We start from the raw sequence: 113,171 nt of genomic DNA on the forward strand, positions 1-113,171 counted from the left end.
GATGCCCTGCAGGCGAACTTCGACGCCTACGATGCGATCGACGCGCTGCCCGACTATCTGCCCGTCGTCGCGTATCCGCGCACGCCCGGCTACCGCCCGGAAGGCGACGAGAACCGCTACGGCGCGTGGGCGCGCAAGAGCACGATCCACGGCGCCGCCGACGGCAAGCTGCGCGGCAGGACGGTGGTCGTGAAAGACAACATCTGCGTCGCCGGCGTACCGATGCGCAATGGCTCGACCACGTTCGAGGGCTACGTGCCCGACGTCGATGCGACCGTCGTCACGCGGGTGCTCGACGCCGGCGGCACGATCGCCGGCAAGTCGACCTGCGAGTACTACTGCTTTTCCGGCGGCTCGCACACGAGCGCGTCGGGGCCGGTGCACAATCCGCGCAAGGCAGGGCACTCGTCCGGCGGCTCGTCGTCGGGCAGCGGCGCGCTGGTCGCGAGCGGCGAGGTCGACATGGCGCTCGGCGGCGACCAGGGCGGCTCGGTGCGGATTCCGTCCGCCTATTGCGGCATCTACGGGATGAAGCCGACGCACGGGCTCGTGCCGTACACCGGCGCGATGCCGATCGAGGCAACCGTCGATCACCTGGGGCCGATGACGGGCAACGTGCTCGACAACGCGCTGCTGCTCGACGTGATCGCGGGCGACGACGGGCTCGATCCGCGCCAACGGACGTTGCCGCCGCGCGCCGACTATCTTGGCGCGATCCGCGACGGCATCGCGGGATTGCGGATCGGCATCCTGCGCGAGGCGTTCGGGCTCGCCAATTCGGAGAAAGTGGTCGACGAGGCCGTGCTGGCCGCCACGCAGCGGTTGCGCAAGCTGGGCGCGCGCGTCGAAGAAGTGTCGGTGCCGCTGCATGCGGCCGGCACCGCGATCTGGCTGCCGATTGCGGCCGAGGGGGCGACGCAGCAGATGATGAAGGGCAACAGCCACGGTTTCAACTGGGGCGGCCTGTACGTGACCGGCATGATCGATCATCACGCGGGCTGGCGCGAGCGCGCCGACGAGTTGCCGGATACCGTGAAGGTGACGATGCTGCTGGGCGAATACTTCACGAGCCGGTATCGCGGGCGTTACTACGCGAAGTGCCAGAACCTCGCACGGCGCTTGCGATCGGCTTACGACGCGGCGCTGCAATCGTATGACGTATTGGTGATGCCGACCGTACCGATGCGCGCGTCGAAGCTGCCGGAGCCCGGTTGCGCGATGTCCGAGTCGCTGACGCGGGCGTTCGAGATGCTCGCGAATACCGCGCCGTTCGACGTGTCCGGGCATCCGGCAATGTCGCTGCCGTGCGGGGTAGCCGACGATCTGCCGATCGGGCTGCAACTGGTCGGGCGCCGTTTCGACGAGGCGACGCTCTACCGCGTTGCGTATGCGTATGAACAGTCGTCCGACTGGCGTCGGACGACGTGCGCATGACATGTCCGGAGCGGTAGCATGCCGCCGCTGCGCCGCGTGCCGGTTCGACCGGCCATGCGGCGTACGCGGTCATCGATTGGACAATGCGCTTTTGAACGGGCACGCTGTCGGCTGCGTGTTTGCTAATCCATGTGGGGCACGACCATGACGATGCGTCCTCTCCCGCGCGCCGCAAGCGGCGACGCGACCGGTCCGGCGTCCGGCAGCCCGCTGGACGAACGGACGAACGCGGCCATCGAGGTGCCGATCGACGGCTCGGTCAGCCAGCGTATCGAATTCTGGCGCGAGACGATTCTGCGCCTGTTCGCGGACGTGCAGATCGCGGCCGTGCAGAAAGCCGATTTCTTCGGCCGAGTGCGGCAGCGCAAGTGCGAAAAGATGCGAATCTCGGAAATCCACGCGAGCGAGCAGGCCGTGATCCGGCGTTATCGCCAGGCGCGCAGCGAGTACGAAGACAAGTATTTCGGGGTCTTGATGCTCGAGGGCAGCCAGTCGGTCGAACAGGACGGCAAGATCGTCACGCTGCATCCCGGGGATTTCGCGATCTACGACGCGACCCGGCCTCACCACCTGCAGTTCGGCCAGTCGTGGCGCGAGATCGTCGTCAGCATTCCCCGCGCGACGCTGAACCAGCTCGTCGTCGGGATGGAGCACCGCACGGCGTGCCCGACGCAAACCGGAGACGGCGTCGGCAGCGTCATGCGTGCGTTTCTCGAGCAGATGTCGTCGCAGATCCGCAGTGTGACCGAGGACGAGATGCGGCAGTTGTCGGATACCGCGATCACGCTGATCGCGATGACGCTTGGGGGCATGCAACGCAACGACCTCGCGCAATCGAGGATGAAGGCGTTGACACTGACGCGTGTGAAGCGGCATGTGCTCGAGCACCTGCACGATCCGGAGCTGAACCCGATGATGATCGAGCGGTCGATCGGGATTTCGTCGCGGTACATCAACAAGCTCTTCGAGGCCGAGGAGACGTCACTGATGCGTCACGTGTGGAACCTGCGGCTCGAACGGTGTGCGCAGGATCTCGCGAATCCGCAATGCGCGTCGCTGCGCGTGTCCGACGTCGCATTGCGCTGGGGATTCAACGACATGTCGCATTTCAGTCGCGTGTTTCGCGAGCGGTTTGCGATGTCGCCGCGGGCGTGGCGCGAGCAGGGCGGCAAGCCGCGCGCGTAATGCGTCCCGCGCCGCGTTCGTGGCCGGCAAGCGCCGATCGGAGGCGGCCGGACGTCGACAGGCGCAGCCGCCTTCAGTGCAGCGCCCGCGGCGCGTGCGCCGGCCGCGAACCGGTGGAGTCGACCACGCCGGTTGCATCGGTTGCATCTCCCGCGCGCAGCGGTCCGCCCGCGCAGGGTTCCGTCGACACCGAGAAGCCGAACGTATTGACGCCGCCCGAACACGCGACGAATACGCTGCCGCCGTGCATCTCGGCGACGGCCTTGACGATCGACAGCCCGAGCCCGTGGTTCTCCTTGCTGTTCGCGCGGGCTTCCTCGAGCCGGTAGAAGCGCTCGAACACGTGCGAGCGCTGCACCGGATCGATCGGCTCGCCGGGGTTCGACACGGCCATCTCGACGAGCGTGTCGCGGCGCGTGATCGTCACGTGCAACGTCGCGCCGGGCGCGGAATGCTGGATCGCGTTGATCAGCAGGTTCGTCATCGCTCGGCGGAACAGCGACGGATCGACGGCCGCGCGTGCATCGCCGTGCAGTTCGGCGCGCAGCTGCGCCTCGTCGAGCGGGATTTCGAGGAAATCGAGCATGCGCCGCACCTCGTCGGCGAGCGACACGTCCTTCAGGTCGGTTGCCCGTTCGCCGCGGTCGCTGCGCGACAGGAACAGCATGTCGTTGATGATCACGCGCAGCCGCTCGAATTCCTCGAGGTTCGACTGCAGCGTCTGCCGCATCCGCTCGACGGTGCGGTCGCGGCTGGTCAGCGCGACCTGGGTCTGGCCGATCAGGATGCTGATCGGCGTGCGCAGTTCGTGCGCGACGTCCGCATTGAACGCCTCGAGCCGCGCGTAGGTCTGCTGGATGCGATCGAGCGCGCCGTTGAACGACGTGGCGAGGTCGCGCAGCTCGGCCGGCAGCGCGTCGGTGTGCAGCCGCTGGCGGCGGTTCGCGAGGCTGATGGCCGATGCATCCTGCGACAGCCGGTCGAGCGGCGCGAGCCCGAAGCGGGCCACCGCGCGGCTCAGCAGCAGCGTGATGATCGTCGCGATCGCGATCAGCCCGGCGAGCGTCCAGCCGAAGCGGCGCAGCATCCGCTGCGTGCGCTCGCACGAGCTGGCGACGATCAGCCTCAGTGTCGGCCGCTCGCCGTTGCCGGCCACCGTGACGGTCTTCGTCATCACGTCGTAGCTGCTGTCGTTCAGCGCGTAGCGCTGGAATGCGCCGAACGGCGCGCCGACGGGCACGCCGTCGACGGGCTTGCCGAACCGGAAATCCGGATTCGTGCTGTCGACCTGGTAGCGCGTCGAGCCGTCGGGCGGTTCGAGATCGGCGAGCTTTTCCTGCATGAGGCGCCCGCGTTCGGACGTGAGCGCGTGCGACACGATCATCTCGGCGACCTTGGTGCGCGTATCGAGCGTCGCGCGCAGCTCGGCGAACAGCTGGCGCTCCATCATCACGAACAGCCCGCAGCCCACCAGCGTGAACACGAGCAGCGACACGATGCCGAACATCGCCGACAGCCGCAGGACGATCGAGCGTTTCATGCCGGCCTCTCGGTATCGCCGTCCTCGCGCGCCTCGAGCACGTAGCCCATGCCGCGGATCGTATGCAGCAGCTTGTCCGCGAACGGGCCGTCGAGTTTCGCGCGCAGGCGCTTGATCGCCGTCTCGACGACGTTCGCGTTGCTGTCGAAGTTCACGTCCCACACGAGTTCGGCGATGGTCGTCTTCGACAGCACCTCGCCGCTGCGCCGCGCGAGCACGCCGAGCAGCTGGAATTCCTGCGCGGTCAGGTCGAGCCGCGTGCCGTCGCGGGTCGCGCGGCGGCCGATCAGGTCGACCCGCAGGTCGCCGATCGAGATCAGCGTCGATTCCTGCACGCGCGCGCGGCGCGTCAGCGCGCGCAGCCGTTCGATCAGCTCGAGGAACGAGAACGGCTTGGTCAGGTAGTCGTCGGCGCCGCCGCGCAAGCCCCGCACGCGGTCGTCGACGCGGTCGCGCGCGGTCAGCATGATGACGGGCGTCTGCTTCTGCGCGCGCAACGCACGCAGCACGCCGAAGCCGTCGAGCTTCGGCAGCATCACGTCGAGCACGACCACGTCGTAGTCGAATTCGACGGCTTTCCACGCGCCGTCCTCGCCGTCGAGCGCGGTATCGACGACCCAGCCTTCCTCGGTCAGGCCGCTCTTCAGGTATTCGACGACTTTCGGTTCGTCTTCGACGATCAGGACTTTCATGTTCGAATCCGTTGTCCGCGTAATCCGGTTAAGGGCCCGGGGGCGCTGGCGCCGGTGCCGGGGCGGCGGCGATCTCGGCCGGCGCCGGGCCGCTTGCCGCCTGGCCGTCCCAGCCGCCGCCGAGCGCCTTCGCGAGAAACACGACGAGCGCCGCGCGCTGGCCCTGGATCTGCACGGCCTGCCGCTCGCTCGTCAGCAACTGCTGCTCGGCCGTCAGCACGTCGATGAACGGCGTCAGGCCGCCCGCGTAACGATCCTGCGCGAGCGATACGAGCTTGCGCGCGTCGTCGACGGCCGCGGAGGCCTGCTGCGCGGCCTCCGCGAGCACCGACAATCCGGTGACCGCATTCTGCACCTCCTGGAACGCGGTGAGCACGGTCTGCCGGTAACTGGCCTGCGCGGCGACATATCCGGCCTGCGCGAAATCGACGCCGGCCTTCAGCTTGCCGCCTTCGAACAGCGGCTGGCTGAGCGACCCGCCGACCGACCACAGCAACGCCGGCACGGTGAACAGGCCGGCGAAGCGCGTCGCGTCCCAGCCGATGTCGGGCGACAGCATGATGCGCGGGAAATACGCGGCGCGCGCGACGCCGATCTGCGCGTTCGCGGCGGCCATCGCGCGCTCGGCCGACGCGACGTCGGGGCGCCGCTGCAGCACGTCGCTCGGCAGGCCGGTCGGCAGCGCGGGCGCGTTGATCGGCACGACGCGCGGCGCGATCGAGAAGGTGGGGGCCGGCGTGCCGACCAGCGTCGCGATCGCGGTTTCGACCTGCACGCGCTGCTGGAGCAGCAGCTGCGCCTGGGTGCGCGTCGCGTCGAGCTGCGCGCGCTGCTGCAGCAGGTCGAGGCCCGACACCGCGCCGAGGTCGTGCCGCGCGCTCACGTAGTCGAGTGCCTTCTGCTGCAGGTCGATCGAGCGCTTGACGACGTCGATCTCGGTGTCGAATTCGCGCAGCGCGAAATAGCTCGACGCGAGATCGGCGGTCAGCACCAGGCGTGCGTTCGCGAAATCGTCGCGCGCCTGTTCGGTGGTGGCCTGCGCCGATTCGACGCTGCGCCGCACGCGGCCGAACAGGTCGAGCTCGTAGCTGACGCTCGCGCCGACCTGGACTTCGTTCTGCACGGTCGACATGCTCTGCGTCGCGTAGTTGGTCTGCGGCCGGTCGGCCGAGATCTTGAAGCGCTGGCCGCTCGCGTTCAGGCCGACGGCCGGATACTGCGCCGAGGCGACCGACGCGAGCGTCGCCTTCGCCTGGTCGTAGCGCGCGGCGACGGCCTTCAGGTTCTGGTTGTTGCGCAGCGCTTCGGCTTCCAGCGCATCGAGCTGCTGATCGCCGAACGCGGTCCACCATGCCGGGTCGAGCGGCGCGCGGGCCGGCGCGGCCGGGTGCCAGTACCCATCGGCCGGATCGAGCCGCCACGCGGCCGGCGTGACGACGTCGGGCCGCTGGTAGTCGGGGCCGACCGTGCAGCCGGCGAGGGCGGCGGCGAGCGCAACGGTGGTGGCGGAGACGGCGGCGGGCCGCCGGCGGATGCGCATCGCGATCACGACTTCGCCTCCGCGGCGCTCGATGCCGGCTTCGCGGCCGGCGCCGAGACGATCACCTGATCGCCGTTGGCGAGCGCGTCGCTCGGGTTCGTGACGAGACGGTCGTTCGGCGTGAGCGGGCCGTCGACCTCGAGCGTCTGCCCGATCGTGCGCACGACCGTCACCTGTTTCAGGCGCACCTGGCCGTTCGCATCGACCGTCGCGACCGTCGGGCCTTCGGCGCGGAACAGCAACGTATTGGCCGGCACCTGCAGGCGGCCGACCGGCGTCATCGGCAACGTGGCCTGCACGTAGGCGCCGGGCAGCAGCCGCCCGTCCGGGTTCGGCAGCGTGATCTCGATCTGCAGCGAGCGCGTCGCGACGTCGATCGCCTCTGACGTGCGCGTGATCGTCCCGTCGAACGTCCGGCCCGGCAGCTCGGCCTGCGCGACGCTCACGTGCTGGCCGACCTTCACCTGCTGCGCGTACGCCTGCGGCACCTGCACGTAGAGGCGCAGCCGGTCGGCCTGCACGACCGTGAACAGCGAACGCCCCGCGTTGCCGGAACTGACGAGATCGCCGACGTCGACGTTGCGCTGCGTGACGATCCCGTCGATCGGCGCGACGATCCGCTGGAAGCCTTTCAGCTCGGTGAGGCGGCGCATGTTCGCGTCGGCCGCGGCAAGGTTCGCGGTGCCCTGGTTGAACGCGCCTTGCCGGTCGTCGAGTTCCTGCTGCGAGACGGCATCGCGCTGGCGCAACTGCTGTGCGCGGTCGAACGACGTCTTCGCGAGCGCGAGCGCGGCTTGCGCCTGCTGGCGCTGCGCGGTGGCCTGCGCGAGTTCCTGGTTCAGCTCGGGCGTGTCGAGTTCGGCGAGCACCTGGCCCTGCTTCACGTGCGCGCCGATGTCGGCCTGCCAGCGCAGCACGTAGCCGCTCGCGCGTGCATAGATCGGCGCCTCGACGAAGCCGCGCAGCGTGCCGGGCAGCGACAGCTTGCCGCCGGTGGCCGCATCGACCGGATGCGCGACGGTCACGTACTGGCGCGTGTTCTGCTCGGCGACCGTGTCGAGCCGGTTGCGGTTCAGCACGTTGACGACGATCGTGCGCGCGGCGCCGGCGGCCAGCAGCACGCCGATCACGATCAGGACGATGCGTCCGCGTCGCGACACCGACGTGCGTGTCGGCAGGTGCATGCCGTGTTCGTCCACCTGGATGCCGACGGCGCTGTGATGTTTCTCTTCCATGAATTCAACCAATTCAACCGGGTAGTGGGGCGAAAGAAAGTCAGTGTCCGGCCTGGCGCGCGCGCCGGCGAGCCAGCCGCGCATGCACGCCGCCGAACACGAGCGGCACGAACAGCAGCGTCGAAACGGTCGCGAACAGCAGCCCGCCGATCACCGCGCGGCCCAGCGGCGCGTTCTGCTCGGCGCCTTCGCCGAGACCGAGCGCCATCGGCACCATCCCGATGATCATCGCGAGCGCCGTCATCAGCACCGGCCGGATCCGTGTCGCGCCGGCCTCCAGCGCGGCCGTGAGCGGCGGCGCGCCGGCCGCGAGACGCTGGCGCGCGAACGACACGACCAGGATGCTGTTCGCGGTCGCGACGCCCACCGTCATGATCGCGCCCGTCAGCGCGGGCACGCTCAGATGCGTGCCGGTGATGAACAGCATCCACACGATGCCGGCGAGCGCGGCCGGCATCGCGCTGATGATGATCAGCGGGTCGAGCCACGACTGGAAATTGACGACGATCAGCAGGTAGACGAGCACGATCGCCATCGCGACGCCCGCGCCGAGGCCGAGGTACGACGTGCGCATCGTCTCGATCTGGCCGCGCATCGTCAGCTCGGTGCCGCGCGGCAGCGTCGCGCGCGCGTCCGACACGATGCGGTCGATCTCGCCCGCGACCGCGCCGAGGTCGCGGCCCTCGACGCTCACGTACACGTCGATCGCCGGGCGGATGTTGTAGTGCGTGATCACGGCCGGGTTCGCGGTGCTGCGCACCTGCACGAGGTTGCCGAGCAGTTGCAGCGGCATGCCGGTGCGGCCGCTCGCCGAGATCGGCGTGCCGAGCAGGTCGTCGACCGACGAGATGTTGTATTGCGGGGTCTGGATCTGCAGCGGGTACTGGACGCCGGTGCGCGGGTTGATCCAGAACGACGGCGTCGTCTGCGAGCTGCCGGACAGGGAGATCAGCATGTTCTGCGCGACGTTCTGCGCGGAGAGGTTGAGCTGCTGCATGCGCGTACGGTCCATGTCGGCCAGCAGGGTCGGCTCGTCGTTGCGTTGCAGCACGTGCACGTCGACGGCGCCGGGGATTTGCCTGAACTTTTTCATCAGGCTGCTCGCGATAGTCATGTTACTCGCGAGATCGTTGCCGAGCACCTGCAGGTCGATCGCGGCCGGTTGGCCGAAGTTGAGGATCTGCGTGATGATGTCCGACGGCTGGAAGAAGAACTCGACGCCCGGGAAGCGCTCGGGCAGCACCTTGCGCAGTGCCTGCACGTAATGCTGGGTCGCGCGGTGGCCGGGCTTCAGCGCGATCAGCAGCTCGCCGTCGAGCGTGCCGATCGTGCCGGCGTTGCTGTACGACAGGTTGATGCCGCTCACCGGCAGGCCGAGGTTGTCGACGATCGCGCCGAGCTCGTCGGGCGGCACGGTTTCACGGATCACGCGCTCGACCTGGTCGGCGAGGCGCGCGGTTTCCTCGATCCGGTAGCCGGTCGGCGCGCGCATGTGCAGGCGGATGTTGCCCGAATCGGCGTTCGGGAAGAAGTCGCGGCCGAGCGCGAACACGAGGCCGGTCGACAGCACGCAGAAGCCGAGGAAGCACGTCGCGTAGAAGCGGCGGCGCACCAGCAGGATGCTGAGCAGCACTATGTACCACGCGCGCAGCCGCTCGAACGCTTCGTTGAACGCGTGATGGAGGCGTGCGAAGCGCGACGTCGAACGATCCGGGCCGGCGCTCGCCTGCTGCGGGCGGAACAGCAGCATCGCGAGCGTCGGCACCAGCGTGCGCGACAGCACGTACGACGCGAGCATCGCGAACACGACGGCTTCCGCGAGCGGCACGAACAGGAAACGCGCGACGCCCGTGAGGAAGAACATCGGCACGAACACGATGCAGATGCACAGCGTCGACACGAACGCGGGCACCGCGATCTCGCCCGCGCCTTCGAGGATCGCGTCATGCAGGTTCGTACCGAGATGCAGGTGCCGCTCGATGTTCTCGATCGTGACGGTCGCATCGTCGACGAGAATGCCGACCGCGAGCGCGAGCCCGCCGAGCGTCATGATGTTGATGGTCTCGCCGAGCGCGGACAGCGCGATCAGCGACGTGAAGATCGACAGCGGAATCGAGATCGCGATGATCAGCGTGCTGCGCCAGTTGCCGAGGAACAGCAGGATCATCATCGCGGTCAGCACGGCGGCGATCAGCGCTTCGTGGATCACGCCCTGGACGGCCGCGTCGACGAACACCGACTGGTCGAACAGCGGCGTGATCGTGAGCCCTTCGGGCAGCGTCGGGATCACCTTCGGCAGCAGCGCCTTCAGGTCCGACACGACCTTGAGCGTCGACGCGTCGCCGCTTTTCAGGATCGAGATGAGCACGCCGCGCTGGCCGTTCTGGCGCACGACGTTGGTCTGCGGCGCGAAACCGTCGCGTACCGATGCGACCTCGCGCAGATAGGTCGTCGCGCCGTTGAGAGTCTGGACCGGCAGGTTGTTGATGTCGGCGACCGTATCGGCCGACGCGTTGGTGTCGATCCGGTATTCGGTCTGGCCCATCTTCGCGGTGCCGGTCGGCAGCACGAGGTTCTGCGCGTTGACCGCGTTGACGATGTCGGCGGGCGTGAGCCCCTTCGCGAGCAGCGCCTGCGGATCGAGGTCGATCGCGACCACGCGCGTGCGGCCGCCGTACGGGAACGGGATCTGCACGCCCGGCACCGTGATCAGCTGCGGGCGCAGGAAGTTGAGCGCGATGTCGGCGAGCGACTGTTCACTGAGCGTCTTGCTCGACAGCCCGAGCTGGATCACCGGGATGCTCGAGGCCGAATAGGTGATCACGAGCGGCGGCGTCGCGCCCTGCGGCATCTGCCGCACGATCGCCTGCGCGGACGAGACCGTCTGCGCGATCGCCGTCTGCACGTTCGCGCCCGGCTGCAGGAACACCTTCACGACCGCGATGCCGGGCAGCGACGTCGATTCGACGTGCTGGATGTTGTTGACGGTCGTCGTCAGGATGCGCTCGTGCACGGACGTGATGCGGTTCGTCATCTCCGTCGCGGAGAAGCCGCTGTAATTCCAGATGACGCTGATCACGGGGATGTTGATCGCGGGCAGCACGTCGACCGGCGTGCGCATCAGCGCAAGCGGGGTGGCCAGCACGATCATGATGGCCATGACGATGAACGTGTAGGGGCGCCTGAGCGCAAGATTGACGATCCACATGGAGGCAGCGGGACAGGCGGTGATCAGGCGTCGGTAAAGGGAACCCGAATGATAGGCGTCGGCGTGGAACGGGTTACTGTCGCGAAACTGGCGGAATTGTCAGGTTGCGGCGGGCGGCCCGACGCCGATTCGGCAGAGGAAATGCCGCGCGGCGAGCTGGCCTGAAAGCGGCCGCAAAACGGTCGCGATACCGGACGGGCCGGCTGCGCCTGCGGCGGTTCCGCTCATGGGCCCGCGCTCAGATCTGCTCCATCCCGACACGCGCGAGCGCACCGAGGTCGACGACGTCGATCTGGTTGTATGCGAGCCGCAGCACGCCGAGTTTCTCGAGCTGCTGCAGCGCCTGGTTGATCCGCTGCCGCGACACGCCGACGAGCATCCCCAGTTCCTCCTGCGAGATCGACAGCGACGGGCCGGTGTCCGGGTACAGGTCGGGATTGAACAGCTGCGCGAGCGACTGTGCGACGCGCGCATCGACGTCCAGCAGCCGGCTGTTCTGGATCGACGCGATGAATTCGCCCATCCGGTTGTTCAGCTGGTGAATCACGAAGCGCGTAAACGGCAGGCTCGTGTCGAGCAGCGCGTGGAACGTGTCGACCGGCACGAACAGCACGGTCGAGCGCTGGATCGCGACGACCTCGTACTTGCGCAGTTCGCGCTTGATCACGCTGCCTTCGCCGAACCAGCCGCCCGACGGCACGCCGGAGAACGTGCAGCCGCGCCCGGACGCGTTGAAGATCGCGAGCTTCAGCAGCCCGCGATGCACGCCGATCCAGTATTCGGACGGCGCGAGCCGATGGGCGATCACGTCGCCGGCCTCGCACTGCTCGACGCGCGATTGCGCGAGCACGAGCGCCTGGTGTTCGGGCGCGAGCGTGCGGAACCACGCGCACTGGCCGAACAGCGTGGACAGCGCCGGCAGCGGGCCCGGTGCGGAAAGGGCGTCGGCCGGGTGGACGGGCGCGTCGGGCGGTGCGGCGAGAGGGTCGTGCATGGGTCGGGTTTGCGAGGATAGGGATAACGCGCAGCGCGGGAAAGGCACTCTGTCGTTTCGATGACAGACGGCTCACAATAGCGCCCGTTAGGCTGTCGGCAATTGAACCACATCAAAACGATCCGGGGTGGATCCACCCCGGTCGACAGGACACGGGAGACAGGATCATGACGCAGATGTTCGAGGCCGGGCTCGGCCGCCGCGACGCCAATTACGTGCCGCTCACCCCGATCGACTTCCTGGTCAGGACGGCCGAAGTCTACGGCGAGCGCCTCGCGATCGTGCACGGCGACGTGCGGCGCACCTGGGGCGAGACCTACACGCGCGCGAAGCAGCTGGCGAGCGCGCTCGCGCGGCTCGGCGTCGGCCGCGGCGACACGGTCGCGGCAATGCTGCCGAACATCCCGGCGATGGTCGAGGCGCACTTCGGCGTGCCGATGGCCGGCGCCGTGCTGAACACGATCAACACGCGGCTCGACGTGTCGTCGGTGCTGTTCATGCTGCGCCATGGCGAGGCGAAGGTGCTGATCGTCGATACCGAGTATGCGGAATTCGCGCATCGCGCGGCGCTCGAGGTGCCGGGCCTGAAGATCGTCAGCGTGGCCGATGCGATGCCGGCGGACCCCGCACGCTTCGCGGGCGCGACCGACTACGAGGCGCTCGTCGCCAGCGGCGACGCCGACTACGCGTGGACCCCGCCCGCCGACGAATGGGACGCGATCGCGCTGAACTACACGTCCGGCACGACCGGCGATCCGAAGGGCGTCGTCTACCACCATCGCGGCGCGTATCTCGCGGCGATCAGCAACATCCTCGAATGGGACATGCCGAAGCACGCCGTCTACCTGTGGACGCTGCCGATGTTCCACTGCAACGGCTGGTGCTTCCCGTGGGCCGTCGCGGCACGCGCGGGCGTGAACGTCTGCCTGCGCAAGTTCGATGCGAAGACGGTGTTCGACCTGATTCGCCGCGAACGCATCACACACTACTGCGGTGCGCCGATCGTGCAGAGCGCGATCGCGAACGCGCCGGCCGAATTCCGCGCGGGCATCGACCACACGGTGCACGCGATGGTGGCGGGCGCGGCGCCCGCGCCGGCCGTGATCGCGAAGATGAAGGAGATCGGCTTCGACCTGCTGCACGTGTACGGGCTGACCGAGGTCTACGGCCCGGCGACCGTGTGCGCGAAGCAGGCGCATTGGGAGGAACTGCCCGATGAGGAGCGTGCACGGCTCAATGCGCGCCAGGGCGTGCGCTACCACTTGGAAGCGGGCGCGACGGTGCTCGATCCCGACACGATGGCGCCGGTGCCGGCCGACGGCGAGACGCTCGGCGAGATCATGTTCCGCGGCAACATCTGCATGAAGGGCTACCTGAAGAACCCGAAGGCGACCGACGACGCGTTCCACGGCGGCTGGTTCCATACCGGCGATCTCGCGGTGCTGACGCCGGACGGCTATATCCGGATCAAGGATCGCAAGAAGGACATCATCATCTCGGGCGGCGAGAACATCTCGAGCATCGAGGTCGAGGATGCGCTGTACCGGCATCCGGCCGTCGCGGTCGCCGCCGTCGTCGCGATGCCCGACCCGAAATGGGGCGAGGTGCCGTGCGCGTTCGTCGAGCTGCGCGAAGGCGCGAGCGCGACCGAAGAGGAGATCGTCGCGCATTGCCGGCAGTTGCTCGCGGGCTTCAAGGTGCCGAAGGTCGTGCGGTTCGGCGAGCTGCCGAAGACGTCGACCGGCAAGATCCAGAAATTCCAGCTGCGCAACGCGGTCGGCTCGGACAAGGCGATCGACCTGGCTGGCGACAAGAAGTAGGCGGGTTGCCCGGCCCTGGCCGATCGTCCGTCGTTCATCGTCCGCTCCGGTCACGCGTTCCGCTCGAGCCGGAACACGCTGACCGCGTCCGCCAGTTGCGCGGCCTGGTCGCGCAGCGCGACGGCCGCGCGTTCGGCGTCCGAGATCAGCGAGGCATTCCGCTGCGTCGCGTCGCCGATCTGCGTGACGGCCAGGTTCACCTGTTCGATGCCGGTCGATTGTTCGCGCGACGCGGCGCTGATCTCGCCGATCAGCGTGCTGACCTGGTCGACGCGCGCAACGATGTCGCGCATCGTGCCGCGCGCGGCGTCCGCGATCCGGTAACCCTGTTCGACGGTCGTCGACGATTCGGCGCTCAGCGCGTCGATCTCCTTCACGGCAGCCGCGCTGCGCTGCGCGAGCGTGCGCACCTCGGCCGCGACCACCGCGAAGCCCTTGCCGTGTTCGCCCGCGCGCGCGGCCTCGACGGCCGCGTTCAGCGCCAGGATGTTGGTCTGGAACGCGATGCCCTCGATCGTGCCCGTGATCTCGGCGATCCGGCGTGTTGCGCGGCCGATGTCGTCCATCGTCGCGACCACGCGCTGCACCGCGGCGTCGCCGTTCGTCGCGGCGGCCGACGCGTGGGCGACCAGGGCGTTGGCCTGCGCCGCGTGCTCGGCGCTCTGCTGCACGGCGGCGGTGATCTGCTCCATGCTGGCCGCGGTCTGTTCGACGCTGCTCGCCTGCGTCGCGATCCGCGCGGCCATGTCGCCGCTGCCGGCCGCGATGTCGACCGTGCCGCGCGCGATGTCGGCCGAGCTGTTGCGCACCTGCTCGACGATCCGGGCGAGGCCGTCGCCGATCCCGTCGACGGCCTGCACGAGCCGGCCGATCTCGTCGTTGCCGGCGTGGCCCGCGTTGCCGCGCATGGCTGCGTCATCGCGGATGCGCACGCTGAGATCGCCCGCCGCATAACGCTCGGAGGCGCGTGCCGCCGCATCGAGCGGCCGGCTCACGACACGGCGGACCACGATGACGAACAGCGTCGCGAACGCGGCGACGAGCAACGCGCCGATCATCAGGAAGCGGTTGCGGGTGGCGCGCATGCCGGCGAGCAGTTCGTCGTCGAGCGCGATGCCGCCGACGAGCCATTGCCACTGCGGAATCGTCGTGAACGATACGAATTTCGCGGTGGGCCCGCTGTCGTGCGCGGCCGGGTCGGTCGACGTGTAGGCAAGCCGTCCCGTGCCGGCCGCGAGCATCTGCGCGTAGGGCGCGCGCGTGTCGTCGGCGGGCGCGCCGGCCGCATCGGGATGCACGACGAAGGTGCCGCGCGACGGGCCCTGCGATGCGTCGAGCACGAAGTAGTAGCCGTTGCTGCCGATCTTCAGCGAGCGGATGCCGTCTTCGACCAGCTTGAGCTCGGCGCCGATGTCCAGGCCGACGAACAGCGCGCCGATCACGCGGCCGGTCGCGTCGGTCACCGGCTTGTATTGCGTGATGTACGGCCGCCCGAACAGCTTCGCGAGGCCCGTGTACACGCGTCCGGCGACGAGCGGGGCGTACGCGGGGCCCGCACGGTCGAGCTTCGTGCCGACCGCGCGCGCGCCGTCCTGCTTCTTCAGCGACGTCGTGATGCGCACGAAATCGTCGCCGTCGCGCGCGAAGATCGTCGCGATCGCACCGCTTTTCTTCAGGAACTGGTCGGGAATCGAATAGTCGAGGTCGAGCGGCTGGCCGCCCGCGACGAGCGTCGGCGCGGCGACGCCGCCGATGTCGACGGTGCGCGCCGGGTCGAGCGAGAACTCGGCCGGCAGGAAGCTCGCGAACAGCGACATCGAGCGATCGGCTTCGGCGGTCAGCGCCTTGTCGAACAGGTCGACCATCGCGCGGATCGACTGCTCGTTGTCGGCGATCCGCAGGTGTGCCTCTTCGGCGAGTTGCCGGCCGGCGAAATGGGCGAGCGTCCATGCGAACACGGTAAACAGCAGGGCGACGAGCGCGCACGCCAGCGCGGCAAGACGCGCGCCGACGCTCACCCGGCCCAATTGGGTCAATCTCATGAAACTTCCTGAGTGGGGAGGGAGAGGGGCGGAACGCACGCGTCACCGCTGATCGACCGTTTAATACGGCAGCAGCGGCGAATTCTTTAGCGGCGCGTCGTCGATGGCGACGCCGGCAGGTGCGGCGGGAACGCGGGTGTCAGTGCGTGACGAGCCACGCGACGGCCAGGTAACGGCCGACCTTCGCGATCGTCACGATCGCGAGAAAGCTCGGCAGCGGCTCGCGCAGCACGCCGGCGATCATCGTCAGCGGATCGCCGATTACGGGCGCCCAGCTGAGCAGCAGCGACCAGCGGCCGTAGCGCGCATACCAGCGCTCGGCGCGTGCGAGCGCGGCGGGCTTGACGGGAAACCAGCGGCGCGTGCGGAAGTGCTCGATGCCGCGCCCGAGCGCCCAGTTGATCGCGGAGCCGGCGACGTTGCCGATGCTCGCGACGAGCACCAGCGCCCATACGGGTTCGCGCCCGGCGAGCAGCAGGCCGGCGAGCACGGCTTCGGACTGGAGCGGGAACAGGGTCGCGGCGACCATCGACACGGCGAACAGGCCGCCGTAAGTGAGCAATTCGGACATCGCGCGATTGTACCGGGCGCATGCCGGCCGCCGCGGGTCATGCGGTCTCGAGGCTATGCGGTCGCGAGGTCACGAGGTCATGAGGCCACGGGCCCGACAGGTCATGCGGCATCTGCCGTGCCGAACAGCAGGTGCGAGATCATCGACTTGTCGACCGGTTCGTCGTTGAGTGTGCTCGCGAGCAGTTCGCCCGCGAGCTGCTGCGGCGAAAACACCATGTCGGGCTTCAACAGGCGCAGCCGTTCGAGATTGCGCTGCTGGTTCACGAGCGCGACCGTGCGCACCGACGGCGCGATCTCGCGGATCGCGAGGATGATGAACGCGTTCTCGGCGTCGTCGGAGCGCAACGCGAGCACCGCGCGCGCGGTCGCCGCGCCGGCGCTTTCCAGCACCGCATGGTCGGTCGCGTCGCCGACGATCAGGTCGGTCGCCGCCGCGTAGTTGTGCTCGACGCCGGCCGGCACGACGACGGTCACCGCGTAGCCGCGCTTGCGCAGCCCGTCGTGTACCGCATGCGCGACGGGCGTCGCGCCGACGATCAGGAAATGATGCTTGCGGATCACGTTCGAAATGCCTCCCTTGACGATCCGTTTCAGATTGCCGCCGATCACGGGGCCGACGACCGCGCTGATCGACGTCGCGAACACCGTGATGCCGAGCACGATCACCGAGGCGGTGAACAGCCGCGCGGTCGGCGCGTGCGGAACGATGTCGCCGTAGCCGACCGTCGACATCGACACGATCGAGAAATAGACGGCGGTGGCGAGGTCGTGGACGGGCGGCGTGAATTCGTCGCCGAGATACAGCACGCCGAAGGTGGCGTAGATCAGCAGCGACACGATGCTCAGCAACGCGAACAGGCTGCTGGCGGCGATGCTCGCGCGGTCGAAATGCCGCCAGTAATAAAGCAGCGTGACGACCAGCACGGCCGTGTAGGCGAACACGCCGTGGCTCGGATAGCCGCCGAGCGCGCTGAGCGCGGCGGCCGCGACCAGCAGCAGGATCGACAGCACCCATGCGACGCGCGCGCGCAGCAAGATGCCGATGGCCATGGTCGCGAGGCCGGCCGCGATCACGACCTGCGGCAGCACGACGAGCCCCGCGTTGTCGACGAGGTTCAGCGCATCGGCAAGCCACGCACCGTGGCGGCCGAGCTTCGCGTTGTCGACGACCGGGCGCAGCACCATCAGTGCATCGAGCGCGAGGAGAAGGGCGAGATACCAGTGCAGGCCGATCGGCGCGAACAGGCGCCGCAGGCGGGTAGTGACGTGCTTCATTCAGTCGCCCGGCAGGCCGGGCATGTCCAACGAACCAGGCGCTACCCTAAAGCATTCCGCGATCGGCTGCTTTTTCGCGGGGCCGGCGGCGGTTGCGACGACGCGCGTAGCGGCCGCCGTTCAGTTCCAGCCGGCCATGATCGCGCCCATCCCGACGAGCAGCCCGCCCGTGACGCGGTTCATCGCGCGCATCCGCGCGGGCCGCTGCAGTGCGCGGCTCAGCCGGTGCGAGAACAGCGCCATCGACGCGACGCCGCCCGCGAACAGCACCGCGAAGGTCGCCGAGAGCAGCAGGAACTGCTGGTTCAGGCTCCAGTCGGCGTCAGGGACGATGAACTGCGGGAAGAACGACGGGAAGAACAGCAGCGTTTTCGGATTCAGCCCCGAGGTCGCGAGGCCGCGCCAGAACAGCGTGCGGTGCGAGTCGGTCTCCGGCGTTGCCGTCCCGGCAGGCCCTGCCGCGGTGGCGGGCCCGCCGGCCGGCGCGCGGCTGAGCCATTGCTTGCAGCCGAGCCAGACGAGGTAGGCCGCGCCGGCCCAGCGCAGCACGGTCAGCGCGCGCTCGTCGAGATGCACGAGCGAATTCAGGCACAGCGCGGTCAGCGCGAGTTGCAGCAGCACGGCGAGCGTGCCGCCCCAGACGCACGGCAGCGCGCGGCGCCAGCCGGCGCGCAGCGCTTGGTTCATGGTGAGGAGGTTGACGGGGCCGGGAGCGTAGACGAGAACGGCGGAAGCAGCGAGAAACGAGAGGTAAAGCCTGAACGACATGACGGGTAGGGCAGGAACAGGAACACGGGCGCCGAAGCCGCGCGGCCGGATAGGCGCGCGGGCGGCGGGGAATCGCATGCCTGCTGGCCGGCACCGCAACTCGTGATTGCGGCCGTGCGTTCCGCTGCGAAGGGGTTGTCGCGGGGAGCGTGCCGGACAACAGGCATGGGGAAAATATATCAAGGGGCCGGATTAAAAGGCTTCCGCATTTCCACACAAACCGACACAAATCCGGAATGTCGTTCAGATAGAATCGCGCTTTTCAGTAGAAGATTCTTCCTGCCATGGCCACACGTGAACGCTCGCCGAAAACGCTCGACAGCCAGGACCGCAAGATCCTGGGTGCACTGCAGAAAAATGCGCGGTTGTCGAACGCCGAACTGGCCGAACAGATCGGCATGTCGACCACCGCGTGCTGGAACCGCACACGGCAACTCGAGGTGGACGGCTACATCGACGGTTATGTCGCGCTCGTCAACCAGCGGAAGCTGGGCTATGCGGACATCGTGATCCTCGAAGTCACGCTCGATCGCCACGAGGACGACGCGCTTGCCCGCTTCGGCGAGGAGCTCGCCGCGCTGCCCGAGGTGCTCGAGGCGTATCTGGTGTCGGGCGAGTACGACTACTGGATCAAGGTCGCGGTGGACGGCACGGCCGGCTACGAGCGCTTCCTGCGCGAAAAGCTGTACAAGATTTCGAGCATCCGTCACAGCCGCTCGATGTTTGCACTGCGCTGCATGAAGGACGTGCCGTCGATTCAGGTGTGAGGAAGGCAGGGGTGAGAGGCGGCCGTCGTTGAAACGACGGCGCTAGTGGCTGCGCGTATGCGCGCAGAAAGCTGGCAATCGCGCGGGGGAGAAGCCGCGCGGCGTGTTTCGGTACCGCCGCCGGCAACGCGGATGAATCTTCCATCCGCGATGGTCCGGCCTTCCCGCGTGCTGGCTGGATAACGGCTGCCCGACCGGGCAGCCGTCAGATAAATGCGCGCCGAAGCCGATTCGATACCGCGTCGAGGCGGACTGGCGCCGGCATCGGCGTTAAAGCGACCCCGACACGCTCCCGGCACCGGGAGCGCATTCAACCGGGGCAACGCTTGCCGGTTTCCACGTTGTTTGCCGCGCCGGGCGTTGCCGGGTGCCGCGGCCTTGCGGCGCGCATCTGGGCAAGCGGATCAGGACGGCATCGTGCGGCCGGCTGTGGGCCGGTCGTACCGCTCAGCGCGGCAGGCGGGCGTGTGCTTCAGCGATGACTTCGCAGGTCTCGAGGTGGAGTGCCCAAGCTTCTGCAATCAGCTCGCCCATACGTGCGAGCCAGCCAGCGGATTCGGTGGAACGGTCGGAGACATTAGACGTTTGCATGACGAAGCCCCTTATAGGTGGCGAGTTAGGGATAACCCTAATCATAGCGAAACGTCTCCGCTTTGTGAAATGCGATTTCGTTATATGAGAATTACTGACAATTTGTGTTGCTGCTTCGCAACATGAATATCGGGTGCCTTCGCGCGGCCGTGCTGGCGCGCGACGAGGCCGTGCCGGCACGGCCTCGCCTGAAACAAGAGAGGGGAATTCGGGCGCTGCGGAGGATGGCGGAAGCAGGCGTCGGCTTACCGGCCGATCCACCCGAACCGCCACGACAGCCGCCGCGTCGCGGCGAGCAACGCCTGCGCGAGATCGCTGTCCGGCCCGCGCGGGAAGCCGCGCGACGAACCGATGATCGCGATCACGAGCCGGATGCTGCCGGTGTGATCGAACACGGGCGCGGCGACCGTCCCGATGCCCGGCACCGGCGCGTCGAACGCGAAATCGAGCGCGTCCGCGCGGATCGTCGCGAGCCGCGCCCGGAATGCGTCGTCGGCCGGCGGGGCGATGCGGCCCGCGAGGCGCACGGGCTCGTCGGCGAGCAGGTCGGCCAGCACGTCGTCGGACATGCCGGCCGCGAAAATCCGGCCGATCGCCGTATTGACGAGCGACATCACGGTGCCGACCTGGAGGCTCACGTGCTGCGGCCGCGCCGATTCCTCGAGGCGGATCACCGTCGGGCCGAGCGGCCCGAGCGTCGCGGCCGCCACGCTCATGTCGGTCGCGCCGGCCAGTGCGACGATCTCGGCTTCCGCGTCGCGCGTCGGCGACACGCGCTGCATCGCGATCAGGCCGAGCGCCTGCCCGAGCGGGCCGCCGCCGAAGCAGCCGGCGTCGTCGCGGCTCAGCAGGCCGATCTTCTGCAGGCTGACGAGATGCGGAAAAGCCTTCGCGGCCGGCATGCCGGCCGCCGCCGCGAGATCGCGCAGCGGCAGCGCGCGGCCCGCCGATACCAGCGCGAGCAGCAACTCGCCGGTGCTGTCGAGCGCGTTGATCCCGCGCTGCGCCTTCGCATCGTCGGCCAGCGCGGGCGGCACGCGCGCAGCGGCCGGGGCTGCGCCGGGTGCGGGCGGCGGGGCATCGTGCGCCGCGCCGAGCGATGCGCTCGCCTGCCGTGCCGCGTCGCGCAGTGCCGCCGCGATCGGGCCGTCCCACGCGACGTCGATCGAGCCCGTCGAACCGATCACCGTCAACGCGAGCTGCAGCGCGCCCGCCGCGTCGAACACCGGCACGCACATCGCGCTGACGCCGGGGCTCGGCAGGTCGACGCCGCGCTCGATCCCGCGTGCGCGGATCGCGTCGAGTTCGGCCTGCGGCACGCCGGTATCCGGCACGGGCTGTTCGCCGCCTGCAAGCGTGTCGGCCGCGCCGGCCTGGCTGGCGGCCATCGCGCGGAGTTGCGCGGGGTCGCCGAACGCGCGGAACACGCGGCCGGTGGCCGTCGTGTCGAGCGACATCACCGAACCGACATGCAGGTTCACGTGCAGCGGATAACCGCCGTGCTCGATGCGCACGATCGTCGGCCCGAGCGCGCCCGGCACCGACAGCGCGACGCTCAGGCCGACCGCTTCCGCGAGTCGCGCCGCGTGCGGCAGCGTCGCGCGATAGGCCGGCTGGCGCTCGATCGACATCAGCCCGAGCCGCAGCGACAACGGGCCCGGCTCGTAGTTGCCGGTGAGCGCGTCGCGCTTCACGAGCGCGAGCCGCGTCAGGCTGACGAGATAGGTGTGCGCCTGTGCGGTCGACAGGTCGGCCGCCGCGGCCAGCTCGGACAGCCCGAGCGGCTTGCGCCGGCGCGCGAGCGCATCGAGCAGCCGGCCGCCGACCTCGACACTCTGGATCCCGCGCTGCGCCTTGGGCGGCGCATCGTCTGCGCTGACTTCGTGGTTCTGCACGCGATGATTCTTCCGTTGACGAAACCCCGCATGGTATCCGACGCCATTTATCGCGCCAGCCCGCAGGTTTACCCGTATTAGACAATAGCAAGCGACTTTGTCATTGACAAATATTCGGCGCGGGAAGATGATCCGCTCACTCCCCTCAACACATGGCTCGCAGCCACGGAACGCAACATGGCCAAAGCATTCGCCTCCCAAGCCGATCTGGAAGAGAAGAAAGTCACCTGGACGAAGCTGTCCGAGAACGCGTACGCGTACACCGCCGAAGGCGATCCGAACTCGGGCGTGATCATCGGCGACGACAGCGTGCTGATCGTCGACACGACCGCGACGCCCGCGATGGCGCAGGATCTGATCGCGAAGATCCGCAGCGTGACCGACAAGCCGATCAAGCACGTCGTGCTGTCGCACTACCACGCGGTGCGCGTGCTCGGCGCGTCCGCGTATTTCGACGAAGGCGCGCAGCACGTGATCGCGAGCCGTGGCACGTACGAGATGATCGTCGAGCGCGGCGAGGCCGACATGAAGTCGGAGATCGAGCGTTTCCCGCGCCTGTTCGCCGGTGTCGAGACGGTGCCGGGCCTGACCTGGCCGACGCTCGTGTTCGAACGCGAGATCACGCTGTTCCTCGGCAAGCTCGAGGTGAAGATCATGCACGTCGGCTCGGGCCACACGAAGGGCGACACGATCGTCTGGATCCCGTCGCAGAAAGTGCTGTTCTCGGGCGACCTCGTCGAATACGACGCCGCGTGCTATTGCGGCGATGCCCAGCTCGAACAGTGGCCGGCCACGCTCGAGGCGCTGCGCGCGCTGAACGCCGAGAAGCTGGTGCCGGGCCGTGGCCCCGCGCTGCTGAACCCGGCCGACGTGAACAAGGGCCTCGACTACACGAAGGATTTCGTCACGACGCTGCTCGCGCAGGGCCGCAAGGCCGTCGAGCAGAAGCTCGACCTGAAGGCGTCGATGGCGCTCACGCGCGAAGCGATGGACCCGAAGTTCGGCCACGTGTTCATCTACGAGCACTGCCTGCCGTTCGACGTGTCGCGTGCGTTCGACGAAGCGAGCGGCATCACGCATCCGCGCATCTGGACCGCGCAGCGCGACAAGGAAATGTGGGCCGCGCTGCAGGACTGAGCGGCTTGCACAGGCGGGGTGTCCGACAGGGCGCTCCGCCTTTTTTCTGAAGCGGCGACCGGCCGCGGCGTTCCGCCGCCTTGCCGACCGCCGTGATCCGAGCTCACTAGAAAGCAGGGCGCACGTACGCCCTGGGAGACGGCTGCGCGCCCGAATCGCGCAGCCTGTTTGGAGAGAGACATGTCCCAATCGCTTCATGCCGAAGCGACGCTCGCGCACGCGAGCGCCTCGGCTTCCGCATCCGCCGCCACGGACGACGCGCTGCTGTTCCGCAAGATCGCATGGCGGATCGTGCCGTTCCTGTTCCTCTGCTACGTCGTATCGTTCCTCGACCGCATCAACATCGGCTTCGCGCAGTTGCAGATGAAGCACGATCTCGGCTTCAGCGACGCGATGTACGGCCTCGGCGCCGCGGTCTTCTACGTCGGCTACGTGTTCTGCGAAGTGCCGAGCAACATGCTGCTCGCGCGTTTCGGCGCGCGCCGCACCTTCACGCGGATCATGCTGCTGTGGGGCATCGCGTCGACCGGGATGATGTTCGTGTCGCAGCCGTCGCATTTCTATGTGCTGCGGTTCCTGCTCGGCGTGTTCGAAGCGGGCTTTTTTCCCGGCATCGTGCTGTACCTCACTTACTGGTTCCCCGCGAACCGGCGCGCGGCCGCGATCTCGGTGTTCTTCGCGGGCGTCGCGGTGGCCGGCGTGCTCGGCGGCCTGATGTCGGGCTGGATCATGCGCGACATGGGCGGCGTGCTCGGCCTGCACGGCTGGCAGTGGATGTTCGCGATCGAAGGCGCGCCGGCGATCCTGCTCGCGTTCGCCGCGTTCACGTTCCTGGTCGACCGGCCGCAGGATGCCGCGTGGCTCACGGCCGATGAAAAGGCGCGGGTCGCCGCGCTGTGCGCCGACGGCCGCGGCCACGGCCACGCGCACGACGGGCGCAGCCTCGTGGCCGCGCTCGCCAATCCGCGCGTGTACCTGTTCGCGTTCATCTATTTCTCGCTGACCTGCGCGTCGCTGACGCTCAACTTCTGGATGCCGCTGATGATCCGCGATTTCGGCGTGACCGACGTCGTGGCCGTGAGCCTGTACACGGTCGTGCCGAACGCGGTCGGCGCGGTGGGGCTGGTCCTGATCGCGCGCCGTTCGGACCGGACCGGCGAGCGCCGCAAGCACTTCGCGTGCTGCACGATCGGCGGCGGGATCGCGCTCGCGGCGCTGACGCTGCACCTGCACAGCTTCGCGGCGATGCTCGCGTGCCTGTCGATCGCGGCGACGCTGATCTTCGCCGCGCTGCCGATCTTCTGGGCCGTGCCGACCCGCTACCTGTCGGGCAACGCGGCCGCGGCCGGGATCGCGCTGATCAGCAGCATCGGGATCACGAGCGGCATCGTCAGCCCGTGGGTGATCGGGATGATCCGCACGCGCACCGGCAGCATGGATCTCGCCGTGTATCTGCTGGCCGCGTTGCTGGTGGCGAGCGGCGTCGCGCTGATGCTCGGCGTGAAGGGCGAAGCCGCGCCGCGCGACTGAACGCGCAACGGCCGGGCGCCGCGCGCGGGCGGCGGCGACCGGCGCCCCATGTTCGCCCCGCACCCGAATCCATCGAGGAGACGATCGATGTCAGCCCCTCTTCAAGCCGACGCCGCGCGTGCCGTCGCGTCCGGCGCCGCCGCACCGGACGACGACGCGCTGTACCGGCGCATCGGTGCGCGGATCGTGCCGTTCCTGTTCATCTGCTACATCGTGTCGATTCTCGATCGCAGCAACATCGGCTTCGCGCAGTTGCAGATGCGGCAGGATCTTGGCCTGACCGACGCGATGTACAGCCTCGGCGCCGTGCTGTTCTTCGTCGGTTACGTGCTGTTCGAGGTGCCGAGCAACGCGTTGCTGCGCCGCTTCGGTGCGCGCCGCACGTTCGCGCGGATCATGTGCCTGTGGGGCGCGGTGTCGGTCGCGATGATCACCGTCGACAGCGCGAAGCACTTCTACGTGCTGCGCTTCCTGCTCGGGGTGTTCGAGGCCGGGTTCTTCCCGGGCGTGGTGTTCTACCTGACGTACTGGTATCCGGCGCGGCGGCGCGCGTCGGTGCTGTCGATCTTCTACGCGGGTGTCGCGGTGGCGGGGATGGTCGGCGGGCTGCTGTCGGGCTGGCTGATGCGCGGGATGTCGGGCGTGCTCGGGCTGCACGGCTGGCAATGGATGTTCGCGATCGAGGGCGCGCCCGCGATCCTGCTCGGCGTGATCGCGTGGTTCTGGCTGTGCGATCGTCCCGAGCAGGCGCGCTGGCTGTCCGACGCCGATCGCCAGCGGCTTGCGGCCGACCTGGCCGCCGACCGCGCCGGTGTCGCTGGTGCCGCCGATGCCACCGGTGCCGATACGCTGGCGCCGCATTCGCTGCGGCAGGTGCTGGCCGAACCGCGCACGTACCTGTTCGCGTTCATCTATTTCTCGCTGACCACCGCGCTCCTGATGCTGCTGTTCTGGATGCCGCTGATGATCCGCGAATTCGGCATCCACGACGTCGTGCAGATCAGCCTGTTGTCGGTCGTGCCGAACGCGATCGGCGCGGCCGGCCTGATCGCGATCGCGCGGCGTTCCGACCGCAAGCGCGAGCGGCGCCGGCACTTCGCGGCATGCGCGTTCGGCGGCGCGGTGGCGCTTGCGCTGCTGACGCTGCACCTGCCGAGCATCGTCGCGATGATGGCGCTGCTGTCGGTCGCGGTGATGCTGATCTTCGCCGCGCATCCGGTGTTCTGGGCCGTGCCGTCCGCGTATTTCTCCGGCGCGGGCGCGGCCGGCGGGATCGCGCTGATCAGCAGCATCGGCGTGTCGAGCGGCATGATCACTCCCTGGCTCGTCGGGCTGATCCGCACGCGAACCGGCAGCATGGATCCGGCGATGCTGATGATCGCCGCACTGTTGGCCGCGTGCGCGGTCGCGATGCTGCTGGGGGTGCGGGCGGTGCCGCGTGCGGAGGCGGCGTGACGCCGGCGGCTGCGGTGCGATTCAGTGGAAGGACAGAAACAGCCCGGGCAGGACGAGCAGGCCGTGCAGCACCAGCGCCCCGTAGATCACGCCGCCGCGCGCCTGCAGGTCGATCGACAGGCAGGCGATTGCCGCAATGACGCCGAGGGCCGAGAGGCCTGCCGCCCAGAACAGCGCGGTAATCAGCACGCGTACGCCGGTGTACGGATCGTCCATCGAACTGGCGAACACGTAGCCGATCAGAAGCGCCAGCAACTCGACGAGCGCGACGACGAGCAGACCCGTCGCGATTCGCGCGGTTCGTTTGGCATTGTCCATGGCAAGTCGTGGTGAGGAGAGCAAGGGGCGCAAGTCTACACGATCGGTTTCGAACCGGTCGCGCAACGGGGGCCGGGAAACCGGGCGGCGGACGCGGCGCGGATGTCGCACGGTGCGACGTCGAGTCGTCGCGCCGTCGCGTCGGCTACGCCCGATACACCTCGATCCGGTTGCGGCCGCGTTCCTTCGCGAGATAGAGCGCCTTGTCGGCGCGTGACAGCGGCTGGTACGCGCCGAAGTCCGACGCCCGCATTGCGTCGATGCCGATGCTGACGGTCAGCGTGACCTGCTGGTCCTCGTGCATCAGCCGCGCCGCTATCGCGCGTTGCTGCACGCGCTGCGCGAATGCCAGCGCGGTGTCGAGATCCGCCTTCGGCAGCACGACCGCGAATTCCTCGCCGCCGACCCGGCCGACGATCCCGTCGGGCCCGGTTTCCGCGAGCAGAAGCCGCGCGAAATGCCGGAGCGCGCGATCGCCGACCGGGTGGCCCCAGCGGTCGTTCAGCGCCTTGAAGTGATCGAGATCGAGCATGAGCACCGCGGCGGCCAGGCCGGTCGTGCGCACGTTGCGCAGCGCGGCTTCGCTTTGCCGCATGAACGCGTGGCGGTTCGACAGTTGCGTCAGGTGATCGGTCGTGGCCATCCGGTGCAGCTCGGCCTCGATGTGCTTGCGGTCGGTCGCGTCGGTGATGAAGCCGTGCCACACGGTGCCGCCGTCGGCCGTGCGCTGCGGGCGCGCATCGCCTTCGCGCCAGCGCAGGCCCTGGCCGGGCAGCAGCACGCGATATTCGAGGCGCCACGGGGTCAGCCGCACCGACGACTCGTGCAGCGACAGCCGGTAGGCGACCAGGTCGGCCGGATGAATCCGCGTCTCGACCGCCTCCGCACTGTGGGCGACCTGCTCGGGCGTCAGTTCATAGATGTCGCTGACACCCGCGCTCGCGTAGGTAAAGAAGCGGTGCCCGTCGGCCGTTTGCCGCAGCTGGAACACGAGCCCGGGAACCTGGTCGGTGAGATCCGTGACGAGCGCGGCCGAGTCGCGCAACCGCGTGGCGAGCTCGCGCAGCGCGGTGATGTCCGTGGTCGTGCCGACCATGCGGAGCGCGCGGCCGTAGGCGTCGCGGGTGATCACCTTGCCGCGGCTGCAGATCCATTTGTAGGTGCCGTCCTTGCAACGGATGCGGTGCTCGACCGCGTAGCGGTCGGTGCGGCGCTCGAAGTGCGCGAGCATCGCGGCTTTCACGTCGTCGACGTCGTCCGGATGCAGCCGTTCGTACGCATCCTCGATCCGGGTGCCGAGCTCGTGCGGCGCGTAGCCGAGCAATGCCTTCCAGGCCGGCGAGTAATGGATCTCGCCGGTTTCCACGTTGCGATCCCACACACCGGTGCCGCTTTCGGTGAGCGCGAGCGTGGTCAGCGTGCTGTGTTCCTCGACGATGCCGAGCCGTTCGCGCAACGCGGCGGCTTCGGTCGCGCGGCAAAGTGCGCTGGCGGCCAGCGTGGCGAGGTCGCGGAGCAGCGTGCGTTGCGTCGCGTCGAGCGTGCGTTGCGCATCGTCGACGACGCACAGCATGCCCAGTGTCGCGCCATCGGGCGCGGCCAATTCGCAGGCCGCGACGATCCCCGGCGCGCGAGGCGGGCCGCCGTCGCGTTGCCCGTTCGCATTCGCGTTCGCGTTCGTGTCGTCCGGCACGAACCGCGCATCGGCGGCCGGGTCCGGCTCGCCCCGGGGTGGCAAGCCATCGGCGAAAAGGGGATCGGGCAGCGCGCCGTCGACGGCGAGCACGCGTGGCGCATCGGCATCCGCGTGCGCAATGAACGCGCCGGCGGCACCGAAATGCGCCCGCGCGACACGACAGACGGTGGCCAGTTCCGGCACGGGCGGGAGCGCGGGCTGAAGGTTGGCCGAACCGCGCGCGGAGGCCGGCGCGTCGCCGGTCTCGGTGATGAACATACGGACCCGCTTGGTCGAGTTTGCAACGGACGATTGCCCTCGTGATCGGACGAATGCCGGTCGGACGAGGCCGCTTGGGGACTGCAATCGCAGAGCTTACTGTTGCGCGGAATGCGTGGCAAGCGAACCGGAATCGTCTGTCGGTATGCGCGATTTGCGCCGATCGGGAACGAATCCGGTGCATGTTTCGGCAGACGAATCCACCGATCGGCACGTGCCGGGAAACGTGTCGCGGACCCCGGGACGATCGGCAGCGATTCGCTGCCTGTCACCGGGTTCCGCGGCGCGTCCCGGAGGGCGCCGCGCTTGCTGCCTTCGACCTGCGGGACGTCGGGCGGTCAGCGTGCCGTCGCGTAGCGCGGCGCGGGCGTATCGGCCGACAGGTGCGGGGCCATCGTGCGGCGCGCGGCCTCGTAGGCGTCCCATTCGTCACCTGCATGCAGCGACGGGATCGTCACGAGTTCGCCGCGCTCGAAGCCGACCAGCGCCGCGTCGACCAGGTCGGACGCCGACATCACGATTTCCTTCGGCAGATGCTCGAGCGGCAGGCCGCCCGTCTGCCAGAAATCGGTGGCGGTCGCGCCGGGCAGCACGGCCTGCACCTGCACGCCCTTGCCGGCGAGTTCGTGGTGCAGCGACTGGCTGAACGCGAGCACGAACGCCTTCGTGCCGCCGTACACGCCGTTCAGCGTTTCCGGCGAGATCGCGACGATCGACGAAATATTGATCACCGCACCGCGGCCGCGGGCGACGAAGCCGGGCACCGCCGCGTAGGTGAGGCGCGTGAGCGACGTCACGTTCAGGTCGATCATCCGGGTCATCGCGTCGACGTCGCTGTCGAGCAGCGGCGCGTGCGTGCCGACGCCCGCATTGTTCACGAGCAGCGTGATGCTCGCATCCTGCTTCAGCTTCGCCTCGACGGCGGCGAGGGCCGCGCGGTCGTTGAGGTCGGCGTCGACGATCTCGACGCTGCGCTGCGTGTCGTTCGTGATGCGATCGGCGAGGGCGGCCAGCCGGTCGCGGTTGCGGGCGACCAGGATCAGGTCGTAACCGCGGCGCGCGAGGCGGTCCGCGTAGACGGCGCCGATGCCCGACGAGGCGCCGGTAATGAGGGCGGTACCGCGATGTGCTTGCGTCATGATGTGCTCCGTTTCGATGGGATTGGCCGGATGGCGTGAAGCCATTCTGGCCGTGAATCGCTGTGACACAAATGACGTAGATGGGTATGATTCAGGACATCGGGCCAACTCACTGGCCGGGGACGGGAGAACGCACATGCACCGTATCGGCTTTCTGATCAGCGACGGCTTCCAGATCATGGCGCTCGCCGCGCAGTCGGTGTTCGAGTACGCGAACATGGGCATGAGCGAGCCGTTCTACGTGATGGGCAACTATTCGGTCGACGGTGGCGACGTGCGCTCGTCGCTCGGGCTGCCGGTCGCCACGCACGCGCTGCGCGGGCAGCTTGCCGTCGATACGTGGATCGTCGCGGGCGTCAACGATCCGGTCGCGTCGCCGGCGCCGCCCGGCGTCGTCGCGTTCCTGCGCCGCGCCAACGCGCGCGCGCGGCGGATCGCCGGCATCTGCACGGGCGCGTTCGTGCTGGCCGAGGCCGGGCTGCTCGCGCAGCGCCGCGCGACGACACACTGGGCGTTCGGCCGCGACCTGCAGCGGGACTACCCGGAGATTCGCGTCGAGGAAGACCGGATCTACATCGTCGACGGGCCGATCTGGACGTCGGCCGGGATGACGGCCGGCCTCGACCTCGCGCTCGCGATGGTGGAAAAGGACCTGGGCGCGGATGCCGCCCGGTCGGTCGCGCACAAGCTCGTGATGCACCAGCGGCGGGCCGGCGGCCAGTCGCAGCATTCGGAAATGCTGGATCTCGCGCCGAAATCCGACCGGATCCAGAACGCGCTGAACTACGCGCGGCAGCATCTCGGCCGCGCGCTGACCGTCGAGGATCTCGCCGAAGCGGTGCACCTGAGCCCGCGCCAGTTCAGCCGCGTGTTCACGCTCGAGACGGGGCAGTCGCCCGCGAAGGCGATCGAGCGGCTGCGGCTGGAGTCCGCGCGGCTGATGATCGAGCAGAGCCGCCATTCGCTCGACGTGATTGCGAAGGAAAACGGCTTTCGCGACAGGCGGCACATGCGCGAGGCGTTCGTGCGCGGGTTCGGCGTGCCGCCGCAGGCGGTGCGGCGCGACGCGCGGGCGGATGAGCGGTCGGGCGAGCGGGAGGCGGGCTGACGCGTGCGCGCGAGCCGCTCTGCGCGCGCCGGAAAAATCGCGCAGAATCTCGTCGACCCGCCTCGCGAGGAGACCCGATGCACACCGCCCCGTTCGACATTGCGATTCCCGATCACGCGCTCGATGACCTGCGCCGGCGCCTGCGCGCCATGCGCGCACCGGCGCTGACCCCCGCAGAGCCGTGGCAGCAGGGCGTCGACGGCGCCTGGTTGCGCGAGCTGACCGCGTACTGGGCCGAACGCTTCGACTGGCGTGCGGCGGAGCGTGCGCTGAACCGGCTGCCGCAGTTCGTCGCAGACGCAGGCGGGCAGCGCGTGCATTTCATCCATCGACGCGGCGTCGGGCCGAGGCCTTATCCGCTCGTCATCACGCACGGCTGGCCCGGCTCCGTCTTCGAATTCGACGCGCTGATCGATCGCCTCTGCGACCCGGCGGCGTTCGGCGGCGATCCGGACGACGCGTTCGACGTCGTCGTGCCGTCGCTGCCCGGTTTCCTGTTCTCGCGGGCGCCCGCCGCACCCGGCATGTCCGCGTTTCAGGTCGCCGACCGCTGGGCGGCACTGATGTCCGGTCTCGGATACCGACGCTTCGGCGCGCAAGGCGGCGATCTCGGCGCAGGCGTGTCGATTGCGCTGGGCGCGCGGCATGCCGACGTGGTGGACGGCCTCCATCTGAACTTCCTGCCCGGCAGCTACGAGCCGCCGACCGATGCGGCCTTGCCGCTGACCGACGAGGAACGCGCATTCGTGACGCAGCGTGGCGAGTGGGCCGCGCTGGAAGGCGGATACGCGCATGTCCACATGACGAAGCCGCAGACGCTCGCCGTCGCGCTCAACGATTCGCCGGCCGGGCTGGCCGCGTGGATCGCCGAGAAATTCCGCGCGTGGAGCGATTGCGACGGCGACCTGGCGCGGCGGTTTTCGCACGACACGCTGCTGACCGGCATCTCGTTGTACTGGTTCACCGGCTGCATCGGCTCGTCGATGCAGATGTATTGGGAAAACCGGCTGCAGCCCATGCGCTTCGCGGCCGGGCAGCGCGTGGCGGTGCCCGTCGCGTTTGCGCGTTTTCCGAAGGAAATCGGCCGCCCGCCGCGCAGCTGGCTCGAACGGGTGTTCGACGTCGTGCAGTGGACCGACATGCCGAGCGGCGGCCATTTTGCCGCGATGGAGGAGCCGGATCTGCTGGCTGACGATGTCCGGCGGTTTTTCCGGCGGTTTCGGTAATGCGCGGGCAGGCCGGGGACGTTGGCGAAGCGCGCCGGCTGCCACCCGCACATCGGCGCGAGCCGGCACCACACGCATCGCGACGCGGCGATGCCGCCAGTGTTACCGCGTGACGAACGGCGCGGCGTCGTCCGGCGCCGTGCGCGCATGCTTGCGCTGGCGCAGCAGCGCGACGCGGCAGTTCTCGCGCGCGGTTTCGCGGCCTTCGTCGTCGAGCAGCACCAGATCGCCGCGCATCACGTTCAGCGTGATCACGTCCTCGCCCGGCGCGCCGAGCGTTTCCGGCGTATGCACCGAGCCGGCCGGTTCGAGCACCGTCGAGCCGGCGTGCGCGATCCAGTCGTATTCGAGGTAGCGCCACGCCCCCTGCAGCGTATGGACGAATACCTCGCCGTCGTGGCGATGGCGCGGCAGCGTGCCGCCGGCCGGCATCCTCAGCAGCGCGGTGAGCGTGTCCTCGGCCGCGTTGATGTGCAGGTACTTGATTGCGAGCCCGGGCAGGTCGGCGCTCATCGGCAGCCACGGCAGCGCGTCGCCGGGCAGGCACGAGATCGGCGGCAGGTCGGTGGAGAGCGGAGCGGACGGCTGCGTCATGGCGGGAAGCGGAGCGGAAATGGGGAGCCCGCATTATCGCAGAGCCGGCCTGCGCGGCCGAACGCGACGTTTCGCATCGGCTCGAGCGCAGGCGAAGGGACGATCCTTACAGGATGAAATATGCAGCTAAACTGTACAGTTTGACTGTACATCTGCTATCTTGAATTCATGAACCCGCCATTACCGCCCTCCGACGCGCTCCCACTGGCCGGTCTCGCCGGCGAACTCCGCATCTCGGTCGGCAAGCTGATGCGGCGGATGCGGGAGCAGATCCACCCGAACGACCTCACGTCATCGCAGAAGTCGGTGCTGTTGCGGCTCGACCGCGACGGCCCCGCGACCGTATCGGCCCTGGCGCGCGCCGAAAGCGTGCGCCCGCAGTCGATGCGCGTGACGGTCGCGACGCTCGAGACGCTGGGCGCCGTCAGCGGCGAGCCCGATCCGTCCGACGGCCGGCAGACGCTGATCGCGGTCACGCCCGGTTTCCGCAAGGTGCTGCAGGCGAACCGCGCGGCCAAGGACGACTGGCTGTTCCGCGCGCTGCACGCGCAACTGTCCACGGCCGAGCAGGCCGAACTCGCGTCCGCCGTGAAGCTGCTGCAGCGGCTCGCCGAATTCCAGGAAACGCCGCGCCCTTGAACCGCATCCGCCCGCTTGCCGAAAGGACAACCCGAACATGAACCTCCCGCATCTCGTCGCGTACTTCTTCGGCGGCGCGTTTCTCGCGAACGTCGTGCCGCATCTCGTCAGCGGATTGCGCGGCGAGCCGTTCCAGACCCCGTTCGCGAATCCGCCCGGGCGCGGGTTGTCGTCGTCCACCGTGAATGTCGTGTGGGGCGTCGCGAACCTCGTGATGGCTTATGTGCTGGTGTGCCGAGTGGGCGATTTCGACCTCCGGGTCACGGCCGATGCCGCGGCGTTCGGCCTCGGCATCCTCGCGCTCGGACTGTTTCTCGCGCGGCACTTCGGCGAACTGCACGGCGGCAACGAGCCCGACCGGGAGCGGCCATGAGTGTGCCGGCGGCGGGCGTGTTCCGCTCGCTTCGCAGTTTCAACTACCGTGTGTGGGCGATCGGTTCGCTGGTGTCGAACATCGGTACGTGGGTCCAGCGCACCGCGCAGGACTGGCTCGTCCTCACGCAGCTCACGCATCACGACGCATCGGCCGTCGGCACGGTGATGGCGCTGCAGTTCGGGCCGCAGTTGCTGCTGTTGCCGTGGACCGGCTACGCGGCCGACCGCTTCGACCAGCGCAAGCTGCTGATGGTGACGCAGGCGCTGATGGGCGTGCTGGCGCTGGTGCTCGGCGCGCTGACGGTCACGGGTGTCGCGCGGCTCGAGCATGTCTACGTGTTCGCGTTCCTGTTCGGCTGCGCGGCAGCGTTCGACGCGCCCGTGCGGCAGACCTTCGTCGCCGAACTGGTCGGCGATCGCGAACTCGCGAACGCGGTCGCGCTCAATTCGACGTCGTTCAACGCCGCGCGGATGATCGGCCCGGCGGCAGCGGGTTTCATGATCGCGTCGGTCGGCACGGGCTGGGCGTTTGTCGCCAACGGGCTCAGTTTCTTCGCGGTGCTGGTGTCGCTGTTGCTGCTCCGCGAGGACGAACTGCGCGCGAACCTGCGGGCGGGCCGCTCGCGCGGCGGCCTGCTCGACGGGTTCCGCTACGTGTGGCGGCGCGACGACCTGAAGGCGATCCTTTTGATGCTGTTCCTGATCGGCACGTTCGGGCTCAACTTCCAGCTGTTCATCTCGACGATGGCGGCCAGCGTGTTCCACGTCGATGCGCGCGGGTTCGGCGTGCTGTCGTCGATGATGGCGGTCGGCACGGTGTCGGGCGCGCTGCTCGCCGCGCGCCGCGAGCAGCCGCGCTTCCGGCATCTGTGGTTCGGCGCGGCGCTGTTCGGGCTCGGCTGCACGCTCGCCGCGCTGGCGCCGGGCTATTGGCTGTTCGCCGCCGCGCTGGTGCTGACCGGGATCGCCGCGATCACCTTCATGAACTCGACCAACAGCCTGATGCAGTTGTCCACCGAGCCGGCGATGCGCGGCCGCGTGATGGCGCTGCGCCTCGCGGTCGCGCTCGGCGGCACGCCGATCGGCGCGCCGGTGGCCGGCTGGGTCGCGAACCATCTCGGCCCGCGCTGGGCGCTCGGCGTCGGCGCGATGTCCGGTTTTGGCGCGGCGTTGGTCGCGACGCATTTCGTGAAGCGCAGCCGCGCGCAAGCGCAAGCCGACCGCGCGCGCGACCGGTTCGACGGCGTGTGACCGGGCGACCGGGCGGGGCGCTGGTGCCGCCGCCGCGCTTGTCGGTCCCTTCATCGCCGGCACGCTGCCGCACGACGGGTGGCCGGGAGCCCGGTCCTTTGCGTGGGTCGCCTACGCCGCCGGCCGTGCCGTCGCCGCGTGCGCGGCTTCCAGACACGACTGGAACAGCAGCGCGGCCCGCGACGGCCGCGGCGAGCGCCGCAGCAGGCTCACGAACCGGCACCGGTAATTGAACCGGTGCGGCGCGATCGGCTGCATCAGCCCCTTGTTTTCAAAACTTTCCGCGTAATGGTCGGGCAGGAAGCCGAGATAGCGGCCGGACAGGATCAGCGTCGCGATCGACTCCTGATCCGACGCGGTCGCGCTGCGCGTGAGCTTCGCGCGGTGGCTCAGCTCCATGTTCGGCGAATGGAAGCCGAGCCCCGCGAATGCATGGTTGCGGATCGTCGTCCACGTGAGCTTGCCGTGCGGCGCGTCGTAAAGCGGATGCTGGCGGCCGCAGTACAGCAGCATCCGTTCGTCGAACAGCTCCGAATACACGAGGCTGCCGGAGTTGCGGTGCGCGGGAATGATCCCGACCTGGTAGCTGCCGTCGATGATCCCGCGCTCGACCTCGTTGATCGACGCGACATGCAGGTTCAGCGCGACGTCGGGCGCTTCGTCGGCGAACTGGCGAATTGCGTCGCCGAGGCGAGCGTTCGCGTTGGTGGCCGTCTTGTCGAACACCGCGACATGCAATTCGCCGCCCATCCGGTCGTGAATGCCGTCTATCCTGCTTCTAAACGCTTCCATCGACGCGAGCAGCCGCAGTGTCTCCTCGTACACGGTCTGCCCCTCGGGCGTCAGCGTGAAACCCGCGCGGCCGCGCCGGCACAGCACGAGGCCGACGCGCGTTTCGAGGTCCTTCACGTGCCGGCTGATCGTCGAGATGCCGATATTCAGTTCCAGTTCAGCCGCCGCCATCCCGCCGCACTGCACGACGCCCTTGAAGACCCGCAGCAGGCGGAGATCCATGTCGCTGAGCTGCCCGAGCAGCGCGCGGCTCTTCGGTTTCTTTGCTTGCATAGTTGCGCAAGTGAACATTGATATTGCGATATTGAAGAGACTAATTGGCCTCCCGACAATGCGCAACATCATCACAAGAAGGAGGGGCGCGCCGCGCCGACCGACATGACCGACATCACCACCGCCGCGCAGCAGGACGACACGACCATCCGCACCGACGCCGCGTGGCTCGACGCGCACTGGATGCCGTTCACGGCCAACCGCCAGTTCAAGGCCGACCCGCGCATGATCGTGTCGGGCAAGGGCGCGTATTACACGGACGCCGAAGGCCGCAAGATCTTCGACGGCCTGTCGGGCCTCTGGTGCACGGGCCTCGGCCACGGCCGCACGGAAATCGTCGAAGCCGTGAGCCGCCAGGTCGCGCAGCTCGACTACGCGCCGGCGTTCCAGTTCGGCCATCCGAAATCGTTCGAGCTCGCCAACAAGATCAAGGAACTGACGCCGGCCGGCCTCGACTACGTGTTCTTCACGGGGTCGGGCTCGGAAGCGGCCGACACCTCGCTGAAGCTGGCCCGTGCGTACTGGCGCGCGAAGGGCAAGGGCACGAAGACGCGCCTGATCGGCCGCGAGAAGGGTTATCACGGCGTGAACTTCGGCGGTATCTCGGTCGGCGGGATCGGGCCGAACCGCAAGCTGTTCGGCCAGGGGATCGACGCCGACTTCCTGCCGCACACGCAACTCGCCGAAAACAAGTTCTCGCGCGGGATGCCCGAGCACGGCGCCGAGCTGGCCGACCGCCTGCTCGACCTGATCGCGCTGCACGACGCGTCGAACATCGCGGCCGTGATCGTCGAGCCGTTCTCCGGTTCGGCGGGCGTGGTCGTGCCGCCGAAGGGCTATCTGAAGCGCCTGCGCGACATCTGCACCGCGCACGACATCCTGCTGATTTTCGACGAAGTCATCACGGGCTTCGGCCGCGCCGGCGCGATGACGGGCGCCGACGCATTCGGCGTGGTGCCGGACATCCTGAACTTCGCGAAGCAGGTGACGAACGGCGCGCAGCCGCTCGGCGGCGTGGTCGCGACGAAGGAAATCTACGACACGTTCATGGCCGCGGGCGGCCCCGAGTACATGCTCGAGTTCCCGCACGGCTACACGTATTCGGCGCATCCGGTCGCGTGCGCGGCCGGTGTCGCGGCGCTCGACCTGCTGGTGAAGGAAGACGCGGTGGCCCGCGTGCGCGATCTCGCGCCGCATTTCGAGGCGGCCGTGCACGGGCTGAAGGGCCAGCGCCATATCGCGGACATCCGCAACTACGGGCTGGCTGCCGGCCTGACGATCGCGGCACTGCCGGGCGAGCCGGCACGGCGCCCGTACGAGATCGCGATGCGCTGCTGGGCGAAGGGCTTCTACGTGCGCTACGGCGGCGACACGATCCAGCTGGCGCCTCCGTTCATCTCGGAGAAGCGCGAGATCGACAACCTGGTCAACGCGCTGTCCGACGCACTGAACGAAGTGGACTGAGCCGCGGCGCGCACCGACCGACAACCGAATTCACGAAAGAGCCTCAACGATGAAACACGACAGCAATGTGACCTCCACCGTCGGCCACCTGATCGACGGCAAGCGCGTCGACGGCGGCAGCCGCGTCCAGCCGGTATTCGACCCGGCGACCGGCGAATCGCACAAGAGCGTCGCGCTCGCCGACAAGCTGACCGTCGAAGCCGCGATCGCGTCCGCGCAGGCTGCGTTCCCGGCCTGGCGCAACACGCCGCCGCTGAAGCGCGCCCGCGTGATGAGCCGCTTCAAGACGCTGCTCGAGGAACACGCCGACGAACTGTGCGCGCTGATCACGGCCGAGCACGGCAAGGTGCTCGCCGATGCGATGGGCGAACTGCAGCGCGGGATCGAGAACGTCGAATACGCGACCTACGTGCCCGAGCTGCTGAAGGGCGAGCACAGCAAGAACGTCGGCCCCGCGATCGATTCGTGGAGCGAGTTCCAGGCGCTCGGCGTCGCGGCCGGCATCACGCCGTTCAACTTCCCGGTGATGGTGCCGCTGTGGATGTGGCCGATGGCCGTCGCGTGCGGCAACACGTTCGTGCTGAAGCCGTCCGAGCGCACGCCGTCGTCGACGCTGCGCATGGCCGAGCTCGCGCTCGAAGCGGGCCTGCCGCCGGGCGTGCTGAACGTCGTGAACGGTGACAAGGAAGCGGTCGACACGCTGCTGACCGACCCGCGCGTGAAGGCCGTGAGCTTCGTCGGCTCGACGCCGATCGCCGAATACATCTATTCGACCGGCTGCGCGCACGGCAAGCGCGTGCAGGCGCTCGGCGGCGCGAAGAACTTCGCGATCGTGATGCCGGACGCCGACATCGGCAACGCGGTGAACGCGCTGATGGGCGCCGCGTACGGGTCGTGCGGCGAACGCTGCATGGCGATTCCGCTGGTCGTCGCGATCGGCGACGAGACGGGCGACAAGGTGGTGGCGGGCCTGAAGGCCGAGATCGAGAAGATGAAGGTCGGCCCGGGCAACGGCGCGGGCGTTGACATGGGCCCGCTCGTCACGCAGCAGCATTTCGAGAAGGTGACAGGCTTCGTCGACGCCGGCGTGGCGGCAGGCGCGACGCTCGTCGTTGACGGCCGCGGCGTGAAGGTCGACGGCCACGACGGCGGTTATTACCTCGGCCCGTGCCTGTTCGACAACGTGAAGCCCGGCATGCCGATCTACCAGCACGAGATCTTCGGGCCCGTGCTCGGCGTGATCCGCCTGAAGTCGCTCGACGAGGCGATGGCGCTGATCGACGCGCACGAGTACGGCAACGGCACGTGCCTGTTCACGCGCGACGGCGAGGCCGCGCGCTACTTCAGCGACAACATCCAGATCGGCATGGTCGGCATCAACGTGCCGCTGCCGGTGCCGGTTGCCTACCACTCGTTCGGCGGCTGGAAGCGTTCGCTGTTCGGCGACCTGCATGCGTATGGCCCGGACGCCGTGCGTTTCTACACGAAGCGCAAGACGATCACGCAGCGCTGGCCGTCGGCCGGCGTGCGCGAAGGAACGGTGTTCAGCTTCCCGTCGAACCGCTGACGCGCTACCCGGCCGCATGAACCGGCCGCCTGCGGGCGGACGGTGCAACGCGGCCGGCGCGATCGCGAGCAGGCCCGCCCGGATCGATGATCCGGGCGGTTTTTTTTACGTCCGCGCGGCGGAACGACGCTTACGGCGCGACCACGTGCCACATGTCCTTGAAGTTGTCGCCGTTGCGGTCGCCCTGTTTCATGTCCTTCGAGAAGAAGTACAGCGGCTTGCCCTTGTATGCCCATTGCGGGCTGCCGTCGTCGCGCTTGACGATCGTGTAGGGCCCGACCGGAACGTCGGTCGCGCTGGCCTTGTAGGGCGGCCAGAAGGATTCGCACTGGCCCGTGCACGCGCTGGTGCCGGCGTTGGCCTTGTCCTTGTCGAACGTGTAGACGGTCATCCCGTTCGCGGCGACGAGCGAACCGTTTTCGACTTTCGTGATCGAGCCTTGAGCCGACGCCGATGCGGATGCAATGGCGAGCAGGGCGGAGCTGACGAGCAGCGCGGCTTTCATGAGGGCCTCCTGTAATCCGGTGGGCGGCCGCGATCGTGCACGGGCGAGCGTGCGCCGGGATCGCGATGAATGGTGCCGGAGCGCGGCGCCGTCGCCGGTGCGAGCGACGCAGGGTCGAATGGCGACAAACGGAGCGCTCCATTCACGATAGGCGGTTTTTGGCGGGGCTGCGAGAACATCGGGGGCGTATCGGCGGGCATATCGGGGGCGTATCGTGGGGCGTATCGGCATCGGCCGCCCGTCTGCGTCACGCAACGGGCCGTGATCGCCGCCGCGCGTCGTTCCGGTATTCGACATCCGTCCCCGAGTGCGCGTCGCGCCCGCCCATCGATCAGCGTTTCGCGCGATTGGTCAGCGCGACGCCCGCGATCACGAGCGCACCGCCCGCCAGCATCGACGGCGACAACGGCTCGCCGAGCAGCGCGACCGACAGCAGCACGCCGAACACGGGTACCAGGTTGGTGAACACGGCCGCGCGGGCCGGCCCGAGTTCGCGGATGCCCTGCGAATACCAGACGAACGCGACCACCGTGCCGATCGCGCCGAGATAGAGCATCGACGCGACGGCCTGCCACGTCAGCGGCGTGCCGCTGCCGGCGGGAGGGCCGAACAGGTGCGCGACGACCAGCAGCGCGAGGCCCCACAGTGCCGCATACGTCGTCGCCGCCAGCGGCGACAGCCCGTCGAGCGCGCGCCGGCCGATCACGGTATAGGCGGCCCAGCTCAGCACCGCGCACAGCATGAAGCGTTCGCCGGCACCGAACGTGTTGCCGAGATCGGTCAGCACCCGCAGCCATTCGCCGCGGCTGATCACGACCAGCGCGCCGACCAGCGCGACGGCGATGCCGGCCCAGCGCGACAGCGACAGGCGTTCCCCGCGCACGACGATCGACAGCAGCACGGCGGTGGCGACCGGGTTCAACGCGACGAACAGCGCGGTGCGGCCTGCCGGCATCCGCGCGAGCGCCGCGAAAAAACACACGTTGTACAGGAAGATGCCGGTCGCACCGAGCCCGAAGGTCGTCACGACCTGGCGGCCGCTCAGCTTCGGCAGCCCGCCTTCGATCTTCCACGTCAGCACGACCAGCATCAGCGCGGCAATCCCGAAGCGGCCGGTGGCTGCCGAGGTGGCGGACATCGTCGCGGCGAGGATCCGGCCCGCGATGAACGTCCCGCCCCAGAACAGCGCGACGAGCGTGAGCTTCACGTAGACGGCCGCGTGCGGCCGGGTGGCGGCGATGGCGGCGGGTGGGGCGGGAGCGTTCATGTGACGGGTTTTTCTCGGTGAGCGCCTGCGGCAACGCGTGAACGAGCGCGCGCGGCCGGTCATGCCGAATCGCGCGATGGCCCGCGTGCAGGCTGGATTCAGGGGGAAATGAGCGGTCGTTACGTTGTCAGCGAAACGCGGGTGCCGACGCGAGCGCGGTCAGCACGACGGGCATCGCGAGCGCCGCCGCGATCGTCTGGAATGCGGTGATGCCGGCCATCAGCGGCGCGTCGCCGCCGAGCTGGCGCGCCATGATGTAGGACGCCGACGACGTCGGCAGCGCCTGGAACAGCAGCGCGACCGTCAGCGCGGCATCGCCGAGCCCGAACAGGCGGCCGGCGGCGAGCGTGATGAGCGGCATCGCCATGAACTTGAACGCCGACGCTACGCAGACCGGCTGCAGCCACGCACGCGCCGCATCGAATTTCAGTGCCGCGCCCACGCACAGCAGGCCGAGCGGCATCGACGCGGCGCCGAGCGCGCGCACGGCCGGCTCGACGGCCGCCGGGAACGTGACGCCGCCGGCCTGCAACGCGATCCCGAGCGCGCACGCGACGACGAGCGGATTCGACAGGATCTGGCGCACGAGGGCCGCCGCGCCGAGCCGCGTGCTGCCGTAGCGCGCGAATACGAGCACGCACATCAGGTTGACGGTCGGGACGATCGCCGCGACGCACACGGCCGCGAGCGCGATGCCTTTTGCGCCGAACAACCCGGCCGCGAGCGCGGTGCCGACATAGTTGTTGAAGCGCACGGCACCCTGGAACACCGACGTGAAGCCGGCGCCGTCGACCTGCACGAACGGGCGAACCAGCAGGAGAAGCGCCGCGGCGAGTGCGGTCGAACCGACCAGCGCCGCCGCGAGCGGTAAAACGGGCAGTGACTGCAGCCGCGCGTTCGCGAGGCCGTCCGCGAACAGCGCGGGCAGCAGCACGTAGTAGCACAGCCGCTCGGCCTGCGGCCAGAACGCGTCGGCGATGAAGCCCGTGCGCCGCAGGCCGTGGCCGCACGCGACCAGCAGCGCGACCGGCGCCAGCGCGAGCAGGATCGGGCCGATCATCGGGGCGCCTTCACATGAGGCGGCGTGACCGTGCAGGCCGTGCGGGCCGCGGCGAGCGACTGGCACGCAAAACGGCGGAACGAGGCGGGCATCCATCCGGCGGGCAACATGGCGACACGCAAGCGAAAGAGTGACGATGGCGCCAAGTTAACACGCGCAAGCAACAGGAATAATGGTTAATTATCGGGTGTTCAATGAGAAATTCTCATCGATGACGCGGTGACTTCGGCCGCCAGCGCGCGCGCGAAACGTTCGGCCGGACGCGACTGGTGTTCGAGCAGGACGACCGCGCGCCCCATCTGCGGCTGGCCGAACGGCAAGCGCGTGACGGGCGGCAGGCGCGCGAGCGTCGAATCGGGGAGTGCGACGATCGCCGCGCCGAGCCCTCGCGCGACCATGCGCGCGATCGTTTCCGCGCTGTCCAGCACCATCTCCTCGCGCACCCGCACGCCGATGCGGCGCAGTTCGGCGGCGATCATGCGGCCGGCCCACGCCTGCGCATCGAAGCGGATGAACGGCAGCGCGCCGAGCAGCGTGCCCGCGTCGCGTTCCGCCTGGTCCGGCGGCGCGAGCAGCCAGAAGCGATCCTCGTACAGTGTGGTCCACGTGAGTTCCGCCGGATGCGGGCGCACGGGGCGTGTCGTGATCGCCGCATCGAGTTCGCCGGCCGCGACGCGGTTCGCCAGTTCGGCCGACATGCCGGCCGACACGTGCACGCGCAGCCCCGGATGCGCGGCGCGCAGCGCGAGCAGCGCGTCGGGCAGCGGGCCCGACAGCGCGGTCTGGATCGCGCCGATCCGCAGGCGGCCGACGAGCTTCTTCTCGTCGCTGAGCGCATCGGGAATCCGGTCGACCATCGCGAGCACCTGCTCGGCCTGCGCGAGCAGGATGTTGCCGGCCTCGGTGAGTACCGGCTGCCGGCGCGAGCGATCGAACAACTGCACGTTGTATTCGCTTTCCAGCGTCTTGATCTGCAGGCTCACCGCCGATTGCGTGAGGCCGATGGCTTCGCCGGCGCGCGCGAAAGTCCGGTATCGGGCGATGGCGACCAGCGTTCTGAAGGCGCGGAGTGACATAAGCGGGCTGAGGTGGGAAGAGGCAGCCGTGTGCGAAACGCAGCCCGGCCGGCGCATTCGCAATGCGACGAGGGGAAACGGGGTTCGCAAGGCAGCCGCCAGGGTTCGCGACATCATGCCCGCGCGCCTCGAATCGGGCAACCGGCCCACATGAGACGCGCCGCATGTTGCCGACGCGTCGCGCCGGTTCACGCATTCTTCAAAATGATATAGTTCTATTTTTAGAATGTTTGGACCGGACAAGCGCGCTGCCCGAAGCGAGGCGGGCGCGGGTTCCGGCGCGTCGAGACCGAAGTGGAAAGAGGAGCAGGGGCATGACCAAGGTGGCATATCCGGGTTTGTCGTCGCAGCGGCTGAAAGCGCTCGACATGCGGCTGAACGAACGGTACGTGGCGTCCGGGCGCTTGCCGGGGGCGGTGACGATGATCCATCGCCGTGGCGAGCTGGCGCACGTGAACGTCGTCGGTTCCATGGATGTCGAGCGCGCGAAGCCGATGCGCGAGGACGCGATTTTCCGCATCTATTCGATGACCAAGCCGATCACGAGCGTCGCGTTCATGACGCTGGTCGAGCAGGGTCGGGTGGCGCTCGACGATCCCGTGTCGAGTGTGATCCCGGCATGGAAGGACCTGGGCGTCGCCGTGGCCGGCGCACGAAGCCTCGGCGGGTTCCAGACCCGGCCGGTTGCCCGCGAGATGCTGATGGTGGATCTGCTGCGCCACACGGCGGGGTTGTCGTATTTCTTCCAGGCCAGGACGAACGTCGATGCCGCGTACCGCGAACTCGCGATCGGCGAACCGGGCAACCCGGGCGGTCTCGACGGCATGATCGCGGATCTGGCCGGGCTGCCGCTCGACTACTCGCCGGGCGATGAGTGGAATTATTCGGTCGCGACGCACGTGCTCGGTTATCTCGTCGAGAAGATCTCCGGGCAGCCGTTTGCCGACTACCTGAAGCATGCGCTGTTCGATCCCATCGGCATGCCCGACACCGGTTTCTTCGTGCCGGACGAGCAGGCCGAGCGCCTGTGCGCGTGTTATTGCCCGGGCCCGGATGGCGCTCTCGTGCTGCAGGACGACCCGGCGACCAGCGCGTTTCGCCGGCCGCCGGCGCTGGCTTCGGGCGGCAGCGGGCTCGTGTCGACGGCCGGCGATTACCTGCGCTTCTGCCGGATGCTGTTGAACCGCGGTTCGATCGACGGGCACCGGATCCTGAGCCCGAAGACCGTCGAACTGATGACGATCAACCATCTGCCCGGCGGCCGGACGCTCGACCGGATGTCGCGCTCCACGTTCAGCGAGGCCGTGTATCCGGGGCTCGGGTTCGGGCTCGGCTTCGCCGTGACGCAGGACCTTGCCGCGACGATGCAGCCAGGCAGCGTCGGCGATTACTTCTGGGGCGGTGGCGCCAGCACGGCTTTCTGGATCGATCCGGCCGAAGACCTGATCGTGGTGTTCATGACGCAGCTTCTGCCGTCGACGACATACCGGATTCGCCGCGACCTGCGGCATTGGGTCTACGGGGCGATGTGCGACGGCGATGGCGACGCGGCGGCTTGAAGGGCGGGGCAGGCGGGTCAGGCCGCCGGCTTGCGCGCGCCTTTCCGGGTTCCGGCACGCGGTGACGGGATCAAGTCGGCGCTTCGGTCGTTACCGTCGAGATCATGCGTGATGTCGAGCACGAAACGGTCGGCGCGATACAGGTAGAGCCCCGCATGGACGATGCAGCCGTCGCCGTCGGTCCACCAGCGGCGCATGCGAATCAGCATGTCGGCCATGCTGAAGTCGGCACCGTCCGACGCGAGCAGGTCGGCCGTCTCCTGGTCCGCATAGGCGGCCGTGATTTCCTGGCGTGCCTTCGCGAGCGGAAGACGGTTGTATTGACGGACGAGATAGCCGACCTTGCGCCGCGCGTCGCTGCCCTTCGGAAACCGGTCGTAGGTTTCCCGCGCGACGTAGCTGTCCATCACGCCGTAAGGCGCGCCGTCGTGCAGCTGAAGCGTGCGGATCCGCATGTAGGCGGCGCGCATGGGTTGGCCCGTCTGCAACGCGGCGGGCAGCGCGGTCACGGCTTCGCGCAGCAGCACGCGCAGGGTCTGGCCGGGTGCGAGTTGCAGCGGATCGTTGATCGCGGCGCGCAGCGCCGGGTTATCCGGGGGAGAGAGGACATCGGCCGTGACGAACGTGCCGCGCCCGCGGGCACTGCTCACGAGCCCTTCGGCGCTCAGTTCGGCCAGCGCCTGGCGCACCGTGATCGTGCCCGCCCGATAGAACGCGCACAGCTCGGGAATCGGCGGCAACTGGTCGCCGCGCTTCCACTCGCCTTGATGGATTCGTCCGCGAAGCAGGCTGGCAATCCGCGCATAAAGGGCGACCCCTTTGCGTTCGGCGGGCGACGACGGGTTCAATCACGGGCTCCTGGAATCGTGCGGGTGGCGGGGTGACCGGGCGGGGCAGGCATGGCGCCTGTCAATGCCCAACATTCTACTCTTGGAATGTATGGCGCCATTCGCGAGGCAGGGCCGTGACGCCGCCGTGCGTCACACCCACAGCCGGTACATCCAGAACGATTCGTCTTCGATGAAGCGCTGCGTGAATTCGCTCGGCGAGAATCCCGTGATGCGCTTGACCTCGCGGCTCAGGTGCGCCTGGTCGGCGAATCCTTCGTCGAGCGCGAGCGTCGCCCAGTTGAACGCGGTGCCGGCATCGAACCGGTCGCGTGCCGCGAAGAACGCGCTTTCCGTCCTGACGAGCGCCTGCCATTCGCGCAGCGATCGGCCGCTGTAGGTCTTGATGCGCCGTTCGACCTGGCGCGGGCTGTGCGTGCCGCGCCACTCGCGTGCCTGCAGCGCCAGACGCTCGACCCAGCTGCGCCCCGCATTGCGAAGCGAAGACAGCGGCGTCGCGGGCCGCAGCGTCCGCCAGCGAGGCGCGAGATGACGATCGATCGCCGCCAGCACGTCCGCGTCGCCATCCGCGCCGAGCAGTGCATCGAGCAGCGGGTGCCAGTCGCGGCCGAGGCACGCGTGTGCATCGAGCACGCGGTCGTGGATGTCCGGCAGCGCGATGCCGAACAACGTCCGCGCGGCGTCGGCGGTGAAACAGATCATGCCGATCAGCCCGCCCGTCGGCGCCCACGCGACGGTGGGAGACGAATGGCTGCCCGACAGCGTCGCCGCCGCGCCGAAGGGGCGCCACCGCGGGCCGTCGGGGGCGGGCTCGATGAAGCCCACGTCGAGATCCCGGTACCACGACACGCAGACGAGCGGCGTGGCCGGAAAATGCGAAAGCCGTTGCGCGTCGCTCGACGCGACGCCGCGCGAGTCGCACAGAACGATCGCGACCACCGCGCCCTGCAGCGCGGCAGGCGCGGGATGCAGCCGCGCATGCGGCAGCCGCCCGCCGCCCGCGACGCGAGGCGCGCGGGCAAGCGGATCGGGACATGACAGCGGAATCGATGGCGGGCCGGAGAACATGACGCCGCAGTATAGGGACGGGGCCAACGCGTGTCGATGTCGTTTGCGTTCAAGACCGCCGCCGCACCGATGCGGAGAATCCGGCACATGAACACACGATCCTCTTCCCAATGTCCATTCCACGCGGGCACCGCTGCGGCGGCGCCCGTGCTTCACCCGCCCGGCGTATGGCCGCCGGGGCCGCCCGCCGGCCTGACGGGTTGGGGGTTGCTGCGCACGATGTCGCGCGACCTGATCGGCGCGCTTGGCGACTGGCAGCGCACGTATGGCGACGTCGTGCACTTGCGCGTGTGGCCCGAGCATGCCGTGGTCGTGACCGATCCGGCGCTCGTGCGCGAGCTGCTGGTCACGCACCACGATGCGCTCGGGCGCTGGGAGCGCGCCATCCGCGTCTTCGCGGAGGTCCACGGCCAAAGCGTGCTGGTCGCCGAGGGCGATGCGTGGCGCGACAAGCGGCAAGCGCTGCAGCCCGGCTTCATGCCGAAGCCGGTTCAGGCGTTCGTTCCGGCGATCGCGGCGACGGCCGGTCATGCGCTCGCGCAATGGCCCGCGCATGATCCGGAGTGGCCGATCGAAAGCGCGCTGACGTCGCTGGCGATGGACGTGATCATGCGCACGATGTTCTCCGATACGATCGGCGGCGATGCGCGCGCGGCCGAAGAGGCGGTGCGCGTGGTGAGCGCCGCGGCGAACGCGGCGTTTTACCAGCCGGTGAGCACGCCGAGCTGGGTGCCGTGGAAGCGCCGCACGGCACGCGCGATGGCGGTGCTGAAAGGGGTGATCGACCGGCAGCTGCATGCGCGCCTCGACCGGCCCGAGCGTACCTGGCCCGACGATCTGCTGTCACGCCTGTTGCGGCTGCATCGGGCCGATGCGCGGAAATGGCCGCTGCGGGCCGTGCACGACGAATGCGTGACGGCGTTCCTGGCCGGCCACGAGACGACCGCCGGGGCGCTGACTTGGTGGGCATGGTGCATGGCCGCGAATCCGGCCGTGCAAGCCGCCGCGCGCGACGAGGTGTCTCGCGTGCTGGGCGGTCGTGCGCCGTCCTCGGAGACGCGCACGTCGTTGCGTTACCTGTCGCAGACGCTCGACGAAACGCTGCGCCTGTACCCGTCCGCGCCGATCCTGATCAGCCGTCGCGCAGCGCGGCCGATCGCGCTGGGCGCGTGGCAGTTTCCCGCGCGCACGCTGTTCATGCTGCCGCTGCAACTGATGCAGCGCGATCCTCGATGGTTCCCCGAGCCCGATACGTTCCGCCCCGAACGCTTCGCCGACGATGCGCCGGCGCTGCCGCGCGGCGCCTGGATGCCGTTCGGCACGGGCCCGCGCGTGTGCCTCGGGCAGCATCTGGCGATGACCGAGATGACGGTCGTGGCCGCCATGGTCCTGCAGCGCTACGTGTTGTCGGTGCCGCCCGGCATGGCGCCGCCGCGCGCGGTGCTGAACGTGACGCTGCGACCGCGGCAGGCGTTGCATCTGGCGATCGCGCCGACCGGGCTGGCGGCCGATACGGTCTCCGAATGACGGGGGCATGAGCGGCCGATTCGACGGGGCCGGCATCGCGCGAGCGCACACCGTGCGCGCGATGCGGTGTCGTCGAATCGTCGGAATGTGAAGGCGTGCCGGCAATCGTTTTCGGCGCCACTGGCGCGGCATCGCGCAGCACCTATGCTTGAAGGGCCCAGGCCGGGTGGCGCCCAAGGAGGATGGTCATGCGCATGCTTCTCAACATACGAATCCCACACGAGCCGTTCAACACGCTGGTGCGGGACGGCAGCGTCGGCGACGTGATCTCGCGAATACTCGAAGCGGTCAAGCCGGAGGCCGTGTATTTCACGGAGCAGGGTGGCGGGCGCGGGGCGGTCGCGATCGTCAACGTGGATGACCCGTCGCAGATCCCCGCGCTCGCGGAGCCGTGGTTCCTGATGCTGAATGCCGACTGCGAGTTCCGCGTGGTGATGTTGCCGGACGATCTCCGGAACGCCGGGCTCGCGCAACTCGGCGCGAAGTGGCGGTAGCGGGGAGCCGCGCATGCGTGTGCCGCTGCCCGAAAACCGGGTGAGCGGCATCGCGCGGCGTTCGCGCGCCGGCTATCGCGCAGCCGGTGGCGGCTCGACGTTCGCCGCTTGCCTGTCCTTCGGTCGCAACAGCAGCAGCAACAGCAACAGCAGGCCGCTCAGCGCCGCCGCGGCAACGCATACGAAAAAGAACCGTTCGTTCCATTGAATCTCGCATGTCGGACGCTGCGCCGCCGGCATTCCCCGCCGTGGCGCCGGGTTCCGGCAGGAACGTGAAGACCGCCGGTTGCCATCCGTCCGGATCGGCGCGGTCATCCGGCCGCGTCTTCCCCCAGCGCCTGGATGAAGCGCGAGAACAGCTCGGGCTGCGAAGAAATCCCGAGCTTCGCGTACAGGTGCCGCCGATGCACCTTCACCGTTTCCGGCGAAATCGCGAGCCGCTCGGCGATCGCCTTCGACGAGTTGCCGCGCAGCACCATTCTCGCGATCGACATCTCGCGGTCGGTCAGCACGCCCGCGCCGAAGCGGGCGAGTGCCTGCTCGACCCGCGCGCCGAGATCGGCGTCGGGCGTCGCGCGTGCCGCGTCGCCCACCAGCCGCCAGTGCTGCCGGATCGCCGCGAGCACCCACGGCATCGCGGCCGTCAGCTTGCCGAGCGGCTCGACGTCGAAACGCGTGCCCGCGCCGAGCGACAGCGACAGCAGCATGTCGGCGCTCGGCCGCACGAGGATCTGGATCTCGTCGTCGCCCACCGCGTCGCGGAAATAGCTGAGGAAATACTCGCTCTGCCGGAACAGGTCGGGCGCGACTTCCTCGAGCCGGTAACAGCCGTCGGCGAGCCCGTCGTGCGCGGCCTGCAGGAACGGGTCGAGCAGATACACGCCGTTCAGGTAGAGCGGCACGGGCGACGCGGCATCGGTGCCGCCCGTGTCGTATTCCTCGAGCACGAGCGGCACCCCGTCGGGGCCGATCGCGGTCGCGAGCGCGTTGTCAAACGGCACCATTTCATTGAGCAGCAGCACCAGGAAGCGCCAGAAGCGCGGCTGGCCGAGATGATCGATTGCGCGGCCGAGCGCCTGGTGCATCGCGATTTCGGAAAAGAGACGATCCATACCACCACCGGAAGGGCGTAACACGAAGGGGGAATAGCAGTCCTGAAATTGGCTTCCTAGACTGCCACGCAATCAGTCGGGCCCGAGTATGGGCGTTCAAAAAAGCGCGGAACAGGAGAAACGAAATGGCGATGATGTCGGAATCGACGGGCACGCTGCAAGCGGCGCCTGCAACGGAGGACGCGCCGCGCGCGCTGTCGCAGACGCTCAGCGTGCGCGATGCGGTGATGATCACCGTATCGGGCGTGACCCCGGCCAGCTCGATCTTCGTGATCGCGCCGTTCGCGATCCAGCAGGCCGGCAGCGGCGCCGTGTTGTCGTTCGTGCTCGGCGGCGTGCTCGCGCTCGCGTTCGCGCTCTGCTACGCGGAACTCAGCGCCGCGCACCGCAGCGCGGGCGGCGAGTACGTGATGGCCAAGCGCGTGTTCGGCACGCTGCCCGGCTACCTGACCTTCATCACGGTGCTGTCCGTCAGCGTGTTCATCCCGGCCGTGCTCGCGAGCGGCGCCGCGCCTTACCTGAACAATGCGCTCGGCACGCACTTCAGCAACCAGTCGGTCGCGTTGACGATCGTGCTGCTCAGCTACGTGCTCGGCATGCTGAACATCAAGACGAACGCGTGGATCACGGGTGCGTTCCTGGTGGTCGAGATCGGCGTGCTGATGCTGATCGCGGGCCTCGGCTTCGGTTCCCCGCATCGCGGCGCCGACGCGCTGGTCGCGCCGGTCGTCGCGAGCGGCAACGCGCTCGTGCCCGCGACGCTGGCCGCGATCGTTCCGGCGATCGGCACGGCGATCTTCTGCTACAACGGCTTCGGATCGGCCGCGTATCTCGCGGAAGACCTGCGCGGCGGCAACCGCAACGTCGCGAAGGCGGTGATCTACTCGCTGCTCGTGATCCTCGTCGTCGAACTGATTCCGCTCACCGCGATCGTGCTCGGCGCGCCGTCGCTGACCGAGCTGACTAAGAGTGCCGACCCGATCGGCTATGTCGTGCGTTCGCTCAGCAACCCGGCGGTGTCGCGCGTGGTCAGCGGCGGGATCTTCCTGTCGGTGTTCAACGCGATCATCGCGATCGTGATCACGATGGGCCGGCTGCTGTATAGCAGCGGCCGGCACGCGCTCTGGTCGCGCACCTGCAACCGTGCCTTCTCGACGATCCACCCGCGTCTCGAATCGCCGTGGCTCGCGACGATCGCGCTGGCGGTGCCGTCGGCGGGGCTCGTGTTCGTGTCGAGCCTCGACGAGCTGACCGCGTTCACGGTCGACCTGCTGCTGCTGATCTACCTGGTCGTCGGGCTGGCGGCGCTCGCGAGCCGGTTCGTGCGCCGCGACGTCGAGCATCATTACCGGATGCCGTTGTGGCCCGTGACGCCGCTCGTCGCGGTGGCGGGCGCCGCGTACACGCTCTACACGACGCTGGCCACAGCCACGAAACCGACCGACCTGATCATCATCGGAGGGCTGCTGGTCGCCGCACTCGTGATGTACGGGGTGTGGGCGCGACACAGCGAGGCATTCCGCGCGCTCTGAGCGACGGATCGACACCATGCAACACCGATATACCGAACCACTGAAAGACTGGAGGAACTGCATCATGCGCACGAGGGATCTCGGCATCCGCATCGGACTCGGCACACCGGGCCGCTTCAACGCGATCACGGACGTTCCGGGCGTGCGGGTCGGACATTGCACGCTGAACGAGGAGAACGGCGACGCATCGATCCGCACCGGCGTCACCGTCATCGAGCCGCGCGCGGGCGCCGCGCACGATTCGCCCTGTTTCGCGGGCGTGCACGTGCTGAACGGCAACGGCGATGCAACAGGGCTCGAATGGATCCGCGAAGCCGGGCTGCTCACCACGCCGATCGCCTATACGAACACGCACAGCGTCGGCGCGGTGCGCGATGCACTCGTCGCGAACGAACGCGAAGCGGCGGCGGGCCGCGTGTACTGGTGCATGCCGGTCGTGATGGAAACCTATGACGGCCTGCTGAACGACATCTGGGGGCAGCACGTGAGCGCCGCGCATGTGCAGCGCGCGCTGGCCGCCGCGCAGACGGGGCCGGTTGCCGAAGGCGGCGTGGGCGGCGGCACGGGCATGATCTGCCACGAGTTCAAGGGCGGCATCGGCACCGCGTCGCGCGTGCTCGCGGCCGATGCGGGCGGCTGGACCGTCGGCGCGCTCGTCCAGGCGAACTACGGCGTGCGCGAGATGCTGCGCGTGGCCGGCTATCCGGTCGGCGAAGTGCTGCGGCACGTGCCTTCGCCGTTCCGTGCGCCGGACGCCCAGGGCGAGGCCGGGATGGGCTCGATCGTCGTGACGATCGCGACCGACGCGCCGTTGCTGCCCCACCAATGCACGCGGCTCGCGCAGCGTGCCAGCGTCGGGCTCGCGCGGGTCGGCGGCGGCACCGAGGATTCGAGCGGCGACATCTTCCTTGCGTTCGCAACGGGCAACGACGGCCTGCCGGCGGCGAACTACGGCAGCAAGGGGGCGCCGACCACCGGCGTGAAGATGGTCAACAACGACCATATTTCCGCGCTGTTCGTCGCGGCGGCGGAAGCGGTGGAGGAAGCGATCGTGAACGCGCTCGTCGCGGGCGGCGACGTCGAGTCGCGCGGTGCGCGGGTCGAAGGGCTGGGGCAGGCGCGCTTGCTGGATGCGTTGCGCGAGGTGGGCTGGCGGCCGGGGCGCGGCGCCTGAAACGGCATGCGCCGCTTCAATCGAAGCGGCGTGGGGTGGAGCGGCGATGCGGCGATCGGCCGGGCCGCGATCGGCCGGGCCGCCGCTCGCCCGCGCAGGTCATGCGGGCGGTGCGGGCCTGGCCGTGACGACGCGGCGTCATGCTCAGCTGCCGAAGTAGATGTTGCAGAAGCTGACGGGGCCGACGCAGGCGTTCGGGTCTTCCTGCTTCGATTGCGTACGATCGACGCGGCCGGCGGCCTTCACGGTTTCGACGCGGTTCGCCTGTTGCTGTGCGGCGTCTGCCGGTGCCGGCTGTGCGTGAGCGACAGCAGCGGTGAGCGACAGGGCAACGAGGGCGAGGTGCAGCGGCTTCATTTCGGTTTCTCCTGGGTGAGTGCCAGTCTCGCTGGCAGTGAGGAAACTATAGGCTCGCACTGCTTAAAGATTAATCACCGCGCCTGTAGAGCATATTTCCATCCGGAACAAGGATCCCGTTGCGCACGCACCGATCGTCACGGGCATCGATGGCATCAATGGCGATGCCGGTTGAACGGCGCGTCCTTGTCCAGCAGCGCGCTGCGCATGAAGTGCAGGCAGCCGACGATGCGCTGCATGCGATGCCGTTCGTTGGGCACCGCATACCACGCCTGCAGCGCGTGCTGCGCGGCGCGGATCGCGAGATTCACCGATTTCAGCGTGCGTGCGTGATGGCCGGGCGTCGGATCGTCGAAGAAGCGCGGCAGCTCGTGCAGCACCGCGTCGATCGAGCCGGTCCAGCGCAGCGTCTGCGGCGGTTTCGATGCGCGGAACGCGTTCATTTCGTCGCGCAGGTCGATCACCGCGTGGCCGACTTCGAGCGTCGACAGCATCCAGCGCAGCGCGTCGCGATGCTGCCGCGTGCGCCGCACGAGCAGCGTGCGCAGTTGCGCCATCAGGTCGTGCGTGCTCGACTGGAAACGCTGCGCGAGGCCGTCCGGCGCGCCGTCGCACGCCAGCGTGACCTGGCGGCGCAGGTCGTGCGCGATGCGGCCCGTGAGCCACGGCATGTGAGTCGGGAACACGACCGCGAACACGAGCGAGCACGCGAGCATCGCGATGACGACGGCCAGGCCGTTGTTGATCAGCACCTCGGGCGTATACGCGATCGCGTTGTCGGGGCCCGCGAGCAGGCAGAAGAACACCGCGAAGCCGATCCCGTAGCCGGACAGTCCCGGCCGCATCGCGAGAAACGCGCCGACGCCGAGCACCGGCGCGAGCGCCGCGCACAGCAGCGGAAAGCCGTCGATGTTCGGATACACGTAGCACAGGAACAGGTAGCCGACGGCGGTCGCGAATGCCGCGCCGGCGCTCATCTGCGCCACGAACTTCGGCGCACGTGGCGACGTCGAGCTGAGCGCGCACGCGATCGCGGTGGCGGTCACGGCAAGCGGGCCGCTTGGCCATTCGGAGGCGATCCAGAACACGCTCATCGCACCGACGGCGACGACCGTGCGCAGGAACGCGAAGCCGACGAAAAACGTATTGGTCTTCACCGCGTAATGCGTGACCGAGCGCTCGAACGCATGGTCGTCCTGATCGAGCGACGCATAGGTGTCGGCGTAGCCGAGGTATTCGCCGATGAAGCGGTACAGCAGCTCGATCGCGGTATCGAAGTCGAGCAGGCCGCCGGGCGCATGTTCCTCGATGTTTCGCCGCGAGGCGCGCGCGGCTTTCGGCAACGCGCTGTGGAAGCGGCGCAGATCGAGCAGTGCACCGGCGGCCGGCGCGATGCCGCGTTGCCGCTCGTCGCGCAGCGCGGCGAAACGCTGCGCGAGCGCATCGACATGCGGCGCGAGCGCATCGAGCACCGCGTCCGAGCCGTTCGCGCGCAGCCGCTTGACGAGCTGGTGCAGCGCATGCAGCCGCGTGCACGCGTTCATGAACTCGCTGTTCAGCCGCGCGAGCCGGCGGCTGCGCGCGCGAATGTGCGGATCCTCGAACGACGCGAACGCGCGATTGGCCTCGAAGCCGACGATGTCGTCGACGAAATCCGCGAAGCGCCGCTCGAAATCGCCGCGCGCGACGTCGCCCGCGAGTGCGCCGGCCGTGAACGCCGCGAACGTCGCATGGCGGGTGCCCAGCGAGCGCATCAGCGCCTTCGCGGAGCTGAGCGGCAGGATCAGCGCGCTGACCGCGCCCGAGCAGGCGATGCCGAGCGCGACTTCCGCGGCGCGCGTGAGCGCGGACTGAAACAGCGTCTGCGGCGTCATCACGGCCGGCAGGCCGATCAGCGCGGCCGTATAGCCGGCGAGCACGAAGCCGTACCAGCGGAAGTGGCGGTTGCGCACCGCGAGCGCGATGCAGCTGCCGATCCACAGCGTGATGCCGGCCATGTACAGCTCGGGCTGCTGCGCGAACAGCCCGCCGAGCGCGAGCGCCGCGACGAGTCCGGCTGCCGTGCCGAGCACGCGGTAGAAACTCTTCGCGAACACCATTCCCGACAGCGGCTGCATCAGCACGAACACGGTCGTCATCGCGGTGCGTGGCTGCGACATCTCCAGGCGCATTGCGATGCCCATCGCAAGCAGCGCCGCGAACACGGTTTTCGCGAGGTGCAGCCAGATCAGCCCGTCGCTCGCGGCCCAGTCGCGTGCCGCGTCGCCGAGTGGATCGAGCCATGTCCTCCATCGTGCCGGTTCGATGGAAGGTCGCTCGATCGCAGGTTGTGGCTTCATGAAAAGAGGGGGCCGGTACGGGGCCGGCGAGGTGCACGGCACGTCCGAACGGGTCCGTTCGACTGATGAGGCGCCGATTGTAGGAGCGCGGCGCGCGCGCATTAACGCAGCTGCCGGGAAACGATAGTTGCAGCCGGAGTAACAATCTGTCGCATCCAGTGGAGGAAAATAGCGGCTCCGCTACAGGTTGCTCACAGGAATGGATACCCTACAAAACATGCGGGTGTTTTCGCGTGTCGTCGAGACGGGCAGTTTCACTGCCGCCGCGCAATCGCTGAATTCAACGACGGGTGCGATGTCGCGCGCGGTGTCGGAGCTCGAGGCGCGCCTGCGTACCCGTCTGATGAATCGTTCGACGCGCCGTCTCGCGCTCACGTCGGCCGGCGAAAGCTATCTGCGGCGCTGCCGCCAGATCCTCGCCGACGTCGATCGCGCGGAAGAAGAGGCGAGCTGCGCGCACGAACGGCCGGCCGGCGTGCTGCGCATGCACAGCTTCGCGAGCGTCGGCCATCACTATGTATTGCCCGCACTGACGCGCTATCACGCGCAGTTTCCGGACGTGTCGATCGAGCTGTCGCTGTCGCAGCGCATGCCCGACCTGTTCGACGGGACGAGCGACATGGCCGTCGTGACCGCGTCGTCGCTTCCCGATTCGGAACTCGTGTCGCACCTGCTCGGCTCGACCTTCAGCATCCTGTGCGCGTCGCCCGACTACGTGAAACGCCACGGCGCGCCGGCCCGTCCGCAGGATCTCGCCGCGCACGCGTGCCTGACGCTGTGCACGCCGGCGTTCCCGACGCACGAATGGGTGCTCGAAGGGCCCGAGGGCGTCGAGCAGATCCACGTCGCGGGGCCGGTGCAGACCAATACGGCTGAATCGCTGGCGCTCGCGATTCGCGACGGCATCGGGATCGGCATGCTGCCGCTTTACTCGGCGATCGACGCGCTGCGCGACGGCACGCTCGTGCGCGTGCTGCCCGCGCACATCCTGCAGAAGATGAACGTGTACGCGCTGTATCCGTCGCGCCGCTTCGTCGATGCGAAGGTGCGGACGTGGGTCGAGATGCTGCGTGCCCAGGTGCCGGGGATGATCGCGCGCGACGTCGAGATGCTGAACGCGATCGACCGCGAACCGCAGGCCGCCTGAGCGGCCGACGCATATCGGCGCATCGCCGTATCGCCGGCTTCTTCTCTTCAGTCGGCTGCTTCTCTTCACGCGAATTTCGCCAATCACGCCAACGCGACGCGCCGCGCCCACGGTACATCGTCCCCGTGGGCGCGGCGCATCGTCATGACGTTACAGCGCGGGCTTTGCCGCCGCGCCCGATTCCGTTGCCGGCTCGCCGGCAGGGCCGTATGCGGCGTGCGCGGCCTTCTGTTGCGCGAGGCGCTTTTCGTGGAGCCGCTCCTGTGCCGCGAGGATGTCGTCCGGATAGTTGATGGATTCGCCGCGCGCCGGGTTGTAGCCGACCGATTCGAGGTCGATCAACTCCTGCAGCACTTGCGCGCGCGTGACGGGCGACTTTGCCGACTGGGCGAACGACAGGGCCGGTGCAGCGAGCAGGACGGCAGCGGCGGCGGTAACGACGAGCGATTTCACGAGGTTCTCCTGGGTACGGGGTAGGTGGCCGGCGCGACGCGCGATGCGTGCCCCCGACCTTCGCTGGCAGTCTACGCAGCGCCCGAGCGCGTAAAAACCCCGATTCCAGGCAGGCTGCCTTCCAGATGGAACAACATTGATGCGCCGCCCGCCGCGAACGAACCCGCATGCGAACGCAGGTGCGTGAGCGACGGGCAGCGATGCATCGCGTCGATCAGAAGCGCGTGCGCATGCCGATCGTGCCGACGATCTGGTTCGCGGTGCTCGATGCGCCGCCCGAGCCGTCGATGAACGCCTGGTAGCCGCGGCCCGATGCGTGCTGATACATCGCTTCCGCGTAGACGTCCGTGCGGCGCGACAGCTTGTAGACGGCCTGCAGGTCGACCTGATGCCACTTCGGATCGGTGCCGTGCCTGCTGTCGGGGTTCGACACGGTGGCGTCCGTGTACACGTAGGCCGCGCCGAGGCTGACGGCCGGCGTCACCGCATAGCGCACGTTCACGTCGTAGTTGTTGAACGCGACCTGGCCGGTCGAGCCGAACGAGCCCGTGTTGTCGTACTGCGAGCGCGTATAGACGAAGCCGACGGTGGCCGGGCCGAACCCGTAGCTGATGCCGCCGCCGTACGAACGCATGCGGTCCGAGCCGATCGACCAGCCGCCCTGGTTCAGGCTCTTCGCTTCGGCCGCGTCGGTCGCGCCCGGGCTCGCGCTCGTCGAGCCTTTCGTGCCGTTCATCTGCAGGTACGCGCCGGCCAGCTTCAGCGGGCCGTTCGTGTAGCTCGCCGCGACGCTGTATGCGCGGTTCGCGCCGAAGCTGGTCGCGTTCGAGAACGCGTACATCGCGCCGACCTTGAAGCCCGCATACGTCTCGCTCGTGTACTTGACCGCGTTGTTGATGCGCAGCGAGTGGTTCAGGTTGTCGTTGTCGAACGGATGCGCGAAGCTCGTGTCACCGAGGTCGCCGGCCGTGGCGGACAGCGGCGCGACGAAATCGACCATCGTGTCGTACTGGCGGCCGAGCGTCAGCGTGCCATAGCCGCTCTGGCTCAGGCCGACGTACGCGTGGCGGCCGAACAGCTTGCCGTCCTGCCCGAGCCCGCCGTTGTTCACGTTGAAGCCGTTCTCGAGCACGAACAGCGCCTTCAGGCCGCCGCCGAGATCCTCGGTGCCGCGAAACCCGAGGCGGCTGCCGTTGACGGTGCCGCTGTTCAGGCGCCACAGCGACGCGCCGTTGGCGTTGTTGGTGTAGACGATGCCGGCATCGATCAGGCCGTACAGCGTGACCGAGCTCTGTGCGTGAGCGAGCGGGGCGAACAGCGTGGCGGTGCATGCGCCGGCGACGAGGGTTTTTTTCAAGTGAGGCTCCTGCGTGTGGGAGGGGAACAAAAGTTCGGCGCAAGTATAGGAACGCAACCCGCGCGCAAGGCCGCCGGGGGCCGCGAGCGCACCTTTCCGGATCGGGCAAGAGTCGTTCACAAAACTGACACGACGCGCCGCGCGCGCGTGACGGTAGTGGTTTTTGCACGGTCGCACGCGGGCGGTATCCGTCCGTCGCGGGCGTGCTGTCGCGTCGTTGCAACATGAGCGGGGCGTGGCGCGGCGGTGGATCGGTGCGACTGGCGCGCGGAGAGTGGCTCGCCTGAGCCTACGCCCACGACCGGCAGCACTCGCGTTCAAACGCGGACGCGTGCACGCGTCGACGCGCTTCATCCAGGCTCGTCAACCGGATCGCGCGACCTGCCGGCTCGAAGCACGCGGCCGTTCTCACGAATTCGCCGCAACGGGAAGGCGATCCCGCGGCGTGAACCGGCACGCATCACGTATCCGCATTGAAGCGGGCGGTGAACTTCGGGCTGTCTCGACCCGCCGGTCTTCGTGTATTCATTAAATACATGAGTCGATTCGAAAAATACGTTTGTCTCATGATTGTCGCCGGCCTACGATGCGGACCTGACGACGGCGTGCGTGTTGCGCGCCGTCTTTTTCGATCCAATTCGCGAACCCCATGCGCCCCGATCTCCCGTCCGCTCCCGCATCCCCTTCGCCGGCCGCCAGCCCGTTCGCGCGCATGGCCGTCGTCACGATCCTGACCGGCGCCGGCGCGGGTCTCGGCGGCATGCTGCTCGCGCTGCTGCTGCATGCGATCCAGCACGTCGCGTTCGGCTACAGCATCGCGCACGTGATCGGCACCGAGAGCTTCCTCACCGGCGTGACCGGTGCCGATCCGCTGCGCCGGCTCGCGGTGCTGATCGTTTGCGGGATCGTCGCCGGCGGCGGCTGGTGGGCGCTGTACCGGTATGGCCGGCCGCTCGTCAGCATCCGCCGCGCGGTGCGCGCGGCCGATCCGCGGATGCCGGTCGTCAGCACGACGATTCACGCGCTGCTGCAGATCGTCACCGTCGCGCTCGGCTCGCCGCTCGGCCGCGAAGTCGCTCCGCGCGAGATCGGATCGATGCTGGCGGGGCAGCTTGCACATCGTGCGCGGCTCACCCCCGACGATTGCCGGCTGATGGTCGCGTGCGGTGCGGGCGCGGGCCTCGCGGCTGTCTATAACGTGCCGCTCGGCGGCGCGATCTTCGTGCTCGAAGTGCTGCTCGGCACGTTCGAACTGCGTGCGCTGGTCGTGGCGGTCGCGACGTCGGCGATCGCGGCGGCCGTTGCGTGGATCGGCCTCGGCAACGAACACCAGTACACGGTGCCGCCGTTCGTGCTGAGCACGCCGCTGGTGACATGGTCGATCGTCTGCGGGCCGCTGTTCGGCTTCGCCGCATATGGTTTCGTGCGGCTCACGACGCGCGCCCGGGCGAACGCGCCGAAGGACGGGCGGCTGCCCGTGCTCGCGCTGCTCAACTTCGCGGTGATCGGCGTGCTCGCGATGCGTTTGCCGCAACTGCTCGGCAACGGCAAGGGCCCGGCGTCGCTGGGTTTCGACGGCACGCTGACGATCGGCCTCGCCGCTGCGCTGCTCGTGCTGAAGGTGCTGATCGAGGCCGGCAGCCTGCGGGCCGGCGCGGAAGGCGGCCTGCTGACGCCGGGCCTCGCGAACGGCGCGCTGCTCGGCGTCGTGCTCGGCGGGCTGTGGAGCCTCGTGTGGCCGGGTGCGTCGATCGGCGCCTGCGCGCTCGTCGGTGCAACCGCGTTTCTCGCCGCGTCGATGCAGATGCCGATCACGGCGGTCGTGCTGCTGCTCGAGTTCACCCGCGCGGATCACGACAGCCTCGTGCCGATGCTGCTTGCCGTGGCCGGGTCGCTTGTCGCGTATCGGGTGGCGCAGCGGTGGAGTGAGGGGCGGGCGAAGGCGATGGAGGTGGTCAAGGAGCGTGCTGCGGCGATGCGTTAATGCGCACATGCAGCCAGGAAGCGAGCGACGTTTGCGCTTTTGTCGCCAACGGGTCACCGAAAATAGACGATTTGTATCCGTTCCACGGCAAGCCATTGCCGCGAGGATCCGTGCTGCACGACGAAGCTGTCACGATCAGAAGTGCAAGCGTGGAGCCGCATTAAAGGAACGATATCCGGTCGATCGCTTGCGTCGGAATGCACGCTTGCGACAGCCTTTGCTTCCATGGGGCGGTTGTCCCTCCCGAGTCGTTCACGATAGCCTTTTCCGCTCGTTCAAATGTCGGGTGCGCCGTTCCAGGAGCAGGTTGGGTCCTCCTGGCAACGGATATCTCGCTGATCACTTATCGCGCGATCGGCACGTACAACAGCATCGTGAAGCCCGAGGATCGTTTGTATGGCTGACGCGTGGAAAAACCTCGAAGCGTTCATTGCGACCGATATCGGCAAGTTGCCAGTCGATCGGATCGAACTGATGCGGGACACAGACCTCTATCACGATCTCGATATGGAGCCGGAGCACATCGATGCGTTCGTCCGGCGATGGGCCGTGACGTTTGACGTCGACTTGTCCATGTTCGACATCCACGATTACTACCCGTCGGCGAAGCTCGGCATCGGTTCGTTCCTTGCCACGGTCGTCAGATCGCCGTTCAGCAACAAAGCGCGCGAAATCCTGGGTGGCCGGTCGCTCACACTCGGCATGATGGTCGAGGCGATGGAGCGCGGGCGCTGGACGACATGACGAACGCGGTGCACTGATCGCGGCTGCGAAGCGGCTCGAGCCCGTCCCGCCACTTGTTCCTGTTTCCCTGTCGGTACCGCCGCGCGATCGCGGCCCCGCGCATGCCAAAGCGCGCCCGCCGGTTCTATGCAAGAATCCGCGCGTTTCCGCGCATCAACCCACAATCACACGCGCGGACGTCCCTATCAGGAAACGAGGAGCTCAAGTTGATCCAGCGCATTTCCCGCTTTTTCACGCAGGTGGTTCACCGCGTGTTGCCCGACCCGTTGATTTTCGCGATCCTGCTGACGATCGTCACGTTCGCGCTCGCGTTCGGCCTCACGCCGAATACGCCCGCGCAACTCACGACGATGTGGGGTTCGGGTTTCTGGAACCTGCTCGCGTTCTCGATGCAGATGGTGATGATTCTCGTCACCGGTCACGCACTCGCGAGTTCGCCGCCCGTGAAGCGCATGCTCGTCGCGCTCGCGAGCACCGCGCGCACGCCGGGGCAGGGCGTGATGCTCGTCGCGTTCGTCGGCGCGCTCGCGTGCGCGATCAACTGGGGCTTCGGCCTCGTGCTCGGCGCGATGCTCGCGCGCGAAGTGGCGCGTCGCGTGGCGGGCAGCGATTACCGGCTGCTCGTCGCGTCCGCGTACATGGGCTTCCTGAGCTGGCACGGCGGATTGTCGGGTTCGGTCCCGCTCGTCGCGGCGACGAAGGGCAACCCGATGGAAAAGACCATCGGGCTGATTCCCGTGTCGCAGACGATTTTCACCGGTTACAACGCGTTCATCACGATCGGCCTGATCGTGATGCTGCCGTTCCTCGCGCGCCTGATGATGCCGAAGCCGGGCGACGTGGTCAGCGTCGATCCGGCGCTGCTGGCCGAACCGCCGAGCGTCGAGCGCCAGCTCGGGCCCGACGCGACGTTCGCGGAGCGGATGGAGGAGAGCCGTGCGTTGTCGGTGTTCGTCGCGGCGCTGTGTGCGGCGTTCCTCGTGCTGAAGTTCGTGCAGAAGGGCTTCGCACTCGACATCGACACCGTGAACCTCGCGTTCCTCGCGGCCGGCATCCTGCTGCACCGTACGCCGATGGCCTATGCGCGCGCGGTGGCCGGCGCGGCGCGCGGCGCGTCGGGGATCATGATCCAGTTCCCGTTCTACGCGGGCATTCAGGCGCTGATGGATCACTCGGGGCTCGCGGGCGTAATCACGAAGTGGTTCGTCGATATCGCGAACGTGCATACGTTCCCGCTGCTCGCGTTCCTGAGTTCGGCCGTGATCAATTTCGCGGTGCCGTCGGGCGGCGGCCACTGGGTCGTGCAGGGCCCGTTCGTGATGCCGGCGGCTCAGGCGCTCGGTGCCGATCTCGGCAAGGCGGCGATGGCGATCGCGTACGGCGAGGCCTGGACCAACATGGCGCAGCCGTTCTGGGCGCTGCCCGCGCTGGCGATTGCCGGGCTCGGGGTGCGCGACATCATGGGGTACTGCGTGACGACGCTGCTGTTCTCGGGTGTCGTGTTCGTCGCGGGGATGTATCTGTTCTGACGGCGTGAGGCGGGCGGGGCGGAGCCCGTCCCACGCCGGTCCGATTCCGGCCTGCCTTTCAGCCGCGCGACCGCACGTCGGCGCGCTCGTGCCCGTGACGCAACGCGAGGCTCGCGAATGCCGCGACGACGAGCGCGGCCGCCAGCAGCGTCAGCCCGTTCTTTGCATTGCCGGTCGCCTGTTCGATCGCGCCGACGACGGTGGGCCCGACGAAGCCGCCGAGCAACCCGCACGTATTCACGAGCCCGAGCCCGCCGGCCAGCGCACTGCCGGCGAGCCGCGACGCCGGAAACGTGAACACGATCGACTGCACGACGAAGAACATCGACGCGGACACGCACACGCAGAGCAGGCCCGCCAACGGTGACGCATGCGCGGCGCCGACCATCCCGGCCGCCATGATCGCGAGCCCCGCGCACAGCATCCGCCGCGAATGACGCGACTCGCGTGCGAAGCGCGGCAGCGTCCCGGCCCCGAGTGCGGCGGCGAGCCAGGGCAGCGACGTCAGCAATCCGACCGCGACCGGCGACAGACGTCCCGACGCGCCGATGATCCCCGGCAGGAAGAAGATCACCGTGTAGATGGTCAACTGGTGGCAGAAGTACACGAAGATCGCGAGCCAGATCTGCGGGTCGCGCAATGCGGCGCCGAACGCGTGGCCGCCGTGCGCGGCGACGCCCGCGTCCTGTTCGGCGGCCAGCTTGCGCTCGAGCGCGCGGCCGGTTTCCGGGGCGAGCCACGGCGCGGCGCTCGGACGGTCCGGCAATCGTGTCCACACGACGAACGCGAGCAGGATCGCCGGAATGCCTTCGACGACGAACAGCCATTGCCAGCCATGGAAACCGAGCGTGCCGTCGAGTTCGATCAGCGCACCGGCCAGCGGCCCGCCGACGATATTCGCAATGCACACGCCGAGCAGGAAATAGCCGGTGGCGCGCGCACGTTCCTCCCGGCCGAACCAGTACGTCAGATACAGCATCACGCCGGGAAACAGGCCGGCTTCGGCCACGCCGAGCAGCAGGCGCATCACATAGAACGACGTCTCGCCGCGGACGAACGCCATCGCGACCGACAGCGCGCCCCACGTGATCATGATCCGCGTGATCCAGAAGCGTGCGCCGACGCGATGCATGATCAGGTTGCTCGGGATCTCGAAGAGCGCGTAGGTGAGAAAGAACAGCCCCGCGCCGAGCCCGTACGCGGCCGATGAGATGCCGAGATCGACGCCCATCGAATGTTTGGCGAACGCGATGTTGGTGCGGTCGAGAAAGCTGATCACATACGCGGCGATCAGCAGCGGCATGAGTTTGCGGAACAGCAGCCGGTTCAGCGACGCGTTCGCGTCGGTCGCGGCGGACGACAGGGCCTGAGCGTGATGAGTGGACATGCGGACGACTCCGGTAAGGGCGAACCGGCGCGCACGGCAAGCACGGCGCGCCGCGTTCGGCAAATGCCGCTGCGAGGCACGCAGCGGATGGGCAGTCGACGGAGCCGCGCCGGCGGCGCTCGAACGGAGCGGGGCGATGAAGGGCGTCCTGGCGCCGGCCGGTTCGTGCCGGCGCCTTGTCACTGCGCTTGCGGATTCTGGTGTTGGGGGGGCGACCCGGCGATCAGAAATTCACCGCGTCGCCGCCCTTGAGCGCGAGCATCGCGCGCGCCTCGGCCGGTGTCGCGATCTCGAGCGACAGGCCTTCGAGCACCTGCCGCATTTTCAGGACTTGCGCGGCGCTCGATTCCGCGAGCTTGCCGGGCGCGATCCACAGCGAATCCTCGAGCCCGACGCGCACGTTCGCGCCTTGCGCGGCGCCGATCGTCGCGAGCGGAATCTGGTTGCGGCCCGCGCCGAGGATCGACCACACGTAATCGCTGCCGAACAGGCGGTCGGCCGTGCGGCGCATGTGCATCAGGTCTTCCGGGTGCGCGCCGATCCCGCCGAGCAGGCCGAACACGCTTTGCACGAAGAACGGCGGTTTCGCGAGCCCGCGATCGACGAAGTGCGCGAGGTTGTACAGATGCGAGATGTCGTAGCACTCGAATTCGAACCGCGTGCCGTTCGCGCCGCAGCGCGTGAGGATCGTCTCGATGTCCGCGAACGTGTTCTTGAACACGAGATCGCGGCTTTTCTCGAGATGTTCGCGCTCCCACGGATGCTTCAGCTCGCGGAAGCGCTCGAGCATCGGGTACAGCCCGAAGTTCATCGAGCCCATGTTCAACGACGCGACCTCGGGCTGGAAATGCAGCGCGGGCTGCAGCCGTTCGTCGACCGTCATGTGCGGGCTGCCGCCCGACGTGAGGTTGATCACCGCATCGGTCTGCGCCTTGATGCGCGGCAGGAACTCGGCGAACACGGCCGGATCCTGGGTCGGCTTGCCGTCGGACGGGTTGCGTGCGTGCAGGTGCAGGATCGCCGCGCCGGCCTGCGCGGCCGCGACTGCGGCGGTTTCGATTTCGTGCGGTGTGACAGGCAGGTACGGCGACATCGACGGCGTATGGATCGCGCCGGTCGGCGCACAGGTGATGATGACTTTGCGAGCGTTTGCCACGGATGGATTCCTTTCGATGAACGATGCAGGACGCGTCAGAGCACTTCGACGTTGCCGCAGACGGAGATCGCCTGCCCGGTGATTCCGTGCCCGCCCGGCGAGCACAGGAACAGCGCGGTCGCGGCGATTTCGGCCGGATCGGTCATGCGCCGCAGCGAGATCTTCTCGAGATAGCGCTGCTCCATGTCGTCGTAGCCGATGCCGAGCTGCTGCGCGCGCGCTTCGATCACGCGGCGCATCCGCGGGCCGCGCACGATGCCGGGCTGGATCGCGTTCACGCGGATGCCGAGCGGCCCGAGTTCGATCGCGAGGCTCTTCACGAGGCCGACCACCGCCCATTTGGTCGCCGCATACGGCGTGCGGAACGCATAACCGAGCCGGCCGGCGACCGACGACAGCGCAATGATCGCGCCGCCGTGTTTCGACTCGCGCAGCAGCGGCACCGCGCGGCGCGCGAACTGGAATTGCGCGTTCAGGTTGATCGCGACGGTTTGTTCCCACTGCACGGGGTCGATTTCGTCGATGCCGCCGGTCGGGCCGGCGATGCCCGCGTTGTTGACCAGCACGTCGAGGCCGCCGAGCCCGGTCGACACGTCGGCGAACACGCGCTCGACGGCGGCCGGGTCGGATACATCGGCCAGCGTCGCGCTGATCGCACCGGCCGCGGCGCGCGGCGGCCGGTCGGCGAGCGCCGAGATCGCGGCCTGCGACGCGTCGCACACGTGGACACGCCCGCCGCATTCGGCGAACGCGTCGGCGATTTCGAGGCCGATGCCCGACGCGCCGCCCGTCACGAGGACGCGCAGGCCGTCATAGGGTTTCAGCAGGTCGGAAGCTGTCATGCCGGGTTGTCTCCATCGTTGGTGTAGTCGGATTGCGGCCGCTCGCGATTCGGCGGGTCGAGGCGGGCGGCGGCTACGGTTTCGCGTTCACGGTCCGCGGTGTCTGTTCGGCCCGCAGCGTCTCGGCGAGATCGTGCGCGGCGCCGCCGATGTCGAGCGCGATGCCGGCCCGCACGCCCGCGCCGTCGCGCCGTTCGAGCGCATCGACGATCGCGCGGTGCGCATCCATCGAGCGCCGCATGTGCGGAATGTCGAGCGCGACCATGTTGAGGAACGGGCCGACGCGCATCCACAGGTTCTCGACGATCGCGAGCGTGTTTTCGCTCGCGCCGTGCGCGTAGATCGCGCTGTGGAACGCGAAATTGCTTTGCAGGTAGGCGCGCGAGCGGCCAGCCTCGACGTGTGCCTGCATCGTCTCGCAGGTCTTGCGCACGGCCGCGATCTGCGCGTCGGTCATCCGGGCGCACGCGCGCTCGGCGATGCAGCCTTCGAGGGCGATCCGCACGTCGCGCAGTTCGTCGAGCATGTCGAGCGTCATCGGCGGGACGACGAGCGCGCGATTCGGGCCGTCGACGAGCGCGCGTTCGGCGCGCAGCCGCGTGAGTGCGGCACGCACTGGCATCGTCGACGAGCCGACTGCCTCGGCGACGCTGCGCAGGCTCAGCGCCTGGCCGGGCGCGAAGCGGCCGCTCATCAGCGCTTCGCGCAGTTGCTGGTAGACCTTGTCGGCCATCGTTTCCTGTTCGATGGCTTTCAGTGCGGGCGGGACGATACGAGGTGCCAAGGCGGGGTTCTCCGAGGTTTGATCTGAGATCTGTGATCACACTTGAGATGTGCGAAGTTTTGACGATCGGTGCGGCGGAGTCAAGATGAACGGGATCGGGGAAAACGAGGGGGTGGGTGGACGAAGCGGCCGGCGGCGACAGTCGGCAATACTTTTCCGCGTCGGGGTTTGATCCGATCCTCGAGGCGCGGCTGGGGATGGCGGTGGAGTCGAGCATCCAGAGCCGCAGCCATGGTCACTTCAACGAACCGGGCGCGCGGTATCGTACCGATCGCGCAAATTTTTGGAGCCTGTCATGAGGGGAGTCCGGATCGCTGCCGCGTTGGCGTGCATCGCGTTTCAACCGGCGATGGTCGTGGCGAAGGACGCCGCACAAGCGGCGCCTGAGGCAGGCTCACGAACTTATTTCCAGAACTTCAAGGACATGGTGCTTGCGGAGTGTCTGGCTACCGCATACAAGCAGGCGCCCGGCGCGAGCAAGGACATCGGTAGCAGCACCAGCGCGTTGCGTGACTGGACCTACTACGACATGGAACGTGCGCCGGATGTCATTCACGCGCTGGTCGCGAAGTATCTGGCCCGTGACTATCGAAATCCGGTTGTCGAATCTGAAGTCAGGGATGTGAAGTTCGACTTCCTGAAGTGCATCGATCTGTATCACGGCAAGGAACTGGACGTTGCAGCGAAGCAACTCGTATCGCGCCCGAACCGTACCTACCGGACCGAGCATTCGCCCAAGCCGCAGTAGCGATCGAACGCCGTTGCGCCATGCAACGGCGTGCCGTGTGCCGTTTCGCCGACGCTACTCAAGCGTCCGAATCGAATTGCTGATCCCGCGCGCACAGTCGATCACCGCCGGCGCGAGCTTGCGGCGCGCGTCGTCGAACGTCCAGCGGCTCGTCGGCGCGACCACGTGCACGGCCGCGACCGGCTGCCCCTGACTGCCGAGCACGGGCGCCGCGATCGACATGTCCCCGATGAACAGTTCTTCCTGGTTGGTCGCGTAGCCTTCCCGCCGCGCGCTGTCGAGCAGTGCGACGAGATCGTCGAGTGCCGTGACCGTGCGCGGCGTATGCGGCGTGCGCGCCATGCCGTCGAGCCGTGCGCGTGCGTCGCCCGGCGGCAACGCGCTCAGGAACGCGCGGCCGCTGCCGGTGCAGTACATCGGGATGCGGCTGCCGATCGGCATGTGGATCGGCACGAACTTGGTCGACACGAAACGCGCGACGTACACCATTTCGTCCTCGTCCGGCTCGGTGAGGTTGGTCGTTTCGCCGGTCAGGTTCGTGAGCTCGGACAGGAACGGATTCGCGACGTCGATCAACGTGTCGGCGGCGAGATAGTTGAAGCCGATCCGCATCACGTGCGGCGTGAGCTGGTAACGCCGCGTGACCGGATGCTTGCGGATGTAGCCGAGCTTCTCGAGCGTATAGACCATCCGCTGCGCGGAGCTTTTCGTCATCCCCGCCGCGTCGGCGACTTCCGCCAGCGTCATCGTGCGTCGTTTCGCGCTGAACGCGCGCAGCACGTTCAGCCCTTTTTCCAGCGACTGGTTGAACAGCAGATCGTTTGCTTGGTCGGGCGACGTTTCCATGGCGAGGAGCGGAATCGATTCGATATCGCATCATAGCGTATCGAATATCGATACGCAAAAATCTATTTGCGATGTTTTTGATTCGTTTTAAGATCAAGCCATCGTCGCAGTGTCGATCAGCGACCGGCCGGCGCCCGGATTATTCGAGAAGGAGTCACCATGGTTCCGTTCATCAAGCGGTTCGGCGCACTGGCCGCCGGTTTCGCCGCCTGTATCGCCCTTTCCACGGCTTCGGCGAGCGCCGTTGCTGCCGAGCCGACGCTGAAGGTCGGCGCGACGGCCACCGGCGTGCCGTTCACATTTCTCGACGTCAAGAGCAATTCGATCCAGGGGATGATGGTCGACGCGATCACGGCGGCCGGGAAGTCGGCCGGGTTTCGCGTCGACGTGCAGCAGACCGTGTTCTCGGCGCTGATCCCGTCGCTCACCACGCAGAAGATCGACATCATCTCGGCCGCGATGCTGAAGACGCCGGCGCGCCAGCAGGTCGTCGATTTCTCCGACACCGTCTACTCGTTCGGCGAAGGCCTGATCGTGAAGGCCGACGACCCGGGCCGCTATACGTCGATGGACGATTTCAAGGACCAGGTGGTCGGCGCGCAGGTCGGCACGGCGTTCGTCGATGCGCTCAACAAGAAGGGCATCTTCAAGGAAGTCCGGACCTACGATTCGATTGCCGACATCATGCGCGACGTCGCGCTCGGGCGCATCAAGGCCGGCTTCGCCGACCAGCCGATCGTCGCGTACCAGATCGAGCACGGCGTCAATCGCCAGGTGCGGCTCGTGCCGGAATACCAGAGCGTCGTGAAGGGGCAGGTGTGCTTCATCGTGCGCAAGGGTGACACTGCGACACTCGAACAGCTCAACGGCGCGATCCGCAAGATGAAGAGCGACGGCACGCTGCAGCAGATCCTGCAGAAGTGGCACATGAGCTGAGCGTCGGCATTCGATTCCCGACCGGCATCGCCCGCGCGTCGCGGGCATTCCCGGCGGCAGGCCGTCCTGCCGTCGCATAGGAGACCTCATGTTTTTTCAGAACGCGATCGATTTCCTGCCGATCCTGCTGAAGGGCGCGGTGGTCACGATCGAGATCACCGCATGCGCGTTCGTGCTCAGCTCGGTGCTCGGGCTGATCCTGGCGCTGCTGAAGGTGTCGCGCAATCGTGCCGTCTCGACGGCCGGCAGCACGATCGTCAACGTGATCCGCGGGCTGCCGATCATCGTGCAGCTGTTTTACATGTACTTCGTGCTGCCTGATCTCGGCGTGCAACTGTCGGCGTTCCAGGCCGGCGTGCTCGGCCTCGGCATCGCGTATTCGGCGTATCAGGCGGAGAACTTCCGCGCGGGGATCGAGGCGATCGACCACGGCCAGATCGAAGCCGCGCACGCGATCGGCATGCGCGGCCCGATGATCATGCGGCGCGTGGTGCTGCCGCAGGCGTTCCGCATCGCGCTGCCGCCGTACGGCAACACGCTGGTGATGCTGCTGAAGGATTCGTCGGTCGCGTCGACGATCACGGTCGCCGAGATCACGCGCGCCGGCCAGCTGATCGCGTCGTCGACGTTCCAGAACATGAGCGTCTACACGCTCGTCGCGCTCTTGTATCTCGCGCTCGGCCTGCCGCTGATGTTCGGCGTGAACCGGCTCGGCAAGCGGCTCGCACTGAGGAGAGGCGCATGATCCGGATCGATTCCATCCATAAGCGGTTTCAGCAGCACGCGGTGCTGAAGGGCGTGAGCCTCGACGTGCAGCAGGGGGAAGTCGTGTGCCTGATCGGGCCGTCCGGTTCCGGGAAGTCGACCGTGCTGCGCTGTATCAACGGCTTCGAGACCTACGACGAAGGGTCGATCACGATCGACGGCGTGAAGGTCGACGCGCATTCGAAGCGGATCCACGAACTGCGGATGCGGGTCGGCATGGTGTTCCAGCGCTTCAACCTGTTCGCGCACCGCACGGCGCTCGAGAACGTGATGGAAGGGCCCGTCCACGTGCGGCGCATGCCGGCCGCGCAGGCGCGCGAGCAGGCCCGCGCGCTGCTCGACAAGGTCGGGCTTTCGCACCGGATGAATGCGTATCCGTCGGAGCTGTCGGGCGGGCAGCAGCAGCGCGTCGCGATCGCACGCGCGCTTGCGATGGAGCCGCAGGCCATCCTGTTCGACGAGCCGACATCGGCGCTCGACCCCGAACTCGTCGGCGAAGTGCTCGGCGTGATGCGCGGGCTCGCCCGCGACGGGATGACCATGGTGGTCGTCACGCACGAAATGGGATTCGCACGCGAGGTGGCCGATCGCGTGTGCTTCCTGCACGACGGCACGATCTGCGAAAGCGGACCGGCGCGCGACGTGCTCACGCAGCCGACCCATCCCCGCACGCAGGAATTCCTGCGCCGCCTGCTGGCGTCGGACGGCGCCGACCACCCGGATCGATCATGAGCGCAACGAACGCGGCACCCGGATGGCCCGACGCGCAGTGGCCGGATTCGCTGTGGGCGGCAACCGCCGCGCCGGCGCCCGATACGCCCGCGCTCGACGCGTCCGTGTCGTGCGATGTGGCGATCGTCGGCGCGGGTTTCACGGGCCTGTCGACCGCACTTCATCTGGCCGAACGCGGCGTCAACGTCCGCGTGATCGACGGCGCGCAGCCGGGCTGGGGCGCATCGGGCCGCAACGGCGGGCAGGTGATTCCCGGGCTGAAATACGACCCCGACGAACTGGTCCGACGGTTCGGCGACGACGCCGGCGAACAGCTTGCCGGCATCGTCGGCGGCGCGGCCGACACGGTATTCGACCTGATCGCGCGACACGCGATCGACTGCGATGCGCGACGCCACGGCTGGATCCAGCCGGCGCCGACCGCCGCGATGCTCGATACGGTCGCGCGCCGTGCGCAGCAATGGGCCGCGCGCGGCGCGCCGGTCGACGTGCTTGGCCGCGACGAAGTCGCGCGTCGGCTTGGTACGCGGGCGTATGCGGGCGGCTGGATCGATCGCCGCGCCGGCAGCGTGCAGCCGCTCAGCTATACGCGCGGCCTCGTGCGCGCGGCGCAGGCGAGCGGGGCGGTCGTGCATGGGTCGACCCGCGCCGTCGGGCTGACGCGCGCCGACGGCCGCTGGCAGGTTGCGACGGCCGGCGGCGCGACGGTGTCGGCGGACCGCGTGGTGATCGCGACCAACGGCTATACCGACGGGCTGTGGCCCGGCTTGCGCCAGTCGGTGATCGCCGCGAACAGCTTCATCGTCGCGACGGAACCGCTCGCGCCGGAACTCGGTCGCGACATCCTCGCCGGCGGCGAGGTCGCATCGGACGCACGGCGCCTGCTGCTGTACTTCCGGCGCGATGCGGCCGGGCGCCTGCTGATGGGCGGCCGCGGCCCGTTCGCCGACCCGCGCGCGCCGAGCGACTGGCGCCACCTCGAACGCGCGACGACGCTGCTGTATCCGCAACTGAAGGGCGTCCGGTTCGAATACCGCTGGGCGGGGCGCGTCGCGATCACCGCGGATTTCCTGCCGCACGTGCACGAGCCCGCGCCGGGCGTGACGATCGCGCTCGGCTACAACGGCCGCGGCATCGCGATGGCGACGACGCTCGGCAAGCACCTGGCCGCGCATCTGTCGGGCGATGCGCAACTGCCGCTGCCGTTCCGGGTCACGCCGATCCGCCCGATCCCGTTGCACGGGTTGCAGCGCTTCTATATCGCGGCCGGAGTCGCGTGGTATCGGTTGCTCGACAGCCTGTCCTGACGCCGGCGCGAGGGCAGGTCGCCAGCCACCGTCGGATCGGGCAGAATCGGCCTGCCCAGTCTCCACCGACGGATGCCGCATGACCGACCCGAACGAACCGTCCGCCCGCCGCGTGTACGCGAGCTTCGCGCAACGCTACGCGGACATCGCGCCGACCAAGGCGCACAACGCGCTGTACGAACGGCCGGCCGCGATGGCGCTGCTGGGCGACGTCGACGGCCTGACGGTGCTCGACGCCGGCTGCGGGCCCGGCATCTGCAGCGAGCACCTCGCGCGCCACGGTGCGACCGTGCACGCGTTCGACATCACGCCCGAGATGGTTGCGCTCGCGAAGGCGCGTTGCGCGGGGCTCGCGGTCGACGTCGCGGAAGGCGATCTCGCGGCGCCGCTCGACTGGCTGCCCGACCACGCTTTCGACAAGATCCTGTGCTCGCTCGCGTTCGACTACGTGCGCGATCTGACGCCGACGCTGCGCGAATTCAGACGCGTCGCGCGGCCGGGCGCGACGCTGGTGTTCTCGATGGCGCATCCGATGCGCGACTGGATGGACGAGCGCACGCGCGGGGACGGCACGTACTTCGATACGAGCCGTTTCGGCTTCCATTGGTCGGGCTTCGGCGAACCGAAACCCTACGTCGAAGCCTGGCGCCGGCCGCTCGCCGACATCCTGAATGCGCTCGCCGACGCCGGCTGGCATCTCGACCGTTTCGTCGAACCGACACCGCTACCCGAGATGAAAGCCGTATCGGAGCGGCTCCATGCGGAACTGTCGCTGGCGCCGGCCTTCCTGTGCATCCGTGCGCGCCGCTGACGAACACGGCGCGCACGGCAACCGATAGCCGGCCCCTCAGCGCGCCGGCTCGTCGTTCAGCGTGCCCAGAAACGCTTCGATGTCCTTGATGTCCTGCGCCGTCATCGCGGGCTTGTCGCCCGGCTTGCGATCGAACGGCGCATCGGTCACGTCGACGTTCGCGCGGTATTTCGGCGGAATGTCGTCGTACTCGTCGACCTTGCCGTCCGCGCCGCGCGAATAGAACTTCTGCGGCGAGATGCTGCGCTCGTTGTAGAACGCCATCACCTGGTCGAGCGTGTGGAACACGCCGTTGTGGAAGAACACATGGCGCGTCGCCGCGTTGCGCAGCGTCGGCGTGAGGAACATCCCGCAATACTGCGTCTGGTCCTTCAGGTCGTCGCGGAACGGCCCGCATACGCCGAGATCGTAGAACGCCGGGTTGCGGTTCTGCGCGAGTTGCCGGTTGCGCGGCGCGCCGAGCGCCTCGTACTGGTAATCGGTAAACATCGGCGGCAACCCGTCCTTGCCGGGCTTCGACAGGTGGCAGCCCGCGCAATTCGCCTTGTCCGGGTCGTTGAACAGGCGCAGCCCGCGCAGTTCGGCCTGCGAGAGACGCGCGCGGCCTTCGAGCCAGCGATCGTACTTGCTGTTGTACGGGTGGAACGACGGATCCTCCACCTGATAGCGCGCGATCGCGAACATCGCTTCCGACACCGCGAGCTGCGGGCTGTCGAACACGCGCGCGCCGAACAGTTTCTCGAACTGCGCGCGGTGCGACGACTGCGCGAGCTTGCGCGCGACGTCGTCGACGCTCGCGTTCGCCATCTCGACCGGATTCAGCAGCGGGCCGAACGCCTGCTGCTGCAGCGTATCGGCGCGGCCGTCCCAGAACATCCCGCCCTGCGGCACGAGCTGCGGCGCGGCCGACGCGCCGGCCACCTTCTGCGCCTTCACCACGCCGGCGGCCGAAGCGGCCTGCTGCGCGACGCTCGGTGCGGCGTCGTTTTCACCGGCGTCGGGGCCGATGCTGAAGTTCGGCTGGCGGTACAGGTACATCAATGACGGCGGCGGGCGATACCCCTGCTGCGTCATCGCGAGGCCGCCCGGCTGCACGTCGAGCGCGTTCGGCGGGCCGTACGCATGATCGGGGCTGTGGCACGACGCGCACGACTGCTTGCCCGACGCGGACAGCGACGGATCGGCGAACAACGAGCGCCCGAGCTGCGCGACCGCCGACAGCGGCTGCGCGGCGGGCCGCTGCAGCACGACCGGATGCGGGTTCGCACCCGTCCAGTCGGCGACGACGGTGCCGATCGCCGCCGGTACCTGCGCGGGAAACGCGATCGCGAACGCGCCGTAGCCGAGCACGGCGGCGCCGATCACGAACGCCGCGCGGCGCAGCAGGCGGGAAGGGGCGCGCGGCGCGGAGGTGCCGGAGGCGTCGGGAGACGGGAACGCGGGGCGAGCTGTCATGCTGTCGGTCGGAAATCGGGCGCCGCGCGAAGCGGCGCGTTGAACGGAACAAACGGAAACGGCCGGCGCGTGAGGCGCCGGCCATGCGGTCATGCAATACCGGTCAGATTGCCGGTGCCGCGCTCAATGCGGTGCCGAGCGTCGGGTCGAGATACAGCGGCGTCGTGTTCGGCTTCGACGTGAAGTCGAACAGCGCGCGCAGGTCGCCGGCCGTTGCATCGAACGAACCGCCGCCGATGCGCTGGCCGCCGAGCCAGTTGTCCTCGATGAAGCGCACGACGGACGACTGATCGAGCATCGTGTGGTCGACGTAGTTCTGCTTCGCGTACGGCGAGATCACGATCAGCGGAATGCGCACGCCCGGGCCGCAGCGGCCGTTCACGGTCGCGCCGTTCACGCCGGTGGTGCCGCCCGTGCCGCACTTGCCGTTGCCGTTGACCTGGTCGACCGGGTCGGACGACGCGTGGGTCGGCGCCGTGTACACGTGGTCGTACCAGCCGTCCGAGTCGTCATAGGTGACGATCACGGCCGTGTTCTGCCAGTCCGGCTGCTGCTGCAGGAAGTTGACGACCTTCGTCACGAACGCCTGCTCGTCGAGCGGATCCGAATAGCCTGCGTGCGCATCCTGTGCGGCCGGGGCCTTCAGGTAGCTGACCGACGGGAAGTTGCCGGCCTTCACGGCGGCGAAGAAGTCGTCCGTGTCGTACTGGTGGTTCGCGGGTTCGGCGGTCTTGCCGTCGGCCTGGAAGCTCGAGCCGATTGCCGCGACCGAGCTCGGGCGCGTGTGTTGCGGGTTCGCGGTCGACGCGTAGTACTGGAACCAGTTGTGGTGCGGGATGTAGTCGGCCGTCGCGGCGTTCACGGCGGTGGCGACCGTGCTGCGCGCGCAGCCCGTCGTGCCGTTACCGTTCGTCGTCGACAGGTTGAAGCCGCCCATGAAGCCGCCCCACGTGATCTTCGCGGCGTTCAGCAGGTCGCCGATGTTCTTGCCCGTCATCATCGCCTGGTCGGTCGTGCTCGAGCACACGTCGAAGCCCGGGTCGACGTCGTTGATCATCGTGAGGCCGCCCTGGCCGTCATTGATGTAGTAGGACGAGGCTGCGAGCGTCGAAGGCTGCTTCGACGTCTTCACGATCTGCATCCCGTTGGTCTGGCCCGACACGACGTTCAGCGCGCCCGGCGTCGACGGCCCATAGACCGTCGTGTATGTGTTGTCGCTCATCGCGAAGCGCTGCGCGTAGTTCCACAGTGCGGTCACGGTGTTGCCGTCGAAGTAGCCCATCACCTGGCCCTTCGTGCCGAACGCGCCGGCGCCGCCGGACGAGCCCTTGCCGGTGTATTTCGGGAACAGGTCGGCGAGGCCGTTGTCCTCGGCCTGCTGTTCGGCCGTGTACGCGTGGTTCTGGTCGGCGGTCGCGGCCTGCGTGCGATCGAGGCGGAACGGGTTCGCCGCGTCGGTGCCGTTGGCCGTGTTCGTGAAGTTCGGGTTCGCGGTCAGCAGCGTGCCCGTCAGGCCGTTCGGCGTCGGCGTGCCGGCTTTCGCGGTGAACGCCGGTTCGCCCGACGGGTTCGTCGCGTTCGGGTAGGTGCCGAAGTAGTGGTCGAACGAGATGTTTTCGCCATAGATCACGACGACGTGCTTGATCGGCGTGGCGGTCTGCAGCGCATCCTGTGTCGACACGGCAGGCGTCGACGTGGGATCGTCGCTGCCGCCGCAGGCGAACAGCGCCAGCGCCGCGGCTGCGCAGGCGGTGACGAGCAAGGCTTGACGGAACATCGGGAAACTCCAGGTAAGGTCTTCGATGGTGGAGAGCGGCTTCGTCGCCGTGTCGGTTCGGCGCGGAGCTCGTGAGAGAGCACGCGCATTGGAACAGCCGCGTATGAAGATATGGGGACGGAGTGGTTTCGCGCCGATTGCGCTGCGGTATCGATTTCATTACGCCGGGACGCAAGGCGAAAGAGAACGGAAAGGGGCAGACCGCCTGCCACCTTTGCGTCACATTCCGCGGCGGGCGGGGCGATTGCCGCGGATGCCGCGCCGGGCGGACGAAAGGGCATCGCTGCCCGGTTCGCGCAACGTGCTGCATCGCGCAAGCTTTTTGACAATCGGATGACGTATTCATACGATGAACGCTCTGCGGCGACGATTTCGCGTGGCCGACCGTCAGCGAGTGCTCTCGTGCCGATCCCCGTCCTGTTTGCCGTTCTGTGTGCCGCATTCCTGCATGCGTCATGGAACGCGCTCGTCCGCAGCAGCGGCGACCGGCTGCGCTCGGCCACCGTGCTGCAGATCGCGATCGGGCTGTTTGCGCTGCTGTTCCTGCCGGCAGCGGCGCCGATCACGCCCGCGAGCTGGCTCTGCGTCGTCGCATCGGCGGTGATCCACGTCGTCTATACGTTGCTGCTGGTGCGTGCGTACGAGCACGGCGACCTGACCGTCGCGTATCCGGTCGCGCGCGGCACCGCGCCGCTGCTCGTCACGCTCGGCGCGGCGGCGTTTGCGGGCGAGCACCTGAATGCCGGCGCGCAATGCGGGCTCGTGCTGATCTGCGCGGGCATCCTGGCGATCGGCCTGGAGCGCGGGCGCGACGCGAAGCACCGGATGATGCAGGTCCTGCCGACCGCGTTCGCGACCGGCGTGTCGATCGCGGCGTACAGTGTGGTCGACGGAATCGGCGTGCGGGAAAGCGGCAACACGGTCGGCTATACCGCGTGGATGTTCGTGCTGACGGGCGCGATGATGGCCGCGTACTACCGGCTGCGGGCGGGGCCGTTACGGCTGACGCAGGATGTCGGCGAGACGGCGAAGGCCGCGTGCGGCGGCGTGTTCGCGGCGCTCGCGTACGGCATCGTGATCTGGGCGATGGATCGCGCGCCGATGGGGCCGGTGTCGGCGTTGCGGGAAACGAGCGTGGTGTTCGCGGCGCTGATCGCGCGCGTGTATCTCGGCGAGCGGCTGACGCCGCGCCGGGCGGCCGGTTGCCTGGTGATCGCGGCGGGGGCGTTGCTGATCAGTGCGTTCGAGGCGGTGAGGTAAGCGGGCCGCGCGTGCGGCCCGGTGCGTCAGCCTTCCACCGGCATCGCGCTCGTGCACTTGATCTCGTCGAGGCACACGCTCGAATGCACGCCGCTCACGCCGGGAATGCGCATCAGCGTCTCGAGCAGGAACGTGGACAGCCCCTTCAGGTCGCGTGCGACGACCTTCAGCACGTAGTCGATATCGCCCGTCACCGAAAAACACTCCTGGATCTGCGCGAGATCGGACACCAGTTTCTGGAACTTCGACAGGTCGCGGATATGCCCGCGCTCCATCGTCACGTGCACGAAGGCGGTGACGCCAAAACCGAGCGTGTCGGGGCACAGCCGGGTTTCGTAGCGGCGGATCGCGCCGATTTCCTCCAGCCGCCGGTGGCGGCGCAGTGTCTGAGCGGGCGACAGGCCGACCGCCTTCGCCAGATCGAGGTTCGACGCGCGGCCGTTCTCCTGCAGGATCGCAAGCAAGTGCCGATCGAGGCGATCCAGAACCGGTTCATGCATTTTTATTTCCTCATCCGTCTCCTGGATGCAATCTTATCTCATAATGTAGGGTTTGCATGAACGGGTTACGAAACCCGATTTCGCCGTCGCGACGCTAAACTGACGCCGGATTTTCGTGTGCGATCGCAGCAAGGCGGGCGCGGCGACGGTCGGCGGCCGGTGTGGCGGGGACGCCGACGCGAATCGGGCGCCGCCACGCGAAGATTGCAGTCCCCAACCCGGTGGCTCCACGAACGGCCCCGGCACAGCAAAACAGCGCCCGGCACACCGAGGCGCACCGCACCCCGCTTCAGGCGGAGGCGGACAGAGTGGAGAAGACATGGTTTCTGGAAACGAGAGCGACGGCCTGAAGCGCGGGCTGAAGAACCGGCACATCCAGCTGATTGCGCTCGGCGGCGCGCTCGGCACGGGGCTGTTCCTCGGCATCGCGCAGACGATCAAGATGGCCGGCCCGTCCGTGCTGCTCGGCTACGCGGTGGCCGGCATCGTCGCGTTCTTCATCATGCGCCAGCTCGGCGAGATGGTCGTCGACGAGCCCGTCGCCGGCTCGTTCAGCTACTTCGCCAACAAGTACGTCGGCCACTTCACCGGCTTCCTGTCGGGCTGGAACTACTGGGTGCTGTACATCCTCGTCAGCATGGCCGAGCTGTCGGCCGTCGGGATCTACGTGCAGTACTGGTGGCCCGGCGTGCCGACCTGGGTGTCGGCGCTGGTGTTCTTCGTCGCGATCAACCTGCTCAACCTGGCGAGCGTGAAGTCGTACGGCGAGACGGAATTCTGGTTCTCGATCATCAAGGTCGCCGCGATCGTCGGCATGATCGGCTTCGGCGGCTGGCTGCTCGCGAGCGGCCATGCCGGGCCGGAGGCGAGCGTCCGGAACCTGTGGCAGCACGGCGGCTTCTTCCCGAACGGCGTGTCGGGGCTCGTGATGTCGATGGCCGCGATCATGTTCTCGTTCGGCGGGCTGGAGCTGATCGGCATCACCGCGGCCGAGGCCGACGATCCGAAGCGCAGCATTCCGCGCGCGACCAACCAGGTGATCTACCGCATCCTGATTTTCTACATCGGCGCGCTCGCCGTGCTGCTGTCGCTGTATCCGTGGGAAAAGGTCGTCACCGGCGGCAGCCCGTTCGTGCTGATCTTCCATGCGCTGAGCAGCAACCTGGTGGCCAACGTGCTGAACGTGGTCGTGCTGACGGCCGCGCTGTCGGTCTACAACAGCGGCGTGTACAGCAACAGCCGGATGCTGTTCGGCCTCGCGCAGCAGGGCAATGCGCCGAAGGTGCTGTGCTCGGTGAACAAGCGCGGCATCCCGCTCGCCGCGCTCGGCGCGTCGGCGCTCGCGACCGGTGTCTGCGTGCTGGTCAACTACTTCATGCCGGGCAAGGCGTTCGAGGTGCTGATGGGCCTCGTCGTGTCGGCACTGATCATCAACTGGGCGATGATCACGCTGATCCACCTGAAGTTCCGCCAGGCGAAGCGTGCGGCCCGGGAGGAGACTTCCTTCCGCAGTCTGGGCTATCCTTTCACGAATTACCTGTGCCTGGCATTCATGGCCGGCATTCTCGTCGTGATGTACCTGACGCCGGATCTCCGCCTGTCGGTGTACCTGATCCCGGTATGGCTCGCGGTGCTCGCCGTCGGGTATCGCTTCCGTCAGAAGAATGCAGGCTATGCGGTGCACGACGGCGCATCCGCACGCTGACGCAGGCCGGCCCGATCATTCTTCCAAACGAGACAGACTCAAGCCATGTTCGAACACATCGACGCGTACCCGGGCGACCCGATCCTGACGCTCAACGAGAACTTCCAGAAAGATCCGCGTGACCAGAAGGTCAACCTGAGCATCGGCATCTACTTCGACGCCGAAGGCCGGATTCCGGTGATGGGCGCCGTGCGCGAAGCCGAAACCGCGCTGCAGCGCGACCTCGGCGCGAAGCCGTACCTGCCGATGGTCGGCCTCGCCGCGTATCGCGACGCCGTGCAGGCGCTCGTGTTCGGCGCCGATCACCCGGCCCGCGCGGCCGGCCGCATCGCGACGCTGCAGACGCTCGGCGGCTCCGGCGCACTGAAGGTGGGCGCCGATTTCCTGAAGCGCTATTTCCCGGATTCGCAGGTGTGGCTCAGCGATCCGAGCTGGGAAAACCACCGCTTCATCTTCGAGCGCGCCGGCTTCACGGTGAACACGTATCCGTACTACGACGAGGCGACGGGCGGCCTGAAGTTCGACGCGATGCTCGCGGCGATCGACGCGCTGCCGGCGCGCAGCATCGTGCTGCTGCACGCGTGCTGCCATAACCCGACCGGCGTCGACCTCGACGAAGGCCAGTGGGAGAAGCTGATCGACGTGATCGAGGCGCGCGGGCTGCTGCCGTTCGTCGACATGGCCTACCAGGGCTTCGGCGCGGGCCTCGACGCGGACGCGTTCGCGGTGCGCGAACTCGCCCGCCGCGGCGTGCCGGCGCTGGTCGCGAACTCGTTCTCGAAGAACTTCTCGCTGTACGGCGAGCGCGTGGGCGGCCTGAGCGTCGTCTGCGAGGATGCCGCGGCGGCCGACCGCGTGCTCGGCCAGCTGGCCGGCGCCGTGCGCTCGAACTACAGCAACCCGCAGACCTACGGCGCGAAGGTCGTGGCCGCCGTGCTCGGCACGCCGGCGCTGCGCAAGCAGTGGGAAGAGGAACTGGCGGCGATGTGCCGCCGCATCGCGCGGATGCGCCAGTCGATCCATGACGGCCTGCGCGACCATGTCAGCGGCGAGGCACTGACGCGCTACGTGAAGCAGCGCGGGATGTTCACGTACACGGGCCTGACCGAATCGCAGGTCGACGCGCTGCGCGAAGTGCATGGCGTGTACATCCTGCGTTCGGGCCGGATGTGCGTCGCGGGCCTGAACGACTCGAACGTCGCCATCGTGGCCGATGCGATCGGCAAGGTGCTGAAGAGCGGCGTCTGATCGCGGCGCGCCCCGGCGCGCCGCGCGGCTGGCCGAACCGGCTGTCTCCCGCAAGGGGGCAGCCGGTTTTTCGTTGTGCGGCCGCAATGTCCGCCACCCGGCTGACGCGGGCGCAGGCGCGGCGGTACGATCACGCAATCGGACGCAACACGAACAGGAGCGACATGGGCATCCGGATCATCCAGCTCGGCTCGCCGCGCGCGGCCGGCGAGGGCCTGCGGATCGGCACGGTGCGGCGGCCGCCGCGCGGCGTGCCGAAGGCGGAATTCGCGTCGCGCAACTACTATGATGTATGGCTGCCGACGTTGTCGCCGAGCCCGGAACTCGTCGCGCAGGCGCAGGCCGCCGAATCGGACGCCGAATGGAATGCGTTCCGGCGTCACTTCCGCGCGGAGATGGCGCATGGCGATGCGCCGAAGGTGCTCGACCTGCTGGCGGCCCTGTCGGCGACCACCGCGTTCTCGATCGGCTGCTATTGCGACGACGAACGCCATTGCCACCGCAGCGTGCTGCGCGAACTGCTCGCGGAACGCGGCGCGACGATCGAGCCCGACGCGGGTTGAGCGTCGGTTGAAGGCGGGTTGAAAGCGAGCGAGCGTGTCGTCGCTAGCCGCGGCGGCACGCTGCCGCCGTCCATCGTGCGGCGCAGCGAACCCGTTGACGTGGGTCAAGCGTGGAGGCGCGCGCGCCACTATGCTCTTGTCATGGAGCGATCACGACGATGACAGGCGGACAGATGCAGATTGCCTTCCCGCCGGAACCGCCCGAATATTGCGCACGCGATCTGGTCGTGGCGTTTTCGGCGCTGGTCGACGGACGTTGCGTGCAGTGCGCGGTCACGGCTGAGGCGCTGGAAGATCATTTCGGCGCGCCGTCGCTGCTCGAACGCGACCTGCTGGCCGCATTCGACGCGCACCGGTCGGCGATCGAGGCGATGGCGCGACGCATGCTCGAGGAAATCGGCGGCCGGCCGGTGCTGCTGCACAGCGGCCACTTCCGGCTCTGAGACGGATACAGCAGGAGGGTGCATGACACTGCAGGGCAACATTCACGAACGCGACTGGTCCGTCGAAGTCGAGACGCGCCCGTGCGAATCGGGCGAATTCCGCTGCCGCGTGTCGGTCGAGCATGGCGCCGGCGCCACGCGCTTTCACCATACGTTCGAGCACAGCCATGCGTATCCGACCGAGCGGGAGGCGATGATCGAAGGGCTGCGCGCAGGCATGACGTGGATCGAGATGAAGGCGTCACAGACCTTCAACGTATGAACGATCCCGCGCCGACGAAGGCGCGGGCAGACTATCGGCCGGGCCGCGATCGAAGAAATCGCGCCGTGCCACGGGCAACACCTGCCGCCGCATTTCGATGCGGGCGGCATATGCAAGGCGGTCGACGAGCGGGCGGCCCCGTCAGGAGACACGACATGGGCGTGGGCATGCAGATCGCCTGCCATGGATTCGCGGGTACCGCCGCGATCGAAGCCGAAGCCGGCGCGCTGCTGGTGCGGCTCGAGCGCTTCCGCGCGCTGATCGGCGGCTGTCACCTCGCCATCGAATCGCGTGCCGCGGCCGATGGCGCGCGCCGGTTCGACGTGCGGCTCGACCTCGTGATGCACGACACGTCGCGCTGGCTGCTTCCGGCGTGTGTCGGCGACGATTTGGACGACACCCTTCGCCGCGCGTTCAAGCAGGCCGAACAGGCGCTGATCGCATGCCAGGCGGGCGGTGCAAGGGTGGGGCTGCGCGATGCGGCGGCAGGCAGCCCGGCGCAATAAGGCATCGCACGCGATGCCGCGCCGGCGGCCGGGCGTCGGCGCGCCCGGTCAGACCCGGGCGAGCGCTTGCGAGTCGATGATGCGCACGCGCTTGCCGCGCGTTTCGACCAGCGCTTCGCGATGGAACCGCGAAAACATCCGGCTGACGGTTTCGAGCTTCATCCCGAGATAGCAGCCGATTTCCTCGCGCGTCATCCGCAGGTTGAATTCCGTCGCCGAATAGCCGCGTGCCTCGAAGCGCGACGACAGGTTCAGCAGGAATTGCGCGACCCGCTGTTCGGCCGACATCGTGCCGAGCAGCAGCATCTGGCTCGATTCGCGGACGATCTCGCTGCTCAGCATCTGGTAGAGGAAGTGCTGCATTGGCTTGATCTCGCGGCACGCCGCTTCGAGCGCGCCGAACGGGATGATGCACACGACGCTGTCTTCGAGCGCGATCGCGTCGCAGCAGTGCTGGCCGCTGCCGATGCCGTCCATCCCGAGCGTTTCACCGGCAATCTGGAAGCCCGTCACGTGTTCGCGGCCGTCGCGATGCATCATCACCGTCTTGAACGAACCCGCGCGCACCGCATAGATGCTCTGGAACGGATCGTCGGTGCGGAACAGCGCGTCGCCCTGGCGCACCTGCCGGGTCGTGCAGATGATCGCGTCGAGGCGGCCGTATTCGGCGGCCGTCAGTTGCGGCGGCAGGCACATCGAGCGCATCGCGCACGCCGAGCAGCGCGCGGCGGGATGCTTGGCGGCGTCGGCACGCGTGACCGCGCGAAGCGGAATCGTCGGCCGGGGCGTGATGGATACGTCGGCGGCGCAGGCGGTGGCTGTGGACATGAGTCACTCCGGCTCGTCAGGGGTGGTGCACGCGAGCGTGCACCAGGGATTCGATGACGCGGCATGCGGCGTCGAATTCGACGGTCTTGTCGAAGAAATAGTCGGCTCCGGCCGACGCGCATGCCTCTCTGAATGCCGGCGCCGAGTGATTCGTCAGCACGATCGTGACGATGCGCGGCGCGGCTTTCGACAGCGTCCCGATCAGGTCGAGGCCGCTGCCGTCCGCCAGCCGCAGGTCGACGATCACGACATCCGCCTGGCTGCTGCGGATGTGCGTCCACGCGTCCTGGCCGTCTTCCGCCTCGCCCACGACGGCGACACCGCGGATCGCGCCGACGAGCAGCGCGATCCGCTGTCGGACGGCGACGGCGTGATCGACGAGAAACACCCGGAGCGCGGCGGGCAACTGGCTGGCATTCATGCCGGCAGTATCGTGTTGCGCCGCCGAAAATGAAATCGGCCGAATTGGAAGTTGATGTAGGCCGCGGCGACGCGTTGTAGGGCGATTCCTACAACGCGTACGGGAAATCGCCGGAGCGGCCCCGGTGTGACGTGCCGCGTGCGGGGCGGGCGGGTCGTGCTGCCGGATCAGCCGGCCCGGCGCGCGTCCAGCGCATCGCGCGCGGTTCGGCACGCGGCCAGATCCCACGCCGCACAGCCGACGCTCTTGAACAGCAGCGGCCCGGTACGGTCGAATGCGCCGCCCAGCACGTCGGCGAGCGACGCGACCTGCTGCCAGTCGACCTGCGCGACGATCAGGTCGCCGGCCTCGTGGCGGGCGCCGGCCGGATCGTCGACGACCAGCCGGCTGGCACGCACGGTGTTCGCGTCGATTTCCGCGGCGTCCGCGGTGAACGCGCCGACGCCGACCACCAGCCGGCCTTCGCGCGCGGCTTCGCGGTAGACGGGCGTGCGGCTCGTCGTCAGCGTCACGACGACGTCGATCGCATCGGGAACCGCGTCGCCGTCGAGCGGTGTGAGATGCGGCGCGTGCGCGCGGTGCGCGGCGCAGAATGCCGCCGCGCTGTCGGCGCGATTGCCGCGCACGTGCAGGCGCGCGTCGGGAAAGATCGCCGCGAGCGCTTCCGCGTGATTGGCCGCCTGCTTGCCGGTGCCGATCAACAGGATGTCGCGCGGCGCGGCGCCGTGCAGCGCCTGGATGCCGAGTGCGGTGATGGCCGCCGTGCGGCGTCCGGTGACCGTCGGGCCGTCGAGCGCGAAGCGCATCTCGCCGGTGGTCGCGTCGTACGCGGTCACCTGGCCGAGGATCGTCGGCAGCCCGCGCGCGCCGTTGCCCGGGCACACGTTCACGAGCTTGTGGGTCGCGAGGTCACGCGCGCTCGACGGCATCGACAGCATCACGCCGCCGGCCTGCAGCGGCACGACCAGGCGCTCGGGGCTGACGATCCCGCCCGCCGCATAGTCGGCGACGGCCTGCCTGAGCGTGGCGAGCAGCGCCGGGTAGTCGAGCAGCGCGGCCGTGTCGGCCGCATCGAAAACGGGAATCGGGGAAAGCGCGGTCATCGTGTACGTCGCATGCGTCGGTGAGCGTGGACGACGGGCGCATGCCGCGCCCGCCACAAAGCTGCCGGATACCGTGGCACTGGGCAGTGTGGATCGAATCTATACCACTTTCTGGCCTGCCCGCAACCCAGAAAATAAAGCGCCTCGCCGTTTTTGGTTCTAATATCTGTCCAGAAGGGCCGCCTTGGCCTCGATGCCGGCGCGCTCCGGTATAGTGCGAACCCATTCCAGATTCACGCCCGCGACCGGGCAGGAGCTACACGATGATGTCCGCGCGTCCCGACTCACTCGAAGGCGGATTCAAGCCGCTGCAGATCTACGAGCAGGTGGCCGAGAAGATCCGCGACGAGATCCGCGCGGGGCGCTACGCCGCCGAGTCGCGGCTGCCGTCCGAGCGCGAGCTCGCGGGGCTGTTCCAGGTCGGCCGGCCGGCCGTGCGCGAAGCGCTCGGCGCGCTGCAGAACGAAGGGCTCGTGTTCACGAAGCGCAATTCGGGCACCTACGTCGTCGCGGCGCCGCTCGACGTGCTCGCGCAGCGCGGCGACACGCACGAGGCGTCCGAAGCCGATTTCAGCCCGACGTCGACGCTCGACGTGCGGTTGATCCTCGAGCCGGCGATCGCGCGCCTCGCGGCCGCGCACGGCCGGGCCGACGCCGGCGCCGAACGCTACCTGGCCCAGATGGAAACCATTACCGACGTCGACGATCCGCATCAGCGGGCGCTGTGGAACGAGAGCGACCGGTTGTTCCACCGGCAACTCGCGTTGATGACCGGCGACCCGCTGATCGTGAAGATCGCGGACGAAGTCGCGAAGACGATGGACCAGCCGCTGTGGAAGCGGCTGAAGGACGACGGCATCTACGACGCGGGCCGGATCCGGCTCTACGTGTCCGAGCATCGGCTGATCTACGAGGCGATCGTGTCGGGCGACGCCGATGCGGCGGCGTTTTATGTCGAACAGCACATCCGCCGCGTGCGGCGCGACATCGCGCCGAAGTGACCGCGTCGAAATCGTTCTGGTCTGAAAAATGACCAGAATCGAACACTTTATTTTGAAATTGCTTGCGCGGTGACCACGCGTGTCCTACATTGGTTTCACACAAAACCAATCAGGAGACATCATGCGACACCTCGTTACCGCGCTTTCGGTGGCCATCGCCGCCGGCGCGCTGACTTCCGCGCACGCGCAGGAAGTCGTGATGATCGGCCATTCGGCGCCGCTGACCGGCCCGCAGGCCGCGAACGGCAAGGACAATGAAAACGGCGCGCGGCTCGCCGTCGACGAACTCAACAAGGCCGGCATCAAGGTCGCCGGCAAGAGCGTCACGTTCAAACTGGTTTCCGACGACGACCAGGCCGACCCGAAAGCGGGCGTGCAGGTGGCGCAGAACCTCGTCGACAAGGGCGTCGTGGCGGTGCTCGGCCCGTACAACTCGGGCGTCGCGATTCCCGCATCGCGCGTGTACTCGAATGCCGGCGTGCCGATGCTGCCGGTTGCATCGAACCCGGCGCTGACCAAACAGGGCTTCAAGAACATCTTCCGGATCGGCGCGAGCGACGAGCAGCTCGGCGGCACGATGGCCACGTTCGCCGCGAAGACGCTGAACGCGAAAACCGCCGCCGTGATCGACGATCGCACCGCGTACGGGCAGGGCGTCGCCGAACAGTTCATGAACGTCGCGAAGGCGAACGGGATCAGGATCGTCGACCAGGAATACACGAATTCGTCGGCCACCGATTTCCTCGGCATCCTCACCAAGATCAAGGCCAGCAACCCCGACGTGATCTTCCTGGGCGGCTACGCGGCACAGGGTGCGCCGATGGCCAAGCAGATGAAGCAGCGCGGCCTGCGCGCGAAGCTGCTCGGCGGCGACGGCATCTGCTCGGCCGACATGGGCAAGGTCGCGGGCGACGCGGCATCGATCGTCTACTGCGCGCAGGGCGGCGTCGCGCTCGAGAAGACGGCGGCCGGCCGCGAATTCCTGAAGAAGTACCACGACACGTATCACACCGATACGCAGGTCTACGGCGTGAACTACTACGACGGGATGAAGCTGCTCGCCGATGCGATGGTCAAGGCCGGTACGACCACCGACAAGGCGAAGCTGATCGCGCAGCTCGCGAAGTCGAACTACGCGGGCGTCGCAGGCACCTATTCGTTCGACGCGAACGGCGACCTGAAGGGCGCGCCGACGACCGTCTACGTGATCCGCAACGGCCTGCCTGAGCCGTACGCGAAGTAAGCGACCCAGCGACGCACCAGGCGCCGCACAAGCCTGTCACCGGACGGCGGCGCGACCGCCGTCCTTCGTTTCCACGCATCCGATCGACCATGAAAATTTCCCGATCCCTTTCCACCGTCGAAGTGCATACGGGCGGCGAAGCGTTCCGCATCGTCACGAGCGGGCTGCCGAGACTGCCGGGCGACACGATCGTCCAGCGCCGCGCGTGGCTCAAGGAGAACGCCGACGAGATCCGCCGCGCGCTGATGTTCGAACCGCGCGGCCACGCCGACATGTACGGCGGCTACCTCACCGAGCCGGTGTCGCCGAATGCCGATTTCGGCGTGATCTTCGTGCACAACGAAGGCTACAGCGACCATTGCGGGCACGGCGTGATCGCGCTGTCGACCGCCGCCGTCGAGCTCGGCTGGGTGCAGCGCACGGTGCCGGAAACGCGGGTCGGCATCGACGCGCCGTGCGGCTTCATCGAGGCGTTCGTGAAGTGGGACGGCGAGCATGCGGGGCCGGTGCGATTTGTCAACGTGCCGTCGTTCATCTGGCAGCGCGACGTGTCGGTCGAGACGCCGTCGTTCGGCACCGTGACCGGCGACATCGCGTACGGCGGCGCGTTCTATTTCTACGTCGACGGCGCGCCGTTCGACCTGCCGGTGCGCGAAGCGGCAGTGGAAAGGCTGATCCGCTTCGGCGCGGAAGTGAAGGCCGCCGCGAACGCGAAATACCCGGTCGTGCATCCGGAGATTCCGGAAATCAACCACATCTACGGCACGATCATCGCGAACGCGCCGCGCCATCCGGGCTCGACGCAGGCGAACTGCTGCGTGTTCGCGGATCGCGAGGTCGACCGCTCGCCGACAGGCTCCGGCACCGGCGGCCGGGTCGCGCAGCTCTACCAGCGCGGGCTGCTCGCGGCCGGCGACACGCTCGTCAACGAATCGATCGTCGGCACGGTCTTCAAGGGGCGTGTGCTGCGCGAAACGACGGTCGGCGGGATGCCGGCCGTGATTCCGGAAGTGGAAGGCAGCGCGCATATCTGCGGGTTCGCGAACTGGATCGTCGACGAGCGCGATCCGCTGACCTACGGTTTTCTCGTGCGCTGAGTCGCCGCGCCGATCGGCCGCGCGTTGCGCGGCTTCCCGTTTGTCGTACCAGGCTTGGCGCGTCGTTCCCGTCAGGGAGCGCGCGCCTTTTTTGCGTGTGAACCGGCACCCGGCCGCCCGCGCAGGCGGGCGCGACGCCGTCGCGGTTCGGCCGGCCGCGCGAGTTTGGTACGATGCACCCTTTTCAGCCGAGCTCCACCCGCGTGAATCGCCGAAACGTGTCGTCAGTGCGTGACTTCTGTGCCAGATGGGTCGCGCGCGCCCAACCCGTCGCGGCTGCCGCCGTCGCGAGGGTCAAGCCTCTCGCCGCCGTTGCGTGGCACCACCTGCGTCATCCTACGCGCCGCGGCGTGCTGCTCGCGGGCGCCGCCGTGCCGGCGCTGTTCGTGGCGTACGTGGTCGTGCTCATCCCGTTTACGCCGGGCATCGGCGACATCCGCAAGGCGCGTGTCGACCAGCCCGCGCAGGTGCTGTCCGCCGACGGCAAGCTGCTGGCCGAATTCAAGCCGTCGAACCGGGAATGGGTGCCGCTCAGGCAGATCTCGCCGCACATGGTCGATGCGCTGATCGCGACCGAGGATCACCGCTTCTACGAGCACCACGGCCTCGACTGGAAGCGCACGGCATCGGCCGCGCTCCATACGTTCTCGGGCAGCCGCCAGGGCGGCTCGACGATCACGCAGCAGCTCGCGCGCAACCTTTATCCGGACGAAATCGGCCGCGCGCCGACGCTCACGCGCAAGGTGAAGGAGGCGATCACCGCGCTGAAGATCGAGGCCGTCTACAGCAAGGACCAGATCCTCGAGACCTACCTGAACACGGTGCCGTTCCTGTACAACGCGTACGGCGTCGAGATGGCCGCGCGCACCTATTTCGACAAGTCCGCCGACGAGCTGGACGTGCTCGACAGCGCGACGCTCGTCGGGATGCTGAAGGGCAACAGCTACTACAACCCGGTGCTGAACCCCGAGCGCGCGCTGCAGCGGCGCAATACGGTGCTCGGCCAGATGGTGAAGTACGGCAAGCTGTCGCCCGCGCAGTTCGCGCAATTGCAGCGCCGGCCATTGCGGATCGATTTCGAGCGCCAGAAGGAGGCGCCCGGGCCGGCGCCGCATTTCGCGCAGCAACTCCGCAAATGGCTGATCGCGTGGGCCGACCGCAACGACTACAACATCTACGCGGACGGGCTGATCGTGCGCACGACGATCGACTCGCGGTTGCAGCAGATGGCGACGCAGGCGCTCACGCTGCAGGGCAACCAGTTGCAGGGCATCGCGAACAACGCGTGGAGCGGCCGCGACGGCTGCGGCACCGACAACGAGGTCTTCCGCACCTTCATGCGCGAGTCGCCCGAGTACAAGGCCGCGCAGGACGCCGGCAAGGACGACGCGGCCGCGATGAAGCTGCTCGCGGCCGATCGCGGTTTCATGCGTGCGCTGTGCAAGACCAAGACCGACGTGCAGGCCGGCTTCCTCGCGATCGACCCGCGCAACGGGCAGATCCGCGCGTGGGTCGGCAGCCGCGACTTCACCAGCGAGCCGTTCGACCACGTCGCGCAGGCGCGGCGCCAGCCGGGCTCGACGTTCAAGCCGTTCGTCTATGGCGTCGCGTTCGCGAACGGGATGAAGCCGGACGACACGTTCATCGACCAGCCGGTCGAGATCCCGTTGAAGGGCGGCGAGATCTGGCGGCCGAACGACGACGTGCCGCCGACGGGCAAGCCGATGACGCTGCGCGACGCGGTCGCGCTGTCGCGCAACCGGATCACCGCGCAGGTGATGGAGAAGGTCGGGCCGGCCTCCGTCGCCAGGCTCGCGCGCGACATGGGCGTGCGGGAAAGCCCGCTCGAACGCGTGCCGTCGCTCGCGCTCGGCACGAGCCCGGTCACGCTGAAGGAGATGGTCGCGTCGTACGCGACGGTCGCGAACGGCGGGCTGTATGTCGAGCCGCAGATGGTGACGCGCATCGAGAACCGCCAGGGCGACGTGCTCGCCGAATACGCGCCGGCGCCGCCGGAGCGCGCGCTCGACGCCGAAACCGACAAGACGCTGCTCAGCGTGATGCGCGACGTCGTGACGCGCGGCACGGGCGGCAGCATCCGCACGCGCTTCGGGATTCGCGGCGACGTGGCCGGCAAGACGGGCACGACGCAGGACAACGCGGACGGCTGGTTCATCCTGATGCAGCCCGGCCTCGTTGCCGGCGCGTGGGTCGGTTTCGACGACGGCCGCGTGACGTTGCGCAGCGATTACTGGGGGCAGGGGGCGCACAGCGCGCTGCCGATCGTCGGCGATTTCTTCCAGCGTGCGCAGCGCGCCCGGATCGTCGACACGAAGGCGAAATTCGATACCGAGCCGTCGCCTGGCTGGTTCGCGTCGTTGCGCGAGCGCGTGACGGACCTGTTCGACACGTGGTTCCCGCCCAAGCCTGAGAAGACGCCCGCGCCGGCCAGGACGCAGCGGGTGGAGCGCGCGCCCGAGGCTGACACCGGCACGGAATCGGCCGCCTCGGCCGCCTCCGCGCCGGAGGCGGCATCGGGTGGCATCGTCGAGGAATGGGTGCCGGCGTCGGAAGTGGCCGCGTCGGCTGCCGCACTGTCGGCCGGCGCGTCGCAACCGCAGCCTGCTCAGCCGCCAGCGGGGGCGAGCACGCCAGGCGGGGGCAGCTCGGGCCTCGGTACCGCACCGGCCGCCGCCCCTTCGGCTGCACCGGCCCAGCCGCCCGTGCCGGCCGCTCCCGACGCGAGCGGCGCTTCGCAGTAACGGAGCCGTTCAGATTTCGCGCGCGGCTGCCGTAATCATGGTGTCATGACAGATCGCGCGGTCGCTCCGCGCCTCTCCGATGAGGCTATTTTCCGACTACGTCGCGCTCGCGCGCGACGATCTCGCCGCCGGTGTCCCGCTCGCCTTCGATCTCTACGATGCCGACGGCGCCGCGCTGCTGCCGGCGGGCACGACGCTGCGCGATGCCGCGCAGCATGCATTCCTGTTCGACCATTTCCGGCCGGTACGCCGGCGCGACGACACCGAAGCCGAAACCGAAACCGCGCCGCGCGCGCCCGACGCGGTGCCGCACGCCACGCGAATGGGGTTGTCGGCGGGCGCCGCGATCGGCATCCGTCGCCGGGTCGGCACGACCCGCGGGCTGCAGCGCTACCGGCTGATCGGCATTGCCGCATCGGGTGCGCTGTTCGTCGAGCCGCAGCCGGCGGCAGCGTTCGACTTCACGAGTGGCGACGACATCGAGGCGGTGGCCATCGGCCGTGCCGCGGTGTCGCGTTTCGGTGCGACGGTGGAGTCGGTGCAGGGGGCGGGCGGCGCGCGGTTCCTGGTCCTGTCGCCGCCGGGTTTCGTCGACCGCCTGCGCACGCGCGCGGAGCCGCGCGTGCCGGTGCGGATCGCCGCCTGCTGCGCAGGCGGAGCGGAGGGCGCGGAAGGCATCGGGATGGTGCACGACATCAGCGTGAGCGGGCTGTCGATTGCCGTCGACCGGCCGATTGCCGCCATCGGCGAGCCCTTGCGCGTGCTGCTGCCGTACGGGGCGGGCGGCCGGGTCGAGCTGCTGGCGCTCGACGGCACGGTGCGGGCCGTCCATGCCGACCCGGCGGCGCCCGCGCTGACGCTGCATCATGCGGCGTTCGGCGAGACCCGCGCCGACGACCTGATTCGCCTCAAGGCGCTGCTGTTCGACCGGCTGATGGCGTCGTCGGGGCGCTGATGCCCGGCGGGGCGCGCCGGGCACCGTATCGCGGCATTCGGTGCGCGAACGCCGATAATCGTCTGACGATTCAGTGAATTCCGCGACGATTGTATGTTTTCCGTCAACAGTGAATTCGCGATTTAAGTATTTACCCTGATAGAGCCGCCTCCTAGACTTCTACTCATGCGCAACGACCCCGAGTCCGAAGCGCCTGACAAAACAATCCTGGAGGTAATGCATCATGAAATCGCTGATCAAGGCAGTTGCACTGGCCGCCCTGGTGGCCGCACCGGTCGTTTCGTTCGCCCAGAGCCAGCAGCCGCTGACGCGCGCGCAAGTGCGCGCCGAGCTGGTCCAGCTCGAAAAGGCCGGCTACAACCCGAACGACTGGATCAACTACCCGGAAAACATCCAGGCCGCGCAGGCAAAGATCGCTGCCGCGCAGAACACCGGCGCGCAAGCCGACGCAACGGGCTACGGCTCGAACCCTGTCGGGACGTCGCAGTCGGGTCAGCGTGTGCTGGTGCCGGCCGCCACCGACCGTTCGTCGGTGTTCTTCGGCCACTAAGCCCGGCAGCGCCCGCAAGGGCGCCCGGCGCTTGCCGTCTCTTCCGAAACCCGTGCACGGTGTCCGTGTGCGGGTTTTGCATTTGGGCTGCCTGAATCGTCGGGGCGGGCGCGAGCGCGTTGCGCCCGATGCGCATCAGCGGCTGCTGCCCGCCTGGCGCGCGCGTGTCGCGAGGACGGCCGCGACACCGCCGAGGATCGCGACCGATGCGAGCGCGAGCCGCCAGGTCGGCTGTTCCGACAGGAACAGCACGGCGCCGCACGCAGCGATGGGGGGAACGGAGAGCTGAACCGCCGCGGCGCGCATCGCCGTGAGGTGCCGCAGCGCGGCATACCAGAGCACGTAGCCGAGGCCCGAGGTCAGCGCGCCGGAAAGCACGGCGAGTACGACCCCGGCCGGCGTGACGTGGAAGCGGGCGGCGAGCGAGGCGCTCAGCGCGAGCGCCAGCGGCGCGGCGCGCAGGAAATTGCCGGCGGTCGCCGCGACCGGATCGACGGGCCGACGGCCGCGTATCGAATAGATTCCCCATGCGATGCCCGCGGCCGTCATCAGCGCGGCGCCGCGCGGCGTCGGCGCGGCGAGCCCCGGTGACACGAGATACACCAGTCCGCCGAGCGCCGCGCCGAACCCCGCCCAGCCGGTCGCGGCAAACCGTTCGCCGGCGTGCCATCCCGCCGCAAACATCGTCAGCTGCACCGCGCCGAACAGGATCAGCGCGCCGGTGGCCGCGCTGACGGTCAGGTACGCAAACGAGAAGCACGCGACGTACACGAACAGCATCGCCGCGGCGGGCCAGTCCGCGGGCGGGGCGGGCCGCCGCGCACCCGCGCGCGCGACGATCGCGAGCATCAGCGCGCCGGATACGAGACGCAGGCTGCCGAAGCTGGCCGCGTCGATCCGTCCGGCCTGCAGCGCGAGCCGGCACAGCAGCGAATTCGACGCGAACGCGAGCATCGCGATCGACGTCAGCGCGGCGACGCGCATGCCCGGCCGGACATGCAGCGCGAACGTGGTGGCAAGCGGTCGCATCGCGGGCCTCACGCGTGGCTGGCAACGATCAGCACGGCCGCGCCGAACAACGCGGTGCCAAGCGGCGCGGTGAGCGCCTGCCCCCAGGCTGCATTCTTCTCGAGTGCCATCAACGCGGCGAGCGCCAGCATCCAGCCGAGACTGCCGGTGCCGACGATGAACATCAGCAGCATCAGCGCCCAGCAGCAGCCGACGCAGAAGAGCCCGTGGCTGACGCCGAGCGCAAACGCGTGACGCATCGGCGTGCGGCCACGCCAGCGGCTGATCACGAAACTGAACGGCGTGCGGCAACGATCGAGGCAATGCGTCTTCAGTCCGCTGAACTGGAACGCGCCCGCGAGCGCGAAGACGGCCGCGCCGATCAGCCAGCCGCGCCACGCGAGCGCCGGCACGCGCGCGACACCAGCCAGCACCAGCCCGTGCAGGCCGTGCGCGACGAGGCCGAAACCGCTCCACGTGGCGACGTAGCCGATGCCGACGAGCGCGAGCAGGCGCGTCTGGTCGGGGCGGCTCGCGACGACCCGGGCGAACGCATCGAACAGCGACAACGTCGTCGGCAGCATCATCGCGAGGATCATCAGCGTCCAGCCGGCCGCGTCGAACGCGGCCGGCAGCCACAGCGTGCCGCCCGGCAGCGCGCGGCATAGCGCGCTGAACGGTGCGGACAATGCGCTGTCGCCGTGGTCGAGGTACCGCCCGTACGGGCTGCGCGTCCATGCCCACAGCGTGAGCCACGCGAACGCGACGAGACTCGCTAGCACGAGCGGAAACAGGCGCCGATGCAGCGAAGCGGCCATGACCGTGGGCGTGCAATCGCGCTTCATGCGTCGAACAGGAACGTGCTCTGCAGCGCGTTGTGATTCTTCAGATCGACGTCGATGCCGATCGCCGCGTTTTTCGACCGGTAGACCGGCGCCTTGCCGACGAACACGGGCGCGCCGGGTACCGTCGAGAACACGGTGTCGGTCAGCGTCGTCTGCGCGCCGCTCGGGCCGAGATACGGCTCCAGTTCCGCGTGGTAGTCGGTGCCGATCGACAGTGTGCCGCGTGCCCCTTCGACGTTGAACGTGATGGGGGCGCGTTCGATCGACACGACCGTGCCGATCAGTTTCGCGAGTTCCGCGATCGGGCCGCCGGCCTGGCCGGTGTAGACCTTCAGCAGCGCCTGCTCCTGCGCGTCGGATGCCGTGTCGCTGACGTAGATCGCGGCCGTCCAGTTGCCTTGCAGGATGTTGCCCGGCACACGACACACGGCGGCGATCGTGTTGCCGCTCACGTCGACGCCGTCGACGGTGCCCTGGTCGACATGCCATGCGACGATCGTGTCGCAGACGCCGAAATCCGGGTCCTCGCCGATCCAGCACGGGCAGAGTACGCGACAGTTGCAGACCTCGAGCAGACGGCCTTCCAGGTGATAGCTCATGATTCCCTCCAGGGAGCGACGGCGAAAGCACGTTGGGCTGGGTGGAGGAACCTGACTGACGAGTCGCCACCCCGCTCGGCGATGCGAACGCGAAATGCGCTGAGGAATGCGCGGAAGCGGAGACGGGATGGATGCGATAGCGCGGGCCTGAAGCGGCGTATCGATTTTCCAGTGTAGGTGCGCGGGGACGATATGCAAGCCGTCGCGGGCGCTGCGATGCCGGCTGACAAGCCGGCGCGCGTGCGCTAGCATCGCGATCGGTATCGCCGCCGCATGGCGGCCGATGCGCGACAGCACGACAGGCCCGGCACCGGGTTCCACGACTTCAACGAACAACAAGGAGCATCCATGCGTGTCTTGACCGGCCTGCTGTGCGCACTGGCGCTGGCGGCGAACGTCGCCCATGCACAGGCGAATTGTGCCGACGCGACGGACCAGGCGGCGATGACGGCATGCGCCGATCGCGCGTACAGGAAATCCGACGGGGAACTGAACCGGATCTACCAGGCCGTCACCGCGCGCCTGCGCGATGCGCGGCCGCTTGCCGACAAGCTCGTGAACGCGCAGCGTGCGTGGATCGCATACCGCGATGCCGAATGCAGCTTCTCCAGCGTGAACGCCGAGGGCGGCAGCGCGTATCCGATGGTCGTGTCGACCTGCCTCGACGATCTGACGAAAGCGCGAACCGAAACGCTGAAGGGTTATCTGTCGTGCGAGGAAGGTGATCTCGCGTGCCCGGTGCCCGCGAAGTAGGCGTGGTGAGCCGCCCACGGCCGGGCGCACGGCGCACGCCATCCGCGGCCAGACATCGCTAGACGTCGTCCGTTTCGTCGAGCAGCTTGTGCCGCATCGCGTAGCGCACCAGCGCCGCTTCGTGCGGCATCTGCATCTTTTCCAGGATCCGTGTCTTGTACGTGCTGACCGTCTTCGCGCTCACGCACAGCGCGTTGGCGATCTCGGTCAGCGTCTGGCCCGCCGCGATCCGCCGGAACACGTCGAATTCGCGATCGGACAGCCGCTGGTGCGGCAACGTCTCGGCCGGCTCGTTCAGGCTCTGCGCGAACTGCTCGGCCATCGCGAGGCTCACGTAGACGCCGCCCGACGCCACCTTCGTGACCGCGCCGACCAGCTCGGCGCTCGCGCTTTCCTTCGTCAGATACCCCGACGCGCCGGCGCGGAACGCGCGCACCGCGTACTGCTGCTCCGCGTGCATGGTCAGCACGAGTACGCGCAGCGCGGGCTTCTCGTCCTTGATCTGCTTGATCAGCTCGACGCCGTTGCGGCCCGGCATCGACAGGTCGAGCACGAGCACCTGGGCGGGCGTGGCGCGCACGAGCGCGATCGTCGACGGGCCGTCGCAGGCTTCGCCGGCCACTTCGAACCCGGTGGCGTTCTGGAGGATGTGCCGCAGACCGTCGCGTACGAGCGTATGGTCGTCGGCGATGAGCACCTTGATCATGTGATGAGCGTTTCCTGTTGTACGGTGCTGAGCGGGAGTGCGACGGTGATCGAGAAACCGCGCGCGAGCGCGGTGTCGATCGTCACGGTGCCGCCCAGCATGTGGGCGCGTTCGCGAATGCCGATCAGGCCGAACGATTTGTCTTCGTGGGCCGGGCCGCCGGGTGCCGAGCCGCGGCCGTTGTCCGCGACGCGCAACACGCAGTAGCCTTCCTCCACGTCGAGCCGCAGCGCGACGCGCGTCGCATCCGCATGGCGCGCGACGTTCGTCAACGCTTCCTGGACGATCCGGAACAACGTGGTCGCGCCCGTGCTGGTGAACGTGAGGCCGCCCGTTTCGATGTGCCGCTCGACGTCGATCCCGTAGCGGTTCGTGAAATCGTTCGCGAGCCATTCGATCGCCGGCACGAGGCCGAGATCGTCGAGCATCACGGGCCGCAGGTCGGCCGCGATGCGCCGCACCGACGCGACCGTCGCGTCGATCAGCCGCCGCATGCCCTGCAGGTGCGACAGCACGCCCTCGTCGGGCAGCGCACGGCCGGGCACGCGCAGTTGCTGTTCGACCACCGACAGATCCATCTTCAGCGCGGTGAGCTGCTGGCCGAGGTCGTCATGCAGTTCGCGCGCGATGCGGGTCTTTTCCTCTTCGCGCACGTTCTGCAGGTTCGCCGACAGTTCGCGCAATTCCTCGCGCGACAGCTTCAGCGCATTCTCCGCGCGCTGCCGCTCGGTGATGTCGCGCAGCATCACCGTGTAGAGCTTGCCGGACGCGTCGCGGATCTGCGAGATCGACGCCTCGATCGGGAACTCCTCGCCGTTGGCGCGCAGCCCGAACAGCACCCGCTGGCGGCCCATCTGACGTTCGGACACGCCCGTCACGCCGAACTGGTCGACGTGCTTCGCGTGCGCGGCGCGGAACCGCTCGGGGATGAAGCGCGACAGCGGCGCGCCGATCGCTTCCATCGCGGACACGCCGAACACCTGCTCGGCCATCGGATTGAAGATCACGACCGTCTGCTTCTCGTCGATCGTGATGATCGCTTCCATCGACGAACGGATGATGCCCATCATCCGCGCCTCGTTGAGGATGCCGCGGCTGCTCGCACCGGAATCGGCGGCACCGGTGCGGCGCAGCAGTGCATGGACGAGCATCGCGAACGCGATTGACGCGATCAGCCCGGCAGCGAGCACGGTGCCGGCCGCGCGTTGCGCGCCGGTTGCGCTCGGGCGGCCGTCCGCGGAATAGGCGAGCGTCAGCACGGTGCCGCCGAAGCTCAGCTCGTCGGTGCGCCGCATCAGGTCGGGCGATGCCGACGCCTCGTCGGTCGTCGTTTCGACGCTGACGATCGCACGCCGGTCGCCGCCGGCGGTCATCGACACGTCGATTCCGCGTTCCGCGTCGAGCGCGCGCTCGATCAGGCGACGCGGGCTCAACGCCGCGAACAGCACCCCGTCGGCGGCGGTGTCGCGCGTGCCGGACAGCGGGGCGGCCGCGTGCGGCGACGCGGCGACCGGCACGAACAGCGTGAAGGTGCGGGCGTCGCGGGATGTGTCGTCGTCGGCCGGGTGGACGCCGAGCGCGATGTCGCCGGTCTGCAGCGCGCGCGCGAGCGGTGCCGCGTCGGATGCGCCGAAGCGCACGACGGGCGAATTCGACGCGGGCGCGCTGAGCACCGCAGTCGCGAGCGTGCCGGCCGGCATCGGGTTCGTGCCGGCGAGCGCGGTGCGGGTCGCGGGCGGCAGCGGCGCATAGCCGATCTGGCGAACCGGCGAGCGGCCGCTGTCGAGGTCGAGCGTGTCCGCGTACCGGCGCCACTGCTCGGGCGTCATGTCCGGGACGAGGCTGAACGCGCCGCGCGCGCCTTCGAGCACGGCGACGCCGGACTGCAGCTCGTGGCGGAGCATGGCCGTCACGTGCGACGTGCGGCGTTCGAAACGCGTATGGACGGCGCCTTGCCACTGCTCGCGCACGAGCAGCGCGACGCCGAGCGACAGCGCCGCGCCGGCGCACAGCGCAACGACGCCGGCCGCGAGCGGCTGGCGTAACATGATCTGGAGGCGCGTGGGCCCTCGGGCGTCACGCGTCGGGGTTCCACTGGCGGTCATTCGATGGCCATTCTGTTGTCGGGGGCCGCCCCGTGGCACGAGGGCAGCGCAGCAAAACCGGGCAAAACTCGCACCGGGTGCACGCAACGTCTATTTTCAAGATGAAATTGTGCGCGATTTACACGTTTTTTGTAATGGGGTCACTAGAATTTGCGGCAACCGGCGTGAAGCAGCGGGCGCGCCGGCCGCACTTGACGCGCATCAACGGGCGCGTCGGCACGTGGGGCAGACTGTTCGGCAGGCCACCCGGCACCGGGCCGGGTGGCGATAACGGGCCGCTGTCGCGCAACGCGCGAGGCGTGCCCGGTCGGAGGGACGGACCATGTACAAGCGGATTTTCGTCGGGCTCGACGGCAGCCCGAGCGCGCGTCTCGCGCTGAACGAGGCGATCCGGATCGCGGCAGCGTCAGGCGGCGAAGTCACCTGCGCGTATGTCGTCGAGCACCGGCCGCAGCTCGTCGACGTCGATGCGGGTTTCGCGGCCGAGCGCGATGGCGATGCGGCCGCGACCGATGCCGCGACGCCGGTGCTCGACGCTGCGAAAGCGGTGCTCGCCCAGGAGCATGTGCCGGGCACCGTGCGCGCGCTCGACGCCTACGGCGAGGATGTCGCCACCGTGCTGATGCGCACGGCGGCCGAAACCGATGCCGACCTGATCGTGATGGGCACGAGCGGGCGGCACGGCCTGCGCAGGCTGCTGCTCGGCAGCGTTGCCGAATCGCTGCTGCGCGCGGCCGACCGGCCCGTGCTGCTGGTGCGGCACAGCGAGCCCGGCGCGCCGTCGGCTGCGTGACGTCCGCGGGCGCGGCGCTGACGCATGGGCGGCGGCGGTCGCGCGGATTCGCCGGATGACGGCCTGATGAAACGGAAATGCACGACGCGCCGGCCGACGCTCGGCGTGTGAACGCGGCTGCCGTTTCTGCCGCGCCGGCCACAGGCCGGGCGAGGGCGGTACACCCGATGGGCTCCATGGGCGCAGTCGCGTGGGCATGGTTGCATCCCGATACGCAGTTCTGGCAGCATCGGCCGGTGTCCGCTTGTTCGCCGCGCGCATGGACGCGGCGTTCGACCCAGCGGCATCCGGCGGCATGCGGTCGCGTTCGCGACGGGCGAAGCGATCCGGTGCGCCGGGTGTCCGGTTCCTTACCTAACCGACGTCATCCGCCATGCCGATTTCCGCTACCGACCTGATTCGCCAGTTCGACCTGCAGCCGCACCCCGAGGGCGGCTATTTCCGCGAAACCTACCGTGCGACCGATTCGGTCGTGCGACCTGCCGACGGCGCGCCGCGCGCCGCGTCGACGGCGATCTACTACCTGTTGTGCGACGGCGCTTACTCGTCGTGGCATCGGATCCGTTCCGACGAAGTCTGGCATTTCTATGCGGGCGATCCGATCGAGGTATGGGTGCTCGACGAGCGCGACGGCTTGACGATCCACCGGCTGGGCAACCCGCTCACGCATCCGGGCACCGTGTTCCAGGCGGTCGTGCGGGCCGGGAGCTGGTTCGGCGCGCGCTGCGCGGCGCCGGAGCACGTCGCGCTCGTCGGCTGCACGGTGGCGCCGGGTTTCGAGTTCGCGGAATTCGAACTGGCCGACGCAGCCGCGCTGGCCGCCGCGTTTCCCGACTACGCGGAATACGTCGCGCAGCTTGCGCAGCGCCCGGACGCGTGAGCGCGACGGCGGTGCCGGCAACCTCCCGAAGCCCGCGCCGCAGGCGCGGGTTCCGCGCGATCGCGGCCAAACCCGTTTAGAATGCCCGTCATGCACTGGTTGGCTGCGGACGTGCCGCGGCGGCCGCTGCCCAGCCGGTCCGACGGCCCTCGTCGCGCGGCCGCATGTCTTCCAGGAGCGCCGCCGTGTGGCACTTTCCCATCGCTATTCCATCGTCGCTCGGCCCGTGGGCCGTGTTTGCGAGCGTGTTGATCACGCAGCTCGGCGTGCCGGTGCCGGCCGTGCCGATGCTGATTCTCGGCGGCACGATGGCGGCAATGGGGCAGGCATCCTGGGTCAGCATGTTCGCGGCGGCGATCGGCGCGACGATGCTGGCCGATTCGCTGTGGTTCTTCATGGGCCGCACGCGCGGCCGGCGCCTGCTGAACGGCCTCGTGCGCTTCTCGCTGTCGCTCGACACCACGCTGCGTTTCGCGCGTAACGTATTCGAAAGATACGGCGCGCCGCTGCTCGTGCTGTCCAAGTTCCTGCCGGGCCTCGGCCTCGTGTCGGCGCCGCTGCTCGGCACGACCGCGATCGGTGTCGGCGTGTTCCTGTTCTGGGATCTGGCCGGCGCGTCGCTGTGGGCCGCGTTCTGGCTGGTCGGCGGCGCGGCCATTCACGACCAGATCGTCCAGTTCGTGCTGTGGGTGCGCGCGAGCGGCGGCACGATCCTCGACGCGTTCCTCGCGATCTTCATCACGTTCCTGCTGTACCGCTGGGTGCGTCGCGTGCAGTTCCGCCGTTATCTCGCACAGGTGCGCATCTCGCCGCCGCAGCTCGTCGAGATGATGACGTCGGACGAGCCGCCGCTGATTTTCGACGCGCGGCCGAAGGCGATTCGCGAGCGCGAACCGTACCGGATCGCCGGCGCGGTGCCGGTCGATCTCGATTCGCCGGACCTGCTCGACCCCGAATTGCTGAAACGGCCGATCGTCGTCTATTGCGTGTGTCCGAACGAAGCCACCGCGAAGCGCCTGATCGCGAAGATGCAGCGCAAGAAGATGATCCACAACATCCGGGCGCTGAAGGGCGGCCTCGATGCGTGGGAAAAGCACGGCTACCCGGTCGAGCCGATGCCGGCCGATCTCGACGCGTCGCGTTATTTCGTGCGGCCGGAACACGGGGCGATCGAAGGCGAATATACGGTGCGCGCAACGCTGTCGAAGTGACGCCCAGAGGGGCTGTTCGTGACGAAGAAAGCGTGCCCAATTTCGGGTGGGCGGTAAGCTGACCTGCGGCGCTCAGAGGTTCCAATCCGAAAGCCAAACTCGTCTGGTTGCGAGATGTATTGGCATACGACATTCGCGTTCAGCGGGTTGCAAGGGCGCTATCTCAAGAAGAGTTTGGTTTCGCCGCCGGGCTGGATCGGACCTCTATCCATCAGGTTAAAAGAAACGTATCGGTCGACCATGTCGAACGAATCGCGATAGCGCTGGAAATCGATCCGGCTCCATTGTTATGCCATCCCTTAGGGACGGAGTCCCTACCTCCTTTGGCACGCTTGGTAACAATTGGCGATGCCGCCCGACAAGGTCGAGTGACGCATGCATGCGCGCGCCGCTTCCGGCGGCCCTGCGTAAGTGCGTGTCGAGTCGGCAAATATTCCTCAGTCTTTAACTACAATCGTGCCCGAGCGACCTGACGTCGCTGCCGGCTGACTGTCTTTGCGTTGTTCCGCTGACGGTAGCGAACCTGAGAGAAGGACGACAAAAAATGGCGCTTAGACGACCCGCGCCCAGGGACCTGAAGAATCGCGACCTGTACGAGGCCGTTCATCGCGGGTTGTTGCAGCACGACCGGCTGTTGATGCTGGATACACCACTCGGCAAGAACGCGTTGACCCCGTTGCGGGCGCGTGGATCGTCCGGGGTGGGCGGTGACTACCATTGGACAATCGACGTTGCGTCACTGCGCGACGATACGGCGCTGCTGTCGCTGATGCATCAGCCCGTCACCCTGTGGATTCAACAGCGTACGGCGCTATACGCAGATTCGGTTTATCGACCCGTGCACGGTTTCGTGCATCAGGTTGGATATTTGGGCGGGGACGGTAGCGTTTCAACATACCAGCTTGAATTTTCATCCGCGCTGATTTTCCTGAGCAAGACCCGCAACGATGAAGGCTGGCTCGAAAAGGACGCGCGTGAAATCATTTCCGACGTGTTCAACCGCTATTCGCAGTTGCAGGGGCGGTTCCGGTTCGACCTGACGCGCGAACCTGCGGTGCGCTCATGGTGCCGTCAGAGCGAATCCGATCTTCATTTCGTGTACCGCCTTCTCGAAGATGAGGGCATGTATCTTCGTTGGGTCCACGAACCGACGAAGGAAGGCGAGCCGCCGAAAACAACGCTTGTTATCGTGGACCGCGTATCGTCGATGCCGGAAGCAAAACCGGCCGAATATTATCGCGGGAACAGTGATCACGAGGCGGACGGGTTCACTCAGTGGGCGGTCATGCAGACCATGCAGAGCCTGAGTTATATGTCGCGTGCGTTCGACTATAAGCGCCCGACATCCCATTTCCAGACGGAAAGTGCCCTGCAATCCACGACATATGTAATGGACGGCGGGCGGCAGTCGGAATCGCGCAGCATCCCTGCTGCACCGATGACGATTTATCAGCCGACGGCGTACGGCTATCCGGATTCAGACAGCGGCGAAGGCCGTGCCCGTCGTCGTGTTGAAGAGTGGGATTCGCGTGCGCGTCGCTATTTCGGAGTCGGCGGTCTGCGATGGCTCGATGCCGGATCGCGATTCACGTTGGACAATCATCCGCGTCACCCCGAAAGCGATCCCAAGAAGCGGGAATTCCTCGTCATTGAGGTGCGTTGGTTCATCGAAAACAACGTGTCGATTGGTCGACAGGCGACGGAATATCCGCGCAGTCTGCGCGCAACGCTGGCCGAGCAGCAGGCAGCACATGGGACGCGCTTCAAGACACCAGAGCACCCGCAGGACGGGACGGCCGGGTTTTTCGTCATCGAGGTTGAGGCACAAGAGGCGAGTGTCGAATATCGCAGCCCGCTCGCGCATTCCAAGCCGAACATGACCATCGAGCATGCGATCGTCGTGACGCAGCAAGGATCGGAAGCGTGGACGAACGAGCGGAACCAGGTACGTGTGCATTTCGCATGGGATCGCAAAAATCCAGACGGCACATTCGCGTCGTCGCCGCTGCTATCGACCATGCAGGCCGATACGGGCAACGGCTACGGCTCGGTGCACGTGCCACGGGCCGGTGAATGGGTTTTAATCGCCTACTGGGCAAACGATTGCGACAAGCCGTTCATTTTGGGGCGCGTCAACGGCGGCACGACACCTTCTCCGTGGCATTCGAATGTGCTGCTGTCGGGATTCCAGTCGCAAGGGTTCGGTGGCACGGGCGCGTTTAACGCGTTCGTCCACGACGACGCCACGAACCAAGGCGGTACGCGGCTCGTTAGTTACACGGGCAGCAGCTACGCATCGATCGCGCAGGGATATTTGATTCAGCAGAGCGGAAACACGCGCGGGCGATATCTCGGTTCGGGATTGCTGTTGCACGCCGACCATTACGCATCTGTGCGCGGCAGCCGGGGCGTGTCGATCAGCGCCCATCCCGTGTCGCGTGACAGTGATCAACTCGATGTCGACGAAGCGCGTGAACAGCTTACACGCTCAAAAGACCTGCTCGGCAGTATTTCGGACGCAAGTGAACAGCATCAGGCCGAGAGCCTGAAACTCGGTGTCGATGCGCTGACGACGTTCACCGACGCAACGAAGCAAGCGGCATCCGGCGAATCATCCGGAGGTCGGACGGCAGGCGGTGGCACGGGTAACGCCAACTCCTTCGCTGAGCCGCTGTTGCTGCTCGGCAGTCCGGCCGGTATCGGCCTGTCCACGCATCAGTCGCTACACGCGAGTGCCGACCAACAGGCGAACTGGATCAGCGGCCAGGATTCATATTTCGCGGCGGGCGGATCGATGCATGCGGCTGCGATTGATCACCTGAGCCTGTTTGCGCGTAATCAAGGCATCAAAGCCGTGGCGGGCAAGGGCAAGGTCGAAATACAGGCGCGGGACGGCGATCTTGAAATGATCGCGCAGCAGCTTGTGAAACTGTTGTCGGTGGCCGGCCGGATGGAAATCGCAGCCGATCAAGAGCTAGTCCTGTACTGCGGCGGTGCGACGATCCGCATCAAAGGCGGCAACGTCTCGATACACGCACCGGGCAATGTTGACTTCAAGGGCGCGTCATTCAGCTTCGCGGGGCCGGTCAGTGAGTCGTACGCGATGCCGCAGTTCAAACCGTCGTATCAGGCGCATTACGTCCTCAAAAGCGAGAACGACGGCACGCCGATGATTCGACACGCCTACGAAATGAAACTGCCATCGGGACGAACCGTGCTCGGCCATACGAACGATCTAGGCGAGACAGTGCCGGTTTTTACGCCGAGTGCACAGAGTGTGAGCCTCAAGGCGTTCGAGCAAGAAAAGCAGGATGTCGAGCCGTGGAAGTATGCAGGTGGTGGAGAGCCTGATATTTGGGCCGATTACCTGAAGGGTGACCCTGACGAGCGCACGTGAGTGCCGACGATACTTGGAGAACAAAATGGGCGGATCACTTCAACCGGCAGGCGCGTGCGAGACGATCAAAGAACGCGTACCTGAGTACGCATATTTGCCGCCGGGAACCAAGGGATATTTGCAGGAAAAGGTCGAGAAAGCACTGAAAACGGCGAAATATGTTCCCGTCAAGTTGCGCGATGGATCGATCGTTCACCGGTTGCTCATGCAGTCCGCGATGAGTGTGCCGATGATCATCGAGGAAGAGTTCAAATGGAAGTGGATATTTAGGTACAAGGCCGAAGTCAGCTTCGATATGACACCGGCAGATGCAATGATCGGTGGTATTCCTATTCCGTTCCTAAGTAACGAGAACCCCTACGGGGCGGAACGTCGCCGCAGTTTGAATCCATTTCCACCGGGGGCAACTGTCGGTCTGCTACGACGTCCTGATGTAATCATTGTTGATAAGGAAGCGATTCTTTGGCCGGGGCGTGGGACGATTGATCGCGAGGGCGGCCGCCATGTTCCGAATTTGTTGCGGCTTGTCGAAGTAAAGTTTCCGGGTGACTCTTTGGGTGAGGCTCAGCAAGAAGCCTATAAGCTGATCGCTGGTGAATACAAGAATCGCATGACCGTGATCGACGTGACCGATTGCAACGGTGAACTACAAAAGATCCCCAAGCCCGTGCCCGTGCCCGTTCCCGCACCGAAAACCAATGATGAGAAGGAGCGGCAGACTGTACCCATCCGCAGTGTTCCCGCTGTCCCGCACCATGTCTGGTATGAGGACTGGTGGCAAAAGGCGCACGAGTTCGGCGAAGAGGTCGAACATGCGGTCGCCCCTGTCTGGGATGCCGTTCATCGTGGATATTCATTCGTGTCTGCTGAAACCAGTGCGTTCCTGCATCAGCATGCGGCGTGGATGTTTACGGCGGGTCAGTGGGTCGCTGACAAGGCGCATAGCGCTTGGGTATGGGTTGACGAGAAAGGGCACGAAATATTCCGCTACACGGCTGCGCAACTCAAGGCCGGATGGGAGGCAATTGTGCAAATGACCGATATGACGTGGGATGTGCTCACGCATATCGATTGGGCGCAGGTCGGCGTGACGATGCTGAAGGGGGCCGCGATAGCGGTAGCCATTGTGGTCGGCGTTGCGATCGTGATCCTGTTGTTGCCTGAGTTGATTGCGATATTTGCTGCTCTGTGTGCGATTATCGCGGCTGGCGCGGAAGCTGCCGCGGGCCTTGCTGCGGCGCTTGGCGTAGTGCTTGGCGGTGGGAGTGCAGTGGCAGCGCTGGCTGCGAACTGACTGAATTTATGCCCGACTGATCAATAGACGACCCGATTATGACTTTGAGTGATCCGAAACCTGTCTTGACGCCGTTGCAGGCGCTTTCCCGCTATCAAGAAGATTTGAGCGTGCGCCTTGCCGACAACTCGATGGGTGTGTTGCCGGGTGTCATCGGTACGGTGTTCTTCGAGCGTGGTTCGCAGCCTGAGGTGCGACAGGCGATCCTCGACTGCTTCGACCGCTTCACCGAAATGTTCGGTGAGCATCTGAAGGGAGGCAAGGACACTGACCTCGGTAAGTTTACGAAGCGGAACGACAAGGGTATTGAGAAAATTCGCCGTGCGATCATCGATTCGCCGCCGCATTTGAAAGTGAGTGTTGTTTTGTCTAGTGCGATGGATCAAGACACTGCGGCTGAATATAGCATCAAGACGCTCACGGGGTCGGCACTGGCACAGGACTATGTTCATCCCAACGGGTTGCTGCGCGTGGCAAAAGGGAGGGAATCTGGATTGTCGTATCTGAAGTTCAATGTACCAATGAACTTGATGGCGACCAGTGAAGGAATTGCGCAGTACGAGGATTTTTTGAGATATATCTGCGGGAAACTCGTTGTGCGTGCTGGTTACGGTGGATTAGCGCCGATACTTGCATTTAATTATAATCGGTACATGCCGCAGGAATGGGCGCTTGCGGAACGTTTCAGTGGATTGGATATTGATAGCACTGCTCACCTGCAGAAATCAGATTACGAGGCAAACTCGTATGAGGGCGATTTTCTCGAAGAAATGACGGCTCAGTATGACTACCTGCGTCCTGGTGCTAAGGTTGCTCGATGGGGTTTCATCAAAGGAGTGAGTTGGTACACGATCCTGGGCGAATTGTTCATCGAGCGCTTGGGCGGCGAAGCGGTGATTCGAGAAAAACTGGATCGCCCTGATATTCACGTCGAGCGCGCGAATGCTTGCTTGATGATCCGTGCGGGTGATTTCCCGCGCCTTGGCGCTCCTGAAGAGGGTTTGCCTGAGCCGTACGTGTTCGTGAATAGCGTCCTGCGGACACTCCGCGATCCCAAGCCTGATGCGCTGCATACCTATATTCCCGATCTGCCGAGTGCGGATGTGAAGAACGCGCGGAAGTGGGTAGCCCGTTTTGACTTGCCCGATGCCCCGCCGATCCCTGAGCCGCCGACTATCGTTCCGCCGCCCGTGAATCGCGAACCGGCCCGCCAAAGTGTGCGGGGCGGCAGTACATGCCCGGAAGCGGGGTGGTGGCATACACCAGCCAAGGCCGGAAGCCGTCGCTATTTCGAAGCGGGCGAAACCATGCCGGTGATCGAAGGCAGTTCTTGGGGTACGACAAACTGGCACTGGTCGCCGAGTGAGAAACAGAACGGGTAGCGTTGCATATTCGACGTCGGGGGAAGAATGACTGGTGAGATTGAAGCGATCGTCAGGAAAAATATTTCAGGTGTTTGCGATTCGTTTGTCTTGAATACGGTGTGCGTCGCGCTTCAGGACAATGGCTTTATCGAGGCTGCGGGACAGAACTTGTCCAGCGTTCGAGCAATTCATCGGGCAAGCGAGAGAATTTGCCCGGAAATTATAAAAAGAGACTTGCGATTTCAGGATTTTCTTGTTGATCGAATTATGGTTGCGAGTGTAAGGCCGCAGCGACACTGGCTCATCGAGGCGCTTGGAAACCTAGACTCGTGTGTTGACCGGGGGAACATTTTCAAGCATGCGATTACGCCTCAAACGTCTTTGCTGACGTTAGCTTGGGGGATTCCAATGCTCCTTGCAAATGTTGCTTTCGGGATTAAAGCTAGCTATTTTCGGAAATTTACTGCTCATGGGAAGTTTGATGGGTGGGTGGAAGGGAACGTAAATACCGAGAAAATTGACGCGCGTATGATACTTGAAGAGCTATTGACCGGTAATGATGGAGTGCCTGCGAAATACCGTCAAAGACTCGAAGAGGCTTTGAAGAGGTATTGACGTGAGTAGAGTTTCGGTCCGCAGGTTGGTTATTGGCTCGTCCTCGCGGTAAGCAGGAAGTCGGTGCCAGTTCGAGAAAGGCATGAGCACCGCCTGTCATCGAACAGAGCCAGTTGGGCACGATACCTGACGAGCAATACAACACGGCTAACGATCATGACGAGATACATGATTTTCGACGGCGATCATACGACGGTGGCCGGAACGGTACAAGCTAAGGCTACGCCGTTCGCGCTCGACGGCAGGCACATCGCGCATGAGGATGACGATGTGTTCTGCCCGGTATGCAAGACGATCGGCAAGATCAAATGCATCGGCCCGCGAATTCCGATGACCGGGCCAGATGGTCGCCGCGTAGCGCTGAGTGATGATCTGTGCGTTTGCAAGTGTCCGGCGCCGCCGTTACTCATTCCGTCGCAGCACGTCATGTCGGTGGACGTGTGAGGTAGATCGAACGCGGTTGACGGTCGATGTTGTGACGTTCAACTCCGTGCTAATGTCAACTCGCGTGTCGTTGTATTCCCGATGCAAGAAACGTTCACCGACTCGATCATGTATCTCACCGAATCGAAAGTAGTGCCGCTATCCCGTCAGTTTCTTGAGTCATCAATCGCGTTGATTGACGCAGCGTTCTCGCGTGATCCAACGCTTGCATGGTGTCTGTCTGCTCAAACCCCGGGATTCGATGCCCGCCGGACGAATTACCTCAGAAGCTACTTGCAATATCATCACGACGCTTCGCTTCCCGTTCTCGGTGTATGGGTGCGGGATGCACTGGTTGCCGTCAGCTATTTTACGCCGGGTTCAACTACGGAAAATACATCCAGCCTTGCAGAACTAGGGCATCAGATCGCATCTGGTTGTGGCAAGCGATCCTTGCACAGAATTGACTTGCTCCGGAGGGTCGTAGAGTCAAAACTCTCATGTCACGACTGCAGTCGGATTGAATTCATCGCCGTTTCTCCACTGATGCAGGGTCACGGAATTGGCGCATCGCTCCTACGGGCTACGCTGGCATATCTCCAAGATATCGAGCCAGACAAGAATGTATTCCTTGAGACTGGCGAGGTACGAAATCTTCCGTTCTATTTGCGACACGGATTCTCCGTTCGGCAGCGGATTGGCTTTCCCGGGCTAGATCAGTATCTCCTGCGGAAGGACGCTGTGTGCGGTGGTCTGGCAACGTCAAATGAGTGAAGTCCGCAACGGTTCCTTAAGAGCCTGCGTTTGCCACGAACTGATCCAGACGGACATGGGCCGTCGCGATCACGCGAGTCGGAACCCGCCACGATTTCCACGAAAATCGACTGGCGTGAAACCACTGATCCTCCATATAATCCCGCCTGCATATTGCGTGCGCATGATCGCGCACATTCGACGCGTATTCGTTCGCGCCGAAAGCGATTGATCCCGGTGCCGTCCGTTACGCGCTCAGCCGCGTCACACGGGCCGCACGGGCGTATTCCGTGAAAGGCCCGATCCGTTTTCCGGATTGTTCTGGAAGATACGGATAATCCGCGGCGATTCCCATCGGATTGACGCAGTATCCGTGTCGTTTCTTATTCGGAAAACGACGGCGGAGATTATTTCGTTTTCGGCATGCCGGGTTCGGCATGAACGGTCGCGCATTGATATCGACAATGACGGCGGCCCGTTCACGGCTGCCAGGAGACGGACTTGAAACAACCAGAAGACCAGTTGCACCGTGGGCTGGAAGAGCGGCACATCAACCTGATGGCGCTCGGCGCGACGATCGGCGTCGGCCTGTTCCTCGGCTCGGCCACCGCGATCCGCGTCGCCGGCCCGGCCATCCTGCTGACCTACCTGCTGGGCGGCATCGCGATTTTCCTGATCATGCGCGCACTCGGCGAGATGGCGATCGCCAATCCCGTCGCCGGCGCGTTCAGCCGCTACGCGCGCGACTACCTCGGGCCGCTGGCCGGCTATCTGACCGGCTGGACCTACTGGTTCGTGTGGATCGTCACCTGCATGGCGGAAATCACCGCGGTCGGCGTCTACATGCACATGTGGTTCCCCTCCGTGCCGAACTGGATCTGGGCGCTCGCGGCGCTCATGGCGATGGGCTCGGTGAACTTCATCGCGGTCAAGCTGTACGGTGAATTCGAGTTCTGGTTCGCGCTGATCAAGATCGTCACGATCGTGCTGATGATCATCGGTGGCGGGTTGATGATCGCGTTCGGCATCGGCAACGGCGGTGTCGCGATCGGCCTGTCGAACCTGTGGTCGCACGGCGGTTTCATGCCGAACGGCATCAACGGCGTGATCGCCGCGCTGCCGATCGTGATGTTCGCGTATCTGGGCGTCGAGATGCTCGGTCTCACGGCAGGCGAGGCGCGCAACCCGGAGAAGTCGCTGACGAAGGCCGTGAACTCGGTGTTCTGGCGCGTGCTGATTTTCTACATCGGCGCGCTGTTCGTGATCATGTCGCTCTATCCGTGGGACCAGATCGGCACGCAGGGCAGCCCGTTCGTGATGACGTTCTCGCGGCTCGGCATCCCGGCTGCCGCCGGCATCATCAACTTCGTCGTGCTGACCGCGGCGCTGTCGTCGTGCAACAGCGGCCTGTTCAGCACCGCGCGGATGCTCTACAACCTCGCGCAGCAAGGCCAGGCACCGGGCAAGCTCGGCAAGGTCAACCGCAACGGCGTGCCGGTGTACGGCGTGATCGTCTCGGTCGCGCTGCTGCTGATCGGCGTGCTGCTCAACTATCTCGCGCCGCAGCACGTGTTCACGTGGCTCACGTCGGTGTCGACGTTCGGCGCGATCTGGACGTGGTGCGTGATCCTGATCGCACAGATGCGCTTTCGCCGCACGCTGTCGGCCGACAGGATCGCGCGCCTGCCGATCCGCGTGCCGTTCTATCCGCTCGGTTCGTTCGTCGCACTGGGTTTTCTCGTGCTGGTCGTCGTGCTGATGGCGTTCACGCCCGACACGCGCGTCGCGCTCGTGATCGGGCCGGTGTGGATCGTGCTGCTCGGCATCGCGTATGCGCTGTTCTACGCGAACCGTCCGGCGGCATCGGTGCCGACGAAGTCGTAAGCGGCGCGGGCAGGGGCCCGCGCGACCCTTGATCGCGATCATGCGCGCGCGGGCCGGACGTTCTATGCTGAACGCATCGATTGTCCGCGCTTCGCGTGGCAACCCGCCGATCCCCGCGACCGTGGCGGCCATCCGGCCGCCGCGCGCCGCTTCCGCGCGAAGCTCCCGTCGTCGTTCCGCGACGACGCGCACGCACGGAGGCCTTCGCCATGCAGCCTGCCCAGCCCATCCCGACGCTTGCGCGGATCGCGCTGGCCGTCGATCCGACGCCCGAATCGCTGTCCGCCGCACGCTATGCGCGCACGCTGCTGCGTCCCGGCATGCGATTGCGCATCGTCTGCGCAATCGACAACCCCCGCCTCGTATTGCCCGACATCCCGCGCATCGACGCGCTGCTGACGTCCGCGCGCGAGGACATGATGCGCGAAGCGCAAGCCGTCAACGAGCGGATCGCCGCGCTGTTCGCCGATAGCGGGATCGAGGTCGAGCAGGCCATCGTCGATACGTCGGTGACGGGCGGCTCGGTGGCCGATGCACTGGTGAACGACACGTCGGAATGGCGCGCGGACGTGCTGATAGTCGGCGCGAATCCGCATCACGGGCTGCTGCGGCTCGTCGAAGGCGCGATGTCGGACACGCTGACGACACGCGCGCGCTGCGCGCTGCTGATCGTGCCGGCCGCCTATGCGCTGCCGTCGAATGGCGGCCTGCAGCGGCTGATGTTCGCGGTCGACGGCAGCGAGCCGTCGCTGCACGCAGTGCGCGTCGGGCTCGGCTTCGCGACGCCGACAACGTTGCTGTACGCGGCATACGTGATCGATCGCGCGGTTCGTCTGACGGATATCGTGCCGGTGCGCGCGCTCGAAGATGCCTATCGCGCGGAGGGCGAGGATGCACTCGCGAAGATCGGCCCGCTGTTCCATGCGACAGGGAACCCGACCAAGCGCAGTATCGTCGAAACCCGCCCGACCAGCGACGACGTGGCCCACGCACTGATGCGCGACGCCGTGCACTGGCGTGCCGAACTGCTGGTGGTCGGCACGCACGGCCGGCGCGGCATCGCCGCCTGGCTGATCGGCAGCGTCGCGCGTCGCGTGGCGCATCTCGCCCAGGTGCCCGTGCTGCTCGTGCGCGGTACCGAGTAAATCGCGCGGCGTCGAGATCGAAACCGGCCTGGTTTGATCTGCATCAGAAATGGCGCAAGTATCGCGTGAGACATTGACGGAACAACCGGCCACGCGGCCGGTCTGTCGTGCATGCACCGCGCAGCCGCGCGAGCGTCGAAGGCCGTGATCGACGGTGCGTTCACAGGCGTCACATCATTTTCCGGAGCCGCGACGTGCGATGCACGGCGCGTCATCCGGCCGAGAACTCTCTGGCACGAGGGTAGGCAGCCGTCGGCTGCCTTGGAGGACGGGCGGGGTGCAAGTCACCCCGCCCGCTTTCCGCATTGGTGTTGTCGTTGGCCCCGTCTGAAGTGCATTCCCCGCAGGAATCGTTGTCATTGCGACCGTGTGGAACGGCGCGTGGTGATGCGTGACGGCGCGCGGTGGCGCCGATGCGGAACGGCAAGGTCGCGGCAGGCTCACCGTTGCCGCGCCGTCGTCGTAAAGGCACGGCGTGCGGCAGGCGCTGCCGACGTTGCGCGGTGAGCAGCCATTCCACGGCCCCGTGCCGTGCCGGCCGCTTGCCCGCTCAGCCGGTGCGAAGCATCGACCGCAAGTCGTGTCGCCGGCCTGCGCCGCGGCGAACGCGCGGGCGCTGGCGCGCAATGTGCAGCGGCGCGCATATGCCGCATGTACGGTTGCGCAGGCGGTTTGCATGGGGCCAGCCGGGGCGCGCCTTGCGGCGTGCCTCGACCGCGGCCGGCGCGTCGGGTGCGGCCCGTGCGCACAGTGCCGCGGCGAACCGTTGCAGCGCGAGAACCGAGCCCGCGACGCTCTGGTACTTCTCTCGGCCGATCTGCCCGTCGAGCGTGACGAGCAATCCGGCTTCGCGAGCAAGCGCAAGCAAGGTGTCGATATCGTCCGACGGACGGTTGCCGGTCGGCACGGCCTGGGCGGGCAGGGCGCGTGTGTTGCTCGACGGACGGTTGCCGGTCGGCACGGCCCGGGCGGCCTGGGCGCGCGTGTTGCCCGACGCGCGCCGTTGGCCGTCCCGGCCCGGTAAGTTGCGATGTGCCATGGTTGGTCTCCTGCGCCAGGCCCCGCATGCCGGCTCGACGGCCGGCTGAGCGATGACCTGTATGAACGTTTCGTCCATGTCACCAGTATCGTGGGGCGCCAGTACCCTGCCAAGCAGCGTGCGCTGAAGTCGCTGTCAGGGATTGCGCGGCGCGTATCGGAATCCGCTGACACGCGGGGCGCCGGATCGGTCGTCCGGGCGACGATCCGGCCCGTTCGTTCCGACGAATGGCAGGTGCGTGGCGGAGCGCGCTTGACGCATGATTTCGGCCGGTCTAAGTTTGCCAATGCATCGGCGTGGAGCAGCGTCCCATCGTTCGCCCGCCGCCGGTGCCGCGCCCCGGGGTGGCGTGGCAGGTTTCCAGTTTCGTTCGCGGGCCGTTTGCGCCGCGAATCTTGCGCGGCCGGTTCGGGGACGAATCGGCACGGCGGCACGCAACGTGCCGTTGATCGCGCGCAAGCACGCGCCGGCGCATCGCACGCCGTGCGGCCGTTCAGTCTTTAAGCTTCCAGTACCTTCCTCTTTTCGTTCCTCGACTGTCAGGAGTCCGTCGATGTCCAAGGACAATTTGCTCGATTCACTCAAGGAAGCCGCCAGGCAGCGCGCGATCGGCGCGGATCAGTTGCGTGCGATGCTCGACGACGAAGTGCGCGCATTGTCGTCCGACGCGCGGGTGCACGATTACATCCACGTGTTCGCGATCCGGCACCTGCGCGAACGGATGCGCAGGCAGGACGAACTCGCCAACGACACGCGGGCCGACGGGCCGCCCGCGGAAGCCGATCCCCGTCCGGGCCACCGCCTGTAACGGACGCGCGCCGCGACTGGTGGCGCGGGCGCGGCGCGATCCG

101 protein-coding genes and 1 pseudogene (1 of these 102 cut by a window edge) are annotated in these 113,171 nt (G+C 67.5%); 58 read left to right on the plus strand and 44 right to left on the minus strand.

The genetic code is table 11. The features are described from left to right. Positions 1-1,434, plus strand: the 3' portion of a protein-coding gene (locus tag AB3K92_RS14840) for an amidase (RefSeq protein ID WP_059623100.1). It extends 93 nt beyond the left edge of the window; only the last 1,434 of its 1,527 coding nucleotides appear in the window; its start codon lies beyond the left edge, outside the window; its stop codon occupies positions 1,432-1,434. Positions 1,435-1,578: 144 nt separating this feature from the next. Next, positions 1,579-2,619 (plus strand): helix-turn-helix domain-containing protein, encoded by a 1,041-nt coding sequence (locus tag AB3K92_RS14845; protein WP_059484988.1) that lies wholly within the window; start codon positions 1,579-1,581, stop codon positions 2,617-2,619. A gap of 73 nt (positions 2,620-2,692) precedes the next feature. Here AB3K92_RS14845 and AB3K92_RS14850 read toward each other — a convergent pair whose 3' ends face one another. The 6 genes from AB3K92_RS14850 to AB3K92_RS14875 form a co-directional block, all read right to left on the minus strand. Beyond that, entirely contained in the window at positions 2,693-4,159 is a 1,467-nt protein-coding gene (locus AB3K92_RS14850; RefSeq protein WP_021159241.1) for a heavy metal sensor histidine kinase, read from the minus strand. Further along, on the minus strand, positions 4,156-4,851 hold the full coding sequence (locus tag AB3K92_RS14855) for a heavy metal response regulator transcription factor (protein WP_021159240.1): 696 nt from the start codon (positions 4,849-4,851) through the stop codon (positions 4,156-4,158). Before AB3K92_RS14855 ends, AB3K92_RS14850 begins: the two co-directional genes overlap by 4 nt. A gap of 28 nt (positions 4,852-4,879) precedes the next feature. Further along, a complete protein-coding gene (locus tag AB3K92_RS14860) occupies positions 4,880-6,391 on the minus strand; it encodes an efflux transporter outer membrane subunit (protein WP_369465792.1) in 1,512 nt (503 codons plus the stop codon). A 5-nt stretch (positions 6,392-6,396) separates the two neighbouring features. Then, positions 6,397-7,626: an efflux RND transporter periplasmic adaptor subunit gene (locus AB3K92_RS14865; protein ID WP_021159238.1), complete on the minus strand. Its 1,230-nt coding sequence runs from the start codon at positions 7,624-7,626 to the stop codon at positions 6,397-6,399. A 40-nt stretch (positions 7,627-7,666) separates the two neighbouring features. Next, a complete protein-coding gene (locus tag AB3K92_RS14870; protein WP_369465339.1) occupies positions 7,667-10,834 on the minus strand; it encodes an efflux RND transporter permease subunit in 3,168 nt (1,055 codons plus the stop codon). A 238-nt stretch (positions 10,835-11,072) separates the two neighbouring features. Continuing rightward, positions 11,073-11,828 (minus strand): Crp/Fnr family transcriptional regulator, encoded by a 756-nt coding sequence (locus tag AB3K92_RS14875; RefSeq protein WP_021159235.1) that lies wholly within the window; start codon positions 11,826-11,828, stop codon positions 11,073-11,075. Positions 11,829-11,995: 167 nt separating this feature from the next. On the opposite strand from AB3K92_RS14875, the gene AB3K92_RS14880 reads away from it, so the two are divergent. Then, a complete protein-coding gene (locus AB3K92_RS14880; protein ID WP_042974869.1) occupies positions 11,996-13,648 on the plus strand; it encodes an acyl-CoA synthetase in 1,653 nt (550 codons plus the stop codon). A 50-nt stretch (positions 13,649-13,698) separates the two neighbouring features. Here AB3K92_RS14880 and AB3K92_RS14885 read toward each other — a convergent pair whose 3' ends face one another. The 4 genes from AB3K92_RS14885 to AB3K92_RS14900 all read right to left on the minus strand — a co-directional run bounded on the left by AB3K92_RS14885 (position 13,699) and on the right by AB3K92_RS14900 (position 18,306). Next, complete coding sequence (locus tag AB3K92_RS14885) at positions 13,699-15,690, minus strand: Cache 3/Cache 2 fusion domain-containing protein (RefSeq protein ID WP_369465340.1); 1,992 nt, start codon at positions 15,688-15,690, stop codon at positions 13,699-13,701. A 139-nt stretch (positions 15,691-15,829) separates the two neighbouring features. Further along, positions 15,830-16,261, minus strand: a complete 432-nt coding sequence (locus AB3K92_RS14890; RefSeq protein ID WP_048023115.1) for a YqaA family protein — start codon at positions 16,259-16,261, stop codon at positions 15,830-15,832. Positions 16,262-16,362: 101 nt separating this feature from the next. After that, positions 16,363-17,538, minus strand: a complete 1,176-nt coding sequence (gene kch, locus AB3K92_RS14895) for a voltage-gated potassium channel protein (protein ID WP_021159231.1) — start codon at positions 17,536-17,538, stop codon at positions 16,363-16,365. A 120-nt stretch (positions 17,539-17,658) separates the two neighbouring features. Then, positions 17,659-18,306 carry a LysE family translocator gene (locus AB3K92_RS14900; protein WP_059677000.1) on the minus strand — a complete coding sequence of 216 codons (648 nt, stop codon included), beginning with the start codon at positions 18,304-18,306 and terminating at the stop codon, positions 17,659-17,661. Positions 18,307-18,590: 284 nt separating this feature from the next. On the opposite strand from AB3K92_RS14900, the gene AB3K92_RS14905 reads away from it, so the two are divergent. Next, on the plus strand, positions 18,591-19,073 hold the full coding sequence (locus AB3K92_RS14905) for an Lrp/AsnC family transcriptional regulator (RefSeq protein WP_021159229.1): 483 nt from the start codon (positions 18,591-18,593) through the stop codon (positions 19,071-19,073). An 836-nt stretch (positions 19,074-19,909) separates the two neighbouring features. On the opposite strand, the gene AB3K92_RS14910 is transcribed toward AB3K92_RS14905, so the two are convergent. Beyond that, complete coding sequence (locus tag AB3K92_RS14910) at positions 19,910-21,559, minus strand: IclR family transcriptional regulator (RefSeq protein WP_059484981.1); 1,650 nt, start codon at positions 21,557-21,559, stop codon at positions 19,910-19,912. Between the two features lie 177 nt (positions 21,560-21,736). Here AB3K92_RS14910 and AB3K92_RS14915 point away from each other — a divergent pair, with 177 nt between their 5' ends. The 3 genes from AB3K92_RS14915 (at position 21,737) to AB3K92_RS14925 (ending at position 25,681) form a co-directional block, all read left to right on the plus strand. Then, positions 21,737-22,696, plus strand: a complete 960-nt coding sequence (locus AB3K92_RS14915; protein WP_048023110.1) for an MBL fold metallo-hydrolase — start codon at positions 21,737-21,739, stop codon at positions 22,694-22,696. A 180-nt stretch (positions 22,697-22,876) separates the two neighbouring features. Next, entirely contained in the window at positions 22,877-24,226 is a 1,350-nt protein-coding gene (locus AB3K92_RS14920; protein ID WP_369465341.1) for an MFS transporter, read from the plus strand. A gap of 87 nt (positions 24,227-24,313) precedes the next feature. Further along, entirely contained in the window at positions 24,314-25,681 is a 1,368-nt protein-coding gene (locus tag AB3K92_RS14925) for an MFS transporter (RefSeq protein WP_369465342.1), read from the plus strand. Between the two features lie 21 nt (positions 25,682-25,702). On the opposite strand, the gene AB3K92_RS14930 is transcribed toward AB3K92_RS14925, so the two are convergent. The 3 genes from AB3K92_RS14930 to AB3K92_RS14940 all read right to left on the minus strand — a co-directional run bounded on the left by AB3K92_RS14930 (position 25,703) and on the right by AB3K92_RS14940 (position 29,092). Further along, positions 25,703-25,999, minus strand: a complete 297-nt coding sequence (locus AB3K92_RS14930; protein WP_021159223.1) for a hypothetical protein — start codon at positions 25,997-25,999, stop codon at positions 25,703-25,705. Between the two features lie 145 nt (positions 26,000-26,144). Then, on the minus strand, positions 26,145-27,953 hold the full coding sequence (locus AB3K92_RS14935) for a sensor domain-containing diguanylate cyclase (protein WP_059492290.1): 1,809 nt from the start codon (positions 27,951-27,953) through the stop codon (positions 26,145-26,147). Between the two features lie 338 nt (positions 27,954-28,291). Further along, complete coding sequence (locus AB3K92_RS14940; protein ID WP_059492432.1) at positions 28,292-29,092, minus strand: SDR family oxidoreductase; 801 nt, start codon at positions 29,090-29,092, stop codon at positions 28,292-28,294. Positions 29,093-29,228: 136 nt separating this feature from the next. On the opposite strand from AB3K92_RS14940, the gene AB3K92_RS14945 reads away from it, so the two are divergent. Both AB3K92_RS14945 and AB3K92_RS14950 read left to right on the plus strand, forming a co-directional pair. Continuing rightward, the gene (locus AB3K92_RS14945; protein ID WP_048023102.1) at positions 29,229-30,200 is read left to right on the plus strand and encodes a GlxA family transcriptional regulator; all 972 of its coding nucleotides are present in this window, start codon (positions 29,229-29,231) and stop codon (positions 30,198-30,200) included. 77 nt (positions 30,201-30,277) lie between these two features. Beyond that, on the plus strand, positions 30,278-31,426 hold the full coding sequence (locus tag AB3K92_RS14950; protein WP_059492289.1) for an epoxide hydrolase family protein: 1,149 nt from the start codon (positions 30,278-30,280) through the stop codon (positions 31,424-31,426). Between the two features lie 102 nt (positions 31,427-31,528). Here the strand turns inward: AB3K92_RS14950 and AB3K92_RS14955 are convergent, their stop codons facing one another. Next, positions 31,529-32,020, minus strand: a complete 492-nt coding sequence (locus AB3K92_RS14955) for a 2,4'-dihydroxyacetophenone dioxygenase family protein (RefSeq protein ID WP_059484975.1) — start codon at positions 32,018-32,020, stop codon at positions 31,529-31,531. A gap of 168 nt (positions 32,021-32,188) precedes the next feature. Here AB3K92_RS14955 and AB3K92_RS14960 point away from each other — a divergent pair, with 168 nt between their 5' ends. Genes AB3K92_RS14960 through AB3K92_RS14970 form a run of 3 tightly spaced genes read left to right on the plus strand, consistent with a single transcriptional unit; the run spans position 32,189 to position 34,285 of the window. After that, positions 32,189-32,659, plus strand: a complete 471-nt coding sequence (locus AB3K92_RS14960; protein WP_059484974.1) for a MarR family winged helix-turn-helix transcriptional regulator — start codon at positions 32,189-32,191, stop codon at positions 32,657-32,659. Between the two features lie 37 nt (positions 32,660-32,696). Next, positions 32,697-33,032, plus strand: a complete 336-nt coding sequence (locus tag AB3K92_RS14965) for a hypothetical protein (RefSeq protein ID WP_027791510.1) — start codon at positions 32,697-32,699, stop codon at positions 33,030-33,032. Next, positions 33,029-34,285, plus strand: coding sequence for an MFS transporter (locus AB3K92_RS14970; RefSeq protein WP_059492288.1), 1,257 nt, complete (start codon positions 33,029-33,031; stop codon positions 34,283-34,285). Before AB3K92_RS14965 ends, AB3K92_RS14970 begins: the two co-directional genes overlap by 4 nt. Positions 34,286-34,396: 111 nt before the next feature. Here AB3K92_RS14970 and AB3K92_RS14975 read toward each other — a convergent pair whose 3' ends face one another. Then, positions 34,397-35,350: a LysR family transcriptional regulator gene (locus tag AB3K92_RS14975; RefSeq protein WP_021159214.1), complete on the minus strand. Its 954-nt coding sequence runs from the start codon at positions 35,348-35,350 to the stop codon at positions 34,397-34,399. A 105-nt stretch (positions 35,351-35,455) separates the two neighbouring features. Here AB3K92_RS14975 and AB3K92_RS14980 point away from each other — a divergent pair, with 105 nt between their 5' ends. Next, positions 35,456-36,814 (plus strand): aspartate aminotransferase family protein, encoded by a 1,359-nt coding sequence (locus AB3K92_RS14980; protein WP_059484972.1) that lies wholly within the window; start codon positions 35,456-35,458, stop codon positions 36,812-36,814. 49 nt (positions 36,815-36,863) lie between these two features. Beyond that, on the plus strand, positions 36,864-38,381 hold the full coding sequence (locus AB3K92_RS14985; protein WP_369465343.1) for a CoA-acylating methylmalonate-semialdehyde dehydrogenase: 1,518 nt from the start codon (positions 36,864-36,866) through the stop codon (positions 38,379-38,381). Positions 38,382-38,511: 130 nt separating this feature from the next. Here AB3K92_RS14985 and AB3K92_RS14990 read toward each other — a convergent pair whose 3' ends face one another. From AB3K92_RS14990 to AB3K92_RS15005, 4 genes are all read right to left on the minus strand, one after another. Next, on the minus strand, positions 38,512-38,886 hold the full coding sequence (locus tag AB3K92_RS14990; RefSeq protein WP_021159211.1) for a hypothetical protein: 375 nt from the start codon (positions 38,884-38,886) through the stop codon (positions 38,512-38,514). Positions 38,887-39,217: 331 nt separating this feature from the next. After that, positions 39,218-40,153 carry a DMT family transporter gene (locus tag AB3K92_RS14995; RefSeq protein WP_369465344.1) on the minus strand — a complete coding sequence of 312 codons (936 nt, stop codon included), beginning with the start codon at positions 40,151-40,153 and terminating at the stop codon, positions 39,218-39,220. A 127-nt stretch (positions 40,154-40,280) separates the two neighbouring features. Then, positions 40,281-41,213 carry an AEC family transporter gene (locus tag AB3K92_RS15000; protein WP_021159208.1) on the minus strand — a complete coding sequence of 311 codons (933 nt, stop codon included), beginning with the start codon at positions 41,211-41,213 and terminating at the stop codon, positions 40,281-40,283. Positions 41,214-41,404: 191 nt separating this feature from the next. After that, positions 41,405-42,289 (minus strand): LysR substrate-binding domain-containing protein, encoded by an 885-nt coding sequence (locus AB3K92_RS15005; protein WP_059623071.1) that lies wholly within the window; start codon positions 42,287-42,289, stop codon positions 41,405-41,407. Positions 42,290-42,603: 314 nt separating this feature from the next. On the opposite strand from AB3K92_RS15005, the gene AB3K92_RS15010 reads away from it, so the two are divergent. Continuing rightward, positions 42,604-43,848, plus strand: coding sequence for a serine hydrolase (locus AB3K92_RS15010; RefSeq protein WP_059707620.1), 1,245 nt, complete (start codon positions 42,604-42,606; stop codon positions 43,846-43,848). Positions 43,849-43,865: 17 nt separating this feature from the next. Here AB3K92_RS15010 and AB3K92_RS15015 read toward each other — a convergent pair whose 3' ends face one another. Both AB3K92_RS15015 and AB3K92_RS15020 read right to left on the minus strand, forming a co-directional pair. Further along, positions 43,866-44,696 (minus strand): GntR family transcriptional regulator, encoded by an 831-nt coding sequence (locus AB3K92_RS15015; protein ID WP_048023085.1) that lies wholly within the window; start codon positions 44,694-44,696, stop codon positions 43,866-43,868. A gap of 132 nt (positions 44,697-44,828) precedes the next feature. Then, entirely contained in the window at positions 44,829-45,764 is a 936-nt protein-coding gene (locus AB3K92_RS15020; protein ID WP_059650764.1) for a helix-turn-helix domain-containing protein, read from the minus strand. 87 nt (positions 45,765-45,851) lie between these two features. On the opposite strand from AB3K92_RS15020, the gene AB3K92_RS15025 reads away from it, so the two are divergent. The 3 genes from AB3K92_RS15025 to AB3K92_RS15035 all read left to right on the plus strand — a co-directional run bounded on the left by AB3K92_RS15025 (position 45,852) and on the right by AB3K92_RS15035 (position 47,993). Beyond that, positions 45,852-47,291 carry a cytochrome P450 gene (locus AB3K92_RS15025; RefSeq protein WP_048023170.1) on the plus strand — a complete coding sequence of 480 codons (1,440 nt, stop codon included), beginning with the start codon at positions 45,852-45,854 and terminating at the stop codon, positions 47,289-47,291. A gap of 188 nt (positions 47,292-47,479) precedes the next feature. Continuing rightward, the gene (locus AB3K92_RS15030; protein WP_021159202.1) at positions 47,480-47,785 is read left to right on the plus strand and encodes a Panthothenate synthetase; all 306 of its coding nucleotides are present in this window, start codon (positions 47,480-47,482) and stop codon (positions 47,783-47,785) included. A gap of 13 nt (positions 47,786-47,798) precedes the next feature. Continuing rightward, a complete protein-coding gene (locus tag AB3K92_RS15035; protein ID WP_059676968.1) occupies positions 47,799-47,993 on the plus strand; it encodes a hypothetical protein in 195 nt (64 codons plus the stop codon). Between the two features lie 103 nt (positions 47,994-48,096). Here AB3K92_RS15035 and AB3K92_RS15040 read toward each other — a convergent pair whose 3' ends face one another. After that, the gene (locus tag AB3K92_RS15040; protein WP_048023079.1) at positions 48,097-48,897 is read right to left on the minus strand and encodes a helix-turn-helix transcriptional regulator; all 801 of its coding nucleotides are present in this window, start codon (positions 48,895-48,897) and stop codon (positions 48,097-48,099) included. 125 nt (positions 48,898-49,022) lie between these two features. Between AB3K92_RS15040 and AB3K92_RS15045 the strand changes: the two genes are divergently transcribed. Together AB3K92_RS15045 and AB3K92_RS15050 are read left to right on the plus strand one after the other, a co-directional pair. Then, positions 49,023-50,429: an APC family permease gene (locus tag AB3K92_RS15045; protein WP_059853679.1), complete on the plus strand. Its 1,407-nt coding sequence runs from the start codon at positions 49,023-49,025 to the stop codon at positions 50,427-50,429. Positions 50,430-50,493: 64 nt separating this feature from the next. Continuing rightward, on the plus strand, positions 50,494-51,603 hold the full coding sequence (locus tag AB3K92_RS15050) for a P1 family peptidase (RefSeq protein WP_042974866.1): 1,110 nt from the start codon (positions 50,494-50,496) through the stop codon (positions 51,601-51,603). 144 nt (positions 51,604-51,747) lie between these two features. Here the strand turns inward: AB3K92_RS15050 and AB3K92_RS15055 are convergent, their stop codons facing one another. After that, positions 51,748-51,960: a hypothetical protein gene (locus AB3K92_RS15055; RefSeq protein ID WP_048023078.1), complete on the minus strand. Its 213-nt coding sequence runs from the start codon at positions 51,958-51,960 to the stop codon at positions 51,748-51,750. A gap of 155 nt (positions 51,961-52,115) precedes the next feature. Continuing rightward, a complete protein-coding gene (locus AB3K92_RS15060; RefSeq protein ID WP_369465345.1) occupies positions 52,116-54,299 on the minus strand; it encodes an FUSC family protein in 2,184 nt (727 codons plus the stop codon). A gap of 199 nt (positions 54,300-54,498) precedes the next feature. Between AB3K92_RS15060 and AB3K92_RS15065 the strand changes: the two genes are divergently transcribed. After that, positions 54,499-55,446, plus strand: coding sequence for a LysR family transcriptional regulator (locus AB3K92_RS15065; protein ID WP_027791525.1), 948 nt, complete (start codon positions 54,499-54,501; stop codon positions 55,444-55,446). Positions 55,447-55,596: 150 nt separating this feature from the next. On the opposite strand, the gene AB3K92_RS15070 is transcribed toward AB3K92_RS15065, so the two are convergent. Together AB3K92_RS15070 and AB3K92_RS15075 are read right to left on the minus strand one after the other, a co-directional pair. After that, positions 55,597-55,899, minus strand: coding sequence for a DUF4148 domain-containing protein (locus AB3K92_RS15070; RefSeq protein WP_021159193.1), 303 nt, complete (start codon positions 55,897-55,899; stop codon positions 55,597-55,599). A 214-nt stretch (positions 55,900-56,113) separates the two neighbouring features. Continuing rightward, complete coding sequence (locus AB3K92_RS15075; protein WP_059650757.1) at positions 56,114-57,256, minus strand: porin; 1,143 nt, start codon at positions 57,254-57,256, stop codon at positions 56,114-56,116. A gap of 649 nt (positions 57,257-57,905) precedes the next feature. Between AB3K92_RS15075 and AB3K92_RS15080 the strand changes: the two genes are divergently transcribed. The 4 genes and pseudogenes from AB3K92_RS15080 to AB3K92_RS15095 all read left to right on the plus strand — a co-directional run bounded on the left by AB3K92_RS15080 (position 57,906) and on the right by AB3K92_RS15095 (position 61,513). Further along, the gene (locus AB3K92_RS15080; protein ID WP_369465346.1) at positions 57,906-59,240 is read left to right on the plus strand and encodes a chloride channel protein; all 1,335 of its coding nucleotides are present in this window, start codon (positions 57,906-57,908) and stop codon (positions 59,238-59,240) included. 275 nt (positions 59,241-59,515) lie between these two features. After that, positions 59,516-59,644, plus strand: a pseudogene (locus AB3K92_RS15085) (STM2901 family protein); the annotation flags it as partial. Then, positions 59,637-59,984, plus strand: a complete 348-nt coding sequence (locus tag AB3K92_RS15090) for a DUF1493 family protein (protein WP_059623051.1) — start codon at positions 59,637-59,639, stop codon at positions 59,982-59,984. The pseudogene AB3K92_RS15085 and the gene AB3K92_RS15090, both read left to right, overlap by 8 nt. A gap of 206 nt (positions 59,985-60,190) precedes the next feature. Beyond that, positions 60,191-61,513, plus strand: coding sequence for a TIGR00366 family protein (locus AB3K92_RS15095; RefSeq protein ID WP_027791531.1), 1,323 nt, complete (start codon positions 60,191-60,193; stop codon positions 61,511-61,513). 58 nt (positions 61,514-61,571) lie between these two features. Here AB3K92_RS15095 and AB3K92_RS15100 read toward each other — a convergent pair whose 3' ends face one another. The 4 genes from AB3K92_RS15100 to AB3K92_RS15115 form a co-directional block, all read right to left on the minus strand. Further along, on the minus strand, positions 61,572-62,900 hold the full coding sequence (locus AB3K92_RS15100) for an MFS transporter (RefSeq protein ID WP_059591186.1): 1,329 nt from the start codon (positions 62,898-62,900) through the stop codon (positions 61,572-61,574). 223 nt (positions 62,901-63,123) lie between these two features. Continuing rightward, the gene (locus AB3K92_RS15105; protein ID WP_006482842.1) at positions 63,124-64,056 is read right to left on the minus strand and encodes a 3-keto-5-aminohexanoate cleavage protein; all 933 of its coding nucleotides are present in this window, start codon (positions 64,054-64,056) and stop codon (positions 63,124-63,126) included. Between the two features lie 35 nt (positions 64,057-64,091). Next, complete coding sequence (locus AB3K92_RS15110) at positions 64,092-64,898, minus strand: SDR family oxidoreductase (protein ID WP_059492277.1); 807 nt, start codon at positions 64,896-64,898, stop codon at positions 64,092-64,094. A gap of 73 nt (positions 64,899-64,971) precedes the next feature. Then, complete coding sequence (locus AB3K92_RS15115; protein WP_059732684.1) at positions 64,972-65,682, minus strand: GntR family transcriptional regulator; 711 nt, start codon at positions 65,680-65,682, stop codon at positions 64,972-64,974. Between the two features lie 116 nt (positions 65,683-65,798). On the opposite strand from AB3K92_RS15115, the gene AB3K92_RS15120 reads away from it, so the two are divergent. Continuing rightward, entirely contained in the window at positions 65,799-65,981 is a 183-nt protein-coding gene (locus AB3K92_RS15120; protein WP_059552290.1) for a hypothetical protein, read from the plus strand. After that, positions 65,978-66,430 (plus strand): type VI secretion system amidase immunity protein Tai4, encoded by a 453-nt coding sequence (locus tag AB3K92_RS15125; RefSeq protein ID WP_042974858.1) that lies wholly within the window; start codon positions 65,978-65,980, stop codon positions 66,428-66,430. The genes AB3K92_RS15120 and AB3K92_RS15125 overlap by 4 nt, the downstream gene beginning before the upstream one ends. Before the next feature lie 54 nt (positions 66,431-66,484). On the opposite strand, the gene AB3K92_RS15130 is transcribed toward AB3K92_RS15125, so the two are convergent. Next, positions 66,485-67,276: an IclR family transcriptional regulator gene (locus AB3K92_RS15130; protein WP_060125579.1), complete on the minus strand. Its 792-nt coding sequence runs from the start codon at positions 67,274-67,276 to the stop codon at positions 66,485-66,487. Positions 67,277-67,435: 159 nt separating this feature from the next. Here AB3K92_RS15130 and AB3K92_RS15135 point away from each other — a divergent pair, with 159 nt between their 5' ends. The 5 genes from AB3K92_RS15135 to AB3K92_RS15155 all read left to right on the plus strand — a co-directional run bounded on the left by AB3K92_RS15135 (position 67,436) and on the right by AB3K92_RS15155 (position 71,827). Further along, entirely contained in the window at positions 67,436-68,212 is a 777-nt protein-coding gene (locus AB3K92_RS15135; protein ID WP_021159180.1) for an ABC transporter substrate-binding protein, read from the plus strand. Between the two features lie 88 nt (positions 68,213-68,300). Then, positions 68,301-68,957 (plus strand): amino acid ABC transporter permease, encoded by a 657-nt coding sequence (locus tag AB3K92_RS15140; RefSeq protein ID WP_059484955.1) that lies wholly within the window; start codon positions 68,301-68,303, stop codon positions 68,955-68,957. Beyond that, positions 68,954-69,709, plus strand: a complete 756-nt coding sequence (locus AB3K92_RS15145; protein WP_369465347.1) for an amino acid ABC transporter ATP-binding protein — start codon at positions 68,954-68,956, stop codon at positions 69,707-69,709. Before AB3K92_RS15140 ends, AB3K92_RS15145 begins: the two co-directional genes overlap by 4 nt. Beyond that, entirely contained in the window at positions 69,706-71,016 is a 1,311-nt protein-coding gene (locus tag AB3K92_RS15150) for an NAD(P)/FAD-dependent oxidoreductase (RefSeq protein ID WP_369465348.1), read from the plus strand. Before AB3K92_RS15145 ends, AB3K92_RS15150 begins: the two co-directional genes overlap by 4 nt. Before the next feature lie 79 nt (positions 71,017-71,095). Continuing rightward, positions 71,096-71,827: a class I SAM-dependent methyltransferase gene (locus AB3K92_RS15155; RefSeq protein WP_021159178.1), complete on the plus strand. Its 732-nt coding sequence runs from the start codon at positions 71,096-71,098 to the stop codon at positions 71,825-71,827. A 36-nt stretch (positions 71,828-71,863) separates the two neighbouring features. Here AB3K92_RS15155 and AB3K92_RS15160 read toward each other — a convergent pair whose 3' ends face one another. Together AB3K92_RS15160 and AB3K92_RS15165 are read right to left on the minus strand one after the other, a co-directional pair. Next, positions 71,864-73,282, minus strand: a complete 1,419-nt coding sequence (locus tag AB3K92_RS15160) for a cytochrome-c peroxidase (protein WP_369465349.1) — start codon at positions 73,280-73,282, stop codon at positions 71,864-71,866. Positions 73,283-73,385: 103 nt separating this feature from the next. Beyond that, positions 73,386-75,059, minus strand: coding sequence for a phospholipase C (locus tag AB3K92_RS15165; RefSeq protein ID WP_369465350.1), 1,674 nt, complete (start codon positions 75,057-75,059; stop codon positions 73,386-73,388). Positions 75,060-75,461: 402 nt separating this feature from the next. On the opposite strand from AB3K92_RS15165, the gene AB3K92_RS15170 reads away from it, so the two are divergent. Continuing rightward, the gene (locus tag AB3K92_RS15170) at positions 75,462-76,319 is read left to right on the plus strand and encodes an EamA family transporter (RefSeq protein ID WP_175888717.1); all 858 of its coding nucleotides are present in this window, start codon (positions 75,462-75,464) and stop codon (positions 76,317-76,319) included. Between the two features lie 26 nt (positions 76,320-76,345). Here AB3K92_RS15170 and AB3K92_RS15175 read toward each other — a convergent pair whose 3' ends face one another. Then, positions 76,346-76,819, minus strand: coding sequence for an Lrp/AsnC family transcriptional regulator (locus AB3K92_RS15175; protein ID WP_021159174.1), 474 nt, complete (start codon positions 76,817-76,819; stop codon positions 76,346-76,348). A gap of 319 nt (positions 76,820-77,138) precedes the next feature. Between AB3K92_RS15175 and AB3K92_RS15180 the strand changes: the two genes are divergently transcribed. The 6 genes from AB3K92_RS15180 (at position 77,139) to AB3K92_RS15205 (ending at position 81,546) form a co-directional block, all read left to right on the plus strand. After that, positions 77,139-78,524, plus strand: coding sequence for an amino acid permease (locus AB3K92_RS15180; protein ID WP_021159173.1), 1,386 nt, complete (start codon positions 77,139-77,141; stop codon positions 78,522-78,524). Positions 78,525-78,569: 45 nt separating this feature from the next. Continuing rightward, positions 78,570-79,772, plus strand: coding sequence for an amino acid aminotransferase (locus tag AB3K92_RS15185; protein WP_021159172.1), 1,203 nt, complete (start codon positions 78,570-78,572; stop codon positions 79,770-79,772). Positions 79,773-79,936: 164 nt separating this feature from the next. Beyond that, the gene (locus AB3K92_RS15190) at positions 79,937-80,335 is read left to right on the plus strand and encodes a DUF488 domain-containing protein (RefSeq protein ID WP_059591457.1); all 399 of its coding nucleotides are present in this window, start codon (positions 79,937-79,939) and stop codon (positions 80,333-80,335) included. A 158-nt stretch (positions 80,336-80,493) separates the two neighbouring features. Next, entirely contained in the window at positions 80,494-80,778 is a 285-nt protein-coding gene (locus tag AB3K92_RS15195) for a DUF1488 domain-containing protein (protein ID WP_042974849.1), read from the plus strand. Between the two features lie 22 nt (positions 80,779-80,800). After that, positions 80,801-81,040: a hypothetical protein gene (locus AB3K92_RS15200; protein WP_059484949.1), complete on the plus strand. Its 240-nt coding sequence runs from the start codon at positions 80,801-80,803 to the stop codon at positions 81,038-81,040. 155 nt (positions 81,041-81,195) lie between these two features. After that, positions 81,196-81,546: a hypothetical protein gene (locus AB3K92_RS15205; protein WP_021159168.1), complete on the plus strand. Its 351-nt coding sequence runs from the start codon at positions 81,196-81,198 to the stop codon at positions 81,544-81,546. Positions 81,547-81,594: 48 nt separating this feature from the next. Here AB3K92_RS15205 and AB3K92_RS15210 read toward each other — a convergent pair whose 3' ends face one another. From AB3K92_RS15210 to lhpI, 3 genes are all read right to left on the minus strand, one after another. After that, positions 81,595-82,374, minus strand: coding sequence for a helix-turn-helix domain-containing protein (locus AB3K92_RS15210; protein WP_021159167.1), 780 nt, complete (start codon positions 82,372-82,374; stop codon positions 81,595-81,597). 16 nt (positions 82,375-82,390) lie between these two features. Beyond that, a complete protein-coding gene (locus AB3K92_RS15215) occupies positions 82,391-82,795 on the minus strand; it encodes a response regulator transcription factor (RefSeq protein WP_021159166.1) in 405 nt (134 codons plus the stop codon). Positions 82,796-82,962: 167 nt separating this feature from the next. Further along, positions 82,963-83,898, minus strand: a complete 936-nt coding sequence (gene lhpI / locus AB3K92_RS15220) for a bifunctional Delta(1)-pyrroline-2-carboxylate/Delta(1)-piperideine-2-carboxylate reductase (RefSeq protein WP_369465351.1) — start codon at positions 83,896-83,898, stop codon at positions 82,963-82,965. Positions 83,899-84,161: 263 nt separating this feature from the next. On the opposite strand from lhpI, the gene AB3K92_RS15225 reads away from it, so the two are divergent. The 6 genes from AB3K92_RS15225 (at position 84,162) to AB3K92_RS15250 (ending at position 91,506) form a co-directional block, all read left to right on the plus strand. Further along, on the plus strand, positions 84,162-84,899 hold the full coding sequence (locus AB3K92_RS15225; protein WP_021159164.1) for a FadR/GntR family transcriptional regulator: 738 nt from the start codon (positions 84,162-84,164) through the stop codon (positions 84,897-84,899). A 121-nt stretch (positions 84,900-85,020) separates the two neighbouring features. Next, positions 85,021-86,142, plus strand: a complete 1,122-nt coding sequence (locus AB3K92_RS15230; protein ID WP_021159163.1) for a branched-chain amino acid ABC transporter substrate-binding protein — start codon at positions 85,021-85,023, stop codon at positions 86,140-86,142. A gap of 89 nt (positions 86,143-86,231) precedes the next feature. Beyond that, on the plus strand, positions 86,232-87,239 hold the full coding sequence (gene lhpH, locus AB3K92_RS15235) for a trans-3-hydroxy-L-proline dehydratase (RefSeq protein WP_021159162.1): 1,008 nt from the start codon (positions 86,232-86,234) through the stop codon (positions 87,237-87,239). A 173-nt stretch (positions 87,240-87,412) separates the two neighbouring features. Then, entirely contained in the window at positions 87,413-90,001 is a 2,589-nt protein-coding gene (locus tag AB3K92_RS15240; RefSeq protein ID WP_369465352.1) for a penicillin-binding protein 1A, read from the plus strand. A 79-nt stretch (positions 90,002-90,080) separates the two neighbouring features. Further along, positions 90,081-90,956 (plus strand): PilZ domain-containing protein, encoded by an 876-nt coding sequence (locus AB3K92_RS15245; protein WP_369465353.1) that lies wholly within the window; start codon positions 90,081-90,083, stop codon positions 90,954-90,956. 223 nt (positions 90,957-91,179) lie between these two features. After that, entirely contained in the window at positions 91,180-91,506 is a 327-nt protein-coding gene (locus AB3K92_RS15250; RefSeq protein ID WP_021159159.1) for a DUF4148 domain-containing protein, read from the plus strand. Between the two features lie 135 nt (positions 91,507-91,641). On the opposite strand, the gene AB3K92_RS15255 is transcribed toward AB3K92_RS15250, so the two are convergent. From AB3K92_RS15255 to AB3K92_RS15265, 3 genes are read right to left on the minus strand one after another with little or no spacing between them, the layout of a single operon-like run. Further along, the gene (locus AB3K92_RS15255; protein ID WP_369465354.1) at positions 91,642-92,535 is read right to left on the minus strand and encodes a DMT family transporter; all 894 of its coding nucleotides are present in this window, start codon (positions 92,533-92,535) and stop codon (positions 91,642-91,644) included. Positions 92,536-92,543: 8 nt separating this feature from the next. Then, positions 92,544-93,332: a DUF2182 domain-containing protein gene (locus tag AB3K92_RS15260; protein WP_369465355.1), complete on the minus strand. Its 789-nt coding sequence runs from the start codon at positions 93,330-93,332 to the stop codon at positions 92,544-92,546. A gap of 23 nt (positions 93,333-93,355) precedes the next feature. Beyond that, positions 93,356-93,958: a DUF1326 domain-containing protein gene (locus tag AB3K92_RS15265; RefSeq protein WP_048023034.1), complete on the minus strand. Its 603-nt coding sequence runs from the start codon at positions 93,956-93,958 to the stop codon at positions 93,356-93,358. Positions 93,959-94,306: 348 nt separating this feature from the next. On the opposite strand from AB3K92_RS15265, the gene AB3K92_RS15270 reads away from it, so the two are divergent. Then, positions 94,307-94,711, plus strand: coding sequence for a lysozyme inhibitor LprI family protein (locus tag AB3K92_RS15270; RefSeq protein WP_369465356.1), 405 nt, complete (start codon positions 94,307-94,309; stop codon positions 94,709-94,711). A 58-nt stretch (positions 94,712-94,769) separates the two neighbouring features. Here AB3K92_RS15270 and AB3K92_RS15275 read toward each other — a convergent pair whose 3' ends face one another. Both AB3K92_RS15275 and AB3K92_RS15280 read right to left on the minus strand, forming a co-directional pair. Beyond that, on the minus strand, positions 94,770-95,417 hold the full coding sequence (locus AB3K92_RS15275) for a response regulator transcription factor (protein WP_006483707.1): 648 nt from the start codon (positions 95,415-95,417) through the stop codon (positions 94,770-94,772). Next, on the minus strand, positions 95,414-97,522 hold the full coding sequence (locus AB3K92_RS15280) for a PAS domain S-box protein (RefSeq protein ID WP_369465357.1): 2,109 nt from the start codon (positions 97,520-97,522) through the stop codon (positions 95,414-95,416). Before AB3K92_RS15280 ends, AB3K92_RS15275 begins: the two co-directional genes overlap by 4 nt. Positions 97,523-97,844: 322 nt before the next feature. Between AB3K92_RS15280 and AB3K92_RS15285 the strand changes: the two genes are divergently transcribed. The 11 genes from AB3K92_RS15285 to AB3K92_RS15335 all read left to right on the plus strand — a co-directional run bounded on the left by AB3K92_RS15285 (position 97,845) and on the right by AB3K92_RS15335 (position 111,281). Next, complete coding sequence (locus tag AB3K92_RS15285) at positions 97,845-98,315, plus strand: universal stress protein (RefSeq protein ID WP_021159153.1); 471 nt, start codon at positions 97,845-97,847, stop codon at positions 98,313-98,315. Positions 98,316-98,688: 373 nt separating this feature from the next. Beyond that, positions 98,689-99,195: a cupin domain-containing protein gene (locus AB3K92_RS15290; RefSeq protein WP_048023031.1), complete on the plus strand. Its 507-nt coding sequence runs from the start codon at positions 98,689-98,691 to the stop codon at positions 99,193-99,195. 185 nt (positions 99,196-99,380) lie between these two features. Continuing rightward, positions 99,381-100,406 (plus strand): DedA family protein/thiosulfate sulfurtransferase GlpE, encoded by a 1,026-nt coding sequence (locus AB3K92_RS15295; RefSeq protein ID WP_060055743.1) that lies wholly within the window; start codon positions 99,381-99,383, stop codon positions 100,404-100,406. 544 nt (positions 100,407-100,950) lie between these two features. Then, complete coding sequence (locus AB3K92_RS15300) at positions 100,951-103,803, plus strand: type VI secretion system Vgr family protein (RefSeq protein WP_369465358.1); 2,853 nt, start codon at positions 100,951-100,953, stop codon at positions 103,801-103,803. A gap of 25 nt (positions 103,804-103,828) precedes the next feature. Then, entirely contained in the window at positions 103,829-105,097 is a 1,269-nt protein-coding gene (locus AB3K92_RS15305) for a VRR-NUC domain-containing protein (protein WP_369465359.1), read from the plus strand. A 38-nt stretch (positions 105,098-105,135) separates the two neighbouring features. Next, positions 105,136-106,479 carry a type VI immunity family protein gene (locus tag AB3K92_RS15310; protein WP_369465360.1) on the plus strand — a complete coding sequence of 448 codons (1,344 nt, stop codon included), beginning with the start codon at positions 105,136-105,138 and terminating at the stop codon, positions 106,477-106,479. A 27-nt stretch (positions 106,480-106,506) separates the two neighbouring features. Next, entirely contained in the window at positions 106,507-107,076 is a 570-nt protein-coding gene (locus AB3K92_RS15315; protein ID WP_369465361.1) for a hypothetical protein, read from the plus strand. A gap of 156 nt (positions 107,077-107,232) precedes the next feature. Next, positions 107,233-107,520, plus strand: a complete 288-nt coding sequence (locus AB3K92_RS15320; RefSeq protein ID WP_048023022.1) for a PAAR domain-containing protein — start codon at positions 107,233-107,235, stop codon at positions 107,518-107,520. Positions 107,521-107,628: 108 nt separating this feature from the next. Continuing rightward, positions 107,629-108,273 carry an N-acetyltransferase gene (locus tag AB3K92_RS15325; protein ID WP_196489696.1) on the plus strand — a complete coding sequence of 215 codons (645 nt, stop codon included), beginning with the start codon at positions 107,629-107,631 and terminating at the stop codon, positions 108,271-108,273. A gap of 480 nt (positions 108,274-108,753) precedes the next feature. Beyond that, entirely contained in the window at positions 108,754-110,136 is a 1,383-nt protein-coding gene (locus AB3K92_RS15330; protein WP_059492256.1) for an amino acid permease, read from the plus strand. A gap of 209 nt (positions 110,137-110,345) precedes the next feature. Further along, entirely contained in the window at positions 110,346-111,281 is a 936-nt protein-coding gene (locus AB3K92_RS15335; protein WP_021159144.1) for a universal stress protein, read from the plus strand. A 550-nt stretch (positions 111,282-111,831) separates the two neighbouring features. Here the strand turns inward: AB3K92_RS15335 and AB3K92_RS15340 are convergent. Then, the gene (locus AB3K92_RS15340; RefSeq protein WP_369465793.1) at positions 111,832-112,320 is read right to left on the minus strand and encodes a hypothetical protein; all 489 of its coding nucleotides are present in this window, start codon (positions 112,318-112,320) and stop codon (positions 111,832-111,834) included. 553 nt (positions 112,321-112,873) lie between these two features. Between AB3K92_RS15340 and AB3K92_RS15345 the strand changes: the two genes are divergently transcribed. Then, on the plus strand, positions 112,874-113,128 hold the full coding sequence (locus AB3K92_RS15345; RefSeq protein WP_048023016.1) for a DUF3562 domain-containing protein: 255 nt from the start codon (positions 112,874-112,876) through the stop codon (positions 113,126-113,128). Positions 113,129-113,171: the final 43 nt, after the last annotated feature.

Source organism: Burkholderia sp. Bmkn7, assembly GCF_041103175.1.
Classification (GTDB): domain Bacteria; phylum Pseudomonadota; class Gammaproteobacteria; order Burkholderiales; family Burkholderiaceae; genus Burkholderia; species Burkholderia cepacia.

What these genes read in the sequence shown, in the direction of transcription:
- AB3K92_RS14845 (WP_059484988.1), top strand. Translation starts at nt 1,579, where the DNA reads ATGACGATGCGTCCTCTCCCGCGCGCCGCAAGCGGCGACGCGACCGGT.
- AB3K92_RS14850 (WP_021159241.1), bottom strand. Translation starts at nt 4,159, where the DNA reads ATGAAACGCTCGATCGTCCTGCGGCTGTCGGCGATGTTCGGCATCGTG.
- AB3K92_RS14855 (WP_021159240.1), bottom strand. Translation starts at nt 4,851, where the DNA reads ATGAAAGTCCTGATCGTCGAAGACGAACCGAAAGTCGTCGAATACCTG.
- AB3K92_RS14860 (WP_369465792.1), bottom strand. Translation starts at nt 6,391, where the DNA reads ATGCGCATCCGCCGGCGGCCCGCCGCCGTCTCCGCCACCACCGTTGCG.
- AB3K92_RS14865 (WP_021159238.1), bottom strand. Translation starts at nt 7,626, where the DNA reads ATGGAAGAGAAACATCACAGCGCCGTCGGCATCCAGGTGGACGAACAC.
- AB3K92_RS14870 (WP_369465339.1), bottom strand. Translation starts at nt 10,834, where the DNA reads ATGTGGATCGTCAATCTTGCGCTCAGGCGCCCCTACACGTTCATCGTC.
- AB3K92_RS14875 (WP_021159235.1), bottom strand. Translation starts at nt 11,828, where the DNA reads ATGCACGACCCTCTCGCCGCACCGCCCGACGCGCCCGTCCACCCGGCC.
- AB3K92_RS14880 (WP_042974869.1), top strand. Translation starts at nt 11,996, where the DNA reads ATGACGCAGATGTTCGAGGCCGGGCTCGGCCGCCGCGACGCCAATTAC.
- AB3K92_RS14885 (WP_369465340.1), bottom strand. Translation starts at nt 15,690, where the DNA reads ATGAGATTGACCCAATTGGGCCGGGTGAGCGTCGGCGCGCGTCTTGCC.
- AB3K92_RS14890 (WP_048023115.1), bottom strand. Translation starts at nt 16,261, where the DNA reads ATGTCCGAATTGCTCACTTACGGCGGCCTGTTCGCCGTGTCGATGGTC.
- kch (WP_021159231.1), bottom strand. Translation starts at nt 17,538, where the DNA reads ATGAAGCACGTCACTACCCGCCTGCGGCGCCTGTTCGCGCCGATCGGC.
- AB3K92_RS14900 (WP_059677000.1), bottom strand. Translation starts at nt 18,306, where the DNA reads ATGTCGTTCAGGCTTTACCTCTCGTTTCTCGCTGCTTCCGCCGTTCTC.
- AB3K92_RS14905 (WP_021159229.1), top strand. Translation starts at nt 18,591, where the DNA reads ATGGCCACACGTGAACGCTCGCCGAAAACGCTCGACAGCCAGGACCGC.
- AB3K92_RS14915 (WP_048023110.1), top strand. Translation starts at nt 21,737, where the DNA reads ATGGCCAAAGCATTCGCCTCCCAAGCCGATCTGGAAGAGAAGAAAGTC.
- AB3K92_RS14920 (WP_369465341.1), top strand. Translation starts at nt 22,877, where the DNA reads ATGTCCCAATCGCTTCATGCCGAAGCGACGCTCGCGCACGCGAGCGCC.
- AB3K92_RS14925 (WP_369465342.1), top strand. Translation starts at nt 24,314, where the DNA reads ATGTCAGCCCCTCTTCAAGCCGACGCCGCGCGTGCCGTCGCGTCCGGC.
- AB3K92_RS14930 (WP_021159223.1), bottom strand. Translation starts at nt 25,999, where the DNA reads ATGGACAATGCCAAACGAACCGCGCGAATCGCGACGGGTCTGCTCGTC.
- AB3K92_RS14935 (WP_059492290.1), bottom strand. Translation starts at nt 27,953, where the DNA reads ATGTTCATCACCGAGACCGGCGACGCGCCGGCCTCCGCGCGCGGTTCG.
- AB3K92_RS14940 (WP_059492432.1), bottom strand. Translation starts at nt 29,092, where the DNA reads ATGACGCAAGCACATCGCGGTACCGCCCTCATTACCGGCGCCTCGTCG.
- AB3K92_RS14945 (WP_048023102.1), top strand. Translation starts at nt 29,229, where the DNA reads ATGCACCGTATCGGCTTTCTGATCAGCGACGGCTTCCAGATCATGGCG.
- AB3K92_RS14950 (WP_059492289.1), top strand. Translation starts at nt 30,278, where the DNA reads ATGCACACCGCCCCGTTCGACATTGCGATTCCCGATCACGCGCTCGAT.
- AB3K92_RS14955 (WP_059484975.1), bottom strand. Translation starts at nt 32,020, where the DNA reads ATGACGCAGCCGTCCGCTCCGCTCTCCACCGACCTGCCGCCGATCTCG.
- AB3K92_RS14960 (WP_059484974.1), top strand. Translation starts at nt 32,189, where the DNA reads ATGAACCCGCCATTACCGCCCTCCGACGCGCTCCCACTGGCCGGTCTC.
- AB3K92_RS14965 (WP_027791510.1), top strand. Translation starts at nt 32,697, where the DNA reads ATGAACCTCCCGCATCTCGTCGCGTACTTCTTCGGCGGCGCGTTTCTC.
- AB3K92_RS14970 (WP_059492288.1), top strand. Translation starts at nt 33,029, where the DNA reads ATGAGTGTGCCGGCGGCGGGCGTGTTCCGCTCGCTTCGCAGTTTCAAC.
- AB3K92_RS14975 (WP_021159214.1), bottom strand. Translation starts at nt 35,350, where the DNA reads ATGCAAGCAAAGAAACCGAAGAGCCGCGCGCTGCTCGGGCAGCTCAGC.
- AB3K92_RS14980 (WP_059484972.1), top strand. Translation starts at nt 35,456, where the DNA reads ATGACCGACATCACCACCGCCGCGCAGCAGGACGACACGACCATCCGC.
- AB3K92_RS14985 (WP_369465343.1), top strand. Translation starts at nt 36,864, where the DNA reads ATGAAACACGACAGCAATGTGACCTCCACCGTCGGCCACCTGATCGAC.
- AB3K92_RS14990 (WP_021159211.1), bottom strand. Translation starts at nt 38,886, where the DNA reads ATGAAAGCCGCGCTGCTCGTCAGCTCCGCCCTGCTCGCCATTGCATCC.
- AB3K92_RS14995 (WP_369465344.1), bottom strand. Translation starts at nt 40,153, where the DNA reads ATGAACGCTCCCGCCCCACCCGCCGCCATCGCCGCCACCCGGCCGCAC.
- AB3K92_RS15000 (WP_021159208.1), bottom strand. Translation starts at nt 41,213, where the DNA reads ATGATCGGCCCGATCCTGCTCGCGCTGGCGCCGGTCGCGCTGCTGGTC.
- AB3K92_RS15005 (WP_059623071.1), bottom strand. Translation starts at nt 42,289, where the DNA reads ATGTCACTCCGCGCCTTCAGAACGCTGGTCGCCATCGCCCGATACCGG.
- AB3K92_RS15010 (WP_059707620.1), top strand. Translation starts at nt 42,604, where the DNA reads ATGACCAAGGTGGCATATCCGGGTTTGTCGTCGCAGCGGCTGAAAGCG.
- AB3K92_RS15020 (WP_059650764.1), bottom strand. Translation starts at nt 45,764, where the DNA reads ATGTTCTCCGGCCCGCCATCGATTCCGCTGTCATGTCCCGATCCGCTT.
- AB3K92_RS15025 (WP_048023170.1), top strand. Translation starts at nt 45,852, where the DNA reads ATGAACACACGATCCTCTTCCCAATGTCCATTCCACGCGGGCACCGCT.
- AB3K92_RS15030 (WP_021159202.1), top strand. Translation starts at nt 47,480, where the DNA reads ATGCGCATGCTTCTCAACATACGAATCCCACACGAGCCGTTCAACACG.
- AB3K92_RS15035 (WP_059676968.1), top strand. Translation starts at nt 47,799, where the DNA reads ATGCGTGTGCCGCTGCCCGAAAACCGGGTGAGCGGCATCGCGCGGCGT.
- AB3K92_RS15040 (WP_048023079.1), bottom strand. Translation starts at nt 48,897, where the DNA reads ATGGATCGTCTCTTTTCCGAAATCGCGATGCACCAGGCGCTCGGCCGC.
- AB3K92_RS15045 (WP_059853679.1), top strand. Translation starts at nt 49,023, where the DNA reads ATGGCGATGATGTCGGAATCGACGGGCACGCTGCAAGCGGCGCCTGCA.
- AB3K92_RS15050 (WP_042974866.1), top strand. Translation starts at nt 50,494, where the DNA reads ATGCGCACGAGGGATCTCGGCATCCGCATCGGACTCGGCACACCGGGC.
- AB3K92_RS15055 (WP_048023078.1), bottom strand. Translation starts at nt 51,960, where the DNA reads ATGAAGCCGCTGCACCTCGCCCTCGTTGCCCTGTCGCTCACCGCTGCT.
- AB3K92_RS15060 (WP_369465345.1), bottom strand. Translation starts at nt 54,299, where the DNA reads ATGAAGCCACAACCTGCGATCGAGCGACCTTCCATCGAACCGGCACGA.
- AB3K92_RS15065 (WP_027791525.1), top strand. Translation starts at nt 54,499, where the DNA reads ATGGATACCCTACAAAACATGCGGGTGTTTTCGCGTGTCGTCGAGACG.
- AB3K92_RS15080 (WP_369465346.1), top strand. Translation starts at nt 57,906, where the DNA reads ATGCGCCCCGATCTCCCGTCCGCTCCCGCATCCCCTTCGCCGGCCGCC.
- AB3K92_RS15090 (WP_059623051.1), top strand. Translation starts at nt 59,637, where the DNA reads ATGGCTGACGCGTGGAAAAACCTCGAAGCGTTCATTGCGACCGATATC.
- AB3K92_RS15100 (WP_059591186.1), bottom strand. Translation starts at nt 62,900, where the DNA reads ATGTCCACTCATCACGCTCAGGCCCTGTCGTCCGCCGCGACCGACGCG.
- AB3K92_RS15110 (WP_059492277.1), bottom strand. Translation starts at nt 64,898, where the DNA reads ATGACAGCTTCCGACCTGCTGAAACCCTATGACGGCCTGCGCGTCCTC.
- AB3K92_RS15125 (WP_042974858.1), top strand. Translation starts at nt 65,978, where the DNA reads ATGAGGGGAGTCCGGATCGCTGCCGCGTTGGCGTGCATCGCGTTTCAA.
- AB3K92_RS15130 (WP_060125579.1), bottom strand. Translation starts at nt 67,276, where the DNA reads ATGGAAACGTCGCCCGACCAAGCAAACGATCTGCTGTTCAACCAGTCG.
- AB3K92_RS15135 (WP_021159180.1), top strand. Translation starts at nt 67,436, where the DNA reads ATGGTTCCGTTCATCAAGCGGTTCGGCGCACTGGCCGCCGGTTTCGCC.
- AB3K92_RS15140 (WP_059484955.1), top strand. Translation starts at nt 68,301, where the DNA reads ATGTTTTTTCAGAACGCGATCGATTTCCTGCCGATCCTGCTGAAGGGC.
- AB3K92_RS15145 (WP_369465347.1), top strand. Translation starts at nt 68,954, where the DNA reads ATGATCCGGATCGATTCCATCCATAAGCGGTTTCAGCAGCACGCGGTG.
- AB3K92_RS15150 (WP_369465348.1), top strand. Translation starts at nt 69,706, where the DNA reads ATGAGCGCAACGAACGCGGCACCCGGATGGCCCGACGCGCAGTGGCCG.
- AB3K92_RS15155 (WP_021159178.1), top strand. Translation starts at nt 71,096, where the DNA reads ATGACCGACCCGAACGAACCGTCCGCCCGCCGCGTGTACGCGAGCTTC.
- AB3K92_RS15160 (WP_369465349.1), bottom strand. Translation starts at nt 73,282, where the DNA reads ATGACAGCTCGCCCCGCGTTCCCGTCTCCCGACGCCTCCGGCACCTCC.
- AB3K92_RS15165 (WP_369465350.1), bottom strand. Translation starts at nt 75,059, where the DNA reads ATGTTCCGTCAAGCCTTGCTCGTCACCGCCTGCGCAGCCGCGGCGCTG.
- AB3K92_RS15175 (WP_021159174.1), bottom strand. Translation starts at nt 76,819, where the DNA reads ATGCATGAACCGGTTCTGGATCGCCTCGATCGGCACTTGCTTGCGATC.
- AB3K92_RS15180 (WP_021159173.1), top strand. Translation starts at nt 77,139, where the DNA reads ATGGTTTCTGGAAACGAGAGCGACGGCCTGAAGCGCGGGCTGAAGAAC.
- AB3K92_RS15185 (WP_021159172.1), top strand. Translation starts at nt 78,570, where the DNA reads ATGTTCGAACACATCGACGCGTACCCGGGCGACCCGATCCTGACGCTC.
- AB3K92_RS15190 (WP_059591457.1), top strand. Translation starts at nt 79,937, where the DNA reads ATGGGCATCCGGATCATCCAGCTCGGCTCGCCGCGCGCGGCCGGCGAG.
- AB3K92_RS15195 (WP_042974849.1), top strand. Translation starts at nt 80,494, where the DNA reads ATGACAGGCGGACAGATGCAGATTGCCTTCCCGCCGGAACCGCCCGAA.
- AB3K92_RS15200 (WP_059484949.1), top strand. Translation starts at nt 80,801, where the DNA reads ATGACACTGCAGGGCAACATTCACGAACGCGACTGGTCCGTCGAAGTC.
- AB3K92_RS15205 (WP_021159168.1), top strand. Translation starts at nt 81,196, where the DNA reads ATGGGCGTGGGCATGCAGATCGCCTGCCATGGATTCGCGGGTACCGCC.
- AB3K92_RS15210 (WP_021159167.1), bottom strand. Translation starts at nt 82,374, where the DNA reads ATGTCCACAGCCACCGCCTGCGCCGCCGACGTATCCATCACGCCCCGG.
- AB3K92_RS15215 (WP_021159166.1), bottom strand. Translation starts at nt 82,795, where the DNA reads ATGAATGCCAGCCAGTTGCCCGCCGCGCTCCGGGTGTTTCTCGTCGAT.
- lhpI (WP_369465351.1), bottom strand. Translation starts at nt 83,898, where the DNA reads ATGACCGCGCTTTCCCCGATTCCCGTTTTCGATGCGGCCGACACGGCC.
- AB3K92_RS15225 (WP_021159164.1), top strand. Translation starts at nt 84,162, where the DNA reads ATGATGTCCGCGCGTCCCGACTCACTCGAAGGCGGATTCAAGCCGCTG.
- AB3K92_RS15230 (WP_021159163.1), top strand. Translation starts at nt 85,021, where the DNA reads ATGCGACACCTCGTTACCGCGCTTTCGGTGGCCATCGCCGCCGGCGCG.
- lhpH (WP_021159162.1), top strand. Translation starts at nt 86,232, where the DNA reads ATGAAAATTTCCCGATCCCTTTCCACCGTCGAAGTGCATACGGGCGGC.
- AB3K92_RS15240 (WP_369465352.1), top strand. Translation starts at nt 87,413, where the DNA reads ATGCACCCTTTTCAGCCGAGCTCCACCCGCGTGAATCGCCGAAACGTG.
- AB3K92_RS15245 (WP_369465353.1), top strand. Translation starts at nt 90,081, where the DNA reads ATGAGGCTATTTTCCGACTACGTCGCGCTCGCGCGCGACGATCTCGCC.
- AB3K92_RS15250 (WP_021159159.1), top strand. Translation starts at nt 91,180, where the DNA reads ATGAAATCGCTGATCAAGGCAGTTGCACTGGCCGCCCTGGTGGCCGCA.
- AB3K92_RS15255 (WP_369465354.1), bottom strand. Translation starts at nt 92,535, where the DNA reads ATGCGACCGCTTGCCACCACGTTCGCGCTGCATGTCCGGCCGGGCATG.
- AB3K92_RS15260 (WP_369465355.1), bottom strand. Translation starts at nt 93,332, where the DNA reads ATGGCCGCTTCGCTGCATCGGCGCCTGTTTCCGCTCGTGCTAGCGAGT.
- AB3K92_RS15265 (WP_048023034.1), bottom strand. Translation starts at nt 93,958, where the DNA reads ATGAGCTATCACCTGGAAGGCCGTCTGCTCGAGGTCTGCAACTGTCGC.
- AB3K92_RS15270 (WP_369465356.1), top strand. Translation starts at nt 94,307, where the DNA reads ATGCGTGTCTTGACCGGCCTGCTGTGCGCACTGGCGCTGGCGGCGAAC.
- AB3K92_RS15275 (WP_006483707.1), bottom strand. Translation starts at nt 95,417, where the DNA reads ATGATCAAGGTGCTCATCGCCGACGACCATACGCTCGTACGCGACGGT.
- AB3K92_RS15280 (WP_369465357.1), bottom strand. Translation starts at nt 97,522, where the DNA reads ATGACCGCCAGTGGAACCCCGACGCGTGACGCCCGAGGGCCCACGCGC.
- AB3K92_RS15285 (WP_021159153.1), top strand. Translation starts at nt 97,845, where the DNA reads ATGTACAAGCGGATTTTCGTCGGGCTCGACGGCAGCCCGAGCGCGCGT.
- AB3K92_RS15290 (WP_048023031.1), top strand. Translation starts at nt 98,689, where the DNA reads ATGCCGATTTCCGCTACCGACCTGATTCGCCAGTTCGACCTGCAGCCG.
- AB3K92_RS15300 (WP_369465358.1), top strand. Translation starts at nt 100,951, where the DNA reads ATGGCGCTTAGACGACCCGCGCCCAGGGACCTGAAGAATCGCGACCTG.
- AB3K92_RS15305 (WP_369465359.1), top strand. Translation starts at nt 103,829, where the DNA reads ATGGGCGGATCACTTCAACCGGCAGGCGCGTGCGAGACGATCAAAGAA.
- AB3K92_RS15310 (WP_369465360.1), top strand. Translation starts at nt 105,136, where the DNA reads ATGACTTTGAGTGATCCGAAACCTGTCTTGACGCCGTTGCAGGCGCTT.
- AB3K92_RS15315 (WP_369465361.1), top strand. Translation starts at nt 106,507, where the DNA reads ATGACTGGTGAGATTGAAGCGATCGTCAGGAAAAATATTTCAGGTGTT.
- AB3K92_RS15320 (WP_048023022.1), top strand. Translation starts at nt 107,233, where the DNA reads ATGACGAGATACATGATTTTCGACGGCGATCATACGACGGTGGCCGGA.
- AB3K92_RS15325 (WP_196489696.1), top strand. Translation starts at nt 107,629, where the DNA reads ATGTATCTCACCGAATCGAAAGTAGTGCCGCTATCCCGTCAGTTTCTT.
- AB3K92_RS15335 (WP_021159144.1), top strand. Translation starts at nt 110,346, where the DNA reads ATGCAGCCTGCCCAGCCCATCCCGACGCTTGCGCGGATCGCGCTGGCC.
- AB3K92_RS15340 (WP_369465793.1), bottom strand. Translation starts at nt 112,320, where the DNA reads ATGGCACATCGCAACTTACCGGGCCGGGACGGCCAACGGCGCGCGTCG.
- AB3K92_RS15345 (WP_048023016.1), top strand. Translation starts at nt 112,874, where the DNA reads ATGTCCAAGGACAATTTGCTCGATTCACTCAAGGAAGCCGCCAGGCAG.